This window comes from Rhizobium sp. 05N49 (genome assembly GCF_056396805.1).
Genome location: NZ_JBFTME010000002.1, coordinates 115,344 through 228,181 on the forward strand (window position 1 = coordinate 115,344; position 112,838 = coordinate 228,181).

The 112,838-nt window shown below is 60.3% G+C and carries 108 protein-coding genes, 2 tRNA genes and 1 pseudogene (2 of these 111 cut by a window edge); 52 read left to right on the forward strand and 59 right to left on the reverse strand.

Features of this window, described 5'->3' with window-relative positions; all coding sequences use genetic code 11:
* Together AC1DF8_RS04760 and AC1DF8_RS04765 are read right to left on the reverse strand one after the other, a co-directional pair.
* Positions 1–201: pseudogene (locus AC1DF8_RS04760) on the reverse strand (SH3 domain-containing protein) (its annotated part extends 31 nt beyond the left edge of the window); the annotation flags it as partial.
* A gap of 478 nt (positions 202–679) precedes the next feature.
* A complete protein-coding gene (locus AC1DF8_RS04765) occupies positions 680–2,068 on the reverse strand; it encodes a dipeptidase (RefSeq protein ID WP_112970259.1) in 1,389 nt (462 codons plus the stop codon).
* Between the two features lie 186 nt (positions 2,069–2,254).
* Between AC1DF8_RS04765 and AC1DF8_RS04770 the strand changes: the two genes are divergently transcribed.
* Complete coding sequence (locus AC1DF8_RS04770; RefSeq protein WP_477995124.1) at positions 2,255–4,636, forward strand: bifunctional diguanylate cyclase/phosphodiesterase; 2,382 nt, start codon at positions 2,255–2,257, stop codon at positions 4,634–4,636.
* Between the two features lie 2 nt (positions 4,637–4,638).
* Here AC1DF8_RS04770 and AC1DF8_RS04775 read toward each other — a convergent pair whose 3' ends face one another.
* Entirely contained in the window at positions 4,639–5,055 is a 417-nt protein-coding gene (locus AC1DF8_RS04775; protein ID WP_112542820.1) for a MarR family winged helix-turn-helix transcriptional regulator, read from the reverse strand.
* Positions 5,056–5,480: 425 nt separating this feature from the next.
* On the opposite strand from AC1DF8_RS04775, the gene polA reads away from it, so the two are divergent.
* Together polA and AC1DF8_RS04785 are read left to right on the forward strand one after the other, a co-directional pair.
* Complete coding sequence (polA, locus tag AC1DF8_RS04780; RefSeq protein WP_477995125.1) at positions 5,481–8,480, forward strand: DNA polymerase I; 3,000 nt, start codon at positions 5,481–5,483, stop codon at positions 8,478–8,480.
* Between the two features lie 275 nt (positions 8,481–8,755).
* Entirely contained in the window at positions 8,756–11,131 is a 2,376-nt protein-coding gene (locus AC1DF8_RS04785; RefSeq protein ID WP_477995126.1) for a DNA translocase FtsK, read from the forward strand.
* 15 nt (positions 11,132–11,146) lie between these two features.
* On the opposite strand, the gene AC1DF8_RS04790 is transcribed toward AC1DF8_RS04785, so the two are convergent.
* The 15 genes from AC1DF8_RS04790 to phnG form a co-directional block, all read right to left on the reverse strand.
* Entirely contained in the window at positions 11,147–11,653 is a 507-nt protein-coding gene (locus tag AC1DF8_RS04790) for a GrpB family protein (protein WP_477995127.1), read from the reverse strand.
* A gap of 18 nt (positions 11,654–11,671) precedes the next feature.
* The gene (phnN, locus tag AC1DF8_RS04795) at positions 11,672–12,268 is read right to left on the reverse strand and encodes a phosphonate metabolism protein/1,5-bisphosphokinase (PRPP-forming) PhnN (protein ID WP_112970258.1); all 597 of its coding nucleotides are present in this window, start codon (positions 12,266–12,268) and stop codon (positions 11,672–11,674) included.
* Positions 12,268–13,407, reverse strand: coding sequence for an alpha-D-ribose 1-methylphosphonate 5-triphosphate diphosphatase (locus AC1DF8_RS04800; RefSeq protein WP_113114830.1), 1,140 nt, complete (start codon positions 13,405–13,407; stop codon positions 12,268–12,270). Before AC1DF8_RS04800 ends, phnN begins: the two co-directional genes overlap by 1 nt.
* A gap of 13 nt (positions 13,408–13,420) precedes the next feature.
* A complete protein-coding gene (locus AC1DF8_RS04805; protein WP_477995128.1) occupies positions 13,421–14,116 on the reverse strand; it encodes a DUF1045 domain-containing protein in 696 nt (231 codons plus the stop codon).
* A 138-nt stretch (positions 14,117–14,254) separates the two neighbouring features.
* Positions 14,255–15,601: a phosphonate ABC transporter, permease protein PhnE gene (phnE, locus tag AC1DF8_RS04810; protein WP_477995129.1), complete on the reverse strand. Its 1,347-nt coding sequence runs from the start codon at positions 15,599–15,601 to the stop codon at positions 14,255–14,257.
* 7 nt (positions 15,602–15,608) lie between these two features.
* Positions 15,609–16,574: a phosphonate ABC transporter, permease protein PhnE gene (phnE, locus tag AC1DF8_RS04815; protein ID WP_477995130.1), complete on the reverse strand. Its 966-nt coding sequence runs from the start codon at positions 16,572–16,574 to the stop codon at positions 15,609–15,611.
* 67 nt (positions 16,575–16,641) lie between these two features.
* Entirely contained in the window at positions 16,642–17,550 is a 909-nt protein-coding gene (gene phnD, locus AC1DF8_RS04820) for a phosphonate ABC transporter substrate-binding protein (protein WP_477995131.1), read from the reverse strand.
* Positions 17,551–17,638: 88 nt separating this feature from the next.
* Positions 17,639–18,484, reverse strand: a complete 846-nt coding sequence (gene phnC, locus AC1DF8_RS04825; RefSeq protein WP_477995474.1) for a phosphonate ABC transporter ATP-binding protein — start codon at positions 18,482–18,484, stop codon at positions 17,639–17,641.
* 118 nt (positions 18,485–18,602) lie between these two features.
* On the reverse strand, positions 18,603–19,220 hold the full coding sequence (locus AC1DF8_RS04830; protein WP_477995132.1) for a DapH/DapD/GlmU-related protein: 618 nt from the start codon (positions 19,218–19,220) through the stop codon (positions 18,603–18,605).
* Positions 19,217–19,927, reverse strand: coding sequence for a phosphonate C-P lyase system protein PhnL (gene phnL, locus AC1DF8_RS04835; protein WP_477995133.1), 711 nt, complete (start codon positions 19,925–19,927; stop codon positions 19,217–19,219). Before phnL ends, AC1DF8_RS04830 begins: the two co-directional genes overlap by 4 nt.
* 4 nt (positions 19,928–19,931) lie before the next feature.
* Positions 19,932–20,708, reverse strand: coding sequence for a phosphonate C-P lyase system protein PhnK (gene phnK, locus AC1DF8_RS04840; protein WP_018114984.1), 777 nt, complete (start codon positions 20,706–20,708; stop codon positions 19,932–19,934).
* A complete protein-coding gene (locus AC1DF8_RS04845) occupies positions 20,705–21,580 on the reverse strand; it encodes an alpha-D-ribose 1-methylphosphonate 5-phosphate C-P-lyase PhnJ (RefSeq protein WP_018114983.1) in 876 nt (291 codons plus the stop codon). Before AC1DF8_RS04845 ends, phnK begins: the two co-directional genes overlap by 4 nt.
* On the reverse strand, positions 21,577–22,683 hold the full coding sequence (locus tag AC1DF8_RS04850; protein ID WP_477995134.1) for a carbon-phosphorus lyase complex subunit: 1,107 nt from the start codon (positions 22,681–22,683) through the stop codon (positions 21,577–21,579). The genes AC1DF8_RS04845 and AC1DF8_RS04850 overlap by 4 nt, the downstream gene beginning before the upstream one ends.
* Positions 22,684–22,687: 4 nt before the next feature.
* On the reverse strand, positions 22,688–23,296 hold the full coding sequence (gene phnH / locus AC1DF8_RS04855; RefSeq protein WP_477995135.1) for a phosphonate C-P lyase system protein PhnH: 609 nt from the start codon (positions 23,294–23,296) through the stop codon (positions 22,688–22,690).
* Positions 23,296–23,772, reverse strand: coding sequence for a phosphonate C-P lyase system protein PhnG (gene phnG, locus AC1DF8_RS04860; RefSeq protein ID WP_477995476.1), 477 nt, complete (start codon positions 23,770–23,772; stop codon positions 23,296–23,298). Before phnG ends, phnH begins: the two co-directional genes overlap by 1 nt.
* Positions 23,773–23,924: 152 nt before the next feature.
* On the opposite strand from phnG, the gene phnF reads away from it, so the two are divergent.
* Positions 23,925–24,662 carry a phosphonate metabolism transcriptional regulator PhnF gene (gene phnF, locus AC1DF8_RS04865; protein WP_477995136.1) on the forward strand — a complete coding sequence of 246 codons (738 nt, stop codon included), beginning with the start codon at positions 23,925–23,927 and terminating at the stop codon, positions 24,660–24,662.
* A gap of 71 nt (positions 24,663–24,733) precedes the next feature.
* On the opposite strand, the gene AC1DF8_RS04870 is transcribed toward phnF, so the two are convergent.
* The 7 genes from AC1DF8_RS04870 to AC1DF8_RS04900 all read right to left on the reverse strand — a co-directional run bounded on the left by AC1DF8_RS04870 (position 24,734) and on the right by AC1DF8_RS04900 (position 31,414).
* Positions 24,734–25,369 carry a 2,3-bisphosphoglycerate-dependent phosphoglycerate mutase gene (locus AC1DF8_RS04870; RefSeq protein WP_007813953.1) on the reverse strand — a complete coding sequence of 212 codons (636 nt, stop codon included), beginning with the start codon at positions 25,367–25,369 and terminating at the stop codon, positions 24,734–24,736.
* Between the two features lie 22 nt (positions 25,370–25,391).
* Positions 25,392–26,216, reverse strand: a complete 825-nt coding sequence (gene dapB / locus AC1DF8_RS04875; protein ID WP_477995137.1) for a 4-hydroxy-tetrahydrodipicolinate reductase — start codon at positions 26,214–26,216, stop codon at positions 25,392–25,394.
* Positions 26,217–26,234: 18 nt separating this feature from the next.
* Entirely contained in the window at positions 26,235–28,022 is a 1,788-nt protein-coding gene (locus AC1DF8_RS04880; RefSeq protein WP_113114819.1) for an ABC transporter ATP-binding protein, read from the reverse strand.
* Between the two features lie 93 nt (positions 28,023–28,115).
* Entirely contained in the window at positions 28,116–29,132 is a 1,017-nt protein-coding gene (locus AC1DF8_RS04885) for a glucokinase (protein ID WP_112542807.1), read from the reverse strand.
* 28 nt (positions 29,133–29,160) lie between these two features.
* Complete coding sequence (locus tag AC1DF8_RS04890) at positions 29,161–29,541, reverse strand: methylglyoxal synthase (RefSeq protein ID WP_018114974.1); 381 nt, start codon at positions 29,539–29,541, stop codon at positions 29,161–29,163.
* 94 nt (positions 29,542–29,635) lie between these two features.
* Positions 29,636–30,730 carry a penicillin-insensitive murein endopeptidase gene (mepA, locus tag AC1DF8_RS04895; protein ID WP_477995138.1) on the reverse strand — a complete coding sequence of 365 codons (1,095 nt, stop codon included), beginning with the start codon at positions 30,728–30,730 and terminating at the stop codon, positions 29,636–29,638.
* A gap of 111 nt (positions 30,731–30,841) precedes the next feature.
* Positions 30,842–31,414 (reverse strand): hydrolase, encoded by a 573-nt coding sequence (locus AC1DF8_RS04900; protein ID WP_477995139.1) that lies wholly within the window; start codon positions 31,412–31,414, stop codon positions 30,842–30,844.
* 41 nt (positions 31,415–31,455) lie between these two features.
* Between AC1DF8_RS04900 and AC1DF8_RS04905 the strand changes: the two genes are divergently transcribed.
* From AC1DF8_RS04905 to pncB, 8 genes are all read left to right on the forward strand, one after another.
* Positions 31,456–32,085, forward strand: coding sequence for a TetR/AcrR family transcriptional regulator (locus AC1DF8_RS04905; RefSeq protein WP_112970256.1), 630 nt, complete (start codon positions 31,456–31,458; stop codon positions 32,083–32,085).
* A gap of 115 nt (positions 32,086–32,200) precedes the next feature.
* Positions 32,201–34,036: an extracellular solute-binding protein gene (locus tag AC1DF8_RS04910; protein WP_477995140.1), complete on the forward strand. Its 1,836-nt coding sequence runs from the start codon at positions 32,201–32,203 to the stop codon at positions 34,034–34,036.
* A 146-nt stretch (positions 34,037–34,182) separates the two neighbouring features.
* On the forward strand, positions 34,183–35,268 hold the full coding sequence (locus tag AC1DF8_RS04915) for a microcin C ABC transporter permease YejB (protein WP_113203503.1): 1,086 nt from the start codon (positions 34,183–34,185) through the stop codon (positions 35,266–35,268).
* Entirely contained in the window at positions 35,268–36,416 is a 1,149-nt protein-coding gene (locus tag AC1DF8_RS04920) for an ABC transporter permease (protein ID WP_112542802.1), read from the forward strand. Before AC1DF8_RS04915 ends, AC1DF8_RS04920 begins: the two co-directional genes overlap by 1 nt.
* Positions 36,413–38,041 (forward strand): ABC transporter ATP-binding protein, encoded by a 1,629-nt coding sequence (locus AC1DF8_RS04925; RefSeq protein WP_477995141.1) that lies wholly within the window; start codon positions 36,413–36,415, stop codon positions 38,039–38,041. The genes AC1DF8_RS04920 and AC1DF8_RS04925 overlap by 4 nt, the downstream gene beginning before the upstream one ends.
* Before the next feature lie 25 nt (positions 38,042–38,066).
* Positions 38,067–39,026, forward strand: a complete 960-nt coding sequence (locus tag AC1DF8_RS04930) for a 2-hydroxyacid dehydrogenase (protein WP_113146773.1) — start codon at positions 38,067–38,069, stop codon at positions 39,024–39,026.
* A gap of 142 nt (positions 39,027–39,168) precedes the next feature.
* Positions 39,169–39,462 (forward strand): hypothetical protein, encoded by a 294-nt coding sequence (locus AC1DF8_RS04935; RefSeq protein WP_113146774.1) that lies wholly within the window; start codon positions 39,169–39,171, stop codon positions 39,460–39,462.
* Between the two features lie 177 nt (positions 39,463–39,639).
* Positions 39,640–40,944: a nicotinate phosphoribosyltransferase gene (gene pncB / locus AC1DF8_RS04940; RefSeq protein ID WP_113016224.1), complete on the forward strand. Its 1,305-nt coding sequence runs from the start codon at positions 39,640–39,642 to the stop codon at positions 40,942–40,944.
* Here the strand turns inward: pncB and AC1DF8_RS04945 are convergent.
* The 5 genes from AC1DF8_RS04945 to AC1DF8_RS04965 all read right to left on the reverse strand — a co-directional run bounded on the left by AC1DF8_RS04945 (position 40,941) and on the right by AC1DF8_RS04965 (position 44,429).
* Positions 40,941–41,933: a DUF72 domain-containing protein gene (locus AC1DF8_RS04945; protein WP_477995142.1), complete on the reverse strand. Its 993-nt coding sequence runs from the start codon at positions 41,931–41,933 to the stop codon at positions 40,941–40,943. The genes pncB and AC1DF8_RS04945 overlap by 4 nt on opposite strands.
* Before the next feature lie 79 nt (positions 41,934–42,012).
* The gene (locus AC1DF8_RS04950; RefSeq protein WP_018114962.1) at positions 42,013–42,504 is read right to left on the reverse strand and encodes a hypothetical protein; all 492 of its coding nucleotides are present in this window, start codon (positions 42,502–42,504) and stop codon (positions 42,013–42,015) included.
* Positions 42,505–42,924: 420 nt separating this feature from the next.
* Complete coding sequence (locus AC1DF8_RS04955) at positions 42,925–43,131, reverse strand: hypothetical protein (protein ID WP_018114961.1); 207 nt, start codon at positions 43,129–43,131, stop codon at positions 42,925–42,927.
* Between the two features lie 222 nt (positions 43,132–43,353).
* On the reverse strand, positions 43,354–44,070 hold the full coding sequence (locus AC1DF8_RS04960; RefSeq protein WP_113016227.1) for an SOS response-associated peptidase: 717 nt from the start codon (positions 44,068–44,070) through the stop codon (positions 43,354–43,356).
* Between the two features lie 269 nt (positions 44,071–44,339).
* A tRNA-Ser gene (locus AC1DF8_RS04965) sits at positions 44,340–44,429 on the reverse strand.
* 227 nt (positions 44,430–44,656) lie between these two features.
* Here AC1DF8_RS04965 and AC1DF8_RS04970 point away from each other — a divergent pair.
* The 9 genes from AC1DF8_RS04970 (at position 44,657) to deoA (ending at position 53,252) form a co-directional block, all read left to right on the forward strand.
* Positions 44,657–44,974, forward strand: a complete 318-nt coding sequence (locus AC1DF8_RS04970) for a hypothetical protein (RefSeq protein WP_018114959.1) — start codon at positions 44,657–44,659, stop codon at positions 44,972–44,974.
* 319 nt (positions 44,975–45,293) lie between these two features.
* Entirely contained in the window at positions 45,294–46,286 is a 993-nt protein-coding gene (locus AC1DF8_RS04975) for a BMP family lipoprotein (RefSeq protein WP_018114958.1), read from the forward strand.
* Positions 46,287–46,358: 72 nt separating this feature from the next.
* The gene (locus AC1DF8_RS04980) at positions 46,359–47,870 is read left to right on the forward strand and encodes an ABC transporter ATP-binding protein (protein ID WP_113016258.1); all 1,512 of its coding nucleotides are present in this window, start codon (positions 46,359–46,361) and stop codon (positions 47,868–47,870) included.
* 7 nt (positions 47,871–47,877) lie between these two features.
* Positions 47,878–48,981: an ABC transporter permease gene (locus AC1DF8_RS04985; protein ID WP_029616440.1), complete on the forward strand. Its 1,104-nt coding sequence runs from the start codon at positions 47,878–47,880 to the stop codon at positions 48,979–48,981.
* Between the two features lie 10 nt (positions 48,982–48,991).
* Complete coding sequence (locus tag AC1DF8_RS04990; protein WP_112542780.1) at positions 48,992–49,963, forward strand: ABC transporter permease; 972 nt, start codon at positions 48,992–48,994, stop codon at positions 49,961–49,963.
* Position 49,964: 1 nt separating this feature from the next.
* The gene (locus AC1DF8_RS04995) at positions 49,965–50,354 is read left to right on the forward strand and encodes a cytidine deaminase (protein ID WP_477995143.1); all 390 of its coding nucleotides are present in this window, start codon (positions 49,965–49,967) and stop codon (positions 50,352–50,354) included.
* Positions 50,351–51,145, forward strand: a complete 795-nt coding sequence (locus AC1DF8_RS05000) for a purine-nucleoside phosphorylase (RefSeq protein ID WP_113211205.1) — start codon at positions 50,351–50,353, stop codon at positions 51,143–51,145. Before AC1DF8_RS04995 ends, AC1DF8_RS05000 begins: the two co-directional genes overlap by 4 nt.
* A 21-nt stretch (positions 51,146–51,166) precedes the next feature.
* Positions 51,167–51,943, forward strand: coding sequence for a deoxyribose-phosphate aldolase (gene deoC, locus AC1DF8_RS05005; RefSeq protein ID WP_113016231.1), 777 nt, complete (start codon positions 51,167–51,169; stop codon positions 51,941–51,943).
* 1 nt (position 51,944) lies between these two features.
* The gene (deoA, locus tag AC1DF8_RS05010) at positions 51,945–53,252 is read left to right on the forward strand and encodes a thymidine phosphorylase (protein ID WP_477995144.1); all 1,308 of its coding nucleotides are present in this window, start codon (positions 51,945–51,947) and stop codon (positions 53,250–53,252) included.
* 6 nt (positions 53,253–53,258) lie between these two features.
* Here deoA and AC1DF8_RS05015 read toward each other — a convergent pair whose 3' ends face one another.
* From AC1DF8_RS05015 to AC1DF8_RS05045, 7 genes are all read right to left on the reverse strand, one after another.
* Positions 53,259–53,825 carry a TIGR02281 family clan AA aspartic protease gene (locus AC1DF8_RS05015; RefSeq protein WP_477995145.1) on the reverse strand — a complete coding sequence of 189 codons (567 nt, stop codon included), beginning with the start codon at positions 53,823–53,825 and terminating at the stop codon, positions 53,259–53,261.
* 124 nt (positions 53,826–53,949) lie between these two features.
* Positions 53,950–54,579 (reverse strand): uracil phosphoribosyltransferase, encoded by a 630-nt coding sequence (gene upp / locus AC1DF8_RS05020; protein ID WP_018114949.1) that lies wholly within the window; start codon positions 54,577–54,579, stop codon positions 53,950–53,952.
* 110 nt (positions 54,580–54,689) lie between these two features.
* Positions 54,690–55,658 (reverse strand): adenosine deaminase, encoded by a 969-nt coding sequence (locus AC1DF8_RS05025; protein ID WP_477995146.1) that lies wholly within the window; start codon positions 55,656–55,658, stop codon positions 54,690–54,692.
* Entirely contained in the window at positions 55,655–56,875 is a 1,221-nt protein-coding gene (locus AC1DF8_RS05030) for a phosphopentomutase (RefSeq protein ID WP_477995147.1), read from the reverse strand. The genes AC1DF8_RS05025 and AC1DF8_RS05030 overlap by 4 nt, the downstream gene beginning before the upstream one ends.
* A gap of 201 nt (positions 56,876–57,076) precedes the next feature.
* A complete protein-coding gene (locus AC1DF8_RS05035) occupies positions 57,077–57,658 on the reverse strand; it encodes a TadE/TadG family type IV pilus assembly protein (protein ID WP_018114946.1) in 582 nt (193 codons plus the stop codon).
* Positions 57,658–58,287 carry a TadE/TadG family type IV pilus assembly protein gene (locus tag AC1DF8_RS05040; RefSeq protein WP_477995148.1) on the reverse strand — a complete coding sequence of 210 codons (630 nt, stop codon included), beginning with the start codon at positions 58,285–58,287 and terminating at the stop codon, positions 57,658–57,660. Before AC1DF8_RS05040 ends, AC1DF8_RS05035 begins: the two co-directional genes overlap by 1 nt.
* 109 nt (positions 58,288–58,396) lie before the next feature.
* Positions 58,397–58,801: a pilus assembly protein N-terminal domain-containing protein gene (locus tag AC1DF8_RS05045; protein WP_113146785.1), complete on the reverse strand. Its 405-nt coding sequence runs from the start codon at positions 58,799–58,801 to the stop codon at positions 58,397–58,399.
* A 391-nt stretch (positions 58,802–59,192) separates the two neighbouring features.
* On the opposite strand from AC1DF8_RS05045, the gene AC1DF8_RS05050 reads away from it, so the two are divergent.
* The 10 genes from AC1DF8_RS05050 (at position 59,193) to AC1DF8_RS05095 (ending at position 68,765) form a co-directional block, all read left to right on the forward strand.
* Positions 59,193–59,369, forward strand: coding sequence for a Flp family type IVb pilin (locus AC1DF8_RS05050; protein ID WP_113016238.1), 177 nt, complete (start codon positions 59,193–59,195; stop codon positions 59,367–59,369).
* 104 nt (positions 59,370–59,473) lie between these two features.
* Complete coding sequence (locus tag AC1DF8_RS05055) at positions 59,474–59,986, forward strand: A24 family peptidase (RefSeq protein ID WP_113016239.1); 513 nt, start codon at positions 59,474–59,476, stop codon at positions 59,984–59,986.
* A gap of 110 nt (positions 59,987–60,096) precedes the next feature.
* Positions 60,097–60,912, forward strand: coding sequence for a Flp pilus assembly protein CpaB (gene cpaB, locus AC1DF8_RS05060; protein WP_018114940.1), 816 nt, complete (start codon positions 60,097–60,099; stop codon positions 60,910–60,912).
* 5 nt (positions 60,913–60,917) lie between these two features.
* Complete coding sequence (locus AC1DF8_RS05065) at positions 60,918–62,429, forward strand: type II and III secretion system protein family protein (protein WP_477995149.1); 1,512 nt, start codon at positions 60,918–60,920, stop codon at positions 62,427–62,429.
* The gene (locus AC1DF8_RS05070; protein WP_112970138.1) at positions 62,426–63,178 is read left to right on the forward strand and encodes a CpaD family pilus assembly protein; all 753 of its coding nucleotides are present in this window, start codon (positions 62,426–62,428) and stop codon (positions 63,176–63,178) included. Before AC1DF8_RS05065 ends, AC1DF8_RS05070 begins: the two co-directional genes overlap by 4 nt.
* A 17-nt stretch (positions 63,179–63,195) precedes the next feature.
* Positions 63,196–64,473 (forward strand): CpaE/TadZ family protein, encoded by a 1,278-nt coding sequence (locus AC1DF8_RS05075; RefSeq protein WP_477995150.1) that lies wholly within the window; start codon positions 63,196–63,198, stop codon positions 64,471–64,473.
* A 23-nt stretch (positions 64,474–64,496) separates the two neighbouring features.
* Positions 64,497–65,981, forward strand: a complete 1,485-nt coding sequence (locus AC1DF8_RS05080; RefSeq protein ID WP_112542769.1) for a TadA family conjugal transfer-associated ATPase — start codon at positions 64,497–64,499, stop codon at positions 65,979–65,981.
* 1 nt (position 65,982) lies between these two features.
* Positions 65,983–66,990, forward strand: a complete 1,008-nt coding sequence (locus AC1DF8_RS05085) for a type II secretion system F family protein (protein WP_477995151.1) — start codon at positions 65,983–65,985, stop codon at positions 66,988–66,990.
* A 14-nt stretch (positions 66,991–67,004) separates the two neighbouring features.
* Positions 67,005–67,988, forward strand: coding sequence for a type II secretion system F family protein (locus AC1DF8_RS05090; RefSeq protein WP_112542767.1), 984 nt, complete (start codon positions 67,005–67,007; stop codon positions 67,986–67,988).
* Positions 67,989–68,132: 144 nt separating this feature from the next.
* Positions 68,133–68,765, forward strand: a complete 633-nt coding sequence (locus AC1DF8_RS05095) for a LysE family translocator (RefSeq protein WP_477995152.1) — start codon at positions 68,133–68,135, stop codon at positions 68,763–68,765.
* A 1-nt stretch (position 68,766) separates the two neighbouring features.
* Here the strand turns inward: AC1DF8_RS05095 and AC1DF8_RS05100 are convergent, their stop codons facing one another.
* Positions 68,767–69,597, reverse strand: coding sequence for a tetratricopeptide repeat protein (locus AC1DF8_RS05100; RefSeq protein WP_477995153.1), 831 nt, complete (start codon positions 69,595–69,597; stop codon positions 68,767–68,769).
* 141 nt (positions 69,598–69,738) lie between these two features.
* Between AC1DF8_RS05100 and AC1DF8_RS05105 the strand changes: the two genes are divergently transcribed.
* The 3 genes from AC1DF8_RS05105 (at position 69,739) to AC1DF8_RS05115 (ending at position 72,505) form a co-directional block, all read left to right on the forward strand.
* Positions 69,739–71,130, forward strand: a complete 1,392-nt coding sequence (locus AC1DF8_RS05105; RefSeq protein ID WP_477995154.1) for a leucyl aminopeptidase family protein — start codon at positions 69,739–69,741, stop codon at positions 71,128–71,130.
* Between the two features lie 133 nt (positions 71,131–71,263).
* Positions 71,264–71,614, forward strand: coding sequence for a MarR family transcriptional regulator (locus tag AC1DF8_RS05110; protein ID WP_112542763.1), 351 nt, complete (start codon positions 71,264–71,266; stop codon positions 71,612–71,614).
* Positions 71,615–71,650: 36 nt separating this feature from the next.
* Entirely contained in the window at positions 71,651–72,505 is an 855-nt protein-coding gene (locus AC1DF8_RS05115) for a C40 family peptidase (RefSeq protein WP_113211214.1), read from the forward strand.
* A gap of 8 nt (positions 72,506–72,513) precedes the next feature.
* Here AC1DF8_RS05115 and AC1DF8_RS05120 read toward each other — a convergent pair whose 3' ends face one another.
* The 12 genes from AC1DF8_RS05120 to AC1DF8_RS05175 form a co-directional block, all read right to left on the reverse strand.
* A complete protein-coding gene (locus AC1DF8_RS05120; RefSeq protein WP_477995155.1) occupies positions 72,514–73,905 on the reverse strand; it encodes an amidase in 1,392 nt (463 codons plus the stop codon).
* A gap of 36 nt (positions 73,906–73,941) precedes the next feature.
* Entirely contained in the window at positions 73,942–74,805 is an 864-nt protein-coding gene (locus tag AC1DF8_RS05125; RefSeq protein WP_477995479.1) for an ABC transporter permease, read from the reverse strand.
* The gene (locus tag AC1DF8_RS05130; protein WP_477995156.1) at positions 74,805–75,752 is read right to left on the reverse strand and encodes an ABC transporter permease; all 948 of its coding nucleotides are present in this window, start codon (positions 75,750–75,752) and stop codon (positions 74,805–74,807) included. Before AC1DF8_RS05130 ends, AC1DF8_RS05125 begins: the two co-directional genes overlap by 1 nt.
* A 39-nt stretch (positions 75,753–75,791) precedes the next feature.
* Positions 75,792–77,321: an ABC transporter substrate-binding protein gene (locus AC1DF8_RS05135; protein WP_477995157.1), complete on the reverse strand. Its 1,530-nt coding sequence runs from the start codon at positions 77,319–77,321 to the stop codon at positions 75,792–75,794.
* Between the two features lie 149 nt (positions 77,322–77,470).
* Positions 77,471–78,391: a LysR family transcriptional regulator gene (locus tag AC1DF8_RS05140; protein ID WP_477995158.1), complete on the reverse strand. Its 921-nt coding sequence runs from the start codon at positions 78,389–78,391 to the stop codon at positions 77,471–77,473.
* A gap of 45 nt (positions 78,392–78,436) precedes the next feature.
* Positions 78,437–79,432, reverse strand: a complete 996-nt coding sequence (locus AC1DF8_RS05145) for a P1 family peptidase (protein ID WP_477995159.1) — start codon at positions 79,430–79,432, stop codon at positions 78,437–78,439.
* A gap of 122 nt (positions 79,433–79,554) precedes the next feature.
* A complete protein-coding gene (locus AC1DF8_RS05150; protein WP_007813230.1) occupies positions 79,555–79,749 on the reverse strand; it encodes a hypothetical protein in 195 nt (64 codons plus the stop codon).
* A gap of 522 nt (positions 79,750–80,271) precedes the next feature.
* Positions 80,272–83,199: an aminotransferase gene (locus AC1DF8_RS05155; RefSeq protein WP_477995160.1), complete on the reverse strand. Its 2,928-nt coding sequence runs from the start codon at positions 83,197–83,199 to the stop codon at positions 80,272–80,274.
* A 112-nt stretch (positions 83,200–83,311) separates the two neighbouring features.
* Complete coding sequence (gene purU, locus AC1DF8_RS05160) at positions 83,312–84,196, reverse strand: formyltetrahydrofolate deformylase (RefSeq protein WP_112542755.1); 885 nt, start codon at positions 84,194–84,196, stop codon at positions 83,312–83,314.
* A 213-nt stretch (positions 84,197–84,409) separates the two neighbouring features.
* Positions 84,410–85,426, reverse strand: coding sequence for an acyltransferase family protein (locus AC1DF8_RS05165; protein WP_477995161.1), 1,017 nt, complete (start codon positions 85,424–85,426; stop codon positions 84,410–84,412).
* Between the two features lie 53 nt (positions 85,427–85,479).
* Positions 85,480–86,751, reverse strand: a complete 1,272-nt coding sequence (locus AC1DF8_RS05170) for a hypothetical protein (RefSeq protein WP_477995162.1) — start codon at positions 86,749–86,751, stop codon at positions 85,480–85,482.
* 1 nt (position 86,752) lies between these two features.
* The gene (locus tag AC1DF8_RS05175; RefSeq protein WP_477995163.1) at positions 86,753–87,808 is read right to left on the reverse strand and encodes a glycoside hydrolase family 5 protein; all 1,056 of its coding nucleotides are present in this window, start codon (positions 87,806–87,808) and stop codon (positions 86,753–86,755) included.
* 130 nt (positions 87,809–87,938) lie between these two features.
* Between AC1DF8_RS05175 and AC1DF8_RS05180 the strand changes: the two genes are divergently transcribed.
* Both AC1DF8_RS05180 and AC1DF8_RS05185 read left to right on the forward strand, forming a co-directional pair.
* Positions 87,939–89,561, forward strand: coding sequence for a GumC family protein (locus AC1DF8_RS05180; RefSeq protein ID WP_477995164.1), 1,623 nt, complete (start codon positions 87,939–87,941; stop codon positions 89,559–89,561).
* Positions 89,562–89,631: 70 nt separating this feature from the next.
* A complete protein-coding gene (locus AC1DF8_RS05185; RefSeq protein WP_477995481.1) occupies positions 89,632–89,958 on the forward strand; it encodes a hypothetical protein in 327 nt (108 codons plus the stop codon).
* A 107-nt stretch (positions 89,959–90,065) separates the two neighbouring features.
* On the opposite strand, the gene AC1DF8_RS05190 is transcribed toward AC1DF8_RS05185, so the two are convergent.
* Positions 90,066–91,175, reverse strand: a complete 1,110-nt coding sequence (locus AC1DF8_RS05190; protein WP_246715572.1) for a glycosyltransferase family 2 protein — start codon at positions 91,173–91,175, stop codon at positions 90,066–90,068.
* Here AC1DF8_RS05190 and AC1DF8_RS05195 point away from each other — a divergent pair.
* The 8 genes from AC1DF8_RS05195 (at position 91,174) to AC1DF8_RS05230 (ending at position 99,211) form a co-directional block, all read left to right on the forward strand.
* Positions 91,174–91,965, forward strand: a complete 792-nt coding sequence (locus AC1DF8_RS05195; RefSeq protein WP_477995165.1) for an NAD-dependent epimerase/dehydratase family protein — start codon at positions 91,174–91,176, stop codon at positions 91,963–91,965. The two genes, AC1DF8_RS05190 and AC1DF8_RS05195, sit on opposite strands and share 2 nt — an antisense overlap.
* A complete protein-coding gene (locus AC1DF8_RS05200; protein ID WP_112541954.1) occupies positions 91,958–92,737 on the forward strand; it encodes a glycosyltransferase family 2 protein in 780 nt (259 codons plus the stop codon). Before AC1DF8_RS05195 ends, AC1DF8_RS05200 begins: the two co-directional genes overlap by 8 nt.
* The gene (locus AC1DF8_RS05205; protein WP_113114789.1) at positions 92,737–93,930 is read left to right on the forward strand and encodes a DegT/DnrJ/EryC1/StrS aminotransferase family protein; all 1,194 of its coding nucleotides are present in this window, start codon (positions 92,737–92,739) and stop codon (positions 93,928–93,930) included. The genes AC1DF8_RS05200 and AC1DF8_RS05205 overlap by 1 nt, the downstream gene beginning before the upstream one ends.
* 63 nt (positions 93,931–93,993) lie before the next feature.
* Positions 93,994–94,938 carry a GDP-L-fucose synthase family protein gene (locus AC1DF8_RS05210; RefSeq protein ID WP_477995166.1) on the forward strand — a complete coding sequence of 315 codons (945 nt, stop codon included), beginning with the start codon at positions 93,994–93,996 and terminating at the stop codon, positions 94,936–94,938.
* Between the two features lie 87 nt (positions 94,939–95,025).
* Positions 95,026–95,922 carry a hypothetical protein gene (locus AC1DF8_RS05215; protein ID WP_477995167.1) on the forward strand — a complete coding sequence of 299 codons (897 nt, stop codon included), beginning with the start codon at positions 95,026–95,028 and terminating at the stop codon, positions 95,920–95,922.
* Positions 95,923–96,047: 125 nt separating this feature from the next.
* Entirely contained in the window at positions 96,048–97,238 is a 1,191-nt protein-coding gene (locus AC1DF8_RS05220; RefSeq protein WP_113207136.1) for a class I SAM-dependent methyltransferase, read from the forward strand.
* 20 nt (positions 97,239–97,258) lie between these two features.
* On the forward strand, positions 97,259–98,344 hold the full coding sequence (locus AC1DF8_RS05225; protein ID WP_246517144.1) for an NAD-dependent epimerase/dehydratase family protein: 1,086 nt from the start codon (positions 97,259–97,261) through the stop codon (positions 98,342–98,344).
* Positions 98,345–98,350: 6 nt separating this feature from the next.
* Positions 98,351–99,211 carry a Gfo/Idh/MocA family protein gene (locus AC1DF8_RS05230; protein ID WP_477995168.1) on the forward strand — a complete coding sequence of 287 codons (861 nt, stop codon included), beginning with the start codon at positions 98,351–98,353 and terminating at the stop codon, positions 99,209–99,211.
* Here the strand turns inward: AC1DF8_RS05230 and AC1DF8_RS05235 are convergent.
* Entirely contained in the window at positions 99,195–100,166 is a 972-nt protein-coding gene (locus AC1DF8_RS05235; protein ID WP_112541946.1) for a hypothetical protein, read from the reverse strand. The two genes, AC1DF8_RS05230 and AC1DF8_RS05235, sit on opposite strands and share 17 nt — an antisense overlap.
* 617 nt (positions 100,167–100,783) lie before the next feature.
* A tRNA-Leu gene (locus AC1DF8_RS05240) sits at positions 100,784–100,870 on the reverse strand.
* Between the two features lie 168 nt (positions 100,871–101,038).
* On the opposite strand from AC1DF8_RS05240, the gene AC1DF8_RS05245 reads away from it, so the two are divergent.
* Positions 101,039–101,446: a BA14K family protein gene (locus tag AC1DF8_RS05245; RefSeq protein ID WP_477995169.1), complete on the forward strand. Its 408-nt coding sequence runs from the start codon at positions 101,039–101,041 to the stop codon at positions 101,444–101,446.
* 3 nt (positions 101,447–101,449) lie between these two features.
* Here AC1DF8_RS05245 and AC1DF8_RS05250 read toward each other — a convergent pair whose 3' ends face one another.
* Positions 101,450–101,743 (reverse strand): Rdx family protein, encoded by a 294-nt coding sequence (locus AC1DF8_RS05250; RefSeq protein ID WP_007813273.1) that lies wholly within the window; start codon positions 101,741–101,743, stop codon positions 101,450–101,452.
* 185 nt (positions 101,744–101,928) lie between these two features.
* Here AC1DF8_RS05250 and AC1DF8_RS05255 point away from each other — a divergent pair, with 185 nt between their 5' ends.
* Positions 101,929–102,969: a glycoside hydrolase family 25 protein gene (locus AC1DF8_RS05255; RefSeq protein WP_477995170.1), complete on the forward strand. Its 1,041-nt coding sequence runs from the start codon at positions 101,929–101,931 to the stop codon at positions 102,967–102,969.
* 75 nt (positions 102,970–103,044) lie between these two features.
* On the opposite strand, the gene AC1DF8_RS05260 is transcribed toward AC1DF8_RS05255, so the two are convergent.
* Entirely contained in the window at positions 103,045–104,121 is a 1,077-nt protein-coding gene (locus AC1DF8_RS05260) for a class I SAM-dependent methyltransferase (protein ID WP_477995171.1), read from the reverse strand.
* Between the two features lie 161 nt (positions 104,122–104,282).
* Here AC1DF8_RS05260 and AC1DF8_RS05265 point away from each other — a divergent pair, with 161 nt between their 5' ends.
* Positions 104,283–105,329 carry a GlxA family transcriptional regulator gene (locus tag AC1DF8_RS05265; RefSeq protein WP_477995172.1) on the forward strand — a complete coding sequence of 349 codons (1,047 nt, stop codon included), beginning with the start codon at positions 104,283–104,285 and terminating at the stop codon, positions 105,327–105,329.
* 5 nt (positions 105,330–105,334) lie between these two features.
* Here the strand turns inward: AC1DF8_RS05265 and lepA are convergent, their stop codons facing one another.
* Both lepA and tenA read right to left on the reverse strand, forming a co-directional pair.
* Positions 105,335–107,167 (reverse strand): translation elongation factor 4, encoded by a 1,833-nt coding sequence (gene lepA, locus AC1DF8_RS05270; protein ID WP_112541940.1) that lies wholly within the window; start codon positions 107,165–107,167, stop codon positions 105,335–105,337.
* Between the two features lie 76 nt (positions 107,168–107,243).
* Positions 107,244–107,942, reverse strand: a complete 699-nt coding sequence (gene tenA, locus AC1DF8_RS05275; RefSeq protein WP_112541939.1) for a thiaminase II — start codon at positions 107,940–107,942, stop codon at positions 107,244–107,246.
* A 129-nt stretch (positions 107,943–108,071) separates the two neighbouring features.
* Between tenA and AC1DF8_RS05280 the strand changes: the two genes are divergently transcribed.
* Positions 108,072–108,641 carry a helix-turn-helix domain-containing protein gene (locus tag AC1DF8_RS05280; protein ID WP_477995173.1) on the forward strand — a complete coding sequence of 190 codons (570 nt, stop codon included), beginning with the start codon at positions 108,072–108,074 and terminating at the stop codon, positions 108,639–108,641.
* Between the two features lie 29 nt (positions 108,642–108,670).
* The gene (locus AC1DF8_RS05285; protein WP_183886996.1) at positions 108,671–109,189 is read left to right on the forward strand and encodes a GNAT family N-acetyltransferase; all 519 of its coding nucleotides are present in this window, start codon (positions 108,671–108,673) and stop codon (positions 109,187–109,189) included.
* Here the strand turns inward: AC1DF8_RS05285 and AC1DF8_RS05290 are convergent.
* Positions 109,171–109,797, reverse strand: coding sequence for an HAD-IA family hydrolase (locus AC1DF8_RS05290; RefSeq protein WP_477995174.1), 627 nt, complete (start codon positions 109,795–109,797; stop codon positions 109,171–109,173). The genes AC1DF8_RS05285 and AC1DF8_RS05290 overlap by 19 nt on opposite strands.
* 152 nt (positions 109,798–109,949) lie before the next feature.
* On the opposite strand from AC1DF8_RS05290, the gene AC1DF8_RS05295 reads away from it, so the two are divergent.
* The 3 genes from AC1DF8_RS05295 (at position 109,950) to AC1DF8_RS05305 (ending at position 112,525) form a co-directional block, all read left to right on the forward strand.
* Positions 109,950–110,975 (forward strand): histone deacetylase family protein, encoded by a 1,026-nt coding sequence (locus AC1DF8_RS05295; RefSeq protein ID WP_477995175.1) that lies wholly within the window; start codon positions 109,950–109,952, stop codon positions 110,973–110,975.
* Positions 110,976–110,985: 10 nt separating this feature from the next.
* Positions 110,986–111,537, forward strand: a complete 552-nt coding sequence (gene recX, locus AC1DF8_RS05300; RefSeq protein ID WP_477995176.1) for a recombination regulator RecX — start codon at positions 110,986–110,988, stop codon at positions 111,535–111,537.
* Between the two features lie 91 nt (positions 111,538–111,628).
* Complete coding sequence (locus AC1DF8_RS05305) at positions 111,629–112,525, forward strand: EamA family transporter (RefSeq protein ID WP_477995177.1); 897 nt, start codon at positions 111,629–111,631, stop codon at positions 112,523–112,525.
* Between the two features lie 4 nt (positions 112,526–112,529).
* Here the strand turns inward: AC1DF8_RS05305 and AC1DF8_RS05310 are convergent, their stop codons facing one another.
* Positions 112,530–112,838, reverse strand: partial view of a group III truncated hemoglobin gene (locus AC1DF8_RS05310; RefSeq protein ID WP_477995178.1) — the 3' portion only. 159 nt of this gene lie beyond the right edge of the window; the window shows 309 of its 468 coding nt (coding positions 160–468); its start codon lies beyond the right edge, outside the window; it ends in the stop codon at positions 112,530–112,532.

Genomic DNA, 112,838 nt, shown 5'->3' on the forward strand with positions numbered 1-112,838 from the left:
CGCCAGCGGTCACGTTCACGATAGAAGTCGAGGTTGCAGTAGTAGCGATCCCAATAGGGGCGGACGCTGAAGGTGACCGTCGGAATGCCGAGCGGACGACAATATTGCGGACCGACGTAGATGCGGTACCGCTCATAGGTCGCCTGGACATATTGGCCTGAGATCCCACCCGCGATCGCCATGGAATTCCACGTCGCACCAGGGTTTTCACTTTCACCTTTTACTCCTCGCAATAAACGATGGGCGACCCGCCTGGGATGCACGTTTACCCGGAAAATCAAAGGTAGAGCGTCTGCGGCATCGGTCACGCAGCACGGATTTCGTTTTTCTTTCAAAGGCATATGAGAGAGGCGGAATGAACGCAGCTTGAACGGGAATCAAGGTTTTCCATGGGCCTTGAAATGTGAAAGGCGGCTTCCGATATAATGTTTCAGAAATTGCAGCCCGGAAATGTCGTGCGCATCATCTGTTGCATCAGTTCCGCGATCTGGTTGGATCAGCCGTTTACCGGCCGTAAACCTTTCGAGATCAGTCTGGCTGTGCTTTGTCCGCTTCTCCTTTGACCACGGATGTACTGGCACTGAGATGAGGCGGATAACGGAAGGCCGGTTTGCCCGGCCTTTTTGTTTGCAGATTTCGGATGGCGTGCCGCGAAGATCGCAGGCACGCCTTTTTTGTTTCAAGCCTTCAGTGCGGCAAGGATGCGTACCCAGGAACGGATACCCTTGTGGTAGGAGGCCAGATCGTACTTTTCGTTCGGCGAATGGATACGGTCGTCGGAAAGCCCGAAGCCCACGAGAAGGGATTCCATGCCGAGCATTTTCTGAAAATCGCCGACGATCGGGATAGAGCCGCCCATGCCGATGACGATGGCGGGCTTCGGCCATTCGTCGGAAAGCGCATTGCGCGCCTTGGTCAGAACAGGCGAGTCATAGGAAAGATGAATGGCCGGGGAGGCGCCATGCGGGTGGAACTCGACCGAGCAGTCGGCGGGGATCTTCGAACGAACGTAGTTGCGGAAGCTCTCACGGATCGCTGCCGGATCCTGCGTGCCGACGAGCCGGAAAGAGACTTTTGCCGATGCCTTCGCAGCAATGACGGTCTTGAAGCCTTCACCGGTATAGCCACCCCAGATGCCGTTGACTTCGGCCGTCGGTCGCGCCCAGGTGAGTTCCAGGACCGAGCGGCCCTTTTCGCCTGAGGGAATGGAGAGGCCGACTTCGCCGAGGAAGTTTTCCGCCGATTTGCCGAGCGCCTCCCAGGATGCCTTGATGTTGGCAGGCGTTTCCTCCACACCGTCGTAGAAACCTTGAAGTGTAATACGACCGGTTTCGTCATGCAGGCCGGCAAGCGCCTCCACAAGAATATGGATCGGATTGGCCGCGGCACCGCCGAACAGGCCGGAATGCAGGTCGCGGTCGGCGGCTGTCACCACGATTTCTTCGCCGACGAGGCCGCGAAGCGCAGCTGCGATTGCCGGCGTATCGCGATCCCACATGCTGGTGTCGCAGACGAGGGCGTAATCGGCCTTGAGTTCGGCGGCATTGGCTTCGAGGAACGGCTTCAGCGACGGCGATCCGGACTCTTCTTCGCCCTCGAAAAGAATGGTGACGCGGCAGGGAAGGGCGCCGTTGATCTCCTTGTAGGCGCGGCAGGCCTCCACGAAGGTCATCAGCTGGCCCTTGTCATCGGAGGTGCCGCGGCCGGTCAGGATCTTGCGGCCGTTGCCGGCATCTTTGACGGCGGGATCGAAAGGGTCGTTTTCCCAGAGCTCGATCGGATCGACCGGTTGCACGTCATAGTGACCGTAGAACAGGACGTGGGGCGCATCGGCAGAGGCACCCTCGTGATGGGCGACCACCATCGGGTGGCCGGGCGTGTCGCGAACCGAGGCGTCAAAGCCAAGCGTCTTGAGATAGGCGATCAGCCATTCGGCTGCCTTGCGGCATTCAGCCTTGTAGGCCGGATCGGTCGAGATCGACTTGATGCGCAAGAGCTCGAACAGCTTTTCGAGGCTTGAATTGAGATTCTGGTCCGCACGCGCAAGGATAGGATTTAGTTCGGTCATTTCCGACTCCTTCTGAAATTCGGCCGGACGATAGACCCAATCGGCTGCCGTTTCGAGCGTCAAATTTTCAAGTTTTTTTGTTGGCGCCAAATGCTGAAAGGCTGAAGTAGGTATCGCTAATGCAATTTACAGTTATTTAGCATGTTCTAAATAATCTCGCGCCGAGGTGGATTTTCGAGGTGGCGAATGTTCTCAGTTATTGCCTGCATCAGAGACAACCACGACTGGCGACTGGTCATTGCCGCCGCAATTGTCTGTCTCGTCGGCAGCCTGACGACAATGCTCCTTCTCTTCCGTGCCCAGGAATGCGACGCCGGACAGCGCAAGCTGTGGATCGCCACGTCAGCCTTTGCCTGCGGCGTCGGCGTATGGGCTACGCATTTCATCGCCATGCTCGCCTATGACGGCGGCATGCCGATCAGCTACGATCTGGGTCTCACGTTTCTCTCTGTATTCCTGTCGATTTTCGGCGCCTGGGTAGCCATCCTGATCGCGTCGGAGGGCCGGAGCTATTCTTTCGCTTTCGGCGGCGTGCTGATGGCGCTTGGCATCATGGCCATGCATATGACTGGCATGCAGGCGATCGAGGCCCAGGCCATCGTCGTCTATGATGCCTTTATGTCGGTCGTCGCTTTCTGCTCCTGCGCGGCTCTGGCAACCATTGCCTTCCTCGCCTTCTTCAAGCTGAAAGGCATGAAACGCTTTGCCGCATCCTCCGGCGCTTTCGTGCTGGCGATCTGCATGCTGCATTTCATCTCGATGAGCAGCATTGCACTGGTGCCGGACGCGACGCGCGAGGTGCCGGCGATGACGCTTCAGCCCCAGGTGCTTGCCGTAATCGTGATGGCTGTCGCCACCGGCCTCATCCTCATGGCCTTCGGCGCAGTCTTCCTCGAAAGCCATCTGACCGATCTTCACGGCCTCGCCAATGTCTCGCAGGAAGGACTGGTCATTCTACGGGAAGGCAAGATCATCGACACCAATGAACGCTTCCTGGCCCTCTCAGGCTGGAAGCTCTCGGAACTCACGGGCAACATTTCCTCGTCCGTGCTGGCTCTCATTCATGCTGAGCGGGAGAGCGAGCATGAGGAAATGCTGTTGATCGCCAAGGATGAGAGGGAAATCCCCGTCGAGGTTGTCATGCGGCGGATCGTCTATCGCGGACGCCATTGCGACGTTCTCGTCGTCCGCGATCTGACCGAACGCAAGCGCGCCGAAGAGATGATCGAGCATCTCGCCCATCATGATGTTCTGACGGACCTGCCGAACCGTTCGCTTTTCGATACGCGCATTCGCCAGGCTCTGCAGGTCGCCGAATGCAAGCGAACGCAAGTCGCCGTCTTCTGTATCGATCTCGACCGCTTCAAGGCCGTCAACGATATTTTCGGTCACGCCGAAGGTGATCGCATCCTGCGCAAGGTCGCCACGATCCTCAAACGCTGCGTCGACAAGGATGACACGATCGCGCGACTTGGCGGCGACGAATTCGCCATCGTCCAGCCGAGCAAGCAGCAACCCGACGCGGCCCATCGCCTTGCGCGACGTATCATCGACGAATTCGCGGCCGAGATGGATACTGCCCGCGATCCGACGGCCGTCGGCGCGAGCATCGGCATCGCGATCTATCCAGCGGATGGAGACTCGGCCGAAGAGCTCTGCAACAATGCCGATACAGCTCTTTATCGCATCAAACATGCCGGGCGCGGCGCAGCCTGCTTCTTCGACGCGGAAATGGACGAGTCGGTGCGTGCCCGTCGCCAGATCGAACACGAGCTTCGCCACGCCATCACCCGCAATCAGCTCCATGTAAGCTATCAGCCAATCCTCGATGCGCGCAGCGGTGAGATCAATGGTTATGAAGCCTTGATGCGCTGGAACCGGCCGGGCCACGGCATGAGCGAGCCGGATATCTTCATTCCGATCGCCGAGGAAAGCGGCTCGATCGTCCAGCTCGGCGAATGGATCCTGCGCGAAGCCTGCATGGAGGCCGCCCGCTGGCCGCAGCCGCTATCGATCGCCGTCAATGTCTCCCCGGTTCAGTTTCTGTTGCCCAATCTTTGCCAGCGGGTGGCTGAGATTCTCAAGGAGGCGGACCTCGCGCCGGAACGCCTGGAACTGGAGATCACCGAAGTGGCGCTCATACGCGATCGCAACCGGGTCATGAACACGCTTCAGCGCCTGCGCGACCTCGGAGTGCGCATCGTCATGGACGATTTCGGCACTGGCTTCTCCTCGCTTTCCAACCTGCGTTCCTTCCCTTTCGACAAGATCAAGGTCGACCGCAGCTTCACCGGCATACTGGAGCATGATGCCGGCGCTCGCTCGATCGTCCGCGCCATCATCGGGCTGGGGCATAGTCTCGGCATGCCTGTTGTCACCGAAGGCGTCGAAACAGAGATGCAACGTCAGATCGTCGTGGAAGAAGGCTGTACCCAGTTGCAGGGGCTCTTGCTTGGAAAGCCGGATATCGAGCCGAGTATCAAGCTCGCCGCTCGCGAAAACTTCCTTTCGGCAAATACCGAAGCAGAGCTGACGCAAGCAAAGCGCGACCGCGCGGCGGCGGAGTGAAGTCAGAGCGCCTTGGCGTTCTGGATCAGCCGCCGGATATATTCGAGCATCAGCTCTCGTTCGAAGACCCGAAAACCTTTGAACAGCGCAAGGTCGGCCTCGCGCGCCGTGTCGATGGCTTGCGCCTCCATCGCCCTGGCTTTTTCTGTCAGAAAGATCAGCTGCGCGCGTTTGTCGGTCGGATGCGGACGCCGCTCGATCAACCCGTCTCGCACCATGCGTGAGAGCGTGTTGGCCATCGTCGCCTGTTCGATATCGACGCGCTCCAGAAGCTGTTTCTGCGTCAGCCCGTCCTCGGCCCAAAGCTCCAGAAGGATAGGGAACTGTCCGGGAGAAAAACCGAGCCCTGCCGCGCGCTGATGCAGCGAGCGGGCAAAACCCTTCGCCAGCTGGCTGGCAAGGTAGGCGCCGGAATCCATTCGATTAAATCCCATGATTGTAAGTTAGGCTCAAAATCGCTCGGTAGACAATGCAACAAATCGCATACGATCCATCAAAAAATAGGAACGAAGTTCTCAAATTTTGAGTGCCGCAGCGAATTGCGCAAAAAACAAAGCCGCCAAGGCCTGGAGGAAGGCCATGGCGGCTTGAAAGTGAGGACAAAGGCCCGGAGAGGGGGATGAGGCCTTTGTCCAAGCCTGACGCGGGCGGGGGACAAGCCGGCTATCAGACCCGCGGCGCGATCAAACGCCGGTGACTTTGATTTGTGATGGAGAATGTGGTTTTTCAAGGGAAAGAGAAAAAACCACCTATTACAAATTAGTAACAGTTTGGTGAGGCGGAATCTTTTTGCGCAACCAAGTTTATATGGACCTTGAAGGGCCGCCGCGCTATCCATGCTGCCATGAAAAAAGGCGATCATCTCTTCCTTATCGACGGTTCGGGTTTCATCTTCCGGGCCTTTCATGCACTGCCTCCCCTGACGCGCAAATCCGACGGCCTGCCGGTCGGCGCTGTCTCCGGTTTTTGCAACATGCTCTGGAAGCTGCTGAGGGATGCACGTGGTACCGATGTGGCTGCCACGCCCACCCACCTCGCCGTCATTTTCGACTACTCCTCGAAGACCTTCCGCAAGGATCTCTATGACGCCTATAAGGCGAACCGTTCAGCGCCGCCCGAAGAGCTGGTGCCTCAGTTCGGCCTGATCCGCGAGGCGACACGCGCCTTCAATCTGCCCTGCATCGAGACGGAAGGTTTCGAGGCCGACGATATTATCGCGACCTATGCCCGCCGGGCCGAAGCGGTCGGCGCCGACGTGACGATCGTCTCCTCCGACAAGGATCTGATGCAGCTCGTCACCCCGAATGTCCACATGTATGACAGCATGAAGGACAAGCAGATCAGCATCCCCGATGTGATCGAGAAATGGGGTGTGCCGCCGGAAAAGATGATCGACCTGCAGGCGATGACCGGCGATTCCGTCGACAATGTTCCCGGCATCCCCGGCATCGGCCCGAAGACGGCAGCCCAGCTTCTCGCCGAATATGGCGATCTCGATACGCTTCTCGAGCGTGCCCATGAGATCAAGCAGGAAAAGCGCCGCCTGACCATTCTCGAAAACATCGACAAGGCGAAGCTGTCCCGCGAACTCGTGCGCCTGCGCACCGACGTACCGTTGGAGCTCGATCTCGACGCGCTCGTCCTGGAACCGCAGAACGGCCCCAAGCTGATCGGTTTCCTGAAAACCATGGAATTCACCACGCTGACGCGCCGTGTTGCGGAATTCTGCAATTGCGACGCCAGCGAGATCGAACCGGCCTTCGTAAAGGTCGAATGGGGTGCGGATGCGCATGGGCCGGACCTCGATTCAGCCGAGCCGGAACCTGTCGCGGGCGCGGTACCCAAAGTGAATGGCGAAGCCGTGGCCGTTCCACCGCGCGCAAAGGCGAAGACTGCGGTCGAAGGCACGTTTGCGCCTGCCGATCTTGCCAAGGCGCGCGCCGAGGCGTTCGCGACCCTTCCGTTCGATCATTCTTCCTATGTGACGATCCGCGACCTTGCGACTCTCGACCAATGGATCGCCGCTGCGCGCGATACCGGACTCGTTGCCTTCGATACGGAAACGACTTCGCTCGACGCCATGCAGGCCGAACTCGTTGGCTTCTCCCTGGCGATTGCCGATAACACCGCCGATCCGACAGGCATACGCATTCGCGCCGCCTATGTGCCTATCGGTCACAAGACGGGCGTTGGCGACCTTCTCGGCGGCGGTCTCGCCGACAACCAGATCCCGATGCGCGATGCGCTGTCGCGGCTGAAGGCGCTGCTGGAGGATGAATCGATCCTCAAGGTCGCTCAGAATCTGAAATACGACTACCTGCTGATGAAACGTTATGGCGTCGAGACCAAGAGTTTCGACGACACGATGCTGATATCCTACGTGCTCGACGCCGGCACCGGCGCGCACGGCATGGACCCGCTGTCTGAAAAATTCCTCGGTCACACACCGATCGCCTACAAGGACGTCGCTGGCTCCGGCAAGTCGAACGTCACCTTCGACCTCGTCGATATCGAGCGCGCGACACACTATGCAGCCGAAGATGCCGAAGTGACGTTGCGCCTGTGGATGGTGCTGAAGCCGCGCCTTGCCGCCACCCAGCTGACACGCGTCTATGAGCGCCTGGAACGTCCGCTCGTACCCGTTCTTGCGCGCATGGAAGAACGGGGGATCACCGTCGACCGCCAGATCCTGTCGCGCCTCTCGGGCGAACTGGCTCAGGGTGCAGCCAGGTACGAGGATGAAATCTATCAGCTTGCTGGTGAGAGGTTCAATATCGGCTCCCCCAAGCAGCTCGGCGACATCCTGTTCGGCAAGATGGGTCTTGCCGGCGGAACCAAGACCAAGACCGGCCAGTGGTCGACCTCGGCGAGCGTGCTGGAAGACCTTGCGGCAGCGGGCTTCGATCTGCCACGCAAGATCGTCGACTGGCGCCAGCTCACAAAGCTGAAATCGACCTACACGGACGCGCTTCCGGGTTACATCCATCCGGAAACGAAGCGGGTGCACACCTCCTATTCGCTGGCGTCGACGACGACAGGCCGCCTTTCCTCTTCGGAGCCGAACCTTCAGAACATTCCGGTGCGCACCGCCGAAGGCCGCAAGATTCGCACCGCCTTCATTTCGTCGCCCGGCCACAAGCTGATCTCGGCCGACTACAGCCAGATCGAGCTGCGCGTGCTGGCCCATGTCGCCGAAATTCCCCAGCTCGTGCGCGCTTTCGAGGACGGCATCGACATCCACGCCATGACCGCCTCTGAAATGTTCGGCGTGCCCGTCGAAGGCATGCCGAGCGAGGTGCGTCGCCGCGCCAAGGCCATCAACTTCGGCATCATCTACGGCATCTCCGCCTTCGGCCTCGCCAACCAGCTTTCCATCGAGCGCTCGGAAGCCGGCGACTACATCAAGAAATATTTCGAGCGCTTTCCCGGCATCCGGGATTACATGGAAAGCCGAAAGCAGATGGCCCGCGACAAGGGCTACGTCGAGACGATCTTCGGCCGCCGAATCAATTATCCGGAGATTCGCTCGTCCAATCCCTCGGTCCGCGCTTTCAACGAACGGGCCGCCATCAACGCGCCGATCCAGGGCTCGGCCGCCGATGTCATTCGCCGCGCCATGATCAAGATCGAGCCGGCGCTCGCCGAGGCAGGCCTTGCCGATAGGGTGCGCATGCTCTTGCAGGTGCACGATGAATTGATCTTCGAGGTCGAAGACGAAGAGGTCGAAAAGGCGACGCCGATCATCGTTTCGGTCATGGAAAACGCCACCTCGCCGGCGCTGGAGATGCGCGTGCCGCTTCGGGTCGATGCCCGCTCCGCGACCAATTGGGATGAAGCGCACTAAGGCATGTCGCGCAAAAGTGCGCAGCGGTTTTGCGATAACGACATGCGAAAACAAAGGCTTGAAGTGCGGCAAGCGAATCTGGAAGATCGCGGCGTGCTTTAGGACGCTTGTCTCATTCGGCCAAAGATTTTTCCTTTCTCATCAAGCCTCTGAAATTGATGATGTTTCATCTTTTTAGCCGTCCCGCTACGGGACGGCTGGAAGGAACTTATTAACCTTCATTTTCTATCCGGAAGGATGTCAGAAATTACCAGACGTGAGTGAGTAGCTGTCGCATGCGTTTTCCCAGAACCAATTTGACGGACGCCGAAGAGTTTTCTTCGGGACTTGAAGCTGACCATCACGTGGAAGAAGCCACTGTGGCATATGAAGGCGAAAAGCCGATTCCGCCGCTCTGGCAGAGCAATTTCTCGCTCGCCCCGAATGTCCGCTTCACCCGCACCCCGGAAACGCTGATCAGCAAGCGCCACGCGCCGGAGAAGCCTGTCCGCGAGGAAATCATTGTGCCTGCCCCGCAGGCGGTAGCAGTTCCGCAGCCCCTGGCGGCACCGCAGATGCGCGCGCCGATCGCGGTGAACGTACCCTTCGATATTTACCTGCCCGAAATGGTTGAACCGGTCGCGCCACAGCCGGAACCTCAGCTGCAGCCCGTTGCCGCGGTTCCCGTCGAAACGACGCTACGCGCAGCGACAGAACTTTCATCCATTTCGGATTTCGCCTTCTGGGAGGTCATGGCCTTCGAGGAGACCGATGCCGGTCCGTCGCGTACTCCGGTCATCGCGTTGCAGCAGGTCGAACCAGAATCGATCACTTCGCGCTTCCGCATCATGGAATGGCGCCCAGGCCGACATAATCCGGCGCCGGTGGCGCCGCGCGCAACGCTGCCCGTAACGTCAGCGCCGGCCCGCCCCGCGCGTCCTCCGGCAGTGCGCGTTGCTCCGGCTCCGGTCGCTCCAGCTCCCGTCGCCCAAGGTCCGATAGTTCAGACCCCGGAAATACAGGCGCCTGTGGTCCAGTCGAATCAGGCACCGGCAGAAGCACCGCCCGCATCGCGTGTCGAGATCACCGCACCTGCACTATCCCCGGTTCGCTCTGCCCGCATGATCGTCGAGAAGGTTGATGCATCGGGCTACGAATTCCCGCCGCGTGCCCTGTTGCAGGAGCCGCCGGAGCGGCTCGGCGAGATCATGTCGCAGGAAACGCTGGAACAGAATGCCGGCCTCCTGGAGAGCGTGCTGGAGGATTTCGGCATCAAGGGTGAGATCATCCATGTCCGCCCCGGTCCGGTCGTCACCCTCTATGAATTCGAGCCGGCGCCCGGCGTAAAATCATCCCGCGTCATCGGCCTTGCCGATGATATCGCCCGCTCCATGTCGGCACTGTCTGCCCGTGTTGCTGTCGTTCCCGGCCGCAACGTCATCGGCATCGAACTGCCGAATGCGACGCGTGAAACCGTCTATTTCCGCGAGATGATCGAGAGCGACGATTTCGACAAGAGCGGCTACAAGCTGGCGCTCGGCCTCGGCAAGACGATCGGCGGCGAACCCGTGATCGCCGAACTCGCGAAGATGCCGCATCTGCTCGTTGCCGGCACCACCGGCTCGGGCAAGTCAGTCGCCATCAACACGATGATCCTGTCGCTGCTCTACCGCATGACGCCGGAACAGTGCCGCCTCATCATGGTCGATCCCAAGATGCTGGAACTCTCCGTCTATGACGGCATTCCGCATCTGCTAACGCCCGTCGTCACCGATCCGAAGAAGGCCGTCATGGCATTGAAATGGGCGGTGCGCGAGATGGAGGAGCGCTATCGCAAGATGTCGCGTCTCGGCGTGCGCAATATCGACGGTTATAATGGCCGCGTCTCCCTGGCCCGTGAGAAGGGCGAGACCATCCATATCATGGTCCAGGTCGGCTTCGACCGGCAGACCGGTGCGCCGATCGAGGAACAGCAGGAGCTGGACCTTGCACCGATGCCCTACATCGTCGTCATCGTCGACGAAATGGCCGACCTGATGATGGTTGCCGGCAAGGAGATCGAAGGCGCGATCCAGCGGCTTGCGCAGATGGCGCGTGCTGCCGGCATCCATCTCATCATGGCGACACAGCGTCCTTCGGTTGATGTCATCACCGGCACGATCAAGGCGAACTTCCCGACCCGCATCTCCTTCCAGGTGACCTCGAAGATCGACAGCCGCACGATCCTCGGCGAACAGGGTGCCGAACAGCTGCTTGGCCAGGGCGACATGCTGCATATGCAGGGTGGCGGCCGCATCTCCCGTGTCCATGGTCCCTTCGTTTCCGATGCCGAAGTCGAGAAGGTCGTGGCACACCTGAAGACGCAGGGTCGGCCGGAATATCTCGATACGGTCACGGCCGGCGAGGATGAAGAAGCCGAGGACGAAGAGGACGGCGCCGTCTTCGACAAGAGCGCCATGGGTGCCGAGGATGGCGACGAGCTTTACCAGCAGGCCGTCAAGGTCGTCCTGCGGGACAAGAAGTGCTCGACCTCCTATATCCAGCGCCGCCTCGGCATCGGCTACAATAGAGCAGCTTCGCTCGTCGAGCGCATGGAGAAGGAAGGGCTGGTCGGTCCGGCAAACCATGTCGGTAAACGCGAGATCGTCTCGGGCCGCGGCGACAACGAATAATCGGAGCGCGGCTGGCTATCCTTCTTCGGAGGCCAGCCGCAGCGTCTCGAGCACGAAGTTACGCTTGCCGCCGGTATAATAATCCCAGTCGTCATTGGCCTCGCCCATGAGTTTCATCTTAAGGGCGGCATAGGCGTTCGCGCGCTCCGCGTGCGAGCGTAGATAGTCCCGAAACGCGAGCCGGTCTCGCAAAACGACATTGTTCGCCGAGCAGAGATATAGTCGTGCGCCGTAGAAGCCCTTGCCGCCGGTGAAGGTCCAGGTCTGCTGCTGGTATTTGTCGCCATGGAAGGTGAAGGCGCCAAGCGATTCTACGCGCTCGATTGCTTCGGGAAGCACATCCGCATTAGCGAAGGCAGCGTGCAGGTCGATCTTCGGCTTTGCCGCCAATCCGGGCACCGATGTGCTGCCGACGTGATGAAAGACGGGGGCGAGATCGGCAAGAAGCGGCTCCAGTTCGCCGACGATCCGGCGGAAGAGAGACGGCCATTCCGGGTCATAGTGGACGACACGAATGGCCATTCTCGTTTCCTGCCTCGTTTAGACGATTTCCTTCAGGAAGCCATCCAGGATGTCGACCATCTTGCGCTCGGCCTCTTCCAGCGAGCCGCTATTGTCGAGCTCCACGACATCGTAATCGCCGCGCACCGTCAGCGGGCCGCGTGCGAGGCGGGCCATGATGTCCTCGTGCGTCTCGCGGCCGCGCGCCTCCAGGCGGCCGGCCAGCACTTCGGGGCGGGCCGTAACATTGATGACCTTTAGCCGCGGGAAAGCAGCCTGGAAACGGTGCAGGGCCGAGCGCGAGCCATTGGCCACGACGAGGTGACCCCTGGAAAGTGCAACGGAAACCTCCGCCGGAATTGCATATTTCAAGCCGTGCGCCTCCCACCAGACGGCAAAGGCACCAGACTGCTCCATCGATGCGAAACCGGCATCCGAAACGGCGAGGTGATCCTCCCCACCGGCATCGCCATCGCGAGTGATGACACGGCGGGCAAAATGCACGTCTTCGCGGCGATCGAAATGCCGGGCCGCAAGGTTCATCAGCGTGTCCTTGCCGGCCCCGCTCGGGCCGACGACGACGACCATGATGCCGCGTTCGGCGCCAGCGCCCGGATGGGGTTCGTGTGACATCATCATGCGACACGGCGTCCTTCACGCCAGACGGATCGCGTCACCGGCACGCCATGTGAACGGTGGACGCGGACGAGATCGGCACGCAGGCCGGTTGCGATGCGGCCGCGATCGTTGAGGCTGACGGTGCGTGCTGGCGTTGCCGTCACCATTGCAATTGCCTTCGACAAGGTAATGCCCTCGACCTCGTCGGCAAGAATGAAGGGCGCATGCAGCAGGCTGAGCGGCACATAGTCGGACGAAAGCACGTCGAGAACGCCGAGCTGCGCTAAATCACGCGCGGCGATATTGCCGGAATGCGACTTGCCGCGCACGATGTTCGGCGCGCCCATCAGAACGCTCATGCCGTTCTCGTGCGACAGCCGGGCTGCGTCGATGCTTGTCGGGAATTCGGCCAGGCGAACGCCGTTTTCGATCGCCTCATCGACATGGGCAGATGTGGCATCGTCATGGCTTGCGACAGTGATACCGCGTTCGGCGCAGACCTTCGAGATCGCGTCGCGATTTGGCGTCGAATTGCGATCGGACTCGGCGATGCGTCTGGCGCAGAAGCGGGCAAACTCCTCATCGGAAAGACCGCGCTTCTTCTGATAGTAGAAGATGTACTGGTCCATTGTCTGGAACTGGCGCTGGCCCGGCGCATGGTCCATCAGCGAGACGAGACCGACATAAGGATCGTTTTCGAAATCGGCGAAGTGCTGCAGCACGTTGTCGGCCGAAACCTCGCAACGCAGATGGAGGAGATGTTCGGCACGCAGGCGCCCTTCCTTTTCGGCGGACTGGATGGCATCGGCCATCTCGCGCATCTCACCGTGCTCGAAGCCACCGTCTTCGTCAGCACCCATGCGCAGGCAGTCGAAGACCGTTGTGATACCCGAAGTGACGATCTGCGCGTCATGGGCCTGGATCGCCGCCGTCTTGTTCCAGCGGATGCCCGGACGCGGCGAATAGTGGCCTTCCAGATGGTCCGTGTGCAGCTCGACGAGGCCCGGAATGATGTAGTCGCCCTCAAAGTCTTCGCCGGCTACCGAAATGCCTTTTGAAATATCGGCGATCTTGCCGTCGCGTATCAGGATAGAGCCCGAAAGGATGTCGTCCTCGAGTACGATACGGGCATTTGAAAGAACGGTTTCTTTGCTCATGTCAGGAAATCTTTCAGCTTTTGGCGCCAGCAAGAGGCAGCCATGTGTGGACTTTGAAAGGCGCGCCGCGCGCCTCCTCGCTAAAGACGGCGAGGCCGGAAATGTGAAGCGGCCTGCCGGTAAAAGCTGCAAAACGCTCCGTCAGGATCGCCTTCATCACTTCCGCGCGCTCTTCCGGCACCTGACCGGTCAACGTCATATGGAAGCCGAAGTCATCCATGACATATGGATAGCCCCAGCGCATGAGATTATTGCGCTGGCTCTCGGAGAGCCTTTCCGGTTTGCGCCTGATAATGTCGGCCTCGGAGAGTGCCGCCCGGAATGGCTCGAAAGACTTTACCACCTTTGCGGCGAAATCCTGAAGCGGCTGGTGCAGCGAACCCGGAACAAGTGCGAAGAAGCGACCGAGCTGGCCGAGCACCAGCTCGGGGATTTCAAAGGCCGGCGTCTTGGCGGCAAAATCTTCGACGACCGCCATCAGGTCCTTTTCGGTCACGGAGGAGGCAAGCTCGAAGGGCGCCTTGATCGTCGCGTGGAAGCCGTAGCGGCGCGGATCGGCGGTCAGTTCGAATTGTTCGTTTGACGGCAATGTCTTGTATTCGGGTGCAGGATAGGTCTCGCCGGTAAAGGCATTGCGGCCGAGCCAGACAGAGGCCGCATCCGTCAGGGAATCATCCTTGGACGGCGAAAAATAGAGAGCGTAGCGCAAGGCTTTTATCCTGGAGATCGTCCGAATGGGGAGCGCAATGTGCATTGATTTGGCGGTGAACCGCAAGCACGCTCCGGCTAAAAGATTTCCATGACAGAATGATGATGACGGCGGGCCGTCATCATCATTTGATCGGGCTTAGTGGCCGGCCTTGGTGCCCATCAGGCGATGGCGCAGTGCATTCGATGCGGTATCGAACAGGAAGACAACGATCAGGATCAGGATGACCATGTATGCGACGTTTTCCCAATTGGAATTGGTGCGCATGGCTTCCCAGAGCTTGAGACCGATACCGCCGGCGCCAACGGCGCCGATGATCGTCGCGCCGCGTACGTTCGATTCCCACTGATAGAGCGTCTGGCTGACGATAACAGGGACGATCTGCGGCATGATGCCGTAGCGATGCACCAGCACGGTCGAGGCGCCCGTCGACTTCACGCCTTCGCGCGGCTTGTTGTCGATATTCTCGAGACCTTCCGAGTAGAGCTTGCCGAGCGTGCCTGTCTCCGTGAGGAAGATGGCGCCGGAACCGGCAAGAGGACCGGGGCCGAAGGCGCGCGTCAGGAACAGCGCCCAGATCAGCATGTCGACCGAACGCAGGAAGTCGAAGAAGCGCTTCAGGGCCTGATTGAGGAACCTGTTTGGCGTGATATTGCGCGCTGCCATGAAGGCGAGCGGGAAGGCCGCGAGCGAACCGAGCAACGTGCCGAGGAAGGCCATCACGATCGTCTGGAACAGCTTGGTCCAGACATCGCCATGCTGCCATTCGCTGTTGTTCCAGATATCGTCGAAAGCGAGCGACAGGTTCGACTGATCGGGATGGATACGCGGGCCGGAGACGATGAGACTGATGACCTCGCTTGCCGGCTTGTCGAAGAACGGCGACTGCGTATCGAAGACGAAGTTCGCCCAGCCGATAAATCGCTTGCGCACTTTCACGCGGTCGACGGAAATGCTGACATCCCCTGCAAAACCAAGATTGGCAAGCACGTTGTCGTCATAGACCGTCATCCAGCCCGGAACCGGACCGACGACTTTCGGTGCGCCGCTGCTGACATCGACCGGCACCGTCATGCCATGGGCAACGATCGTCGTCTGGCTCTTGCTGACCGTCACTGTGCGGCCGCTGCCGCTGACGAGAACCGTGATGCTGCCATCCGTGTTGGTTTTCAGCCAATCCGGATGCGGATCGTCGCCAAGCGGTGAGAAGCGTGGATAGCGCGTCTGGATCGTGCCATCGTCCTGGATACGGAATTCCGGCTGCACGTCATAGCTGATCCACTGGCTCATATAGATGCCGAAGCGTTCCCAGTGGGCTTCGGCGATGAGCTTCGGCAGGTCGAAAAACCAGACGGCATAAAAGCCGTAGAGGATTGTCGCGAGCACAATGAGGAGACCGCCGAAACGCTGGCGGAAGGACTTGTGAAAATATTCCGGATAGCGCGTTTCGATCTCATGCATGCGGTTTGCGTCGATGACCGTCATGGCAGCCTCAATGTTGCAGGAGGAAGGCGTGTTCGCCGACGAGCCGGCGGCGCAGCCAGGCGGAGAACTGGTCGACAGCGACAATCGTCACGAAGAGCAGCAGCACGAGCGCCACGGTCTTCGCGCCGAAACCGCGGGAAATGGAAAGCTTGAGCTCTTCACCGATACCGCCGCCGCCGACAGCGCCGATGATGGTCGAAGCGCGCACGTTGATCTCGAGGCGCAGCAGCGCATAGGACGCATAGTTCGGCATGACCTGCGGCAGAGCGGCGAAACGCACGCGCTCCAGCCAGTTCGCGCCGACGGCGCGCATGCCTTCGTCCGGTTTCATGTCGATGTTTTCAGCAACTTCATAGAAGAGCTTGCCGAGTGCGCCGATCGTGTGGAGCGTGATCGCGATAATGGCGGCCACCGGTCCGATCGAGAGGATCGCCGAAAACAGGCCAGCGATGACGATTTCTGGGAAGGCGCGCAGGAATTCCATGATGCGCTTGGTAAAGATGCGCAACGGCCAGTTCTTCGTCAGATTGCGTGCCGCAAAGAAGCTGAGCGGAACGGCGAAGATGAAGGCGATGATGGTCGAGACGAGCGCGATATTGATCGTGACGATCATCAGCTCGAAATACTCAGGAATGTAGAAGCTGCCCCAGACATAGACGCGGCCATTGGCGAAATTATATTCTTCGCCACCCTTGTCGTTCGGGCTCGCAATATCGAAAAGCGCGCGCCAGACATCGGTCCAGTCTTTCGGGATAAGCCAGCTCAGGAAGTCGAACAAATGCGGCAGGCGTTCGAAGAAGTGACCGGCATTGCTCTCGTCGGCAAAGCGTACGGAGCTGACGAAGGCGGCGATGAGGATCACCAGGCCAAGGGCGGTATAGAAACGCCGCCTGGCGATCATCCTGTCCCAAGCGGTGGCGATTTCCTTCGCGCTCTGCATCGGCACATGCGGCTGTGTATCGGCAATAGTCATGAACGCCTCGCCTGGTCACAAGAAAAGGGGCGGCCGTTGCCGGCCGCCCCGTATACGGATGGTGCAATCAGCCGCCGATAGCAGCCTTACGAACTTCTACGACAGCGTTGTAGAAGTCGTGCTTGACCGGGGCGTAGCCCTTGTAGTCGCCGCCTTCGATAGCTGCGAAGCACTTGTGGTCCTTCTCCGGCAGGGCCGTGAAGAAGGCGGTGAGCTTCTTCTGCCACTCTTCGCCGAGAGCGTTGCGAACGACGAGCGGGCCGTTCGGGATCAGCGGCGAACGCCATACTTCAACGAGCTTGTTCGGGTCGACGGCGCCCTTGTCGACTTCCTTGCGGAAGGTACCGGAGGTGTAGCCGTCCTTGAAGTCGCCGATGCCCGACGAATCGTCAACAGCAACGTCGACCTTGCCGTCGTAAGCAGCGAGCAGGTTGTTCTCGTGGCCGCCGTTGAACTGCGTGGAAGCGAAGAACTTGTCGTTCGGTATGCCCGTGTCCTTCGGGATCTGCGTCAGCGGAACGAGATAGCCCGAGGTGGAATCCGGATCGGCGTAGCCGAGCTTCTTGCCCTTGGCGTCCTTGATCGTCTTGATGCCGGAAGACTTCAGGGCGAGACCGATCGAGTAGTAACCCGTGGAGCCGTCCTTCTGCTGCGTCGTCAGGATCGGCGTAACAGCCTTCGGGTCCTTGATGTAAACGGATGCGTAGCCGGAAGCGCCGAGTTCAGCGAAGTCGAGCGTGCCGCCGAGGAGGCCCTGGATAACGCCGTCATAGTCGGCGGCCGGGAAGAGCGAAACCTTCTCGAAGCCGAATTCCTGCTTCAGGTGGTCTGCAAGGCAGGCATAGTTGCGCAGGCGGTCGGTTTCGTTTTCGCCGCCGAGGATGCCGACGCGGAATTCCTTGAGGTCAGCGGCATTGGCAGCGCCGGCTGCGAGCGACAGGATCGCCGTAGCCGCAAAAAGTGCTTTCTTCAACATGGGTTCTCTCCTGAATGACCGGGCGCCCGGTCGTTTTGGTACGAAGAAATCTGCCCTTGACGCGGGCATTCGATCGCGGCCGCCCCTCTCACAGACCGGCCAGCGCCAGCGGTTGGGTGCCGGCGGATTGGTTTTCGGCTCCTTCCGGAGCGATATTGATTGCGGTCGAGGTCATCGTTTCGTCGATGCCCGCACCGTCCTTGTCCGTGCCATAGATTTCCTTCACGGCCCCGGTGGTGAGTTCAGAAGGCTTGCCGTCGAAAACGACGCGGCCGCCTGCCATGCCGACGATGCGTTCGCAGTAGCTGCGGGCCGTATCGAGCGTGTGCAGGTTGGTGATGACGGTGATGCCCTCACGCTCGTTGATGTCGCGTAGGGCATCCATGACGATCTTGGCGTTCAGGGGGTCGAGCGAGGCGATCGGCTCGTCGGCCAGAACCATCTTCGGGTTCTGCATCAGCGCGCGGGCGATCGCCACACGCTGCTGCTGGCCGCCCGAAAGCGTGCCCGCTGCCTGCAGCGCCGTCTGCTCGATGCCGAGGCGCTCGAGCGCTGCGATTGCCTGGATGCGCTCTTCACGGCTGAAGACGTTGAGCAGGCTAAGGGTCGTCGAGCGGTGGTTCAGGCGGCCGAGCATGACGTTGGTCAGCACATCGAGGCGCGGGACGAGGTTGAACTGCTGGAAGATCATTGCGCAGTCGCGCTGCCAGTTGCGCAACGCCTGACCGCGAAGGCCGGAAACCTCGACACCGCCGAAATGGATGGTGCCGGAGGAAGGTTCCTGCAGGCGGTTGATCATGCGCAGGAGCGTGGACTTGCCGGCGCCCGACCGGCCGATGATGCCGACCATCTGGCCCTGAGGAATGTCCAGCGTTACGGAGTCGACAGCGAGCTTCTTTCCGAACCGGCGTGTGACATTCTTCAGTTCGAACATCATGCTCTTCCCTCGCATTTCAGGCTTGCTTCTGGGATCGCATTAGTCCCGCTTCATGAACCTCGCGTGTCAGTTTTGTGTAAGTCCTGTCACAAAACTCTGCCCCGCAATATTCGGCTCAGCCGCCGTAGCGCGAAAGGAAGTCTTCGGCGCCAAGTGCCCGGAAATCAGCCAGTGCGCCGCGCAACCGGTCGTGTTCCCAGTCCCACCAGGCAAGCCTGTCCATGCGCTCGCCGATCTCCCTCGGAAAGCGCTCTCGGATGAGCTTGGCCGGCACGCCGCCGACGATCGTGTAGGGAGCGACATCCTTCGAGACGACGGCCCCCGCGCCGATGACGGCCCCGTTGCCGACGGTCACGCCGGGCAGGATCGTGGCGCCATGACCGATCCAGACATCATTGCCGATGACGACCCGGTTGGAGCGGCGCCATTCGAAGAATTCGCTCTCCATGTCGGCATCCGGCCAGTAATCGACGGCGCGGTAGGTGAAGTGGTGCAGCGTCGCGCGCCAGGTCGGATGGTTGGTTGCGTTGATACGCACTGCGGCGGCGATGTTGACGAACTTGCCGATCGTCGCGCACCAGATCGAGCCGTCCTGCATGATGTAGGAATAGTCGCCGAACTCCGCTTCGCTGATGCGGCAGCGCTCGGAAACTTCCGTGTAGCGGCCGAAGGTCGAGTTGGAGACGGCGGCGGTTTCATGGAAATAGGGCTCGATGCCCAGCTTGCGGCTCATGCTGCGATCGCCTTTCGCGGAGAGAATTGCTGGACGTCGAGAATGCGGTCGGCAACGGCTTCACGCACTTCCTCATCGTGGAAGATGCCGAGCAAAGCGACGCCCGCCTTCTTCTTTTCCTCGATCATGCCGACGACGACGGCACGGTTCTTAGCGTCGAGCGAGGCGGTCGGCTCGTCGAGCAGCAGGATCGTGTGATCGGTGATGAAGCCGCGGGCGATGTTGACGCGCTGCTGTTCGCCGCCCGAGAAGGTGGAGGGCGGCAGCTGCCAGAGGGCTTCCGGCAGGTTGAGCTTTTCGAGCAGGTTTGCTGCTTTTTCGCGGGCGCTGTCGGCCGCTTCGCCGCGTGCAAGCAGCGGCTCGGCGACGACGTCGAGGGCCGCAACACGCGGCACAGTGCGCAGGAACTGGCTGACGTAACCGAGCGTGTGGCGCCGCACGTCCAGGACGGTGCGCGGGTCGCCGGCGGCCAGATCGACGATCTTGCCCTTGTGGTTGACGAGGATCTGTCCGCTGTCGACGGCATAATTGCCGTAGATCATCTTGAGCAGCGAGCTTTTGCCGATGCCCGATGGGCCACCGAGCACGACGCATTCGGCCGATGCCACCGAGAAGGAGACATCCGAGACGACCGGCAGCTTGAGGCCGTCGCGCAGGTGCATGGTGAAGCTTTTGGCGACTTCTGAAACGACGAGAGGCGTTGCCATTTTCTTAAACCTGCAGGATCGAGGAAACGAGGAGCTGGGTATACGGCTCGCGCGGGTCGTCCAGCACACGGTCGGTCAGACCCTGCTCGATGACGTGGCCGTCCTTCATCACCATCATTCGGTGCGACAGGAGGCGGGCGACGGCGAGATCGTGCGTGACGATGATGGCCGAGAGACCGAGATCGTTGACGAGGCCGCGCACCAGATCGAGGAGGCGTGCCTGCACCGAAACGTCGAGACCGCCGGTTGGCTCATCCATGAACACGAGGCGCGGGCCGGTGACGAGGTTGCGGGCGATCTGCAGGCGCTGGCGCATACCGCCGGAAAAGGCGCGCGGCTGGTCATCGATGCGGCCGGCGTCGATTTCGACGCGCTCCAGCCAGTCGATTGCGGTGGAGCGGATCTTGCCATAGTGCCGATCGCCGATCGCCATCAGGCGTTCGCCGACATTGGCGCCGGCCGAGACCGTCATGCGCAGTCCGTCGGCCGGGTTCTGGTGCACGAAGCCCCAGTCGGTGCGCATCAGAAAGCGGCGCTCGGCCTCGTTCATGTGGTAGAGGTCGCGGTAGCTGCCGTCGCGCATGTGATATTCGACGCTGCCGGTCGTCGGCATCAGCCGGGTAGAAATGCAGTTGAGCAGCGTCGTCTTGCCCGAGCCGGATTCGCCGACGATGGCGAGCACTTCGCCCGGCCAGAGCTCGAAGGAGACATTCTTGCAGCCGATGCGGTTGCCGTAGAATTTCGAGAGGTCGCTGACTTTGAGAAGCGGTGTTTCGGTCATTCTGCAGCCTCCCGGGCCAGCATTTCGCCGGCATGTCCATGTGCTCGGCGGTCGTCGCAATAGTCGGTGTCGGAGCAGACGAACATGCGCCCGCCCTTGTCGTCGAGGATCACCTCGTCGAGATAGACTTCCTCCGCGCCGCAGAGCGCGCATGGCTTGCCGAAGCGCTGGATCTCGAAGGGATGGTCTTCGAAATCGAGGCTGACGACATCCGTATAGGGCGGCACCGCATAGATGCGCTTTTCACGACCGGCGCCGAAGAGCTGCAGTGCCTCGGACTTGTGCATCTTCGGATTGTCGAATTTCGGCGTCGGCGACGGGTCCATGACATAGCGGCCGTTGACCTTCACCGGATAGGCATAGGTCGTGGCGATGCGGCCGTTGCGGGCGATATCCTCGTAGAGCTTCACATGCATGAGGCCGTATTCTTCCAGCGCATGCATCTTGCGTGTCTCGGTTTCGCGCGGTTCGAGGAAGCGCAGCGGTTCCGGGATCGGCACCTGGTAGACGAGAACCTGCCCGGTCCCGAGCTTTTCCTCGGGGATGCGGTGGCGCGTCTGGATGATCGTCGCGTCCTTGGTATGGGTCGTGACGGCGACATTGGCGACTTTCTGGAAGAAGGCGCGAATGGAGACGGCGTTCGTCGTGTCGTCGGCGCCCTGGTCGATGACCTTGAGAACGTCATCAGGCCCGATGATGGCCGCAGTCACCTGCACGCCGCCGGTGCCCCAGCCGTAGGGCATCGGCATTTCTCTGCTGGCAAAGGGAACCTGGTAGCCTGGAATGGCGATCGCCTTCAGGATGGCGCGGCGGATCATGCGCTTGGTCTGTTCGTCGAGATAGGCGAAATTGTAGGTGGCGAGATCACTCATTCGGCGGCCTCCTTTTGGGTCTCGCCGCTGTCGCGGGCGGTTTCGAAATCGCGGCGCATGCGGCGGACGAGGTCGAGTTCGGCCTGGAAGTCCACATAATGCGGAAGCTTCAGGTGTTCGACGAAACCGGTCGCCTGCACGTTGTCGGAATGGGAAATGACGAATTCCTCGTCCTGCGCCGGCGCGGTGATATCCTCGCCAAGCTCTTCGGCGCGCAGCGCACGATCGACGAGAGACATGGCCATCGCCTTGCGCTCGCTCTGGCCGAAAACCAGGCCGTAGCCGCGGGTGAACTGTGGCGGCGCCTTGGCCGAACCCTTGAACTGGTTGACCATCTGGCATTCGGTGAGCTGGATAGGTCCCAGAGAGACGGCGAAGCCGAGTTCCGGCACGTCGAACTCCACCTCGACCTCGCCGATGCGGATTTCACCGGTGAAGGGGTGGTTGCGGCCGTAGCCACGCTGGGTGGAATAGCCGAGCGCCAGAAGGAAGCCTTCGTCGCCGCGGGCAAGCGCCTGCAGGCGCAGGTCGCGGGTCATCGGGAACTCCATCGGCTCGCGCGTCAGGTCGCCCGTCTCGTGGTCCTCGGGCAGTTCGCCGTCGTTCTCGATCAGCCCTTCCTGGCCGAGGATCTCGGAAACGCGCATGACGCGGCCGCTCTCCGCCTCCCGCAGCGCCGGCTCTTCCACGGCCTCATCCGAAAGCAGCGAGGGATCGAGCAGGCGGTGCGTGTAGTCGAAGGTCGGGCCGAGCAGCTGCCCGCCCGGAAGATCCTTATAGGTCGCTGAAATACGGCGCTCGATCTGCATCTTGGCGGTGTCGAGCGGCTTCGAATAGCCGAAGCGCGGTAGCGTCGTACGATAGGCGCGCAGCAGGAAGATCGCCTCGATCATGTCCCCGCGCGACTGGCGCACGGCAAGGGCTGCGAGCGTCCGGTCGTAGAGCGAGGCTTCGGCCATGACGCGGTCGACGGCGAGCGCCAGCTGTTCGACGATCTGCTCGATGCCGATGGCCGGCACCGAGCGGTCGCCACGCCGGCGGTCGGCGAGCAGGCGGTGAGCATTGGCGATGGCGGCCTCGCCACCCTTGACGGCAACATACATGAGCTCAGATCTCCGTTGCTGTGATCTTGGTGGTGCGCGGCAGGCAGAGGAAGCGCTTGCCCGCCGTCAGCACGATGTCGACGCCGCGCGGAAAAAGCGCGCGGTTTTCCGTCCAGAGGCGCAAGAAGGTTTCCGGCAGGCCGACCGGTGCGATCTCGGCCACGCTCTGGATGCCCGGTCCCATCAGGGCGAGCCGGCGGCCGCCTTCGAGATCGGCAAGTTCGATCACGACAGTCGTGGAACGATCAGGATATTCCTGCGTGCCTGATGCAAACAGGCCGAAGGTGGAAAGCGTCATGCCGGCTTCCACGAAGGCGAAGCGCGCTTCGGCCTTTTCGGTGGTCATAGGTGCGCCGGCGTGGAAGCCGAGCCATTGCGGAACCGCCGACTTGGCAAGCCCCGCGGAAAGCCAGACCGGGGTGTCATGGTCGCAGAGCGTCAGGCCGATCGCGCCGGCGGCAATGCCGAGTGGTGCCGGTGGCACGATGTCGGGTGTTACGGTCTGGATCGTGCCGGGCCGGGCCATGCCGTCCATCAGCATCTTGAACACGCTCTGGGCCTGGAAGACCGGCTCGACAAAGCCGCCGGTCAGAACATCGGTCTTGGCACTCATCAATCTTCTCCCCGGACCATGGTGAAGAAATCGACGCGGGTCGCAGCCGTTTCCTCAGCCTTGCGGTTGACGTCGTCGCCGATCCGCCGAGCGATCGGCGAAAGCAGGTTTTCTTCGACGAAGCTCTTGGTCGCCTCTTCCTGCCAGAGCGCATCGAAGATGGCTGAAAGCCGCGCCTTCTCACGGTCGGTACCAAGTGCCTGCGCATGGCCGACGGAACCGGAGGCGAGGCGCAGCGTCGCGCGCGTCACCGTCACTTCGCCGAGATTGAAGGGCGCTCCGCCGCCGCCGATGCGGCCGCGGACCATGACGAGGCCGGTTTCCGGGCCACGCACCGGCTGAAAGACCGGCTTTTCCGCCAGCGCATCCCACGCTGCCAGCAATTCCTGTGTCTCGGCGCGGGCGAGCAGATCGACGGTGCGTTTACGCCCGTCATCCGTTCGCGCCGCAGCTACCGTCTTCTCCGCTGCCGTCATCATCTTTTCCTTGAAATGTCTATTGATATAGACAACCATACAAGCTATACCTATCCCTAAATCGGCGAGGTGACAAGCGTGTGACATGGCGCGACCGAAATTGGCCGAGCCCGAAGATGAATTCGGGCGGAAAATAAGCTGGCAGGGGTGCAATGGCAGGAATAAAGCAGGTACAGCGGCAGACAGGGGTGGCGCTGTGGCGGCAGATCGCCGACAGGATCCGCGAGGCGATCAGCCGTGGCGCCTACGACGAAACGGGCATGGTGCCGCCGGAAACTGTTCTGGCGCTGCAGTTCGGCGTCAACAGGCATACCGTCCGCAGCGCACTCGCAGCCCTTGCCCAGGAAGGCATCGTGCGCGCAGTGCAGGGCCGCGGCACGCTGATCGAGCGCAAGGAGCGCCTGAATTTTCCGATCAGCCGCCGTACCCGTTTCACCGACGGTCTCAGAGATCAGGCACGCGAGACACACGCGCTCCTGCTCGGCCATGCAGAAGAAGTGGCCGATGCCGAAGTGGCCCGCTGGTTGCGCGTGGCCGAGGGCACGCCGGTCATCCGGCTGGAAACGGTGCGTGATGCGGATAAACGGCCTGTCGCGCGCGGGACGAGCTGGTTCCCTGCCGCGCGTTTTGCCGGCATCGGCGAGATCTACAGGAAGACTGAGTCCATCACCAAGGCTTTCGCGGCACTTGGCCTGTCGGATTATGTGCGCGCCACGACGGAGATCACTGCCACCCACGCCGACGCCGGCGATATCGCCGATCTCGAGCTGACACCGGGCGCCGTGCTGTTGATCACCAAGGCGATGAACACCGATCTGGAAGGTGTGCCGGTGCAATATTCCATCAGCCGTTTTGCCGCCGACCGCGTCCAGTTCACCATCGAAAACTAAAATGGCGAGAACTGAAAACGAAAAGGCCGGGCGCGAGCCCGGCCTTGAACCTTATCAATGCCTGATCTCGCTCAATGCGCGCCGGACATGTCCCCAAGCACTTCCTTGGAAGCGACGGTCGAATCTGCCTTCAGCTTGTAGACCATCGGCACGCCGGTCGCGAGATTGAGCGACAGAACCTGCTCGCGGGTGAGCCTGTCGAGAACCATGACCAGCGAACGCAGCGAATTGCCGTGCGCGGCAACCAGCACCTTTTCGCCGCGCAGGACGCGCGGAAGGATTTCCGTCAGATAATAAGGCCAGACACGGGCGCCGGTATCGCGCAGGCTTTCGCCGCCCGGAGGCGGAACGTCATAGGAGCGGCGCCAGACATGCACCTGCTCTTCGCCCCACTTGGCGCGGGCATCGTCCTTGTTGAGGCCGGAGAGGTCGCCGTAGTCGCGCTCGTTCAGCGCCTGGTCGCGGATCGTCTCGAGATCAGGCTGGCCGACCTTGTCGAGGACGAGCTTCAAGGTGTGCTGCGCGCGCACCAGCGCGGAGGTGAAGGCGATATCGAACTTGATGCCATAGTCGGCAAGCGCCTGGCCGCCGGTCGTGGCTTCCTGGATGCCGAGCTCGGTCAGATCAGGGTCCTTCCAGCCGGTGAAAAGATTCTTGAGATTCCAGTCGCTCTGGCCGTGGCGAACGAGGACGAGGGTACCGCTCATGAAAAATGCCTCCGAGAAATGGTCAATGGGAAGAAAGCCCGAGAACGTCGAGCATGGAATAGAGCCCCGGTTTCTTGTCGCGCGCCCAAAGCGCTGCCTTGATGGCGCCACGCGCGAAAATCGAACGGTCGGTTGCGCTGTGCGAAAGGGTGACGGTTTCGCCTTCGCCGGCAAAGAGCACCGAATGCTCGCCGATGACGGAGCCGCCGCGCAATGTCGCAAAGCCGATCGTACCGGTTTCCCGCGCGCCGGTATGGCCGTCACGCACGCGTACGGATTTCGCGGCAAGATCGATATTGCGGCCCTTCGCTGCCGCCTCGCCGAGCAGCAATGCCGTGCCGGAGGGTGCGTCGACCTTGCGCTTATGATGCATTTCGAGGATTTCGATGTCCCAGTCGACAGGATCGAGCGCCTGGGCTGCCTGCTGCACGAGAACGCTAAGTAAGTTGACGCCGAGGCTCATATTGCCGGATTTGACAATGCGGGCATGGCGCGAAGCCGCCGCAATCTTCGCATCGTCCTCTTGCGAGCAGCCGGTCGTGCCGACGACATGAACGATACGGGCCTGCGCGGCGAGACCGGAAAATTCGATGGAGCCGGCAGGTGACGTAAAGTCCAGCACGCCCTCGGCATGCAGGAACGCTGCCAGCGGATCGTCGCCGATGATGATGCCGTTGGGACCGAGCCCTGATATTTCGCCGGCATCCTTGCCGATGAAAGGAGAGCCCGGCCGCTCGACCGCTGCATGCAGCGTAACACCATCGATGGAATGGATGAGACGGATGAGCGTCTGCCCCATGCGCCCCGCCGCTCCGACCACAACCAGTTTCATCGCAGCGTCGCTCATGTCAGTCCATCATCCTGATCAGTATGAATCAGAAGCCGAAGGCCTCTGCAGATTATTGAGGCGAGCGTAAAGACCGTCGCTGACCTTCGCAAGCGTCTCGTGATTGCCTTCTTCCACGACGCGGCCCTGCTGCATCACGATGATCTTGTCGGCGCGCACCACGGTGGACAGACGATGAGCGATGACGACGACCGTGCGGCCGGTCATGGCCTCGTCGAGCGCCTTCTGCACGGCTGCTTCCGATTCCGTATCGAGCGCCGAGGTCGCTTCGTCGAGAAGCAGGATCGGCGCGTTGCGCACCAAGGCACGGGCGATCGAAAGCCGCTGGCGCTGCCCGCCTGACAGTGTCACGCCGTTTTCGCCCACGGGTGTGTCATAACCCTGGGGCTGGGAAACGATGAAGTCATGCGCATAGGCAAGCCGCGCCGCCTTTTCGATCTCTTCATCCGTCGCTTCCGGACGGCCGTAGCGAATATTGTCGCGGATCGTGCCTTCGAAGAGATAGGGCTGCTGCGAAACATAGGCGAGCTGCTGGCGCAGCGACTGCTTGGTCACATGCGCAATATCCTGCCCGTCGATCAGGATCTGGCCTTCCTGCGGATCGTAGAAGCGGGGAATGAGGCTGATGACGGTGGACTTACCGGCGCCCGACGGGCCGACAAGTGCTGTCGTTTTTCCGCCCTCTGCCGTCAGCGTCACCGTGTTCAGCACGCTTTCATTGCCATAGGCAAACGAGACGTTTCGCAGCTCGATCTTTGCTTCGGTCACGACAAGTGGCTTTGCATCCGGTAATTCGCGCTGACGCGGTTCCATGTCGAGCAACTCGTAGATCATTCGGGCGTTGACGACGGCGCGCTCCATCTGAACCTGCAGGCGGGCAAGGCGACGGGCCGGATCATAGGCGAGCAGCAGCGCCGTGACGAAGGAGAAGAAGGCACCCGGCGGTACGCCCTGGTAGATCGAGCGGTAGGCCGCATAGGCAAGCACGCTCGCAACGGCGAATCCGGCAAAGCTCTCCGTCAGCGGCGAGGTGCGTTCGGAAAGCCGCGCTATGCGGTTCGCCCTGCCTTCGGCCGCCGAAATCAACTTGTTGACCTTGTTTTCAAGTGCCTCTTCCATCGTGAAGGCCTTGACGATGGAAATGCCTTGAATCGTCTCCTGCATGGCGCCGAGAACATGGCTGTTGAGGTTGACCGCCTCGCGGGTTGCCGAGCGAAGACGCTTGGAAACATAACGCAGCGCATAAAGCAGTGGCGGTGCCAGAATGAAAACGGCAAGGCTCAGTAACGGGTCCTGAACGACCATGACGCCGATCAGGGCGACGAAAGTCAGGAGGTCACGGACCGTCGAGGTTATGGTGAGGTTCAAAACGTCGCGGATGCCGGTGACGTTCTGGCTCACCTGGGCGGCGATATGCGCCGAACGAGCCTCGTTGTAGTAGCCGACGGAGAGCGTCATCAGATGCGAATAGATCCGCCGCTGGTAGCGCGCGACGATATCGTTACCGATCCGCGATAGCGCGACACCCTGCCCGTAGCTCGCAAAACCGCGCAGCATGAAGGCGATAAAAATGGAAAGACAGATGATCCAGACAACGTCCGCACGCCTGTTGGCGAAGGCCTCGTCGATGATCGCCCGCATGATCCAGGCGGTGAAAGCCGTCGAAAGCGCCACAACGATCAGGCAGGCAATCGCGAAGACATAGCCCCAGAGATGGTCCCGGCCGTTTTCCGCAATGATGCGTTTCAGGATGCCGGTCACGGTATCGCTGTTGGCGTGTGGTTGTCTGCTGTCGGCGGCTTCCAAAAAAGATTTCCTGTCTCAGGATCGCATGCCTTGAGCGCGGCACGCATATTCGCGGGCTCTATAAAGAGTCGAAGAAGCTTTGGCTAGACAGGCTCAGGCCCGCCAGCGCCGCCCATCCGTCGAAAGGCCGAAGTTTCCTGGCATGCGCGCATAGGAAGAAAGCCCGGCAAGAGCAGCCAGCGGATGCGTGACGACATAGGTCGGGATCGTCCGCAGCAGCGCCGAATGCGGTGCCTTGTCTTCGAAAGCGGCCCGGAATTCCGGCATTTTCAGTGCCGGAAGGATCTTTTGCGAGATGCCGCCCGAGAGATAGACACCGCCGCGGGCCATGAAAAGCAGCGCCATGTCGCCCGCCACGCGGCCGAGATAGGTGGCAAACAGCGAGACGGTTTCGACCGCGACCTTGTCGCTGCCGGCAAGCGCATGCGACGTGATGTCCGCCGGGTCGCTCATGGTCGGCCCCACACCGTCGGCAGCGCAGATGGCGCGGTAAAGATTGACGATGCCGCGTCCGCAGAGGATCTGCTCGGCCGAAATGCGGCCTTCGATGGTCTCGACATGCGGGAAGATTTCATAGTCGCGCTTGCTGCGCGGCCCGAGATCGACATGCCCGCCTTCGCCCGGAACCGGAATCCACGTCGACTGGGTATGGACGAGGCCACCGACACCGAGGCCCGTGCCCGGTCCGAGAACGACGCGGGAGGCGACCATGTCACCAGAGGCATTGCCGATACGTTCGCGATTATCGTCCGAGAGTGCCGCGATCGCCAGGGCCTGCGCTTCAAAGTCGTTAACGACGAGCACGTCGACGAGCCCGAGGCCCTCTATCATCCTCTTTGGGCGGACCACCCAGGGGCAGTTGGTCAGCGGGATTTCATCGGCCTTGATCGGGCCGGCAACGGCGAGGATTGCTGCACGCGGCTGCACGGAGGTCTTGTCGAGCACGCCCTTCTGGATCGCCTCGTCGATCGTCGGATAGTCGGCGGTGCGCACATTGGGAAACTGCTTCGGCTCCGCATAGGCATCCGTCAGAATGGAGAAGCGGGCATTCGTGCCACCGATGTCACCGATCAGGATCGGAAAGGGCAAGGGAGTAGAGGATGCAGTCATGGCCGGTTCCGTGCTGTAGCCCGAGGGATCAGGCGTTGAGGGTAGGGAGAAGCTTTTCGGCTGTCGACCCGTTGAGCGCCATCGGAATGTCGTACACGATCGCAAGCCGCATCAGCGCCTTTACATCGACATCATGCGGCATCGGCGTCAGCGGGTCCACGAAGAAGATCAGGGCGCTGACCTCGCCGGTGGAAATCAGTGCACCGATCTGCTGGTCGCCGCCGAGCGGGCCGCTTTGCAGCCGGGTCACGTGAAGGTCGGGTGCGGCATCGAGCACACGCCCGCCGGTCGTGCCGGTAGCGACGATTTTCCATTGGGCGAGGAGATCTCTGTTTCGGCGGGCAAATTCCGCCATGTCGTCCTTCTTCTGGTCATGCGCAATCAATGCTAGGCACTTGCTGCCGGCCATGGTCGGACCCTCCGCGCGAGAATTCAATCGATTTGGCCGCTTCTACACCAGGCGTTTGTGATTTGAAAGACAGCCGCCCGCCAGCCCGTTCAGCCTATTGCACCATCGGCTTGTCGTTCGGAACCGGGCCGACGGAAGGAAGCGCGCTGCCGGTATCGACAGGGGGTGCCGCCGCCGGCGCCGCCGTCAGTGCACTCGCCGCGGAGGGACCACCATAGGTCCCGGCTTCCGCGGAGGCGATGGACGGGGCGTTGACAACGGCCGAGCAAGCCTTCGGCAGGTCGGAGACCATGACCTCACGCGGCGGCTTCGGCGGCTTTGCACTCGGCTTCGGCGCCGCCCACGGCTCTTTCGTAAACCACCAGGCCAGCGACTTGTCGCAGCCGTCCCCGGCCGCCACCGGCGCCTGTCCGGTGCAGCCCTTGTCGCCCGGCGGGCATTTCATGCGGATGTGGAAATGCGAATCGTGCCCATATTCGGGCCTGAGCTTGCCGAGATTGGTGCGGTCGCCGGTCCACGTGTCGCACATCTTCTTCTTGATCGCCGGGTTGACGAAGATGCGCTGGACTTGCGGATAGCTTGCCGCCAGCATCAGAAGTTCTGCCCGCTGCTCGCTCCACACTTTCGGGTCGACGGTCAGGAACTTGTCTTTCTGCAGCATGGTGGTGAAGGGCAGGTCTTCCCGCTGTTCGTAGGTCAGGCGTTGGGCGGGCATGGGTGTAAACCAGACATCGGCATCCAGCCCGATCTGGTGCGAGGCATGGCCGTTGAACATTGGCCCGCCGCGCGGCTGGGCGATATCGCCGACGAGGATACCGGGCCAGCCGATCCTGGCCCGCGCATCCTGAGAGAATTTTTCCAGGAACGAGATCATCGCCGGATTGCCCCAGCGCCGGTTGCGCGAAAGGCGCATCGCCTGCCAGGTCGGCCCGTCGGCCGGCAGCGCCTGCGCACCGGTCATGCAGCCTTTGGCGTAGAAACCGATCGGCTGCGCCGGCCCCTGCGTCGGCAATTTCACCGCGCCGAAGATGGCCTTGGCGCTGCCGGGGCTTGGCGTCTTCTGCTGTGCGCCGACATCGCCGGCGACAAGGCTTGCGCCGATTGCGCCGGCAAGCGTTAGCTTGCCAAACGTCCTGAAGTCAAAGGCCAATTTGCCGAGTGTCCTGAAAGTCTGGGCCTTGAAAGCCATGCCGTTCCCTTGCCGCATTTACCAAAGTGATTTGCGATCGAATCTATCGTGAAAAGCAATTTTGGTGAATCGATGTTTTGGCCGGCGGGACGAGGACGGATCGCCGCATCGTCAGTTGTTGGTCAAGACCTCGGCCGTTTTGCGCACGCGCGAAAGGCGCGGCAAGATGCGCTCGCAGGACAGTGAATGCATCTCGGCGGTGAAGGTGCTCATCGCATCCTCGACGGCGATGACAGCGTAATTATGGGCATAGGCATCGCGGATCGTCGCCTCGACGCCGAAATTCGTGGCGATGCCCGTCAGGATCACGGTCCTGATGCCGCGGCGGCGAAGCTGGAGATCCAGTTCCGTGCCGTAGAAGGCGCTCCATTGATGCTTGACGATCTGAACGTCGGCCGCGATCGCAGCGATTTCCGCCGGTGCTTCAAGCGCGGCCGCCGGAAGACCACCCTCGGGGAAAACCGCCGGCTCGTCCACCGGCTGGTTGACAGCATCGGCATAGTCCGGGGAGAATCCGACAGTGACGAGTATCACCGTCCCGCCTTCGGACTTCAGCTTGGTAGCGATGGCGGCGGTATTCTCGATCACCTGCCGGGCCGAATGAGGGGCGAGTTGCCGGCTGACGATAAAGCCTTGCAGGTCGATGGAAATGAGTGCGGTGGTCTTGGGATCGTAGAGGGACATGGGAAGTCTCCGTGGTGAAGAAATATGAGGATATCCTCACAATGACAAATACGAGGATAGCCTCACAAAAATCAAGCCCGGAACCGCAAACCCGTGTGCCGAAGCGCCAGCGCGGGCATGAGCGCGTCGCCGTGCTGCTCGAGGCAGCAGCGAGGGTCTTTCTCGAAAAGGGTTATGACGCCGCGACCATGACGGAGATTGCAGCGGCAGCGAATTCGTCGATTGGCTCGCTCTATCAGTTCTTTCCGACCAAGCTTCTGCTTGCCGAGGCGCTGCATATCGATCGCCTGCAGCGTTTGAACAGCGGGCTCGCAGATCTCGCTGAGAAGACCCGGGGGAAGGGTGCTGCCGAAATCGGTGACGCCATCTTCACGCGGTTTGGCCGCTTCATCGAGGATTATCAGGAATTTCCGGTTCTTGCCGCGCGGCGCGACGTTCCCAAGGAGCGTAAGGCGAAATCGCGCGCGGAGCTTCGCACCAGCATTACCGCACTCCTGAAGAATGCCGAACCGTCGGTCGAGCGCGATGTGGATCTCCTGGGCGCTCTCGTCCTGGAGCTTTTGCGCATCGTTGTCGCCGCCGCCAACGACCCCGACGGCTCGGGCGATCCGCGCCTCGTCGGGGAGCTGCGACGCATGCTTCGCAAGCGTCTCGAAGAAGTGACGCCCTGACCTCCGATGATAAGGTCAAAATTTCGCGAGCCTGCTAAAAAACAAACTCTTTCCTGTTTTTCGCCTGCATTTCTCGTATTGTCGACAATGCAAAAAAGAACAAGGGGTTTGGTGAATGGCATCTTGGACGCCGAAATTTTTTCTGTCCGCGGCAACGTCTCTGTTTCTCGCTTTCGGGGCTTTTGCACAGGATGCGGATGGATGGCGGGCCGGGATTTCGACGGTCGGCGATCTCAAGCATCCCTCTGGTTTTGATCATTTCGACTATGTCAACCCGCAAGCGCCGAAGGGCGGTACCCTGCGTCTTTCAGACGAAGGCAACTTCGATACGCTGAACCCATTGCTTGCGCGCGGAGAGGTGGGCGCCGGTCTGGGCACGGTGTTCGATACCCTGCTGACCCCTGCGCTCGACGAGCTGTCGTCGTCCTACGGCCTTTTGGCCGAAGGCGTGAAATATCCCGATGACTTGACCTCGGCGACCTTCCGCCTGCGCGCCGAAGCCAAATGGGCCGACGGCCAGCCGGTGACGCCGGAGGATGTCGTTTTCAGCTTCGAGCAGGCGAAGAAGAACGATCCGCAGATGGAGTTCTATTATCGCCATGTGAAGTCGGTCGAAAAATCGGGCGATCGTGATGTGACCTTCACTTTCGACGAACCCAACAATCGCGAACTGCCGCAGATCGTCGGCCAGTTGGTGATTGTGCCCAAGCACTGGTGGGAGGCGAATGGCGCAGACGGCAAGCCGCGCGACATTTCCCGCACCTCGCTGGAAATCCCCATGGGTTCCGGCCCCTACAAGATGGTTTCGGTGACGCCGGGCTCGAAGATCCGCTACGAGCTGCGCGACGACTATTGGGGCAAGAACCTCAACGTCAATGTCGGCCAGAACAATTTCGGCGCGATCGAATATACCTATTTTGCCGATCGCGACGTGATGTTCGAAGCCTTCCGCTCGAACAATACCGATTACTGGTGGGAAAATGCCGCCAAGCGTTGGGCCACCGCCTATGATTTCCCGGCCGTCAAAGACGGGCGCATCAAGCGTGAGGAAGTCGAAAACGAAATGCGCAAGGTCGGTGTCATGGTCGGCTTCATCTTCAACCTGCGCCGCGACAAGTTCGCCGACGAGAAGGTGCGCGAGGCGCTGAACTACGCCTTCGATTTCGAAGAGCTGCGCCGCACGATCTTTTACGGCTCCTATGAGCGGATCGACAGTTTCTATTTCCGTACCGAACTTGCTTCATCCGGACTTCCGCAAGGCCGCGAACTGGAAATCCTGAACGAAGTCAAGGATCTGGTACCGCCCGAAGTCTTCACCACGCCCTACACCAATCCGGTCGGTGGCGATCCGGCCAAGCTGCGCAACAATCTTCGTACCGCGATCGGCATGTTGAAGGAGGCTGGCTACGAGCTGAAGGGCAACCGCATGGTCAATGTGAAGACCGGCCAGCCGCTCTCCTTCGAAATCCTGCTCAACGGGCCGACGATCGAGCCTGTCGCACTCGCCTTCTCGCAGAACCTGAAGAAGATCGGCATCGATGCCAGCGTGCGCAGCATCGAGCCATCGCAATTTACCAACCGCTGGCGCTCGCGCGATTTCGACGTCATGTACAATGGCTGGGGTGAATCGATTAACCCCGGCAATGAACAGGCCGAATATTGGGGCTCGGATGCTGCCAAGCGCGAAGGTTCGCAAAATTACAGCGGCATCAGCGATCCCGGCATCGATGCGCTCATCAAGAAGGTGATCTTCGCCAAGGATCGCGACGAGCTGGTAGCGGCGACGAGGGCACTCGACCGCGTTCTGCTTGCCAAGCACATTATCGTGCCGAGCTATAGCTCACGCACCTCGCGCCTTGCCTACTGGAACAGCATCGCGCATCCGGCCGAATTGCCCGAATACGGGCTCGGCATGCCGGGTGTGTGGTGGTCAACCCATGCGGGCAAATAAGGAAATCCTTGCCTTCGATGGCCGCGGGCGTCCAAATTATGCGCGAATCAGGCGATAGCCGACGAGGGCAAACAAAAGGAAAGTTGGGAATTGGCGAAATCTGAACGTCGCAGCATCGCGGCTGTCTACCGGATCGGCGGACGCTGATGGGGGGCTATATCCTTCGCCGCCTGCTCCTGATGATCCCGACGATTGTCGGCATCATGGCAATTTCCTTCATCGTCGTGCAGTTCGCCCCCGGTGGCCCGGTGGAGCAGGTGATCGCCCAGCTGACCGGACAGGCCGACAGCGCTGACCAGCGTCTCGGCGGTGGTGGCGATACCGGCCAGCAGTTCGACGATGCCGGCTCGAAATATCGCGGCGCTCAAGGGCTCGATCCAGAGCTCATCGCCAAGCTGGAAAAGCAGTTCGGCTTCGACAAACCACCGCTGACCCGCTTCGGCGAGATGATGTGGAATTACATCCGCTTCGATTTCGGCGAAAGCTTCTTCCGCAATACGACCGTGCTCAATCTCATCAAGGAGAAGCTGCCCGTCTCGATCTCGCTCGGCATCTGGATCCTGATCTTTTCCTACGCCATTTCCATTCCGCTCGGCATCCGCAAGGCGGTCAAGGACGGCTCCTCATTCGATGTCTGGACGTCGGGCGTCATCATCGTCGGTTATGCCGTGCCGAGCTTCCTGTTCGGCATCCTGCTGATCGTGCTGTTCGCCGGCGGCTCCTTCTATGACTGGTTCCCGCTGCGCGGCCTGACATCCGATAATTTCGATCAGCTCGCCTGGTGGCAGAAGCCGCTCGACTATTTCTGGCACCTCACGCTGCCGCTGATCTCGCTGGCGCTCGCATCCTTCGCCACCACCACGCTTCTGACCAAGAATTCCTTCATCGACGAGATCAAGAAGCAATATGTCATCACCGCGCGCGCCAAGGGCCTGAACGAACGGCAGGTGCTCTACGGCCATGTCTTCCGCAACGCCATGCTGATCGTCATCGCAAGCTTCCCCAGCGCCTTCATCTCCGCCTTCTTCACCGGCTCGCTCCTGATCGAGAACATCTTCTCCCTCGATGGCCTCGGCCGCCTCGGTTATCTCTCGGTCGTCAACCGCGATTACCCGATCGTCTTTGCGACGCTCTACATCTTCTCGCTGCTCGGCCTCTTCGTCGGCCTGATTTCCGACCTGATCTATACCTGGATCGATCCGCGCATCGATTTCGAGCGGAGGGACGTCTGATGGATGTCGCCGCAAACCCGACGACGGCTGCACCCGTCCGCCCGCCCCGCAAAGGCCTGCTCTCGCCCACCAACATCAGGCGCTGGAACAACTTCAAGGCCAACAAGCGCGGCTACTGGTCGCTCTGGCTGTTCCTCGTCCTCTTCGTACTCAGCTTGCTTGCCGAATTCATCGCCAACGACCGGCCGATCATCGCCTCCTATAAGGGCGAGATCCTTTTCCCCGTCGTCGTCGATTACCCGGAAGATAAATTCGGCGGCTTCCTGGCCGAGACCGACTATCGCTCTTCCGTCATCGCGGATGAGATCGATGCCAATGGCTGGATGATCTGGCCGCCGATCCGCTATTCCTACCAGTCGGTCAATTCCAACATCCCGCATTCGGCCCCGACCCCGCCCTTCTGGCTGATGTCGAAGGAGGAGCGCTGCTCGGCCTATCCGCAGGGCATCAACGATCCCGGCTGCAGGCTCGGCAATCTCAACTGGCTCGGCACGGACGATCAGGCCCGCGACGTTCTGGCCCGCGTCATCTATGGCTTCCGCATTTCCGTTCTCTTCGGCCTCGTGCTCACCATCTGCTCGGCCGTCATCGGTGTGACGGCGGGTGCCGTCCAGGGTTATTTCGGCGGCTGGACGGACCTGTTTTTCCAGCGCTTCATCGAGATCTGGTCCTCGATGCCGGTGCTCTACATTCTGCTGATCATCGCCGCGATCCTGCCGCCCGGCTTCTTCGTGCTGCTCGGCATCATGCTGCTCTTCTCCTGGGTCGGCTTCGTCGGCGTCGTGCGTGCCGAGTTCCTGCGCGCCCGCAATTTCGAATATGTGCGGGCCGCAAGGGCGCTCGGTGTCAACAATCGCACCATCATGTGGCGGCACATGCTGCCGAACGCGATGGTCGCGACGCTGACCTTCCTGCCCTTCATCCTCTCGGGCTCGATCACCACGCTGACCTCGCTCGACTTCCTGGGCTTCGGCATGCCGCCGGGCTCTCCCTCGCTCGGCGAGCTGATTGCCCAGGGCAAGGCCAATCTTCAGGCGCCATGGCTCGGGCTGACGGCCTTCTTCACCATGTCGATCATGCTCTCGCTCTTGATCTTCGTCGGCGAAGCGGTGCGCGATGCCTTCGATCCGAGAAAGACGTTCCAATGAGTGCAGCTCTGCTCTCCGTCCGCGATCTCTCCGTCGCCTTCCATCAGGGGGGCGAAACCTCGCTTGCCGTCGATCGCATCTCCTTTGATATCCAGAAGGGCGAGGTTCTGGCGCTTGTCGGCGAATCCGGGTCCGGCAAGTCTGTCTCGGCCAATTCGGTGCTGCGGCTCCTGCCCTATCCCGCTGCCAGTCACCCGAGCGGCGAAATCCTGTTCAAGGGCAAGGATCTGCTGAAAGCCTCCGATCGCGAGATGCGCGCCGTGCGCGGCAACGACATCACCATGATTTTCCAGGAGCCGATGACCTCGCTCAATCCGCTCCATACGATCGAAGGGCAGATTGCCGAAATCCTGGCGCTGCATCAGGGCATCACCGGCCAGGCGGCGCGCACCCGCGTGCTGGAACTCCTGAATCAGGTCGGCATCCGCGAGCCGGAAAAGCGCCTGAAAGCCTATCCGCATGAACTCTCGGGCGGCCAGCGCCAGCGCGTGATGATCGCCATGGCGCTCGCCAATCGGCCGGAATTGCTGATCGCCGACGAACCGACCACCGCACTCGACGTCACGGTCCAGGCGCAGATCCTCGAGCTCCTGCGCAAGCTGAAGGGCGAGCACGGCATGTCCATGCTCTTCATCACCCATGACCTCGGCATCGTGCGCAAATTCGCCGACCGCGTCTGCGTCATGACCAAGGGCAAGATCGTCGAGACCGGACCGGTGGAAGAGGTTTTCACCAATCCGCAGCACGAATACACCCGCCATCTGCTTGCCTCTGAACCGCGCGGCGATCCGCCGGCGACCGATGCCTCCAAGCCTGTTGTCATGGAAGGCAATGACATCAAGGTCTGGTTCCCGATCAAGGCCGGTTTCATGCGCAAGGTGGTCGATCACGTGAAGGCCGTCGATGGCATAGACCTGACGCTTCGGGCCGGGCAGACGCTCGGCGTCGTCGGTGAATCCGGCTCCGGCAAGACCACGCTCGGCCTGGCGCTCACGCGTCTCATCTCCTCGAAGGGGCGCATTTCCTTTGTCGGAAAAGATATAGCGAGCTATTCATTCACGGACATGCGGCCGCTGCGCAACCAGCTTCAGGTCGTCTTCCAGGATCCCTATGGTTCGCTGAGCCCGCGCATGTCCGTCGGCGATATCGTTGCCGAAGGCCTGAAAGTACATGAACGTTCGCTGTCATCAGAAGAGCGCGACCAGCGCGTCTGCTGGGCGCTCGAAGAAGTCGGCCTCGATCCGCTCACCCGCTGGCGCTTCCCGCATGAATTCTCCGGCGGCCAGCGTCAGCGCATCGCCATCGCCCGCGCCATGGTGCTGAAGCCACGCTTCGTCATGCTCGACGAGCCGACCTCGGCGCTCGACATGAGCGTGCAGGCACAGGTCGTGGACCTCTTGCGCGACCTGCAGAAGAAGCATGATCTCGCCTATCTCTTCATCAGCCACGACCTGAAGGTGGTGAAAGCGCTTGCCAATGATGTCATCGTCATGCGCTTCGGCAAGGTGGTGGAGCAGGGGCCGTCAGCGGATATCTTCCAGGCGCCGAAGGATGACTATACCAAGGCATTGATGGCCGCCGCCTTTAATATCGAGGCGGTACCGACATCAGCCGTTCAGCAGTAAAAGACGGGCAGCAGTAAAGAAGATCATGTCAGCAAGACCTCCCATCCTCGTCGATCTCAAGTTCGATCCTGAGACCGTTGCCCGCATCCTGAAGACCGCCTTTGCCGATCGCGGCAGCATCAATTCAGCCGATCCGGCCAGCAAGGAACTCGACCTGACCGGCGTCGATTATGCGCTGCTCTGGAAGCCGGATGCCGATATCTTTATGCGGGCGCCGAACCTGAAGGCGCTGTTCTCCGGTGGTGCCGGGGTCGATAGCATCCTCTCCATTCCCGATCTGCCCGACATCCCGATCGTCCGCTTCGCCGACCGCAGCCTGACGACACGCATGAGCGAATGGGTGGTCATGCAGTGCCTCATGCATCTGCGCCTGCAGCGCGCGCATGACCGGGACCAGCGCGACCGTGTCTGGGGCAAGCTCGTCCCGCCGGAAGCCGCCGAAATTACCGTCGGCGTCATGGGTCTCGGCATTCTCGGCCAGGACGCGGTCGCCAAGCTGAGGGTCATGGGCTTCAATGTCATCGGCTGGTCACGCTCGAAGAAGGAAGTTGAAGGCATCGAAACCTTCCACGGCCCGCAGCTCGATACCTTCCTGTCGAAGACCGATATCGTCGTCGGCCTGCTGCCGCTGACGCCTGAGACGTCGGGCCTCTACAACAAGGCCTTCTTCGCCAAGCTTCGCCAGGGCGGGGCGCTCGGCAAACCGGTCTTCATCAATGCAGGCCGCGGCAAGAGCCAGGTCCAGGCCGATATCGTGGCGGCGATTGAGGGCGGCGTGCTCGGCGGCGCCTCGCTTGACGTCTTTGAGGTCGAGCCGCTGCCGGCGGACGATCCGCTCTGGCATCTGGACAATGTCTTCGTCACCCCGCACGACGCCGCGATCTCCGAAGAGAACGCGCTTTTCCGCCATGTCGAAACCCAGATCGCCCGTTTCGAACGGGGCGAGGCGCTGCAATTCGTCGTCGATCGTAAATCTGGGTACTAAGCATGTCGCGCAAAAGTGTGCCGCGGTTTTGCAATAACGACATGCTCTAAAGAGTCCTTCTCGGAACCATACTACGCTGCTCCTCGTTTCATTCCGGAAGCTCCGCAGGCCTTTGTCTACGGATTACCGCAAGGAGACGATCATGACGCATACGGAAACGCGTTGGGAAAAGTCCGATCAAAAGCTTCATGCCGAAGAGCAGATTTCGCCTGTCAAGGCCAAGCAGGGCCGTACCGGCTATCGCATCCTGACCGTACTGGTCGCTGCACTGGTGCTGGCTTTCCTTGTCTGGATTCCTGTGGAGATCTGGGGTCAGAAGGAGGCCGATGATGTCGCCCCGCAGCAGCCAGGTCAGCAGATGCAGTCTCAGGTTCCGGCGGCTCCGCCTCAGAATGGCGGCACAGCGCCGGTCCAGCCCGCTGCACCCGCACAATAACGAGCTGATATCAAACGTTTAAACCACGCCCCGCAGCAAGAATGGCTGCGGGGTGTCGCTGTTGTTTTTTCTGGACTTTGTTTATCGATTTTTCGATAAGAAGGCGCACGAGCCGGTTTCGTGCGTTGGCCGCGAGACGGTCGCGCCTGACCGGATTGACGGACAGGCAGGAGCTTCATGGCCAGGACCGATATCGCAAGACGCGTCTATAATCACACCTGGAAACTCGATCCGATCGTCCGCAGTCTGATCGATACGGACTTCTACAAGCTTCTGATGCTGCAGATGATCTGGAAGCTGTATCCAGATGTGAACGCCTCCTTCACCCTCATCAACCGCACCAAGCGCGTGCGTCTCGCCGAACAGATCGACGAGGGGGAGTTGCGCGAGCAGCTTGATCATGCGCGCACGCTGAAGCTCGCCAAGAAGGAGATGATCTGGCTCGCCGGTAACAGCTTTTATGGCCGCGCCCAGATCTTCGAGCCGGAATTCCTTGCCTGGCTCTCCAATTTCCAGCTGCCGGAATACGAACTCTCCAAGAAGGACGGGCAATATGTGCTGGATTTCCATGGGTCGTGGAAGGAAACGACCATGTGGGAAATCCCGGCCCTTGCCATCATCAACGAGATGCGCTCGCGCGCTGCCATGAAGGCGATGGGCCCCTTCACGCTCGATGTTCTCTATGCCCGCGCCAAAGCCAAGATGTGGGCCAAGGTGGAGAAGCTCCGTGAACTACCGGGCCTGCGCATTTCCGATTTCGGTACCCGCCGCCGCCACAGCTTCCTCTGGCAGCGTTGGTGCGTCGAAGCGCTGAAGGAAGGCATCGGCCCGGCCTTCACCGGGACCAGTAATGTATTGCTGGCTATGGATTCCGATCTCGAAGCCGTCGGCACCAATGCCCACGAGCTGCCGATGGTGGCCGCAGCCCTTGCCGAGACCGACGAGCAGCTCAAGAACGCGCCCTACAAGGTGCTGCGCGACTGGAACAAGCTCTATGGTGGCAACCTGCTGATCGTGCTGCCGGATGCCTTCGGAACCGCCGCCTTCCTGCGCGACGCGCCGGAATGGGTGGCCGACTGGACCGGCTTCCGCCCGGACAGCGCTCCGCCGGTCGAAGGCGGCGAAAAGATCATCGACTGGTGGAAGAAGATGGGCCGCGACCCGCGCCAGAAGCTCCTGATCTTCTCCGATGGCCTCGATGTCGATGCGATCATCGATACCTACAAGCATTTCGAAGGCCGCGTGCGCATGAGCTTCGGCTGGGGCACGAACCTGACGAATGACTTCGCCGGCTGTGCACCGAACGACAGTTCCGACTTCCTGCCGATTTCGATCGTCTGCAAGGTGAGCGACGCCAATGGCCGCCCCGCCGTCAAGCTTTCGGACAACCCGCAGAAGGCGACCGGCGAACCGGCGGAAGTAGAGCGCTATCTGAAGTTCTTCGGCACCGAGGACCGCACCGATCAGGCCGTGCTGGTCTAAATCGTCGACCGCAGCGCCGGCCAGTGCCGGCGCGGCTCCTCGACCGCCGTCCTGCCGCCCCGGCTTTTCGGCTTGACGACAAGACCATCATCCGGCGGCCGGGCGACGCCGAGCTTGTCGGCGAGTGAACGGGCATCGGCCGGCGCGTGTACCTTCACGTCGTTGTCGAAGTAGACATAGACGTCGCGCCCGCTCGCCGAGCGTTTCAGCGGCGGCTTGATGCGGTCGGCATCATCTGGCTCCATTCCATGCGTCCACGCATCGATGCGCCGGGCCCAGCGATCAAGCGCCTCACCGCTATAACCGCTGACGTAAAGCTGCTCCGATCCGTGCAGGCGGCAATAGATGAAATCCGCCGTCACATCCATCAGCAGCGGCCATTCCACCGTATCGGCCACCACCAGCCCGACCTTGTGCTTGCGCAGCAGTTCGATGAATTCGGGTGCGCGGAAACTGTCGTGGCGGATTTCCAGCGCATGGCGCATCGGCTGCCTCGTCTCGCTCTTCGTCCAGGCGCGGCCGTCAAGCCGTTCGTCATGCCGTTTCGCGATGTCGGCCGCAGCATCCGTATTCTCGGGTAGCATTGCCAGGAAATTTGCGAAGAGATCGGCATCGAATGTCAGGCCTGGCGGAAATTGCCAGAGGATCGGCCCGAGTTTCGGGCCTAGTCGCATGAGGCCGGAGGCGAGGAAATTGGCAAGCGGCGTTTCGATGTCGCGCAGGCGTTTGAGATGGGTGATGTAGCGCGAGCCCTTGACCGAAAAGACGAAACCATCGGGTGTTTCATCGCGCCAGCTGGCGAAGACATCCGGCTTCTGCAGCCCGTAAAATGTGCCGTTGATCTCGATGGAAGGAAATTGCCGCGAGGCATAGGCAAGCTCGCTCTTCCCAGCCAATCCCTTGGGATAGAAGACACCGCGCCAGGGCGCATAGGTCCATCCCGATATGCCGATGCGGATCGTGCCTGTTTTTGCCCTTGTTTTTGTCATGCAAAGGGAACTGTGCCGTTGCGCTCTTGTTCCCGAATGAAGAAAGGCGCCGCCTTGCCGGCAGCGCCTCATCTCAAAATCAGCCGGCCGGCTTCAGCGAGCTGATGATGGCGATCAGCTCGTCGTCATGAGCGTCCTGCTTGCCCTTGGTGCCCCAATAGGTGATCAGGAGCAGCTTGCCCTCAGAAGGCGAAAGGACGGCGACGCCGATATTGACCGGGCCTTCCTTGTCACTGCCGTCCCAGTCGAAGGTTTTCATCTTCATGCCGTTGATTTCGGCTTCGGATTCCTTCTGGGTCTTCTCCTCGATGGCGACGCCGTTCTTCTGCAGGAAGGCGAAGGCCTCGTCGATGATCTTGTCGCTGGTCTTTTCATCGGCAACGTCGATTGAAAGATAGATCGCCGAATCCTCGGACTGGGCATCGATGCCGGTCTCCGTCTCCTTCGGCCCCCAATTGTCGGGAATAGTGACGGTCGCGACCGGATCGTCGCTCGGAAATTCCAGCGTTTCCGCCTGGGCAATCACAGGCAGGAATGCCGCAAAGGCTGCGGCAATGATGAGCTTCTTCATGGTAGGTCCCCGCATGGTCGCGTCCCGGCGGGCAGCAGCCCTTGCCGCCCCTCTCGCTCCGGATCGCGCCACATAGGATCGTTACCGGCTTTTGCTTTGCCAAGCCTTACCGATCGCGGGCCTCAAAGCGCCCAATATTTAAACGCGCAGTCCATTTTTGGTGTCTTCAAGCAAAGACATTGCGAAGGCGACCGCGCTAGGCCGCACGGAGGCCTTCTTGGGGATGGATGTCCACCGCGGCAGCCAATCCCATCCTGGCGGTGGGGCTTTCAACTACCGCCGCGCATAGGACGCATAACTGGCACAAGTTTGCCCATGCGCGGTGTGGGAAATGTCAGATTGTGACATGACAGGCATTGATCTGACATTCGCTATAGAGCAGTTGAAAACTGCGGCACCCTATGCAGCAGATAAGATTATCTACTTCGACAGCCAGCTTTCGAAATAGTGGCGGACAGCCGCACCCGCGCCGAAATGATCGGTCGTATCCAGCCTCGCAACTGCGCCGCGCACGACATCCGCCATAACGGATGCAGGCAGGATGCCGGACTTGACCATGGTTTGAAACAGTTCCTCCACCAGGATGATCGTTCCGATCGCTTCGTCTTCAGCCTTGAAATTCGCCATTGCTGGTCTCCCCTCTGTGTCGTTGGCAATGAAAATGTGGACCAACCTATCGCGTTAGGGTCGAGTTGTGGAGAAGCCCACGAATTTCGTCGCGCCGCCGAACTTGGCCGGCGGGATGTGCAGGCGGATATCATCGTTGATGGGGCAGGGAGAAGTTCGGACATCGACACCTCGCGCAATTAAGCCGCGCCTCAACAATGCTGAGATTTGTTTCGCCGCCGACTATAGGAAAGACGGCTCTGGATCAGGGTCGATCTCCTCGATGATATCGGGCTGGTCATTCCTTGGATTGCCGACGTTGGGTCCGATCGGCCACATGGTCATTAGTTCGCTTGGAAACTGCGTCATCAAATCATGCGGCGGCGGCACGTCGGATAGCCAGCGCTGATAGTCCTTTTCATGCAGGATAACAGGCATACGGTCGTGGATAGTCGACATCATTTCGTTGGCGGCGCAGGTGAGGATGGTAAAAGTCCGAACCTGCAAATCGGTTTTTGGATCGCGCCACCTCTCCCAGAGGCCGGCGAGAGCAAAAGGCTGCCCGCTCTTCATCGCGATTGCATAGGCCTGCTTCTTCTTTCCCGAAGGTTCGAGTTTTTTCCATTCAAAATACCCGTCGATCGGCACGAGGCAGCGGCTGCTCTGGTAAGCATTCCGGAACATTGGCTTGTCGGCAACTTCTTCGCATTTTGCGTTGACCGGCGTAGGCATCCCGGCTTTCCACCAGGCCGGCTTCAGCCCCCATTGCGCCGGTGCGAAGTTGGCGCCCATGTTGTTGTTCCGGTCAACATCCATGATGATGATAGGGTAATCCAGGCTCGGAGCGCCGTTGTAGCGCGGAAACTGGTTTGCCATGCCGAGTGCACCTTCTCTGCCGGCAAAGGCAAAAGCCTGCATCAGCGTGACCAGATCGGATTTGACGAACACTCTCCCGCACATGCTTTTCCCTCCGCTCTGAGCTCGGCCCTGCTTTGCGCTGATCGGACAAGGTTGCGGCCAATCAACGGAACATAAAGAGAACACATTAGGCGAAGCTAAAGAACCGTCAAGGATTTGTTTGCATGAAAAATGTTGGCGTTAACGCGGCCGCAGAGTTTGTGCGTTTGAAGCGACGAGGCGAAGCCATTGCGTTACTGGGATCAATTCCGGGGTCACCCCCAACCGGGAATCAGAAAAGGATAAGGGAAGACAGGTAGTTAGATGAAAAATGGCGGACAAGGTGGGATTCGAACCCACGGTACGCTTTCACGTACACACGCGTTCCAGGCGTGCGCCTTAAACCACTCGGCCACCTGTCCTTTTTGGGCGTTCGCGCCTTGGAGAGGAGCAAATCGTCGGAACGGCGCGATATATACCCAAGAATTTTTGCCGATCAACCCAAATCTAACAGTTTTTTGACTTCTTCCGATAAAACTGCGCGCATGCCGTCCATTGCGCTGTGTCTGCTCCGAGCCTATCTCTAGGTTTGAGTGGAGATTGGCGCGGCTCGCCGGACATCAAGGCACACCCGTCATCGGAGGATTTGATGCGTTTCTTGTTGCGTCTTGCCAGCCTGTTTGCGCTGGCAGTTGCGGTCATTGCCGGAACCATCGATTCCATTCAGTCCGTTGCATCCTCGCAAGTGCTCATGACCCCGATGTCGGATGCATGGCAGGATGTCAGCCCCTCGACGCTTACCGCGCTCCAGTCTTCCGTTTCCTATTATGTCCATCCGCGTTTCTACGCTTTCATCTTCCAGTGGCTCATGCTGCAGCCGGCCTTTGCCGTGTTTCTGGTGCTGTCGCTCATCCTGTGGATGGTTGGCTACAAGAAGCCGCCCGTGGCCGGCCGCTTTACCGCATAGCTGAAGAGCTGGAGGGTGTGAAAAAGTGCAATCGGCAGTTCCCGAAATGGCGGGATGATGAGCCCGATGCCGCCAGGCCACTGGTTAGAAAATCCGCATTTTAGCGGTCGATTTGCCCAGAATTCAGGACCTGTGGATTGATTTTCGGCAATAATGGCAAATCTTTACCAACCGAAAAATTTCTCGTGAATTTTTTGCGGAGCCATGCAAGGATGCAGGCAGCCAGGCCTCCGGGGGGAGGTCGGTGGTTCCGCAGACATGCCTGAAAAAGGCTTGCGGGAGGACCCCAAACAAATAGCAACAACAGGGCTGCAAACTCATGAAAAAATCCCTTCTCACCCTCCTTGCCGTGGCAGCGATGTCGACGACGGCGCTTGCCGCCGACATCAAGCCGGCTCTCGTTTACGGCACCGGCGGGAAGTTCGATAAGTCCTTCAACGAAGCTGCTTTCAACGGTGCTGAAAAGTTCAAGAAGGAAACCGGCATCGCCTACCGTGATTTCGAGCCGACCGGCGACACCCAGGGCGAGCAGGCCATCCGCAACTTCGCAAGCCGCGGCTTCAACCCTGTTGTTGCCGTTTCCTTCGCCTGGACCTCGGCTGTCGAGAAGGTTGCCGCTGAATTCCCGGATACCAAGTTCATCATCGTCGACTCCGTCGTCGACAAGCCGAACGTCCGCTCCGTCCTCTACAAGGAAGAGGAAGGCTCCTATCTCGTCGGCGTTCTCGCTGGCATGGCATCCAAGACTGGCAAGGTCGGCTTCGTCGGCGGCATGGACATTCCGCTGATCCGTAAGTTCGAATGTGGCTACGAGCAGGGTGCACGCGCCGCCAAGGCCGACATCGAAGTCTTCCAGAACATGACCGGCACGACCGGTGCAGCCTGGAACGACCCGGTTCGCGGCGGCGAGCTCACCAAGAACCAGATCGACCAGGGTGCTGACGTCGTTTACGCGGCAGCCGGTGCCACCGGTCTCGGCGTTCTGCAGACGGCAGCCGACAACAAGAAACTGTCGATCGGCGTCGATTCCAACCAGAACCACCTGCATCCGGGTTCCGTACTGACCTCGATGGTCAAGCGCGTCGACCTCGCCGTCTACAACGCCTATAATGACACCAAGAACGACAAGTTCACGGCCGGTGTCCAGTCTCTCGGCGTCAAGGAAGACGGCGTTGCCGCCGCCATGGACGACAACAACAAGCCGCTGATCACGCCGGAGATGCAGGCTGCCGTCGACAAGGCCAAGGCCGACATCATTGCTGGCACCGTCAAGGTTCACGATTACACCACGGACAATGCCTGCCCGAAGTGAGTCGTAACTGAGATCGGGCGTATGGCGGACAAGGATTTTCGCCATACGCCCTTTTCTTATTTGGAGCCTGCTGTGACAGACCAGCCTGCTATCGAACTTGTCGGCATCGACAAGAAATTCGGCGCCGTTCACGCCAACAAGGACATCAACCTGACCGTCGCCAAGGGCTCGATCCATGGCATTATCGGGGAAAACGGCGCTGGCAAATCGACCCTGATGTCCATCATCTACGGTTTTTACCAGGCCGATAGCGGCGAGATCCGCGTCAACGGCCAGCCCATCACCATCAAGGATAGCCAGGCAGCGATCGCCGCCGGCATCGGCATGGTGCACCAGCACTTCATGCTGGTCGACAATTTCACCGTCCTCGAAAACATCATGCTCGGCGCCGAAGGCGGCGCGCTGCTGGCAAGGGGCGTTGCTTCCGCGCGCGCCGAGCTCAAGCGGCTGGAGACCGAATACGGCCTGGAGGTCAACCCGGACGCGCTGATCGAGCAGCTTCCGGTCGGCCTGCAGCAGCGTGTGGAAATCCTCAAGGCCATGTATCGCGGCGCCGAGATCCTGATCCTCGATGAGCCGACGGGCGTGCTGACACCAGCCGAGGCCGATCACCTGTTCCGCATTCTCGGCGTGCTGCGCGACGAGGGCAAGACCGTTGTCCTCATCACCCACAAGCTGCGCGAGATCATGGCGATCACCGACACTGTCTCCGTCATGCGCCGCGGCGAGATGGTCGCCACCCGCAAGACCAGCGAGACCACGGTCGAAGAGCTCGCCGAACTCATGGTCGGCCGCCGCGTGCTACTGCGGGTCCAGAAGGGCGAGGCAAAGCCCGCTGATGTCTTGCTGTCCGTCCGCAACCTGACGGTCAAGGACAACAGAGGCGTGACGATGGTCGACAACGTCTCCTTCGATGTCCGCGCTGGCGAGATCGTCGGCATTGCCGGTGTGGCCGGCAATGGCCAGTCGGAACTGCTCGAGGCGATCGCAGGTATCCGCAAGCCGGCATCCGGCGAAATCCTGCTCGACGGCCAGCCGATCGACAAGGCCGATCCGGCCCGCCTACGTGAGCTCGGCCTCGCGCATATTCCTGAAGACCGCCACCACATGGGCCTGGTGCTGAAATTCGAGGAATATGAAAATGCCGTACTCGGCTATCACCACCGTCCCGAATACAGCCGCGGCCCGCTGCTCGATCTCGACGCCATCCGCAAGGATGCGATGGAAAAGATCGAGAAATACGACATCCGCCCGCCGAACCCGCGCCTGAAGACAGCGAATTTTTCCGGTGGCAACCAGCAGAAGATTGTCGTCGCCCGCGAGATCGAGCGCGATCCGAAGATGCTGATTATCGGCCAGCCGACCCGTGGCGTCGATATAGGCGCCATCGAATTCATCCATCGCCGGATCATCGAGATGCGCGATGCGGGCAAGGCCATTCTGCTCGTCTCCGTCGAGCTCGACGAAATCCGCGCCCTTTCAGACCGTATCCTTGTCATGTTTGCCGGCCACGTCGTCGGCGAGAAGACGCCCGATGCCGGTGAACAGACCCTCGGCCTGATGATGGCCGGCATTGCCGCGTGAGGCCTCGATGAGCACTGCTTCCGTAACACTACCGAGATGGATCAATTACGGTCTGATCCCTCTTTTGAACCTGGTCGTTGCCTTCCTGATCTCCGGCTTCGTCGTCTGGCTGATCGGCGAAAGCCCCCTGGCTGCCCTCTCGCTGCTCATCGAAGGCGCCTTCGGCAGCGGTGAAGGCATTGGCTTCACGCTCTATTACGCGACCAGTTTCATTTTCACCGGCCTTTCCGTTGCCGTCGCCATTCATGCCGGCCTCTTCAACATCGGCTCAGAAGGCCAGGCCTATGTCGGCGGCCTTGGCTGTGCGCTGGTGGCGCTGGCGCTCGACAACTATGTACCCTGGTATGTGACGATGCCGATCGCCGTTATCGGAGCCGGTCTCTTCGGGGCAGCCTGGGCCTTCATTCCCGCCTTCCTGCAGGCCAAGCGCGGCAGCCACATCGTCATCACGACGATCATGTTCAACTATATCGCAGCCGCCCTTATGGTCTATTTGCTGGTGCATGTGCTGATCGTGCCGGGCAAGATGGCGCCGGAAACCCGCACTTTCCTCGAGGGCGGGCAGCTTCCGAAGCTTAGCTGGGTCATGACCATGTTCGGTTCCAAGCTCGGTGCGGCCCCGTTCAACGTCTCCTTCATCATCGCGCTGTTCGCCGCGTGGTTCGTCTGGGTATTGGTCTGGCGCAGCAAGCTCGGCTTCGATATGCGCACGCTGGGCGTCAGCCCGACAGCCGCCGCCTATGCCGGCACGCCCCATGCGCGCACCATCATCATCGCCATGCTGCTGTCAGGCGCGCTCGCCGGCATGATGGCGCTCAATCCGGTCATGGGCTCGTCGGCCCGTCTGCAGGTGGAGTTCGTCGGTGGCGCCGGCTTCGTCGGCATCGCCGTATCGCTGATGGGACGAAACCATCCGCTCGGCATCATCTTCGCAGCGATCCTTTTCGGCGTCCTCTATCAGGGCGGCGACTGGATCTCCTTCGAAATGCCCAACATCACCCGCGAGATGATCCTCGTCATCCAGGGTCTGGTGATCCTGTTTGCCGGTGCGCTGGAATACATGTTCCGCCCGGCAATGGTGCGCATCTACCAGCAGTTCAAGCGAGCCTAGGGAGCGGACGATGGAATATTATGAAATTTTCATCAGCGTTCTGAGCTCGACGATCCGGCTTTCCATTCCGCTGATCTTTACCGCACTCGCTGGCCTGTTTTCCGAACGCGCCGGGATTTTCGATATCGGCCTCGAAGGCAAGATGCTGGGCTCGGCTTTCGCCGCCGCCTGTGTGGCCTATCTCACCGGATCGGCCTGGGCAGGCTTGGGCGCCGGTGTGGTCTGCTCGGTGGCACTCAGCCTCGTGCATGGCTTTGCCTCGATCACCAATCGCGGCAACCAGATCATCTCGGGCGTGGCCATCAACTTCTTCATCGCCGGCATCACCATCGTGCTCGGCCAGGCCTGGTTCGGGCAGGGCGGCCGCACGCCGCAGCTTGCACCCGACGCCCGCTTCGCACCGATCATTCTGCCGGGTGCCGAGGCCGTCAGGGACGTGCCGCTCATTGGCCCGCTCTATGCCGGCGTGATCTCCGGCAACAACATCCTGACCTATCTCGCCTTTCTCGCCGTGCCCTTCTCCTGGTGGGTCCTCTACCGCACGCGTTTCGGCTTGCGTCTTCGTGCTGTCGGCGAAAATCCGGGTGCGGTCGATACGGCAGGCATTTCGGTAACCTGGCTGCGTTACCGCGCCGTCATGTGCGCCGGTATCCTCTGCGGCTTCTCCGGCACCTATCTGGCGATCGCCCAATCGGCGGCCTTCATCAAGGACATGTCGGCGGGCAAGGGCTATATCGCGCTTGCCGCTCTCGTCTTCGCCAAGTGGAGGCCGGTGCCGGTCATGTTCGCCTGCCTGCTCTTCGGCTTCCTCGATGCGCTGGCGAATTTCATGCAAGGCAAACAGGTACCGCTGATTGGCGAGGTACCAGTTCAGGTTTTCCAGGCCCTGCCCTATATCCTGACCTGTGTTCTGCTCGCCGGTTTCATCGGCGTTGCAATTCCGCCGAAGGCCGGCGGCGTGCCCTATACGAAGGAGCGTTGATATGTCTCACGACCTGTTCGAAGCCGCGCGCGGCGCCATGGCCTTCGCGCACGCTCCCTATTCCAAGTTCCCGGTCGGCGCGGCGATCCGCGCCGAGGATGGCAAAATCTATACCGGCGCCAATATCGAGAACCTCTCCTTCCCTCAAGGGTGGTGCGCCGAGCCGACGGCGATCGGCGCCATGATCATGGGTGGCGCCAAGAGGATCGTCGAAATGGCCGTCATCGCCGAAAAACTGCCGCTCTGCCCGCCTTGCGGCGGGTGCCGGCAGAAGATCTCGGAATTCGCCTCGAAGGAGACGAAGATCTACCTTTGCGACGAAGCCGGCGTGAAGAAGACCATGACCATGGAAGAGCTTCTTCCCTTCAGCTTCGAGACGGAACTCGGATGATCGCAACCATCGATCTGCTCGCGGCTCTGCTCGGCGGGCTCAAACCGCGCTACGGCATCGTGCTTGGCTCCGGCCTCGGTTCGCTCGTCAGCGAGCTTACCGATGTGGTGTGCATTCCTTACAAGGACTTGCCGGGTTTCCCGGTCAGCGCCGTCTCCGGCCATGCCGGAGAGGTCGTCGCCGGCCATCTCGGCTCGGTGCCGGTCATCATGCTCTCCGGCCGTGTCCACTATTATGAAAAGGGCGATGCCAATGCCATGCGCCTGCCGATCGAGGTCTTGCACGCCCTCGGCGTCGAGGCCCTGATCCTCACCAATTCGGCGGGCTCCCTGAAAGAGGACATTCCGCCCGGCTCGGTCATGCAGATTGCCGACCACATCAATTATTCCGGCATGAACCCGCTGATCGGGCAGGAGAGCGATCATCGTTTCGTCGGCATGACCAATGCTTATGATGCCGAGCTTTCGGCGGCGATGCAAAAGGCAGCGAAGACGCTCGGCATCCCGCTCGCAAGCGGCGTCTACATGTGGTTCTCAGGCCCGAGCTTCGAGACGCCGGCCGAAATCCGCATGGCGCGTATTCTCGGCGCCGATGCGGTCGGCATGTCGACCGTGCCTGAAGTCATCATCGCAAGAATGCTGGGCCTGAGGGTTGCGGCAGCCTCGGTAATCACCAACTATGGGGCCGGCATGACCGGAAACGAGCTCAGCCACGAGGAAACCAAGGATATGGCGCCGGTTGGCGGTGCCCGTCTCGCCGCCATACTCAAAGAAATGATTGCCGGACACTGATTGCCGGTGGAGGAAGCGAAAATGAACAGCCATTCCAGCCGGGAAACGGCCGCCGTCGCCCTTTCCCTTCTCGATCTCACCAACCTGAAGGACGATTGCACCCAGGAGCAGATCGACACGCTTTGCGCCCGCGCGCAGACCCCCTATGGCAGCAGCGCTGCAATCTGCATCTGGCCGCGTTTCGTCGCCCATGCCCGCATCGTGCTCGGCAAGGGCCACCCGGTCCGTATTGCGACCGTTGTCAATTTTCCCTCCGGTGATATGGAAATCGCCGATGTCGCTGCCGAAACGCGCGAGGCGATCGCCGATGGTGCCGATGAGATCGATCTCGTCATCCCCTATCGCAAGCTGATGGCAGGCAACGAGAAGGCCGTTACCGATATGGTCGCGGCCGTGCGCGCCGAATGCGTTGCGCCTGTCCTGTTGAAGGTCATTATCGAAGCTGGCGAGCTGAAGGATGCCGCTCTCATCCGCCGCGCCTCGGAACTGGCGATCGAAGCCGGCGCCGATTTCATCAAGACCTCCACCGGCAAGGTCGCCGTCAACGCGACGCTCGAAGCGGCCGACATCATGATCCGCGCGATCAGGGAGAGCGGTCGCAAGGTGGGCTTCAAGCCGGCCGGCGGCATATCGACCGTTGCGGATGCTGCCCTTTATCTGAGCCTTGCCGAAACCATCATGACGCCGGACTGGGCGATGCCCTCCACCTTCCGTTTCGGCGCGTCCGGCCTGCTCGACAATATCCTCTCCGTTCTCAGCGGCACGGAGCCGAAGCCGGCGGCAGCCTCGAGCTATTGAGATGATCCCGCAGGAGATCATCCGCCAGAAGCGCAACGGCGCGGAACTGCCGACTGGTGATATCGACGCCTTTATCGCGGCGCTGGCTGCCGGCAATCTGTCGGAAGGCCAGATCGGCGCATTCGCCATGGCCGTCTGGTTCAAGGGCATGTCGCGCACCGAAACCGTCGCACTGACGCTCGCCATGGCACGCTCCGGCGACATGCTCTCCTGGGAGGGCATCGATCGGCCCGTCGCAGACAAGCACTCGACCGGCGGGGTGGGCGACAACGTCTCGCTGATGCTTGCCCCGATTGCCGCCGCCTGCGGTCTGGCCGTGCCGATGATATCAGGCCGCGGCCTTGGTCATACCGGCGGCACGTTGGACAAGCTCGAATCCATTCCAGGCTATACGATCAATCCGGATGCCGGTCTCTTCCGCAAGGTGGTGAAAGAGGTTGGCTGCGCCATCATAGGCCCGACCGGCGCTTTGGCCCCGGCCGATGGCAGGCTCTACGCCGTGCGCGATGTGACGGCGACCGTCGATTCCATCCCGCTCATCACAGCCTCGATCCTGTCGAAGAAGCTTGCCGCCGGCCTGCAGACATTGGTGCTCGACGTCAAGACCGGCAACGGCGCTTTCATGGCCGATCCCGAGCAGGCAATCGTGCTCGCGCATTCCCTGGTGCAGGTCGCAAATGGCGCGGGTGTGAAGACATCTGCGCTGATCACGGACATGAACCAACCGCTTGCCGATAGCGCCGGCAATGCCGTGGAAGTCCGCAACTGCCTCGATTTTCTGGCAGGGCGAAAGACCGGTACCCGCCTCGAAACGATCGTGCTTGCCTTTGCCGCCGAAATGCTCGTGCAGTCGGGTATCGCGACTTCGCTTCTCGAGGCGGAGAGCAAGGCGCAGGATGCTCTCTCTTCCGGCAAGGCTGCGGAGATCTTCGCGCGCATGGTGCATATGCTCGGCGGCCCGGCCGATCTTCTGGAACGGCCGGATGCCTATCTGCGCAAGGCGCCCGTCGAACGGCCCGTTCCGGCGTCGCGCGCCGGCTGGCTCGCCGCCTGCGACGCCCGCGACGTGGGCGTCAGCGTCATCGATCTCGGCGGCGGACGACGCCACCCGGCCGACCGGATCGACCACAGCGTCGGCTTCACCCGCCTGCTGCCGCTTGGAACGCATGTGCATGAGGGCGATCCGATCGCGCTCGTTCACGCGGCAGACGAGGCTTCGGCCGAAAAGGCCGTCGCCGCTCTTACTGCAAACTATCGCCTTGCAGACGAGAAGCCGGAGCTTCCACCTGTCATCGCCGGCCGTATCTGATGGAATTTACTGCTTGAGGCTGAGGGAGCCGTCAGCGACGGAATAGGAGGCAAGCTTCTGCAGGAAGCTCATGCCGACAAGCGTGCCGCTCAGCGCCTCGTCTTTCAGCACGAAGGCTTCGACGCTACGAACGCGAATGCCGCCGATCTCTATGCGATCGAGCATCACATGCGCCGCCTTGGTCTGGCCGTTCGCGGTATTGACTGCATAGCGGAAATCGAGCTGGTTGCCGGTGAAGCCCAGCCTGCGGGCGAGGCTTTCGTTCAGCGCGACATAGGTGGCGCCGGTGTCGATCAGCCCCTGCACGGGCTTGCCGTTGATCCTGAAATTGCCGGTATAATGGCCCTGGGGATCGGCCTGCAGGCGCATCATGCCGCCGTCGGCGATCGTGGCCGGCGCATCAGGCGCGCTATCTTCGGTCGAGACGAAATTTGCGGAGATCGTATTGCCGGGCGGCGTCGTGCGGGTGAGCAGGGAAGGCACTTGTGTTGCCAGCGCAGCCGCGATGCTGGCAAATATGACGGTACGCATGAGCATGAAACAGAAATCCTTCCTGTATAACCCCCGCCTCATGCGGGACCTCACGCTTCAAGCAGCTAAGCCATAAGTGCTGAAAAGTTGCTAACGGCGACATAAAAAGGCCCGGAACGAACTGCCCGGGCCTGGAAGGCTTTCGAATTGGTAAAGGAAGCCGAAATTATTTGGTACCGTACATGCGGTCGCCGGCATCGCCGAGACCGGGCACGATATAGCCCTTCTCGTTCAGATGACTGTCGATCGCCGCCGTGAAGACCGGAACGTCGGGATGCGCGGCACGGAAGTTCTTGATACCTTCAGGGGCGGCCAGCAGGCAGAGGAAGCGGATATTGTGCGCTCCGCGCTCCTTCAGCTTGTCGATGGCGGCAATCGAGGAGTTGCCGGTAGCAAGCATCGGGTCGACGACGATGATCAGACGCTCGGCGACATCCTCAGGCGCCTTGAAGTAATATTCGACCGGCTGCAGCGTTTCGTGGTCGCGATAGACGCCGATATGGGAAACGCGGGCGGAAGGGACCAGATCGAGCATGCCTTCCAGGAGCCCGTTGCCGGCGCGCAGGATGGAGGCAAAGACCAGCTTCTTGCCTTCGAGGATCGGCGACTGCATCTGCTGGATCGGCGTTTCGATCGTCTCCATCGTCAGTTCCAGATCGCGCGTCACCTCATAGCAGAGCAGTGTCGAAATTTCGCGCAACAGCCGGCGGAAGCTGCCTGTCGAGGTTTCCTTACGCCGCATGATGGTGAGTTTGTGCTGCACGAGCGGGTGATCGATGACTGTGACGCCGTCCATAGGGAAACCTTCCAATTCTTTGTACTTATCGGCTGTTTCTTCCATGGAAATCGCCTCCACTGCAAGAGCGGAGACTGATTTGCCTGGACCATTAACAATCCCACGCGCCTTTAAAGGCGGGCAAGCAACGCCTTGCGTGTCTCTTCGTCGACGAAGGCAGCCTCGATGGCCGTTAGCGTCATAGCATCGATTTCAGTATCGCTGAAGGCAAAGGCCTCCGAGGCAAGCTCGTATTCCCGCTTGAGCGATGTGTGGAAGAAGGGTGGATCGTCGGAACTGATCGTCACCTTGACGCCTGCTTCTCTCAGTCTGCGCAACGGATGCGATACGAAATCTGGAAAGACCTTGAGCGCGATGTTTGAACCCGGGCAGACCTCCAGTACCGTGCCGAGGTCCGCAAGCCGCCTGACGAGGTCAGCGTCCTCGATCGCCCGTACGCCATGGCCGATACGCGAGGGACGCACCTCGTCCAATGCGTCCGAAACGCTGAAGGCGCCGCAAACTTCACCGGCATGTATGGTGAGGCCGAGCCCTGCATCGCGGGCGATGTCGAAGGCGCGCGCATAATCGGCGACGCGACCCATCCGCTCCTCGCCGGCGAGATTGAAGCCTGTTATCAGCGGATTATTGGCCTTTGCCGCATATTCCGCAGCGCCGATGACCCTATCCGGACCGAAATGCCGTTCCCCGGTCACGATAAGCCGTGCCTCGATACCGCTTTTCGCCTTTGCCCGGCGGATGCCTTCACACACACCCGATATATAGGCGTCCGCGCCGAGCCCGATGCGCTTGCCGTGGTCTGGCGAAACGATGAGCTCGCTGTAGATCGTACCGATGCCGGCAAGTTCTTCCAGATAGGTTTCCGTCAGCAGCGCATAGTCTTCCTCGGTCTTGTAAACCTCGGAAACCTTGTCGTAACATTCCAGAAAGCTCGCGAAATCATGCCAGACATAGGCGCCGTCCTGCAGGCAGGCGCTGATGTCGATACCATATTTGCGCGCCTGTGCCTCGGTCAGATCAGGCGGAGCCGCACCCTCCAGATGGCAGTGCAGCTCGACCTTCTTCAAATGCGATGTCACAGAAAACTCCTCCCATGCGGCCCCGCGGGAATGCCGAGATGCCGCGCAATGCTTTCGCCGATATCGGCATAGGTCCGCCGTATACCGACCGAGCGCGATCTGATGCCGGGACCGTAAGCGATGATGGGCACGCGCTCGCGCGTATGGTCCGTGCCCCGCCAGGTCGGATCGCAACCGTGATCGGCGGTCAGGACCACGAGGTCGCCGGCCCGCAGCTTCTGATGAACTTCAGTAAGGCGCGTGTCGAAGGCTTCGAGGGCAGCCGCATAGCCCGGCACGTCGCGGCGATGGCCATATACCATGTCGAAATCGACGAAATTGGTGAAGACGATATCGCCATCTTCCGCCTCGTCGATTGCGGCAAGGGAAGCATCCATCAGGGCATCGTTGCCATTTGCCTTTATGACCCGCGAAACGCCGTGATGGGCGAAGATATCGCCGATCTTGCCGACCGCATGCACATTGCGGCCATGTTGGACGAGCCGGTCGAGCAGCGTCGGCTCCGGAGGCGGCACCGAGAGGTCACGGCGGTTGCCGGTTCTCTGGAAGGTCGCAGCACTTTGGCCAATGAAGGGACGCGCGATGACGCGGCCGATATTGTAGGGGTCGAGCAGGCTGCGGGCGATTTGGCAAAAGGTGAGCAGGCGGTCGAGGCCGAAATAGACCTCATGAGCTGCGACCTGGAACACGGAATCCGAGGAGGTATAGCAGATCGGCTTGCCGCTGCGCATATGCTCTTCACCGTAGCGGGCTATGATCTCGGTTCCCGAAGCATGGCAATTGCCGAGAATGCCGGGAACGTCAGCCGCGCGGCAGAGCGCATCGATCAGTTCCTGCGGAAAGGCATCGCCCTCGCTCGGAAAATAACCCCAATCGAAGGTAACAGGCGTTCCGGCGATTTCCCAATGACCTGACGGCGTGTCCTTTCCGCGCGACGTTTCGTTGGCAGCGCCGTAGATACCGTAGATCTTGTCCGGCAGCGGCATACCGGCCGGAAACTGGCCGCTGGCCGCCCGGGCAATATGCAGCAGCCCGAGTGCAGACATGTTCGGCAGCGCAAGGGGGCCGGAACGGAGGCCGGCGCGGTCGGCTGCACCTGCCGCACAGAATTCGGCGATATGGCCGAGCGTATCGGCGCCTTCATCGCCATAGGCTGCGGCATCCGGCGCTCCGCCGACACCGAAGGAATCCAGAACGAAGAGAAAGGCCCGCGCCATTTTTCACCCGTATTATCTGCTGTCGTCAGCGTATGGCTGGAACGATCTGTCTGGCGCCAAGCCATATATTGACGGGAACCGCTTGGCAAATTTGAGCTGCGAAAGCGCCGCGCATCTTGCCCTAAAGCGGTTTTGCGAGAACGACATCTATCAAACAGGGACTTGAAGGGTGTCGGCGGAACCTAGCGATCACGTTACGCTTTAGCAGTCGCCGCAGGGAATATTGTCGTTTTGACGCTGGCGATAGAAGTAGCTGCGGCTGATCGTGATGGTGCGTGTCTCTGCCGGCAAGAAGCTGGGAGCAAAGACGAGCAGCGTGTAGGGTATGCTGAGCTCGGTGCGGATGAGGAAGCTGTTTGCCTTCTTCATTTCCGTGGGCACATCGGAAACCGCGCTGTTCTTGGCATAGGGTGCCGCACCGCTCTGGGCCCAGGACCAAAGAACGGTAGGATTGGCGCTGCCGTCGATCTGGATTGCGGTGACCTTCAACGAAAGACCGGAACTGTCATAGGGTGCGAAGATTGCCGGGGCGGCTTTGGCGATATCCGTTAGCGAGCTTTTTGTGACGCTCTGCTGCTGGGTAATGATATCGGCGATCGAGCCGGCAGCACGTGTCGTGCGCTTGCTGACGCTGAGCCCGATCGTGATCTCGAACGCACCGAGATAAAGCATGACGAGAACCGGGAAGATGATCGCAAACTCAATGGCACCGACGCCCCGGCGGTCGCGTGCAAATCGCCGCGCCGTTGAACTCAACCGTATGAAAAGGCTGCTTCGCGCCATTATGGATACTGCTCGTTCTGAAAGGCACCCGTCGCGACGATCAGATATTCGCTCGGCATGGAACTGCCGACAGGGCGAAGGCCTGTGACATAGGGACGAACGAGATCGACAATGATGGACCAGCGGTAATAGGCACGCACCATGTTGATCGAGCCGGGGCCGCCGGGCGTGAACTTGAAATCCGAAGTCTTGAGGTCGGAATACTTATCCGAGGATGCTCGGGGGATCGTCGTCGGGATCGAGGCAAAAGTTGTGAAGCTCCGTACATCCAGATAGAGCTTGCTGGGTGTAGCCGCCTCGGTCTGCGAGCAGCGGATGATGATCGAAATCTCGTTGCAGAAGGCCTGCCGGAACTGTGTCTGCGTCTTGTAGGTCGGGCGGGTAGAATCGAATGTGATCTGCCCTGTGCGCATCTCGCGGCTCATCGTATCGACGGCATTCGAAACAAGTTCTTCCGCAGCGAAGGCGATGAAGGTTTCCAGGATGGCGAATATGATGATGAAATAGGGAATGGCTAGCAATGCGAATTCGATCGCGGCGGAACCATCACGCGATCGTGCCAAGGCGCAAAGTCTGGATAGACGGAGGGACGTACGCACGTTGTCCGTCTCCTGCTCACTGATCGCCATAGTCTGGCCCCGAAAATGTTCTTCGGGCGCCACACTAAGCCGCGTTCGTTGATTTTCCGTTTCAGCTCGGAGCAGCTATTTTAACGAATAGGCGTGAGCTGAGCATATATCAATTGGTTGCGGCGGCGGCTTCACCTTGTTGCGAATGCTGTTCGCAATTGGGCGTGCAGGAAAGAACCGAGCGTTCGGTCTGGCGATAGACGCGCACCGTATTGCCCTCGTCTATGGAGACGAGAATGCGGTCGTCCAGAATGGCGTTGCCGTCGCCATCGAGCAGCACGATATTGGTCGTGCCGAAGCTGCGGCCCGTCAACACGATTGTCTTGGAGTCGGCAACCGTTGCGTCGGCAACCTTGGAATTGCCGACGATGACCTTACTGACCGGACGGTCGAGCTTCAGGACGCGCGCGTGGTCCATATAGACGCGCAGCATGTCCTCCTGGGCGGAGGCCGCGGATGCCGTGAGAGCCGCAATCACCCAGGCAAAGAAAACGGTCTTGCCGTTCGATGGCATTTGGCCCTCTTTCACGATCGCAATGCAGATTGCAGATAGAATGGAAAAAAATGGTGAACGAAGCCTTAAGCTTTTCCTGCCATGTTCGTTTGCGAAACGTATTGGACCGTATCGGCACGCTCTGATGAGGCGTGGAATCGACAGATAGCAGAAACGTGTGCCGTTTCTGGATGCCTGGAAGCTAATGCTACACATTACTTCCGGAAACTCCTTAGAAATGCAAGCAATGCGGTAAGAGATTACTTACCCTGACTGGGCCGGTTGTCTCGTTTACACCTTGTTAACGCATTTCTTTAAGTCGATGGAAACGGCCATTCGGTAGGTTGCAGCCATCCGATCAACGGCAACAGTTGGCGGACGTGCTGAACATCAACTGGAGTTAGGAGTAACCATGACCAAGCTTTTTAGCCGTTTTCTGAAAGATGAATCCGGCGCGACCGCAATTGAATACGGCCTGATCGCCGCTCTGATTTCCGTAGCCCTCGTTGCTGGCGCCACCACGCTTGGCGGCAAGCTCAATTCTACCTTCGTCGAACTCGGCAACAAGCTGGACGACGCTGTGAAGTAATAATTGCTGGGGCGTAGCTCTGGTTTAGTAAGGTCAGGCTCACGAGCGAATCGCCGTGAGCCTGTTTGTCTTGGTGCAGATGAAAACTTGGGGCAGGTGAGAAGATGATCGTAGCCGCAATCCTTCTGGTTTTTCCGCTCTGCCTTGTTTTTGCGGCCATATCCGATCTGTTGACGATGACGATCCCGAACAGGGTGTCGTTGATCCTGATGATTTCGTTCGCCGTGCTGGCGCCTTTGAGTGGCATGGCTCTTCCTGCAATCGGAATGCACGCACTTGGCGCCGCCATCGTGTTCTGCATTTGCTTTGCACTCTTTGCGCTCAATGTGATGGGCGGCGGAGACGCGAAACTTCTGAGCGCGGCTGCGATCTGGTTCGGTTACGATCCCGCGCTGTTATCCTTTCTCGTTTATGTCAGTTTCATCGGCGGTTTGGTGACGTTGGCAATCCTGTTGATCCGCTCGCAGGCAAATATGATATTGGCGATCGGCCTGCCCATTCCCAATTCGCTCCTGCTCGCCAAGAAGATCCCCTATGGTGTTGCCATCGCGATTGGCGGCTTCCTCGCCTTTCCGTCCTCGCCGCTGTTTCTGGCAGCGCTGGAAAGCCTGAAATGACGGCGTATTAATCGGCCGTTAACTTAAAATGTAAGTGTTCCATTAACTATAATTATACCAATTCCTGAGCATTCTGCGGGGCGAACGCGTCGTGCCCTAAGGAATGATCAATGAAACCGGCCCGCCTTATTATCCTAGCTGTCGCCGTGGTGGCAGCCGGCCTTGCCGGTCTTCTTGCGATGAACATGGCCGGTAGTGGCAACGTCGTCACGAAGGTTCAATCCGTCATCGAGAAAGAGCCGACCGTCAACGTCTTGGTTTCCAGCGCCAATCTCCCCGTCGGCGCGCGACTGGATGAGAAGGCGGTCCACTGGATAGCCTGGCCCCAGAACGGGGTTGTCCAGGGCTTTATTACCGAGACCGATCGGCCGGACGCTATCAAGGATCTGCAGGGCGCTGTCGTGCGCTTGCCCGTCTTCGAGGGCGAACCGATCCGTCCCGAGAAGGTAGCCGATTCCAACAGCCGAATCCTGTCCTCGCTGCTGCCTGCCGGTAAGCGCGCCGTAGCGACCGAAATCTCCGTGGCGACCGGTGCCGGTGGCTTCATCCTCCCCAATGACCGCGTTGACGTGATCATGGTGCGTAAGGGGCAGGGCACGGACAAATATATAACCGAAACCGTTTTGAGTAACGTCCGCGTTCTCGCCATCGACCAGCAGATCGAGGAAAAGGAAGACGGCACCAAGGCTGCGGTTGGCACGACAGCAACGCTGGAACTCACCCCCGACCAGACCAAGGTTCTGGCCGTCGCCCAGCAGATGGCCGATCGCCTTTCACTCGCCCTGCGCTCCGTTGCCGACGCGCAAGAGCAGGACACCAGCGCGGCAGACTACCTGCTGAGCGGCGACAACGGCAGCGCAATCGTCCAGGTCATCAAGTCCGGCTCCATCGTTACGGATGCCACCGGCTCAGTGAAGCCGGAGTAAGGGAAATGCAGATGGGCAACTCAAAACAGCGCACCAGGCTTTTCCTGACCGGCTGCCTTTCTCTGGCAATGGCGGCGACGGGCGTTATGCCGTTTTCCTTTCATGCGCCTTTGGAAGTGAAGCAGGCCAATGCCGGCTCGGAAAGCCTCATCCGTATTTCGCAAGGCGGTCCCGGCGCGCATCGCCGTCTGAAGCTCGGCCTCAACAAGGCGCTGGTGGTCGACCTGCCGGAAGACGCCCATGACATTCTCGTTTCCGATCCCAGCATGGCCGATGCCGTAACCCGTACGTCGCGGCGCATCTACCTATTCGGCAAGAAGGTCGGGCAGACCAACATCTTCGTTTTCGGCGCCAGCGGCGAGGAGGTCGTCAGTCTCGATATCGAGATCGAGCGCGACGTATCCGGGCTTGAGGTCAATCTGCGCCGCTTCATTCCCGACTCCGCCATCAAGGTCGAGATCGTTTCTGACAATATCGTGCTGACGGGTACCGTTCGCACGCCACAAGATGCAACTCAGGCAGCATCGCTCGCTGAAGCGTTCCTGAAGGGCGGTGAGGCCACCACGCGTACGGAAACCGCGTCAGGCACCGGCGGCGACAGTGCAGTTGCACTCTTTGCCGAAAACCGCCAGGTCTCACAGGTGGTCAACCTCTTGCAGATCCAAGGTGAAGACCAGGTCACGCTCAAGGTCACGATCGCCGAGGTTCGTCGCGAAATCCTGAAGCAACTCGGTTTCGACAATCTCGTTACCAACTCCTCGGGCATGACGGTCGCCCAGCTTGGTAGTCCCTCGGCGGATACGGCCACATCCGTCGTCGGTGGTGGCCTTGCGGCACTCTTCAAGAACTCGATCGGCAAGTACGATATTTCGACCTATCTGAACGCACTGGAACAGGGCAAGGTCGTCCGCACGCTGGCCGAACCCACTTTGACCGCGATCTCTGGTCAGGCCGCGACTTTCAATTCAGGCGGTCAGGTTCTTTATTCGACGACGGACAACCAGGGCAACGTCACGGTCGTTCCCTATAACTACGGTATCAATCTGGCTTTCAAACCGGTGGTCCTCTCTTCGGGCCGCATCAGCCTGCAGATCAAGACCAATGTCTCGGAGCCGGCGCCGTCGGTATCAGGGACCGCGCCCACCTATCAGCGCCGCTCGGCAGAGACCTCGGTCGAACTCCCCTCGGGCGGTTCGATTGCTCTAGCTGGCCTCATCCGCGACAACATCTCTCAGACGATGAACGGCACTCCCGGCGCATCGAAGATCCCGCTTCTCGGCACGCTCTTCCGCCAGAAGGGGGTTGAACGTCAGGAAACGGAACTCGTCATCATCGCGACGCCCTACCTGGTGCGCCCGGTGGCACGCAATCAGCTCAATCGGCCGGATGACAATTTCAGCCCGCCGGATGACGCATCCGCCTTCTTCATGAACCGCGTCAACAAGGTCTACGGCAGCTCCCAAGCGCCGGTTGCCGATGCGCAGTTCCATGGTTCCATCGGATTTATCTACAAATGAGCGGGGCAGGGTCTGAACCGATGAAAACGAACAGAGATCAGGCGATGGCCCATTGCAGCGCGATACATTTCCGCACGACAAGGCCTCTGCTCGTGGCTGCATCACTCGCCGTTGCAATTCTTTCCGGCTGCGCCGGTCCGCGTGACCAGCTCACGACCGGAGGCATTCCTGATGATTACCGGGAGCGCCACCCGATCGTCGTGACGGAAGCCGAACAAACGGTCGATATTCCCGTTGCCTCCAGCGATCGCCGCCTGACGATTGCACAGCGCGAGTTGATTCGCGGCTTTGCGCAAAACTACGCGTCGCGCGCTTCCGGTCCGGTCTACATCCTGTCTCCGGAGGGATCCGCCAATGCAGGCGCGGCTCGCGCCCTGCGCAGCCAGGTTCGTGCCGAACTTGCTTCGCGTGGCATTGCCAGCAACAAGATCATCAATACGTCCTATGCAGCAACCGGTCTCCGCGACGCTGCGCCGATACGCTTGAGCTTCACCGGTATGACGGCGGTAACGACCCAGTGCGGTCAGTGGCCGAGGGATATCTCGGCAGACTTCACGAACCAGAATTACTACAATTTCGGTTGTGCCTCGCAGAACAACCTCGCCGCTCAGGTCGCCAATCCGGAAGATTTTGTCGCTCCGCGCGGCATGACTCCGATCGACGCCGAGCGGCGCAATCAGGCGATCCAGGAATACCGGACGACCACGACCACGATCGATGATGTCGATTCCGGCCAGACCGGTTTCTGATCAGGCGGGATGAAACGATGAGCACCGTCGACTACGAAATCAAGAATACCAGCGAGCTCCGCCATGCCGAAGAGGCTATGCGCATGGGCGAACTGGAAAATATGCGGCCGCTGCCGCGCATCTCCGTGCACGCTTTCTGCGAAAGCGAGGGATTGCAGCGGGTGATGGAGCGCTGCGCCAATGACCGTCGCATGTCGAAAGTCAGTCTGCGCATTACCAGCGGCGGAACGGCGGCGGCTGCAAACATGTTTTCCAGCGCACCGACCCCGAACCTGATCATCCTTGAAACCAGGGCGAATCCTGCGGGCCTGCTTGCCGAGCTCGCGCCACTTGCTGCCGTCTGCGATCCCTCGACCAAGGTCATCATCGTCGGCTACTACAATGATATCGGTCTTTACCGCGATCTGATCCGCAACGGCATTTCCGAATATATGGTCCAGCCTGTCGCCATGCCGGATATCATGGCCGCAATGGCGACGATCTTCGTCGATCCGGAAGCCGAGCCGCTTGGCCGCTCGATCGCCTTTATTGGCGCCAAGGGCGGTGTCGGCGCATCGACCATCGCTCACAATTGCGCCTTCGGGATCTCGAGCCTGTTCTCGACCGAAACGATCCTGGCCGATCTCGACCTGCCTTATGGCACGGCGAACATCGATTTCGATCAGGATCCGGCCCAGGGCATTGCCGAGGCTGTCTTTGCGCCGGAACGTCTTGACGAGGTTTTCCTCGACCGCCTGCTGACCAAGTGCTCGGAGCATCTCTCGCTTCTGGCTGCCCCTTCGCTTCTCGATCGCGCCTATGATTTCGATGGCCAGGCCTTCCAGCCGGTCATGAATGTGCTGCAGCGCAGTGCGCCGGTGACGGTGCTCGATGTTCCTCATGCCTGGTCGGACTGGACCCGTTCGGTCCTGTCGAGCGCCGATGAGGTCGTCATTTGCGCCGTTCCCGACCTCGCTAACCTTCGCAACACCAAGAACATGCTTGATGCGCTCCGCAAGATGCGTCCGAACGACAAGGTGCCGCATCTCATTCTCAATCAGGTCGGCATGCCAAAGCGGCCGGAAATCTCGATTTCAGATTTCTGCGAGCCGCTGGAAGTCGAACCGATCGCCATCATTCCCTTCGATATCGGTCTTTTCGGTAACGCCGCCAATAGCGGCCGGATGATCTCCGAGGTCGATCCGAAGTCGCCGACATCAGAGACCTTTTCGCAGATCTCGCACATCGTCACGGGTCGCGTGGCGATCAAGAAATCCAGGAAGGGCGGCCTGCTCGGCCTTCTGAAGCGCAAGTGAACGAGTAGAATTGGATCGGATCAATGTTCGGAAAACGCGGAAATGAAGGTTTCGGAAAGGCCGGTGCCGGCGGGATCGCCGCTCCTCCGCCGCCGATGCCGGCTGCCGCCCCGGCAGCGCCATCCGGTCCCGCGGTGCTCGTCGAGCCGTCGCGCGAGCCTGTCCGCCAGCAGGTGGCGCCGCCGCCTATACAGACGCCGCAGCGCAAGCGGCCCGCCCGAACGGACGAATATTACGATACCAAGGCGCAGGTCTTTTCCGCGCTGATCGATACGATCGACCTCTCGCAGCTCTCCAAGCTGGATGGCGAAAGCGCACGCGAGGAAATCCGCGATATCGTCAACGATATCATCACCATCAAGAATTTCGCGATGTCGATCTCGGAGCAGGAAGAACTGCTCGAGGATATCTGCAACGACGTGCTTGGTTACGGTCCGCTCGAGCCGCTGCTGGCGCGCGACGACATTGCCGATATCATGGTCAATGGTGCCGGCCAGACCTTCATCGAAGTCGGCGGCAAGACCATCGAATCCGAAATCCGCTTCCGCGACAATTCGCAGCTTCTTTCGATCTGCCAGCGCATCGTCAGCCAGGTTGGCCGCCGCGTCGATGAATCGAGCCCGATCTGCGACGCGCGCCTGCCCGACGGCTCGCGCGTCAACGTCATCGCGCCGCCGCTGTCGATCGATGGCCCGGCACTCACGATCCGTAAGTTCAAGAAGGACAAGCTGACGCTCGATCAGCTGGTGCGCTTTGGCGCCATCACGCCTGAGGGCGCGACAGTGCTTCAGATCATCGGCCGCGTCCGCTGCAACGTCATCATCTCGGGCGGAACGGGCTCGGGCAAAACCACGCTTCTGAACTGCCTGACGAATTATATCGACCGCGACGAGCGCGTCATTACCTGCGAAGATACGGCCGAACTGCAGCTCCAGCAGCCGCATGTGGTGCGCCTGGAAACCCGCCCGCCGAACATCGAAGGCGAGGGCGAGATCACCATGCGCGACCTCGTCAAGAACTGCCTGCGTATGCGTCCCGAACGCATCATCGTCGGCGAAGTGCGCGGACCAGAGGTTTTCGACCTGCTGCAGGCCATGAACACCGGCCATGACGGCTCGATGGGCACGATCCACGCCAACAACCCGCGCGAATGCCTGAGCCGTATGGAATCGATGATCGCCATGGGTGGCTTCACCCTGCCGGCAAAGACCGTGCGCGAAATCATTTCCTCCTCGATCGATGTCATCATCCAGGCGCAGCGCCTTCGTGACGGCTCGCGTCGCATCACCCAGATCACCGAGGTGATCGGCATGGAAGGTGACGTCATCATCACTCAGGATCTGATGCGTTACGAGATCGAAGGCGAGGACGCGAGCGGCCGTCTGATTGGGCGCCATATGTCGACCGGTATCGGCAAACCGCATTTCTGGGATCGCGCCCGCTACTACAACGAAGAAAAACGCCTCGCCGCCGCGCTCGACGAGATGGAACTGAAATCGAAGGATTGAGATGTTCGGCATCGATCCGACAGTGCTGGCAATTGTCGTTCTTGCAGCTGTTGCGGCGGCAGCGGTGAGCTATGCCGTATTGTTCTCGCGTATCGAGAGCGACAAGAAATCGGCAAGTCGCATCAACCGCGTCAAATCGGCCGAAGTCGATCGCACCAAGGTCAAGGCTGCCCGCGACCGCGTGCAGGAACTGTCGAAGCGCCGAAAATCGGTACAGGACAGCCTGAAGGATCTCGAAAAACGGCAGCACGAGAAGACCAAGAAAACGCTGTCGCTGAAATCCCGCCTGGTGCAGGCGGGACTGCCGATCACGCCAACCCGTTTCTATCTCTTCAGCGCGTTCTTCGCACTTGTGCTGCTGGTCTTGCTCTTCATTGCCGGCGCATCGACACCGGTCATGCTCGGTATCCCCGTGGCCGCAGGGCTTGGTCTGCCGCGCTGGGTGCTGGGCTTCCTCATTTCGCGCCGCCAGAACAAGTTCCTCGATGAATTTCCGAATGCGCTCGACGTTATCGTCCGCTCCATCCGCTCCGGCCTGCCGCTGAACGACGCGATCCGCCTCGTTGCGACCGATGGGGTCGAGCCGGTCAAGGGCGAATTCCGCCGTATCGTCGAATCGCAGCAGGTCGGCCTCAGCGTGCCCGAAGCCTGCGCCCGCATGACCAATCAGATGCCGTTGCAGGAAGTCAATTTCTTCGCGATCGTCATCGCCATCCAGTCGCAGGCTGGCGGCAACCTGTCGGAAGCGATCGGCAACCTTTCAAAGGTGCTGCGTGACCGCAAGAAGATGAAGGCCAAGGTCAAGGCGCTGTCGATGGAAGCCAAGGCATCGGCCTGCATCATCGGCGCCCTGCCTTTCATCGTTGCCCTGCTCGTTTACCTCACGTCGCCGCAATACATGATGCTCTTGTTCACCGATCCGCGCGGCCACTTCATCATGGGCTTTTCGGCGGTCTGGATGTCGATCGGTATCTTCGTGATGCGCAACATGATCAATTTCGATATCTAGCGGGAGCAGGGCACATGTCGCAGGAACTAGCCGCAACATTGACCGATCCCGCCATGATCGTGGCGGTGCTCGTCGCCATCGCTGTCTTTGCCACCTTCTACACGCTTGCCGTTCCCTTTTTCGAGCGTGGCGATCTCAACAAGCGCATGAAGGCCGTCTCGACCGAGCGTGAGCAGATCCGCGCCCGCGAGCGCGCCCGTATGAATGCCGACACTGGCAGCAAGGCGACGCTCAGAAACCAGAACAATCGATCCGTCCGTCAAATTGTCGAGCGGTTCAATCTGCGCAAAGCGCTTGTCGACGACAACACGATGAACAAGCTGCGCGCGGCTGGTCTGCGTTCGGAAAATGCGCTGAACACTTTCCTTGTCGCGCGCTTTCTTCTGCCGTTTCTTTTCCTGGCGGTTGCCGCATTCTGGATGTTCGGTCTCGGCAATCTTGCCGACAAGGGCCTGCCGATCCGGATCTTCATCGTCATCGGCATCGCCTATATCGGCTTCTATGCGCCGAACATCTATATCTCCAACCGTATGGGCAAGCGTCAGCAATCCATCAAGCGCGCCTGGCCGGATGCGCTGGACATGATGCTGATCTGCGTGGAATCGGGTATTTCCATCGAGGCAGCCATGCGCCGGGTTTCCGAAGAGCTCGGCGAACAGTCACCGCCGCTCGCCGAAGAAATGGTGCTTACGACCGCTGAGCTCTCCTTCCTGCCGGATCGCCGCGTCGCCCTCGAGAATCTCGCGACCCGCACCCAGATCGATCTGGTCCGCTCCGTCACCCAGGCGCTCATTCAGGCCGACCGTTACGGCACGCCCGTTGCGACAGCGCTGCGCGTCCTTGCCCAGGAGGGCCGCGACGAACGCATGAACGAGGCGGAAAAGAAGGCCGCTGCCCTGCCGCCGAAGCTGACCGTTCCGATGATCCTCTTCTTCCTGCCGGTGCTGATCGCCGTCATCCTTGGCCCTGCCGGCATCCAGGTCGCCGATCGGTTCTGATTAAGAGATCCGGAAACCCCGCTTTTCCCAAGAACGGCAAAACAAACGGCGATCATCGGCGAGCGGCCCTTGATCGGGTGGGCATTTCCAGCAAAATTGCATGGCGGTTTTACATCCGGAATTGTGTGAGAATGGAGTTTTGCCATGTCATCTCTGGGCATCTTTATCAGCATCATCAGCGCTTTGATGATCGGCGCCATGAGCCCCGGCCCGAGTTTCGTCGTCGTCTCGCGCATCGCCATTTCGCGTTCCCGCTTTGATGGGCTTGCCGCTGCACTCGGCATGGGCATCGGCGGCGTGACCTTCGCCATCCTTGCCCTTGCCGGCTTGACGGCGCTGCTCTCGCAATTCGAGTGGCTTTACCTCGTTCTCAAGATCGCGGGCGGCGCCTATCTGATCTATATTGCTGTCGCGATCTGGAAGGGCGCCAGCGAACCGCTGGCGCTTTCAGGCGACATAGCCGGTAAAAGCACGCCGGCGCGCAGTTTCACGGCAGCGATGCTGACGCAGTTGAGCAATCCCAAAACGATCGTGGTCTACGCCAGTATCTTCGCGGCGCTGCTGCCCAAGACGGTGCCGGTGGAGCTTTTGCTGGCACTGCCGATTGGCGTGTTCCTGGTCGAAGCGGGATGGTATGCGATCGTTGCGCTCGCCTTTTCGACCCAGCAGCCGCGCAAAGTCTATCTTGCTGCCAAGGCCTGGATCGACAGGGCCGCGGGCGCGGTCATGGCCGGTCTCGGCCTGCGTCTCATCCTGTCCGGATTGAGCAGCAGATGACTTAGTTGGTATTGCTGGCGGCAGGTGTGGAGTCCTTCGCCGCGAGCTTCTGCCAGGAATTCTGCTGGGAAAGCATGCCGCGCAGATAGGCGACGTTGGCGTCGGCCTGCTGCGACGAGAGTTCGCGGCGGGCGATCTGCTCGGCCTCGGGGAATCTGCCCTGCAGGCCGACGACGAGAGCGAGGTTCTGGCGCACGCGGCTATCGGCCGAGGGCTGGCCAGCAGCCGAGCGCAGATAGGTTTCCGCCGTACGCAGATCGCCTGTCAGAAGATAAGACATGCCGAGATTGGAAAGGATCGAAGGTTCGTTCGGCTGGATGTCGAGCGCATCGCGATAGCGCTGGCGTGCGTCGTTCGGCTTGCCCATCTGATCGAGGATCGCGCCTTCCGCCGAGATCAGTCGCCAGTCGGGACGGTCGGGCGTCTGTGCTCTGCCGATCGTATCGAGCGCCTGCTGAAGCTGCCCTGTGGCCGCTTGCGCCTTGCCATAGGCTGCCAGCACGTTGCGATCACCGGGATTGGCGATCGCGACCTGCTGCATGACGGCAAGCGCTTGCGCGTCGCGTCCACTCATCCGCAGCAGGTTGGCATAGTTTACGCCATTGACCGGATCGCGCGGGTTCTTCTCATAGGCCTGGCCGACGCGGTTGGTGGCGGCCCGCAACTCGTTGGTGTCCATCTGCTCGACCGGCTTGTCGAGCTTGGGGATGGAACCGGTTGTCATCCGGTCCTTTGTCGTTGTCGAGCAGCCGGCTAGCGCGAGCATGACGAGAACAGCGGCGGTTCCTTGAAAAGCACGCTTTTTAGGAGGAGTAGAGGCCGAGACGGGCATTGCGCGTTCCTGAATGAAATCGGCGCCTGACCTCAAAACGGAACAGGGAAAGGTTTTGACGCAATCTTCGCTCCAGCAATAGTCTGTTAACCCTAACAGACCGTTAAGAAGTGATTCTGCCCCCCGCCTCTAAGGACAAACATGGCCCCCTTCCAGTTCACCGAAAGACCGACGCCTTTCAACACCAAGGGTGGGTCGACGCTACCGATCTTTGCTGTCACGCCCGCCCATATCGAGACCGCAACAATCGATCCGATCGCCCTCGATTGGGCACGCAAAGCCGGCTACAAGGCGGAAAGTGGTTCGCTGCTTCTGATCCCGACAGCCGACGGTCACCTCGGCGGCGCGCTCTTCGGCCTTGGGACCAATCCGTCTGAGCAGCCTTACATCACGGGCAGGCTTGCCCGCGCACTTCCGGCCGGCGACTGGCACATCGAAACGGCTCCGCTGACAGCCAATCGCCTGGCGCTCGGCTTCGGCCTCGGCAGCTACCGTTTCGACCGTTACAAGTCTGAAAAAATCCCGGCGGCGACGCTGATGATCCCGCGCGATGCCGACGGCAATGAGATCAAGCGTCAGCTCGCCGGCGTTTTCCTCGCTCGCGACCTCATCAATACGCCGACCAACGACATGGGACCGGAACAGCTCGAAGCGGCTTTCCGCGATCTCGCTGCCCACTACAAGGCAGAGATGTCGGTTATCATTGGCGACGACCTGCTCAAGGAAAACTTCCCGCTCGTGCACACGGTCGGTCGCGCCAGTGCCGATGCGCCGCGCCTCTTGGAGCTGCGCTGGGGCAAGAAGGGACACCGCAAGGTCACGCTGGTCGGCAAGGGCGTCTGCTTCGATACGGGTGGCCTCGACATCAAGCCGGCTTCCTCCATGCTGCTGATGAAGAAGGACATGGGCGGCGCGGCAAATGTCATGGGCCTGGCGCTCATGATCATGGATGCCAAGCTGAAGGTGGACCTGCGTGTCATCATCCCGGTCGTCGAGAATTCCATCTCGTCCAATGCCTTCCGTCCCGGCGACATCTACAAGAGCCGCAAGGGGTTGACGGTCCAGATCGACAACACCGATGCCGAAGGTCGCCTGATCCTGGCCGATGCGCTCGCCTATGCCGACGAGGAAGAACCTGATCTCTTGATCGATATGGCGACCCTGACAGGCGCTGCCCGCGTTGCACTCGGCCCCGATCTGCCGCCCTTCTTCACGGATGATGCGAATCTTGCCCACGACCTGATGGAAGCAAGCCTTGAGACGGATGATCCGCTCTGGCGGTTGCCGCTTTATGCCGGCTACGAGAAAGATATCCGTACCAAATTCGCCGATATCACCAATGCTCCGGTGGGGGGCATGGCGGGCGCCATCACCGCCGCGCTTTTCCTCAAGCGCTTCGTCAGCAAGGCGAAGAGCTGGGCGCATTTCGATATCTACGGCTGGGCGCCGAACGAGCGCCCACATTCGCCTGGAGGCGGCGAGGCGCAGGCTATCCGCGCGCTCTATCATCATATCCGTCACAGCATGCGCTGAACCGCCAAGGCCATCGCTGACCCGATCGTTAAAATTTTATTCACCTTGCGAGGCGGCATTCTGTGCCGCCTCTTGCTTGCTCGCTGTAACTGCCGGAAAATGAAACGTTAGCGTAACGATTTCCGGAGGGGCCGTGCCGATTGAACTGACCGCCTCGCAGGCGCTTGGCCTCTGGCATGGCGTGGCGCTCAACCAGGTCCGTCACGACGACAGAGATTTGACGTTGCGTCAGATGGCGATCCTGCTGCATATCTATCTCGTGCCGCCACCACATACCGTGCGCGGACTGGCCGCGACGCTGGACGTGACGAAACCGGTCATCACCCGTGCGCTGGATACGATGGGGGACATGGGCCTTGTCGATCGCGTCCGCGACGATGCCGACCGGCGCAACGTCATCATCAAGCGCACCGTTGGCGGGGCGCTCTATCTCGAAAAGCTCGGCGACCTCGTGCGCGAGCAGGGCCGCAAGCTTCCGGTCTGAAAGGCCAGCTCAAAAGGCCACGCTGAAAGGAATGTCATGACGATGCTCGACCGCCGCCTCCATGCCTATCGCCCGGATCTTGCGGAAGCCGGCCTTGAGGGCAAGGTCGAAGCGGCGCGCTTTGTGAGCGGCACGCCGGCCCACGTCTGTGTCCCGGTCATCGCCCTGCGCCCCGAACCGGACCTTGCCCGCGGGATCGATACGGAACTGCTCTATGGCGAGGATGTCACTATATTCGATCGCGCTGACGGCTGGTGCTGGGTCAAGGCTACATCCGATGGCTATGTCGGTTACCTGCCAGCAAGCGCAGTTGCAGAGGCAGCCAACGCCCCGACTCACATCGTCGTTCCGCAGCGCACTTTCCTTTATCAGGAACCGGAATTGCGCAAACCGTATAAGACAGTGCTGTCGATGGGCAGCCGAGTCCACATTGCCGGTCAAGCGGAAGCGCGCGGCAATCATTATCTGGTGCTCGACGATGGCACTGCGATCTTCTCCAAGCATCTCCAGCCGCTTGGAGCGCTGGATGGCCAGGACTATGTCGATATCGCCGCCCGCTTCCTGGAGGTGCCCTATCTTTGGGGCGGCCGCTCCGGCCTTGGCATCGATTGCTCCGGCCTCCTCCAGCTTGCCCTACAGATGACCGGCAGAAGCGCGCCGCGCGATACCGACATGCAGGCGGCAGGCCTTGGCGAGCCGATCGAGCGCTCGGAAGTGCGCCGCGGCGATCTGGTCTTCTGGAAAGGGCATGTTGCCGTTTTCGAAGATCCCGAAACCATCATCCACGCCAACGGCCATACGATGACTGTTGCGCGCGAGAATTTCGAGGCGGCCGTCAAGCGCATCGGCTGGCTCTACGAGCAGCCGACAGGCTATCGCCGCCCGTTCTGAGATTGCCTTCAGGCCACCGGCGGCTTCGGCCAGTCCTTGATGCCACCCGTCCAATCCTCGAATGCTTTCGAGAGTTTCAGCACCCGCATGTCATCGAAGCGCGGCCCAACGATCTGCAGGCCGATCGGCATGCCCGATGCCGAAAAGCCGCAATTGATCGAGGATGCCGGCTGTTCCGACATGTTCCACGGCACGGTGAAGGCGATATGCTCGAAGGGCTGTTTCGGATCATTGGTCGGCGAAGCCCATTCTGCCGGATAGGAGACGATCGGATTGGTAGGAGAGAGCACCGCATCGACCTCGGTGAACAGGCGCCCGCAGGTCTTGCGCATCTCGATCGTCTGGTTGAAGCCCTTCACGGCATCGACACCGCTGATATCGGCACCGCCCTTCGCCCATTCATGGATATAGGGGAGAATATTTGCGCGGCGCTCTTCGCTGAGCCCGGCAATGTCGCCCCAGAAACGAGAGCGCCAGAAAGTGTCGAGCCCGTCCAGCATGGCGCGCGTCAGCACCGGTCCGACAGGAATAATCGTCGCCCCCGCTTTCTCGAAAAGCCTGGCCGCTTCTTCGACCGATATCCTCACATCGTCATCGACGGCAAGACCGCAGCCGGCATCGAGCATCAGACCGATCCGCATGCCGGTGAGATCGATGGCAAGATCCATCCAGTTGAAATCATTCGGCGGCAGGCTGGTGCCGTCGCGCCAGTCTGGGCGCGAAAGCGTCGCCATCGAATAGGCGGCATCCTCCACCGTCCGGGTCATCGGTCCCGCGCAGCGGCCGACATAATAGGGATCGACCGGAATGCGCCCATGGCTCGGTTTGAAGCCGAACACGCCCGTCCAGCCGGCCGGCAAGCGAACTGAACCGCCAATATCGGTGCCGATATGCAATGGCCCGTAGCCGGCAGCAGCCGCCGCCGAAGCGCCGGCGCTGGAGCCGCCGGGGTTCTGTGAGGTATTCCACGGGTTGCGGCTCAGATGATGGAAGCTCGAAAGACCCGACGAAAGCATGCCGTAGTCGGGGCAGGTCGTCTTGGCAAAGATAACAGCGCCATCCTCCCGCAGCCGCGCCGCCGCCGGCGCATCCGCTTCCGCTGGCTTCAGCTCGACCGCCTTCGTGCCGAGCGGCACCGGTTGTCCCCTGGTGGCGATCAATTCCTTGAGCGTAACCGGAATGCCGTCGAGCGGGCCGAGCGTTTCACCTTTCATCCAGCGCTCGCCCGATGCCTTTGCTTGCTCGCGCGCCGCTTCCGGATCGTAGAGGTATAGCGCTGCGATCGACGGCTCCCAGGCGTCGATATGCCTTTCGAGCGCAAGCCAGTATTCGAGCGGCGAGAGGGTTTTATCGCTGAAGCGTCGCCTGAGCTCGCGGATGGTGAAATTGGTATCTGGCATGGTCTGGTCTTTCGGGCGGTTTGTCTCGGGAGGACATCAGCGGCTCGCTTCGCGCGGGTCGAGCAGATCGCGCAACCCATCACCCAGCATGTTGAAGCCGAAGACGGTGAGCGCGATAGCAAGACCGGGCAGGATCGCCAGCCACGGAGCAAGCGAAAGGAATGTCTGGGCGTCTGCCAGCATGCGTCCCCAGGTCGGAGCCGGCGGCGCCATGCCGAGACCAAGGAACGAGAGGCCGGCTTCCGTCAGGATCGCGAGACCGAGCTGGATCGCTGCATGCACGATGATCTGGCTCATGATGTTCGGCAGCACGTGCCGCACCGAGATCGTGAAACGGCTGTTGCCGATCGCCTGTGCCGCCAGCACATAATCGCGGCTCCAGGCCTGCAGCGAGGTCGCGAGCGTTACGCGCGCAAAGACCGGCACCATGAAGACGGCAATGGCCGTGATCGCCGTGAAGCGTCCTGGCCCGAGGAAGGCACCGAGGAGCATCGCGGACAGGATCGGCGGCAGCGCGAAGATGACGTCGCAGGCGCGCATCAAAAGCGCCTCGTAGGGGCCGCGGATGGCAGCCGCGGAAATCCCCGCAATGGAACCGAGTGTGCCGCCGATGGCGACCGCGCTGACGGCGATCGACAGCGAATTCCAGCACCCGACCATCAGCATGGAAACTACGTCGCGGCCGAACTGATCCGTGCCGAGCAGGCCGAAGGCAAGCGGCGGCTGCAGCTTGTGAATGATCTGCATCTTGGCCGGCGGCAGCGGCGTCCAGAAAAGCGATAGCAGGGCAATGGTGGCCAGAAGGCCGATGACGATGGTTCCGGCGATGAGATTCTTTCGCCGACTAAGCCTGAAGCTTTGGCGCCGTGGAAAGATGGCGGAGGAGACGATGGGAGCCATCATGCCGCCTTTCGCATGCGCGGGTCGATCGCCAGGTAGGAGAGATCGACGATGAAGTTCATGACGATGACGAGGCCCGCGAAGAACAGCACGACATCCTGCATCACGATGATGTCGCGCTGTGACAAGGCTTGAAAGGCAAGCCGTCCGAGACCTGGCAGATTGAAGACGTTTTCGACCAGAACTGCGCCGGCAACGAGAAAAGTGAATTGCAGCCCGAGAATGGTCAGGATCGGCACCAGCGCATTCGGCACGATATGCCGCCACAGCACCGTTCTGCGCGACAGTCCTTTGGCGACGGCAGTGCGCGCGAAATCCTCGTGCATGGTGTCGAGGACGGCGGAGCGCGCCACGCGAGTCAGCACGCCGGATTGCGGCAGGGCCAGTGCGACAGCCGGCATCAACAAGGCCTGCAATGCCGGCAGAAGTCCGGCATCCCACCCGGGAAAACCACCTGCCGGCATCAGACCGAGCGTGGAGGAAAACAGGATGATAAGCAGCAGCGCCACCCAGAAGGCAGGCACGGCGATGCTGATCTGCGAGAAGACAGTGGCGATCGCATCGACGATCCCGCCACGTCGCGCCGCTGCCAACACGCCGAGCGGCAATGCGATCACCACTGAGAGAACGATGGCAATCATCGCAAGCGGAAGCGTCACCGCCAGACGCTCGACGATCAGCCCGGCGACAGGTACGCCATAGGTATAGGACTGCCCGAGATTGCCGGAGAAGACGCCGGCGAGCCATTGGCCGTAGCGAATGAGCAATGGCTGGTCGAGGCCGAGTTCGTGGCGCAGTGCCGCCAGTGTTTCGGGACTGGCCGACGTGCCGAGCATGATCGACGCGGGATCGCCGGGCAGCAGGTCCATGACGGCGAAGATCACCAGGGACACGATGAGAAGAGTAATGGCGAGACCGGCGAGGCGGCGGGAAAGCAGTGCGATCATATCGTCTTCAACACCCTGTCCGCCGCCCGCATCAGCAGTTTATTCGTCCCAGGAAACATTGCTGAGGACGTTGGAGGGGATCGGCTCGTTCTCCCACAGGCCCTTCAGCTTCTTGTCCCAGACGCCGAGCTTGGGCATGACGAAGAGATAGAGCGCCGGCACGTCCTCGGCGAGGATCTTCTGGGCTTCGCCATAGATCTTGGCCTGTTCCGATGGATCGGCCGTCTCCTGCACCTTCTTCATCAGGTCATTGAAGGCCGGATTCTTGTAATTGAAGTAATAGGGATCGCGCGAATAGATATCGATGTCCATCGGTTCGGCATGGGCGACGATGGTCATGTCGTAGTCACGGCTGGTCATGACATCCTTCACCCATTTCGCCGGAAATTCCGTGGGCTCGATATTAACAGTCACGCCGATCTCGGCCAACATCGCCTGCATGACCTGGGCGCTGCGCGGCGCATAGGCCATCTGCGGCGATTTGATCGTGAAGGTGAAGCCGTTGGGATAGCCGGCCTCGGTTAGCAGCGCCTTCGCTTTCTCGACATTGTAGGGCAGAACGCCGGTCATATCCTGATAGCCCGGATCGTTCGGCGTATAATGACTGCCGATCGCCGTTCCGAGGCCGGACCAGGCACCATCGATGACGGTCTGGCGGTCGATCGCCATCATCAGCGCCTGGCGTACGCGCTTGTCGTCGAACGGCTTGCGCGCATTGTTCATGCCGGCAACGACCTTGAGCTCGGTATTGCCGACCTTGGTCGCAAGACGCGCGTCGCCATCGAAGGAGCTCATCAGCTCCGGTGCGGCAAATTCCGGAAAGGCGTCGAGATCGCCGGATTTCAGTGCTGCTGCCTGTGCCTGAGGATCGTTGATGAAGCGGAAGGTCACCTTCTCGAGCTTGGCCGCGCCATCCTTGTTCCAGTAGTCGGCATTCTTGACGAGTTCCACGTGGTCGCCCTTGGCCCAGGCGGAGAATTTGAACGGCCCGGTGCCGACAGGCGTGGTCTTGTCGTCAGCTGCAGACTTCGGTCCGACCATGATCGAGGCCGGCCAGCCGAGCCAGTAGATCAGGCTGCCGGTCGGGCTGGAAAGATGCAGCACCAGCGTCTCGGCATCGGGCGTTTCGATGGAGGCGATCGAGGCGAAGAAGCGCTTCTGCGGATTGACCGAATCCTTGCCGCGGGCGCGGTCGAGGGCGAATTTGGCGGCGGTGGAATCGAAGGCCTCGCCGTCGTGGAATTTGACACCGGTCTGCAACTTGAACGTATAGGTCAGGCCATCGGGGGAAATGTCCCAGCTTTTGGCGAGTTGCGGCTGCACCTTGCCGGTCTCATCGATGCTGACCAGGCCTTCGAAGATGTTTTGCCAGGTCACCTGGCCGATGGCGACAGGCGCGGCAATCGTCGGGTCGAGTCCAGCAGGCTCGACGCTCATGCCGAGATTGAGCGTTGTTTTGGCGGCTTCGGCGGGTGTCAGCGCCAGCATCATGATGCCGGCTGAAAGCGCGGCACCCATGGAAAGACGCCGCATGAGACGCGCTGACGGCGCGAGCGAAACCTTGATCATCCTGTTCCCCTGTCTGGCTCCGCTGCTTGGCAGATCCCTTTTGCGAGTAGAGTGGCACTACGAGGGTGCACACACAATGACGATTTTGTGTGCTCAGTGTAGCCGAAAAAGCTACACCGTAATTCCTGGCCCAATGCAAGCCCGTGGGTCTACTCTTTGCTTCCCGCCCTGCGGTTGGCGCGCTCGCGCATGAAGCGTTCGATGAAATCGAGAAGCTTGGTTGCGGCAAAGGAAAGCTGTCGATCAGGTGCCACGCAGAGATCGACATGCGTGCGGATGCCGGTCTTGCCGGCAAGGGGAATGGCGCAGAGCTGGCCGGCCTCGATCTCGCGGCGAACGGTCAGTGCCGGCAGCAGCGTCACGGCTGCGCCGCTCAGAACCAGTTCCTTCAGCATCTCCAGCGAACTCGTCACGAACACCGGATCGAGGCTCAGCCCTTCCTTCTCGAAGAGCGCGTCGAAAGCTTGGCGGAAACCAAAGGATTGATCGGGCAGTGCCAGAGCGTAGTCGGCGAGCTCCTTGAGCGGAATATCCTGGCGTGATGCTGCCGGGTGGTTTGGCGCTGTGATAAGATCGTAAGTGATCTCCGAACGCAGCCGCACCTTGGTACCCGACGTTGGCGGCGCAAACAGGGTCACCGCAATATCGGCCTCGGCGCTGTTGACCGCTTCGACTGCGGCCCGTGCGCTGGTGATCGTCACGGCAAAACGCAGCTTGGGATATTTCAGGCTGAATTCTGCCAGCGCCGGCGCAAGCAGATTGGCAACGGTCGCGCCGTTGGCGTAAATGTTGACGCGCCCGCGCTGTAGCCCCTTCAGGTCTTCGATCAGCTGCAGCACATGGTCGAGCTCGCGCAGCGTCCGACCCGCACGGGCCGCCAGCAGCTCGCCCGCCGCCGTCAGCTTCACGCCACGCGCGCTGCGTTCCACCAGCGGCGCACCGAAATGATATTCGAGGTTCTCGATCTGCCGGCTGATGGCCGTCGGGGCGACATTCAGGTTTTCGGCCGCCTGACGCATGGAGTTGGTTCGCACCAGCTCGTCGAAATACATCAGCGCCCGAATCTGCATTTACCTGTTCTCCGCCGTCAGGCTCTCTTCTTGTAGTGTAGGCAATCAGCGCCCGGCCGCATAGCGGTCGCGCCATGCAGGCAGCGCGCTCGGCACCGGAAGCGCGGTTGCTTCGTAGACCCCGCGCGCAATCGCCCGCGCCATCACGATCCCCGCCAGATGGCACAATTCCATCAGGCTTGCCATGTCGTTGCGCTTCTGTTTGCCGGTGGAGGCTGCAAAAATCGTGTCGCCGTCGAGTGGCAGGTGGGCTGGCAGGACCGCGCGGGCCAGTCCGTCATGGGCGGCAATGGAAAGCCGGTGCGCTTCCGCCTTGATGAGCGACGCGTCGGTGACAACGGCGCCGATCGTCGTGGCTGTCGTTTTCACGCTTTTGAGCCGCAATCGATGATCGATTTCCGTGGGCATGCCGAGCCCGCCGAATTCATTATTCTGCTCGAATGGAGCCGCCCAGAAATGCGGGCCTTCGCCGATAGTCGCCGTGCCCACAGCGTTGACGGCAACGATCGCCGCGATGCGATGCCCGACGCTGCTGACTGCACTTGCCGAGCCAAGGCCGCCCTTGAAGGTAGCAGTCGTTGCACCCGTGCCGGCGCCAACCGTGCCGAGATCAAACGCACCCTTGTGTGCGGCCCTCGCGGCCTCATAGCCCATCTCGCGGTAAGGCGAATGTATGCCCCAGCCCTTGTCGCCGCCATTCAGCAGATCCATCAGGATCGCCTGCGGTACGATCGGGATACGAACCGGGCCGACCTGGAATCCGCGTCCCATCTCGCGCAATGCCGCCTGCACGCCGCCCGCCGCATCGAGACCGAAGGCCGATCCGCCCGACAGCACGAAGGCGTCGACGGCATCGACGACCATGGAGGGATCGAGCAGCGCCGTATCGCGCCCGCCTGGTGCGCCGCCAAGCACGCTGCCGGAGGCAACTGCCGGCTCATCGAAGATGATAGTCGTGACACCGGAGCCAAGCGGCAGGTCGGTTGCGTGACCGACGGAGACGCCTTCGATATCGGTGAGGAGATTGAGAAGATCGGACAAGCGCGTCTCCTGTCTTGAGGGAAGCGTGCCGATAGGAAGTCAAATGCCCTCAAAAAACAAGACCGGCCCGTTTTGCCGGGCCGGTCGGAAATCCTCTGATAGTATTAAAGCCGCGTTCCGCGTCAGGCATGAAGGGGCTTCGGGTGGCGGCGGGTCATCAGATCGTGAATGGCCAGCTTTACCTCGGCGGGCGAGCTGAAATGCTGCTCGTCGAGGTCATGGACATGGAATTTGACGGCGATGAATTTCAGCCGGTCTTCATCCGGAATGACGATCCCAACAGGGATGCCTGCATATTCGATAACTTCTTTTTTCATTACATAGAACTCCTGCCGCGCGGATGCGCAGGCTATGGCGAATTGACTTGTCTGGTACCGTTGAAAGGGGGACGATCGTCACATTCGACAGTTCGGGCGGGAGAGCGCGCCCGGACGGTCATTGCCAAGCACAGATCGCCCAAGGACTCGTGCGAGAATTTCGATATCAATCATGTCTCGATCCTTATGTTGGCGTTGTACTTGCATGATCCCGGAAGAGCCCGGGACCCGTTGAAGCCATCTTTATAGTCTACAAACTTAGTAGAAAATAGCCGATAGCCTATAAGAAACATATTCCGAAACGTGTCAAAATATCGACGATCCGAAAAATTTCATTCCATCACATCCCGGTTTCTAGAAAGAATTCTATCACGCTTTCGTGCAACCCGTGTGACGGTTCGAGGGTCTCTCGTCATCGCCGAGGCAGAGATAGGAAGTCTGTCTGATTCCGGCAATGGGACATCTGGTTAAAAATCGGAAAGCCTCGAAAAGACCGAATTGGTTAACGGCTGAACGTCCCGCCTACCAGCCTTCTGCAAGCACCTTTTCCAGCATGTTTGCGAAGAAATCGGCGCTTCCTTCGGTCAGGCAGAGCGGCGGCTTGATCTTCAACACATTCAGGTGATCGCCCGTCGGCTGCATGATGACGCCGAGTTCCAGAAGCCGGTCGCAGATCGCGGCCGTCTCCTCGGTCGCCGGCTCCAGCGTCACTCTGTCGCGCACGAATTCGAGGCCGAGATAGAGGCCCATGCCATGCACTGCGCCCACGATCGGGTAACTGTCGATCAGTGCCGCCAGCCGTGCCTTCAGATGGTCGCCTACCTCACGGGCATTGTCCTGCAATCGCTCCTCGGCCATAACGTCGAGAACGGTCATGCCGGCAACGCAACTGACCGGGCTTCCGCCGGACGAAGAGAAGAAATAGCCTTCCTTTTCCAGCGAAGCGGCAATCTCCTTCGTCGTGATGACGGCGCCGAGCGGATGGCCGTCGCCCATGCCCTTGGCGATGGTGATGATATCGGGCACGACGCCCTGCTGCTCGAAACCCCAGAAATAATGGCCGAGCCGTCCATAGCCCACCTGCACCTCGTCGGCGATGCAGAGCCCGCCGCGCTCGCGCACCTGCCGATAGATTTCCGTCAGATAGCCGTCGGGCAGGGGTATGCCGCCGGCATTGCCGTATACGGATTCGGCAATGAAGCCGGCCAGTCCCTCGCCCTTGGTATCGATGGCCTCCAGCACCGGCGTCACGGTGCCGAGATAATCCACAGTCGACTCCGGCCCGCGGAACTGGCCGCGATAGGTATTGGGCGACACGACGGCATGAACCCAGTCCGGCCTTGTCGTCAGCGCTTGCGGATTGTCTGCGATGGAGGTGGAGACCGCGTCGCTTGCCATCGACCAGCCGTGGTAACCTTCCATCAGGCATAGCATGTTGCGTTGGCCGCTATGCGCCCAGGCAAGCCGCAGCGCCAGATCATTGGCTTCCGAACCGCTATTGACGAGGAACACGGCATCCATCCCGTCGGGCGCCAGCGATGCGAGGCTCTCGGAGAATTCCGCGACTGCGGCATAGTGGAAGCGTGAGTTGGTGTTCAGCATCAGCCATTGCTGGCTGATCGCTTCCGCCATGCGTGGATGACCATGGCCGAGGATCGTGACATTGTTGACCATGTCGAGATAGGCGCGTCCCTCGATATCGAAGAGATGCTCCTTCCAGCCGCGCTCGATCCGTGGCGGATGCGCATAATAATTCTTCTGCGGACTGGCGAAATGCGCCCGCCGCAGTTCGAGAAGAGCCGATGTTTCAGGTTTTGGCGCATCGGCGCCCGGACCAATCAGCACTGAAGGCGAGGGGCAGAGGGCGGACCACGCTTCGGCTTGTTCCGGCGTGGCAAAGAGTGGCGGTTCGAAGCCGGCGATGCTGCAAAGCTGCAGGCGCAATCCGCCGAGCGAAGACGTCTCGCCGGAGACCGTACCGAGTGTCTGACCAGCGGCGATCTCGCTTCCATCCTCGACGGAAAGGTCGATGCCGTCGATATGCAGTTTCATGTCCCCGCCGGTGAGGACGAGATGCTGGTCGTACCAGGTGATCCGACCGGCAAAGGGTGCAGCAACGACGCTGGCGGCTGCGAGGCAGACATCCATGTGCAGCGCATAGGTTGCCTGGGCTTTTGCATGGTGCAGGCCGGCGCGGGACAGGCGATATTCACCGTAGCGGGTTGCCGCGGTTCCCGATTCCGCCGCTGCGCGCGCAAGCAGACGCCAGTCCATGTCGGCCGCCAGCCAGTTGCCGTCGGAAAAATGCGGGCTCTGCACGCCGAGATCGACATAGGCAATGGACGCGGGATCGATCTCCGGCAGAAGCGACTGCCAGTCTGCCGTATCGACATCGGCAATATGAAGACCGGCTGCTTTCAGGATGGCCGCTTCCATTAGTTCGAACGGCACGGACATTGCCGTATCGAAGATGTGCCGTTCGCCCTCCAGATTTCCTCTGACATAATCATTGTCGGGATCGATCGAGATCTGCTGTTCGCTGCTGGCGACGAGGATGACGGCGCGGGCCACGATGAGCGGCCAGAGTGCCTTCAGCTCTTCCTCGATCAACGGGTAGATCTCGTGATAGGCCTTCACCGCCGGCAGGATGTGAAAGGGATCGCCATCTGCCTGATGCAGCAGAGAGGCACAGGTTACCGCGAGGTCGCCGACCAGCCAGCCGCGAATGATGTCGCCGAAGTCGATCACACCATCGGGAACAGGCCGCCCATGCGCATCGGGACGGCTGACGACATTGTCATCCGTCACGTCATGATGAACCGCCTGAAGCCGCAGCGACGGTGCAAGTGGCTGGATGCGGCGCACGGCCATGACCATCGTCTTCGCGATCCTGTCACGAGCGGCGCTGTCGCTAATGGAAGACAACAACTGCACGGCCACGGGTCCGGCGCGGCGCAAATCCCATTGCAGGCTGCGGTCCAGTCCCGGATGGGTGAAGTCGGCAAGTGCTGCCGCCAATCTCGCGCAGAGCGCGCCGAGGGCCGCGACCGAGGCCGGCGCCAGATAGGCGCGGTGCGTCAGGCCATCTCCTTCGAGAAATTCGAGCAGCCGGACCTGGTAATCCTGTTCTCGCACACTGACGGGGACGATCTCGTGGCCCTCGGTGGAAGCCATCACGTTTGGAACACGTGGCGCATCCGCCTTGGCGCGCAGATGATGGAGCGCCGCATTCTGCGCTTCGAGCTCCTGGGTCTCGTAGGCGGCATGGCAGATCTTCAGCACATAGCGGCCGTCTTCCGTGTCGAGCCGGTAATTGCGATCCTGCTGGCTGCCGAGCTCCGACAGCGTGCCGGAAAGCCCGTAATGAGTAAGGAGGATATCCGCGGCCTCGGAAGCGGTAACATCGGGGCGCGGTAGCGCCATGCGGTCAAGAAGCGCTTCGTCGGTCATGGCACCCCTCCGCGGCATGATTCGATTACCTAATGAAACAGATAATCAAGCACTTGCCGACAAGCAACGGAAGATTGTGCCAGCCGAGGATTGGAAGGAGTGGGTCCTTGGTTCAACCCATGCGTTCGGAGGCGTAGCTTCCGGGGCTGGCGGGGAAGACGATCGTGCGGTTGCCGTTGAGGAAGACGCGCCGGTGGATATGCGCATGGATGGCGCGCGCCAGTACCTGGCTTTCGACATCGCGGCCGATCGACACATAGTCTTCGGCGCTTTGTGCATGGGTAATGCGGGCCGTGTCCTGCTCGATGATCGGGCCTTCGTCGAGATCGGCCGTCACGTAATGCGCCGTGGCACCGATCAGCTTTACGCCACGCTCATAGGCCTGCTTGTAAGGGTTGGCGCCCTTGAAGCTCGGCAGGAAGGAGTGGTGGATGTTGATGATGCGGCCTGACATCTTCTTGCACATGGCATCGGAGAGAACCTGCATGTAGCGGGCAAGCACGATGAGTTCGGTGCCCGTCTGCTCGACGATGTCGAGGATCTGGGCTTCGGCCTGCGGCTTGTTTTCCTTCGTCACCTTGATGTGGTGGAAGGGAATGTCGTGGTTGACCACAACCTTCTGGTATTCGAAATGGTTGGAGACGACGCCGACGATATCGATCGGCAGCGCGCCGATCTTCCAGCGGTAGAGCAGGTCGTTGAGACAGTGGCCGAAGCGGGAGACCATCAGAAGCACCTTCAGGCGCTCGCTCCCGTCATGTACTTCCGCGTCCATGCCGAACTTCTCGTAGATCGGTTTGAAGCCTTCGCGGATCTCGGCAAGCGACACACCCTCTTCCGAAATGAAGCTGACGCGCATGAAGAACTTGCCGGTGTCGAGGTCGTCGAACTGCGAACTATCGATGATGTTGCAACCCTTTTCGGCGAGGTAGGTCGAAATCGCCGCCACGACGCCGCGCGTCGACTTGCAGGTTACAGTCAATACATAGTCCGTCATGTCCTCTTCCCTCTCTCCAGCCGCCGGCCGTGCTTAGATCAAAGCCGCAGCCGCGAACAGGCCGGCAAGCTTTCATTTCTGCAATAAATTGCAAGCCGAACCTTCATGCCTGCGGCATTTGCTTTCATGACCGCAAGCTTATGACACGCCACGCAGAACTCCGTTCTGCCTGCGCCGTTCGAAATCCCGTCCTCGCCTTCTGATATTTTGAGGTCAGGTGGCTGGCCGGCTGGCGATCCGGACTTTTCTGCGTGGGGTGATGATTTCGTGAATGATCGCTCCCACGATGGAAGAGAGCACGAGGCATAGGATCACGAAGATGACAGGCTGCTGAAGCACGCCGATCGGGAAATGATTGGCGATGATCCGGAGAAACGCCAGTGTGAAGGCATGCGTGATGTAGATCTCGTAGGAGGCGTCGCCGAGATAGTTGAGCCAGCGGACAAAGGGAAGTTTCGAAAAATCGATCGAAACAGCGCTATAGACGATGAAGACTGCCGGTATGCCCCATGCATAATAACGATCCTCGGGCCGCACCAGATCCTCGTTGATGAAGAGGAAGGCGAAGCCGACGGCAAGCAAAACCCAAGCCCAGTGCTGCGGCAGCAGCAGCTTCTGGCCATAGAGCCAGCCGAGCGCCGCACCGGCCAGGAATTCCAGGATGATGGGTTGGCCGTAGAATTTGGTGGCGGTCGTTTCCGGCAGCAAATGGCAGACGATCAGGATGGTTGCAAAGGCGCCGAACAGAGCAGGCAGCCGATAGTCCTCGCGGATCGGCAATAGCAGCGCGAAGACGAAATAGAAGAACATCTCATAATTCAGCGTCCAGCCGGGCACGATGACGGGAGCGATCATCGTCGGGTCGACCGGATTGATCCACGGCAGGAACAGCATCGAGGCCATGAGATGCGGCAGATCGAAAGCGGTAGACTTGAGAAGCGACGGTGCGATAAGCGCGACAGCCGCCGAAAATAGCGTCGCCAGCCAGTAGAGCGGCACGATCCTCTTGACGCGCTTACGGGCGAAATCGGCCGGCGTCATGTTTCGTCCGCTTGTCGTCAGCCACATCACGAAGCCGCTGAGCACGAAGAAGATATCGACACCCGTTTCGCCATAAATGAACGAGGTCGCGTCGATGGCGGGGTTGACCTTGGCAAGCTGCAGAATGGCATGGAAAAAAACGACCATCAGCGCCGCGATGGCACGCAGATATTGCAGCTGGACAAGCATCTGATGTCTTGCTCCCACAGGCTTTGCGGATCGCCCGTCGGGCAGCCGCTTCGTCAACTCAGTACATTTGCCGGACGATCCTGCCGGATGCGTGGCGTGTCGCGGAAACGCATGAACCCGATGACAAGCCAGAGAAGGCCGGCAATTTTCATCGAGAAGATTGCCGTTCCCCCGATCATCATATTCAGAAAAATGAAAAGAGAAAGTGAATGGGCGCAGCGCTTCTGCGCCGGGCTGGTGCCCGCGGGAAACAGACAGACGAACAGCCAGAAGGCGATGACTCCGAAGACCGTGGCGCCGTAGACGAGATAGACGTAGCCGCTGTCGGCGAATTCGGCGACTTTATCGACCGAAAGCCCGAGGATCGCCAGCGGATCGAGATCCATCAGCTTCTTCATCGTCAGATTGATGCGCCCGGTGAAATTGTCGCCGATCGCATTGGGGTCCTTTATGTAGACGAGGAAGCCGGCGCAAACGATGAGCGGCATCAGCGCCAGATTGAAGGCCTTGGGGATTTTCGGAAAGACGAAGTAACCGCCGATACAGCAGATGCAGAAGATGAGCATCGTGCGGGTATCGTTGGTCGTCAGGATCAGCAGCGCTGTCGCAATGGCCAGCGCCCGGTCGAGCCGCGTCAGCCGGTCCCACATCGAAATAAGGTAGACCGCGATCACGCCGCAGAAATTGGCAAGCGACACCTGCTCAAGGAAGATCGACGAGGAGCGGTGGTCGATGATGCCGAAGGAGAATCGGCCGGGAAAACCGAGCGCATTCTGAAACAGGCCGGTCGTGTTGAAGCTGAGCGGCTTTAGCCCGCGCGTGTTTGCGAAATAGTCCGAGGGATGCACGATACTGACATAGAAGGGCACGCTGATGATCTCGAAGATCAGGAACAGCAGCACCATGAAACAGGCCACCCGGAAGATCAGTTTGAGCGTCCGCTCGTTGCACCAGCCGCCAAGCCCCGTGAAGCAGAAGATGATCAGGACGTTGCGGAGATGATCGATAAAGGCCATGCGGTTGATCGCGCTGACATAGATCGTCACGATCAGCGTGAAGAGCATGAACAGAAAGGCTGAAAGGTCTTCCTCATAGATCCCCTTGTGCAGGATGTAGATGATTGCGCTCGCCATGATCAGGCCTTCGCTGGCCGCCACATGCGTCATCGAGAGTGGCATGACGTTGTGGTTTATGAAGGCCAGGATGCCGTTATAGAGAACCGAGAGCAGCCCGAGGATCAGAACGGGATAATCGAGACGCGAAGCCGGGCTGGTTGCATCGGCAACCGTTTCGAATCTTGTACCTGTCTCTCCGACTGCTGCCATGTCACTTTCCCGCCGGCTTTACCGCCGCGCAGTCGGGCGCATGTTTGGGTACCATCTGCTCGAGCAGACGCATTTGCGGGCGCTCGGGCGTGTCACGCGGCTGTACGTTGAACGGTTCGGTGGCCGGCCACCATTCTCCAGCCGCCCAGTAGGAGAAACCGATCCACGCATCGCTATCGTCGGACATGGTGGTGAGCATCGTCTTCAGGCCATCGAGGCAATCCGCATTGGCAGACGCGCCGAATTCACCGAGGAAGCCGCGTTTGCCGTTCTTCTTTAGCCAACTCGTCACGTTGGTGATGGCATCGGTCGCGGCCTTTGCGCCCTCGCAGGTCTCGTGCGTGCCCGAAGAATCCGCGTCGAGATACTGATGAAATTCATAGGCGTAGAAATCGAGCGGATCACGCACACCGAGCATGACGGTTCCGTTCGCGCCGCCGATCACATCGGTTTCCCAGCTTGCAGCTCCGCTCCAGGCCGTACCGGGAACGACGATGAGATTGCGTGCGCCGACCGCCCGAATGCCGCGGATCGCAGCATTGGCGGCTTTCAGCCAATCGGCCGCGGGAATGTCATGCGGCTCGTTCATCAGCCCGAAGAGCACGCCATCGTGATTGGCAAATTCGACGGAAAGCCGAGCCCAGAAATCGGCGAAGGCTGCATTCGTCGCCGGCGGCTTGCCGATCTGATCCTTGTCGTAATAGCCGAAATTATGCGGATCGAGCAGCACACTCATCTTGTGCTTGCGAACCAGCGCGACCGTATCCTTCAAGCGCTGCAGTTCATCATCGTCGAGCCGTGCACCGAGCTTCGGCTGAAGCCGCTCCCAGCGGAAGGGCAGGCGGATGATCGTCATGCCCTTCTTCGCGAAATAGCTGATCGTTTCTTCGGTCGGGTAGGTGTAGTTCGTGCCGTAGACGCCACCGCGTTCGCCATATTCGCCGCCGGAGAGATTGACCCCGTAATAGCAAAGCGGTGCCTCGGTGGCATGAGCGATGGACGAAACGGCCGTAACGGCGGCAACCAGCAGCCCGTGCAGCAGTCTTTTCCGTCTCATGGCTATCCTCGCGGGGTCGCGGCAGGTCGCCACGTCGGCTTCGATGCCTGCATCTTAACGGTCCGTTAGCTAAGAATTTCTAAAGTCGCTCCTGCTTGGCCATGCTTTCTCGCCGGGCGGATGCGGTGTTATGAAACAATATGACGGGAACAGGGTGAGCCGCTTGCCTGCCTGGCGCAGTTATGAGTCGTCTCAGCCTGCGCCTGAAGGCACTCGTGCGCGCAGCCCGATCATCCGGCCGACAGATTTCGTTCTGCCCCCACCGCCTCCCGAGCCCGCCCCGCTTCCGGTTCGCCCGGCAGCTTCGGAAAGCCGCCCTGCCGGGCCGCTCCGTGGCGATATTCCTGTCGTGCCCGAAACCGTTTCAACGCCGGAACCCGTGGTCGAGCAGGCAACTGTTGTCGCAGGACCCTTGCTGGATATCAGATCTGCGGTTGCCGCCATCTGGAGCCGGCGCCTGATTATTGCCGGTCTTTGCCTCGTCGGTGCCGCTGCCGGTGCGGTGATCGCGCCTCGTATCCCGCAGAAATTCACCGCCGTTGCCGCCCTCTATTTCGATCCACGCCAGATCGGTCTTGCCGACAGCGGCTCACAGAATGCAGCGCCGTCGCCGGAAATGATTTCGACGCTGATCGACAGCCAGGTTCAACTGCTGACCTCGGGCAACGTATTGCGTCGCGTAGCCGATGCTATGAAGCTCGATCAGGATCCGGAATTCACCGGTGGCAGGACAGACGGTGCTGCCATCATCGGCACTCTTCAGAAGGCTCTGCTGATCACGCGCGAGAACAATACTTACGTCGTCTCGCTCGCCGCAACGACGCGGGACCCGGAAAAGTCCGCAAAGCTCGCCAATCAGGTCGTCACCTCCTTCATGCAGGAGGAAAGCAGCGCATCGACCGGTCTCTACGAAACCACCTCGTCAGCACTCGACGGTCGCCTCGACGATTTGCGCCGGAAAGTGCAGGAAGCGGAGCAGGCGGTCGAAACCTTCCGCGCCGACAACGACATGGCGGCGACCGAGGGCAATCTGATTTCCGATCAGCGCCTTTCATCCCTGAACGCGCTGCTCGTTACCGCCCAGGAAAAGACCATTCAGGCCAAGGCCCGCGCCGATGCCGCTGCAAATCTGCGGGTCGAAGATGTCGTCGCAGGCAGCCAGACGGACGGCGCCACGGGCACATCGCCGCTCGTCAGCCTGCGTCAGCAATATGCCGCCCAGGCCGCAGTCGTCGGCAGCCTGCAGAGCCAGATGGGTTCGCGTCATCCGCGCCTTCAGGCTGCGCGCTCTTCGCTGGGTAGCATCGGAGCGGAAATCAAAGACGAACTCCAGCGCGTCGCGACTTCGGCAAGGGCAGAATACGAACAGGCGAAGAAGGCCGAGGACGATATCGCCAAGGAGCTGGCGGTACAGAAAGCCCTGCAGGCCACGACCTCGGACAAGCAGGTGCAGTTGAACGAGCTGCAGCGCAAGGCGACGGCCGCCCGCGAACTCTACGAATCAGTTTTGAAGCGTTCCGGCGAGACCAGCGAAGAGCAAAACCTCAGCCAGAGCAATATCCGCGTCGTCTCCCCCGCAGAAGTTCCCGTGAAGGCAGATGGGCCGAGCAAGAAAGTCATCATGGTCGCTGGCATGATCGGTGGCTTGCTTGCAGGCTTTGCTGTCGGCGCCGGTATTGCGATCCTCGCCGGCCTCTTTTCTCATCCGACCATCAGAAGCTATTTCCGCAAGCCCATCCGCGCGTCCGCTTGATGGCAGCCTCCAATCTTCCTACATCCAGAACATGGGCATCGTAAGAAGTGTGCCCATGAAAGAGGTTATGATGCGGTTCGCTGCGATTGTCCTGCTGTCGCTTGTTGCCGGCGCGTCCGCTGCGCCCGCGTCTGCCATAGACTGGCAGAATTCCGGTAAGCAGGCCGTGCAGCCGCTCTATCCCTACAAGGATCTTCCGGGCGTGAAGGCGCGGCCAGACAAGAAGGTGGAAGAATCCTACGACTGCCACACCGAAACGGTGCAGATTCGCCGCCGCTACGACGAGATCTTCCGCTCTGGCGGCATGCCGACGCTGATGTATGTCTGCGAACGCGACGGCGTGATTTCGACGGATAGCCGCGTGCCGCTGCGCGGCCATTACCAGCCGGTGCGCTGAAAGCCGGGCGGTTTCTGCGCTGCGATTGTGTCCGAAGATCCTGACCGCGCCACAATCGTTCAGCGACTTGACGGCGATTGCGAGCAATCTTCCTGCGGCACTACACCTTAGCCAGCGGGCCGAAATGCCAATTGCGGTACCTCGCCACCAACGATGCGGTCGGCGAAGGACAGACTGGACAGACCGTATCGTTGATACAGCTCATTATCCTGATTTGCCCGGAATTCCGCCTGATCGGACGGTGAAGAGAAATATTTCCCGATCAGCAGTGGCAGGCGAATGGTTTTGAGATTCTTTTGCTGGAATACATGCCAGAACAGCGCATCGCCGACCGATCTGATCGGGGATCCGTCGCCAAAATAGCTCGGATAATATTTCCCGACCATCTTCGGGCTCCACAGCGTAGCCGGACCAAAAGTGCCGCGCTCGCCAGTGCCCGATCCAAGCCTCAGGCGTTCACGTGGCCTCGGAGGCCAGTCCGGCGCAAATTCGGATGCCGTCAGTATCGGCGCTTTGAAAGGCTCATCCAGATGGGAATTGTCAAAGCAGACCAGCCACTCGCCTCCAACCATTCCAGCAGACGATGCGCACGCCGCTCCGACCAGAAGCTCGACCGCATTTGTGGCCAGGCGGTCGTCCATATTCAGGTTCATCACGAACAATGAATTGCTCAATGCCACCGCTGCCGACCAGGCCTCATAGATCGAGAGCGGTTGGGAAAAGACGTAACAGTCCGCGTCCAGCCATTCGGGCGGCATATCACCATTGTCGAAAATATAGATGATGCGCACGTCGACACTTTGCTGGCGCAGGTTGATGTAGTGCGACTTCAGCAGGTCCAGCTTGTTGTTCTGGCGGTGCCATACCGCGCAGAACACCGTCACCAGCGCGGTCCCATGATCACTCTGCGTCCTTGCTTTAATAAAATGCATCTCAGGCAATTCCTTTCGCGCAAGGTTCGCGCATGGCAGAGGCGGCATTGGTGTTAACCATGAAGGAGATGGCATGAGCCGGGCATTCGCGTCAATTGCCGTGGTTGGAAATCCTGGGGGCGGCCACCCGGTCATCTGAAGTCGGCTTTTTAACGTGTTCGTTGTGTCGCGTAGGGACGCGCCCCAGCGGGAAATAAGGAAATTGGATGCAGCAAAAGCGCGACCTGACCTCTGCCAGCCGAAGGCTCCCGGCAGGGTGCGCAGTTCATCGAGAGGTGCGTCCATGCGGGTCCTGGTAACCGGGGCGGGCGGCATTCTGGGCAGGCATGTTATCAGGCATTTCGCCCAATTTGCGCCAGGCGCCGATGTGATCGCCAATAAGGCGGACCTCACGGATATCGATGCGTTGCGAGCCGCGATCTCTGCCCTTCAGCCAATCGATAAGGTTGTTCATCTGGCAGCTTTGGTGCCGGTGGCATCGGTCAAGGCAGACCCTGCCCGTGCCTATGCCGTGAATGTCGGCGGTACGATCAATCTTCTCTCGGCGCTCGAGGCGCACCCGGCAACGTTCCTCTACTGCTCATCGAGCCATATCTATGCGCCGTCGGACCTGCCGATAGCTGAGGACGCCGGAAAGGCGCCACCTTCCTTCTACGGAAGGACAAAATGGGTCGGCGAGAGCGTTGCGGCCGACATTTGCGAGGCATCCGGCCGCGCTTTCTGTGCGGCACGTGTTTTCTCGATTCACGATCCAGCGCAAACCGGTTCGTTCCTTCGGCCGTCCATCGAGCGTCGGCTGGCAGAAGAGGACCTGAGCCGACCCTTCATGCTTCCGGGCGGTGACAGCGTCAGGGATTTTCTGCCGGCTGAGGATGCGGCAGAGCTTGTCGTGCGCCTCGCCCTTTCCTCCGCAACGGGGCCGGTCAATGTCGGCTCCGGCCGTGGCACAACCATCCGCGATTTCGTTCAGGGTTTCAGCTCCCAGCCCCTCGATATCAGGGCGACCGGCGGCTCGGACACGCTCGTCGCCGATATCTCACGGCTTAGACAATTATTAGGAGACTTTGATGTCTGAGACTGTTTCCATCGTCATTCCGACCTTTAACAGGGCAGGGATGTTGCCTGTCGCCATCGACAGCGCCCTGAACCAAACGAAGGCGTGCGAGGTTATCGTCGTCGATCACGGGTCCACCGACGATACGCCGAAGGTGGCCGAGGCTTATGGCGACCGCATCCTCTACATCCGCCGTGAGCGTGATTTCGGGCCGCATTTCTGCTGGCTTGAAGGCGCACTCCACGCCACCGGAGAATTCGTCCACCTGCAATATGACGACGATTGGATCGCACCGACCTTCATCGAGGCGTGCCTTGCCGTCATCACTCCGGAAACCGGCTTCGCCTTTACCGGCGCCGACGTTATGGATGGCCCAGGCCTGCCCACCAAACTTCGCCAATTTATGGACTGGTTGCCCGCGACTGGCACCTATCCGGTCGATGCGTTGGAGAGACAGATTCTCGGCTCGCTGATCTCGCCTGGCGCAGCGCTCTATCGCCGGCAAATTCTGATCGACGCGCTCTATCCGGGGCGATTGCCGCTTCAGATCAACGAATATCGCGGCGTCGGACCGGATGCTTTCGTCTCGCTGCTTTCAATGCTGCGCTATCCAGCGATCGGCTACGTGCGTGAACCGCTTGCCTTCTTCCGCTTCCACGAGGGTTCGATCACCATCGACGCCTTCGCATCCGGCGAGAAGACTGCGCGACTGCGCGCCGCTTACGCAGAAGTTACCCGCCATTATCTCGAAATGAAAGTGATGCGCGCTGTGCGTATCAGGGAGGCATCGTAATGACCGTAGGGCGTCCAATCCGCTTAGTTACTCAAGATCGTCCAATCCGCCTCGCAGAGGAAACCATCGACCAGGGTGAACTCGAGGCGCTCTCTGAATGGATGCTCGCCGGCAACCGCCTGACCAAGGCTGAACAGACACTCGCCTTCGAGCAGGAATTCGCTGTCTGGATGAATTGCCGTCACGCAGTTTATGTCAACTCCGGCTCGTCGGCGAACCTCCTGATGATCGCCGCGCTCAAGGAAGCGGGCCGCCTGCGCAATAACAAGGCGATTGCCGCCGGCGTCAGCTGGGTCACCACCGTTTCGCCGCTGCTCCAGCTTGGTTTCGATGTGCGTCTCTGCGATTGCGATTCGAAGTCGCTGGGTATCGATCTCAACCATCTGGAAGACCTTTGCCGCACGGATCCGCCGGCGCTGCTGATCCTGGTCCACGTTCTCGGCCATGCCGGTGACATGGATGCTGTCAGGGACATCTGCGAGCGTTACGACGTCATCCTGCTGGAAGATTCCTGCGAGGCGCTCGGCTCGACCTACAAGGGCCGCAAGCTGGGCACGATCGGCACGGCAGGCAGCTTCTCCTTCTATTATGGCCATCACATATCGACGATCGAGGGCGGCATGGTCGTCACCGACGATCCCGATCTGCACCAGCTTATGCTTTCCCTGCGCTCGCACGGTTGGAGCCGCGATCTCAAGCCGGAACTGCGCCAATCTCTGGCAGAGCAGAACGGGGTCGATGAGTTCAAGAACCTCTACACCTTCTATCATGCCGGCTATAACCTGCGCTCCACCGACCTCCAGGCATTCCTCGGTCGGTCGCAGCTCAGGAAGCTCGATCAGATCGTCGAACGCCGCCGTATCAATTTCGACCTTTACCGCAAGGCGCTGCCGGACTTCTTCTCCCAGTCGGGAGATACCGAGGTTCTGTCGTCCTTCGCCTACGGCACCTTCATCGAGAACCGGCTCGAAACCTACAAACATATCAACGCGCTCGACATCGAATGCCGGCCGCTGATCTGCGGCAACATCGCGCGCCATCCCTTCTGGCTCCGCGACCATCCACGGCTCGCCCTTCCGAACGCCGATAAGGTGCACGACTACGGCATCTATCTGCCCAACCACCATAACCTGAACGAAGCGGACATTGCGCGCGTGGCCGACGCCTTCGCCTCAGTTGCCCGCCCCTGTTAAGAGCGAAGACACATGACGAATACGGCTCAAAGCGCGGTTCATCAGCGAGACAAGGACTGACGGATGAACCCGGCTTTTCAGATAGAGGGAAAACGGATCTGGGTCGCCGGCCATCGCGGTATGGTCGGTTCGGCCCTGGTCCGGGTGCTCTCGCAGCTGAACTGCGAGGTACTGACAACACCTCGCAGTGAGGTCGATCTCACCGATCAGGCCGCGACGCGACGCTGGCTGCAGGACAACAAGCCGGATGCCGTCATCGTCGCCGCTGCGCGTGTGGGCGGCATTGCCGCCAACAGCGCCTCGCCGGTTGCCTTTCTCTACGACAATCTGATGATCGAGGCGAATATCATCGAAGCGGCTGCTCGTGCTGACGTGAGCAAGCTTCTTCTCCTCGGTTCCACCTGCATTTACCCGCGCGACGCCGAACAGCCAATCCGCGAGGAATCCTTGCTCACCGGTCCGCTTGAAAAGACCAACGAGTGGTACGCTATCGCCAAGATTGCCGGCATCAAGCTTTGCCAGGCCTATCGTCAGGAGCAGGGACGCGATTTCATATCGGCCCAGCCGACCAATCTTTATGGGCCGGGCGACAATTACGACCTCGAGACAAGCCACGTTCTACCGGCCCTGATCCGCAAGGCTCACGAAGCCAAGGTGAACCGTGYTGAATCCCTGACGATCTGGGGCAGCGGTACGCCGTTGCGGGAATTCCTGCATGTGGATGACCTTGCCGACGCTGTCATCTTCCTGCTGCGCAATTACTCCGGCCCGGTGCCGATTAATATCGGTTCCGGTGAGGAATTGTCGATTGCCGAGCTTGCCCGTCTCGTGAGCAAGACGATTGGCTTCGATGGTTCACTCACCTTCGACACCACGAGGCCGGATGGGACGCCGCGCAAGCTTGCCGATCTTCGCCGTCTGCGCGAACTCGGCTGGAACAATGCCCGCCCGCTGACGGCCGGTCTCAAGCAAACCTATCAGAGTTTTCTGGATAGGCGCGAAAATTGAGGGCGCGGAACCAGCGAACTGATGCACGCCTGGACCAGAAGAACCGGTCGAGTTGCCTACGACAACACTCGGGAAAGCTTTAACATCATGAAAATATGCCTCCTGATAACAACGTACAGGCGCGATATCCAGCTGGTGCGTCTGCTTTCCCAGATCATCGATCTGCGAAGCAAATATACCGGCCTCGTCGCCTTCGAGACAGTCGTGGCCGACTCCGATCCCGACAACGCCGCCAGGCACATTCTCGAGCCGCTTTGTGATCTCTATGTAACCAACAAGGGGTCAGGCTTCGACGACAACCTGTTTCACTTTTACGCCGACCATGCTCGGAACTACGACTTCATCTTCAGCATAGGCGATGCCGACGTTTTCAGCTGCGGTCAGGTCAATCCGCTTGATCTGCTGGAGCTCGCTGCCAGGCAGGAGCACGATGCCGTTCTGTTCAATCATTGCGAATACAGATCGGCAGATATGCTCGCGACCGAGCTGACATATACGCTGTCGCCGCCATTCTATACCAATCCCAAGCTGATGGACGAGCCGGAAACGTTTCGCCGGCACTTCCTCGGCCACGTTCCCCGTCATGTCGGCCTTCTGTACCGGAGCAGCTTGATCATCGAAAGCCTCGGGAAGCTTGCTGCCTTCCGAGACACGCTGCATCTCTATGCCGTGCCTTTCCTGCTGGCACTCGAGAAGAACAGGGCGATGTTCTTCGACTATCCCTTGAATTACTTCGCTGCGGATGCGACCTCCGACGGCACCTCCAAGGATTGGACGGACGTATTCATGGGCCTGTATCGCTTCCTTCTTGCCGCGAAAGCCATTCTGTCGCCGGCAAGTTTCGCAATCACGAAGCAGGGCTTCATGGCCAACTACCTCAATGACCGTTCCTGGCTGCGCGGATCTCTGTCGCGCTTTGTTCCGAGCGAGGCGCAAATATTGCGAGAGTTGGATGGGGTGCTCGAAAGCTTCCCACAAGCTTAAATCTCTAGAAACATAGCTATCGGAAGGCGTGATGGCCTGGCGTCGATGAGCTCGAACGCGGCAGCCGGAACGCAGCGGGATGCGCACGCTCCCCACGATGGCGCAGCGAACGGTAAGGATTCCCAATGTTGAAATGTTGTTCTCTGTGCGACGGACAGATCTTGAACAAATTTCTGGATTTGGGGCGCCAGCCCCTCGCGAACAAATACCCAAAACCGAGTGATTTTCAGGAAGAGAAATTCTTCCCGCTCGAAGTGTTCTTTTGCGAGACCTGCAAGAATGTTCAGCTTGGCGAGATGGTGCCGCGATCCCTCATGTTCGAGGATTATTATTACCTGAGTTCGGTCAATGGGGGCCTCGTCCGCCATTTCGAGGCGCTCGCCGAGGAACTGAAGGAAGCGAAATTCGTCGTCGACGTGGGCTCCAACGATGGCGTGTTGCTGCGTCCGCTCAAAGGTCTCGGAGTTCGGGCGCTGGGCGTCGAACCTTCGATCAATGTCTCCAAGCTCGCCAATGACGAGGGGCTCGAAACGCTCTGCGCCTTCTTCGAGGAAACCTCGGCACGGCAGGTGCTGGACAGCCACGGCCCGGCGGATGTGATCGTCGCCAGCAGCGTCTTCACGCATCTCGACGCACCGGATCAGTTCATCCGCGCAGCGGACATCCTGATGGCGAAAGACGGCAAGCTGGTGATCGAGGTCGAGTATATCCTCAACATGATCAGCCAGGTGCAGTTCGAGCGATTCTACCTCGACCGGATCTTCTACTACTCGATCTCGTCGATGAAGCAGCTGTTCGGCAAGCACGGCATGGTGATCACCGGGCTTGAGCCTGTGGCCCAGCATGGCGGCTCCCTTCGGTTCACATTGATGCGCGAGGCGGCCGGCACCGAGGCCCCGGAGTTGGCGGAGCTGATCGCGACCGAGCTGAAGGTGCTGAACACTGCGGCACTGACAGATTTTGGCCAGCGCTGCCGCGATCTGACCGACAGGTTGGTCGCTGGCTTGAAGCGCTGGCGGGAAGAGGGCGTCAAGGTGGCAGGCTACGGCGCGCCTGCCCGACTTTCGACCATCACCAACTTTGGCGGCATCGACAGCGAACTGCTGCCCTTCACGATCGATGACAGTCCGCTGAAACAGGGACGCACCTCGCCCGGCGCGCATATCCCGGTTGTGTCTGCCTCTGAACTTGAGACCTATCGGCCCGAAGTGCTGGTGGTCTTCGCCTACGAATACATCGACGACATTCGGAAAAAGACTAGCAATGCATATGACTACTACATGCCAATTCCGCTTGTTGAACTCATAGCTTCCTGATCACTGGAATGGGGAAAGAAATGTCGAAAGAAATTCAACGTATTGTCGAGCGGCTTGGTGCTAATGCCCATCGGTTTTCCGGGAAGACTGTCCTGCTGGCAGGGGGGGCGGGTTTCCTTGGGAAGCACTTCGTCAAGGTGTTTCAGAAGCTGAATAACGACGTGCTGGACAAGCCCTGCTCGGTCATCTCGGTGGATAACTACATCACCGGCACCAAGAACCTCGATGAAAGCATCGTGCGCGATCCCAACATCATGCAAGTCTGGGCCGATGTGACCCATCCGCTGCCCGTGCGCGAAGATATCGACTTCATCATCCAGGCTGCGGGCATTGCATCACCCGTTTTCTACATGCGTTATCCGCTCGAGACCATCGAGAGCGCGGTGCATGGCACCCGCAACCTCTTGGACCTGGCTTCACGCAACAAGAACCTCGAGGGCTTCCTGTTCTTCAGCTCCTCCGAGATCTACGGCGATCCCGACCCCCGCGCGGTGCCGATCAAGGAAGATTACCACGGCAACGTTTCGACCGTTGGGCCGCGCGCCTGCTACGACGAATCCAAACGCCTGGGCGAGACGCTCTGCACGATCTACAAAGAGCACCACGGCGTGCCGGCAAAGATCGTGCGCCCGTTCAACGTCTTTGGTCCGGGCATGGGTCACAACGACCGCCGCGTGATCCCGATGTTCACCTATCAGGCGCTCAATGGCCGTACGATCCCGGTCCACGGCACCGGCCTGCAGACGCGCACCTTCTGCTACATCACCGACGCCATCTACGGCTTCCTGATGACGCTGCTTGAGGGCAAGTGCGGCGAGGCCTACAACATCGGCAACCCGGACAACGAAATCTCGATGATCAAGCTGGCGGAGATGTATCCCAAGCTGCTGCCGGGCGCCTCGTTCACCCGCATCGACTATCCGGACACCTATCCGGCGGGAGAACCTAACCGTCGCTGCCCGGATATCACCAAGGCGCGGGAAACCTTTGGTTATACCTCCGAGGTGGATGTCGAAGATGGTCTCGCGCGCTTCATCGACTGGGCTCGCAATGAGCGGAACTATATCGATTTCGAGCCCGAAGCGGCGCTCAAAAAGGCCGGATAACAATAGGTGGTAACACTAGGCCTCATCGGACGGGGTGCCTGGGCGCGCATCATTGGCGCCACTCTGGACAGCCTGCCCGAAGTGCGCTGGGTGCCGCTGAACGGCCCCGGCGCTTCTGTTGACGGCGTCATCATCGCCAACAGGAGCAAAGATCACGTGTCCTCGGCGCTCCCCTTCGTTGAGGCGGGGGTGCCGTGCTTTATTGAAAAACCTCTGGCCACATGCCTCGAGGACTTCCTGCGCCTCAAGGCGGCGGCTGGTGCAGCCGGCGGCCACATCTTTGCAGGGCACCTGCACCGGTTCAACTCGGCTGCAGAGGCCTTTTGTGCTGCCCTGCCGGAGATCGGCCCGATCCAATCGGCAACTGCGCTCTGCGCCAATGGCAAACCGCGCGACGATACGTCCGTGATCTGGGATTGGTTGCCGCACCCGCTATCGCTGGCAGCACGGATCTTCGCCACTCCGGCAGAGCGCGCGACGGCCCGCTCGCTTGAAGGCGGAGCGCGCCCGCTTCGCGTGGCTGCACAATTGTCCTACGAAGGGCGACCTTTCGACCTTGAGGCCAGCTGGCTTTCGCCTGATCCAGCCTTTCGGATCACGGCCGCAGGCACCAAGGGACGTCTCATCTTTGATGACAAGGCCGCGCAGAAAGTCACGCTCATCCGCGAAGGCGACAGTGTTGCCCTTACCTATGAGCCAGAGCTGCCTCTAACCCGCGAACTGCGCGTCTTTGTCGAGTTGATCCGTGGCGTGCGCTACAACCCCTCTCCACTTGATGCGGCAGAGGAAGTCCTTCGCAGCCTGGATGCCATCGAACGTTCGGCAGCAGCAGACGGCGCCCCGGTCGCGATCAATTGGCCGGATTGAGGTATCCGTAAATCTGCGCGAGGATTTCCTGAACGCGCGCGTCCAGGTGGCTGGTCGCCATGGCCAGTTCGTGACGCGCGAGTACGCCGGCCTCGCCCTGCTTGCGGAAATGTGCGTTCGCCGCCTCGACAATGGCCTGCGGGGCCGCCACATCGCTCGGCTCGAAATAGAACAGATGCTCCTGCAGAGCGGCCAGCGCGGGAAGATCCCTCAGGCTGGCTGGAAGGATTGGCACGCCCCCGGTGATCAGCGCATCAAAGACACGGATAGGCAGATCGCCACGGACCGGGACGATCCAATGGCTCATATGCGCCGCCCATTCGTCCAACCGGTCCAACTCCGTGCGGTCATGATATGTCCGCGCCGCCGGACCGACATGTTTGAAATGCGTGTTCAGCGTCTGGAGCAACGCATTGCGCTCGGGGAATTGCGGATAGAGGATATGTCGTCCAAGGGGTTCCGGATCACGCGTGGCGGCAAGGAGGCGATCGCGATGTTCGCTCAGATAGTCGCGTGACCACTGGATGACCGCTGCACTTACGGGGCGTCCCATCGCCTTGGTCACCTGCGCGTAAGTCTCATTATTGTGCGGATGGCACGGCACGTAAAAGTCGGACAGCATCGCAAAATTCAGGGACATCGCGACATCATGATGATTGTCGAAATCCCAGATGCAGACATGGGCACGCGGTTCGTTGGCGAACATGCCCACATACTTCTGCCCAATCTGAGCGATGTCATTGTTGTTCAGTATGTAGATGGTGTCGGGCTCGAACTGCTCGATGGCCTTGAGGTTCACCAACGAGATCTGGTCAGTCTTCTCGGCCTTGCTGAAGATCCCCTCGCTCAACCTGACCTGCGTTTGTCGGCGCAGTTTCATGCTCTCGGAAAAGGCCTTTCGGCGGAGTTCTTTCTGCACATTCAACTGTTCAATCTGCTCGTTTACGGATGACATGTCAGGTGGTTTCGCTCTTGCCTATCTGGAAATATTTCTAACGTTTTAAGGTTAAATTTTCCTAAAATTTCGGTGAGTTGGTCCCGCCAGCGGGAACGCTTTTCCCTCCGAGGGTGGGTTCGACCCGCTCCCCTGAAAAGTCTGCGGTTTGACGTTAGTCTATTCCTCGAACGCTTCGAATGGTCGCCGAAGGTGACGCAGGAAAAAGGCGTTTGCGTGCTGCTTCGGCTCTTTTGCCAATGAGTTGGAGGGACATGGCGGCGATCCGGGCGGAGAGGCCTCCACGGGATCGAATAGCCTAGAGAATCCGGTCGATCTTATGCTGAATATGCAGATTCGGCATCAACCCAGCCGTATGTGCGGCGCGATACGCGTTCCTCGCAGCATCGAATGTCACGCCCCACATGATGGCGCTGAGGAGAAACGCGATGATGTAAACTTGGATGCGCATAGTTCTATCAAAGTGCGGCATATCGGCATTTATATGGCAGTGCGAAGCATTGCTCGAGATCAATTATTATCGGTGAATAAAGACGCAGAGAACGAACACCACAACGGTGGGCACAGATAACAGGGAGATCCCGTATCTGTTTGATCTCATTGAGGATCAATGGGAATGGTGCCCAGAAGAGGACTCGAACCTCCACACCCTTTCGGGTACCAGCACCTGAAGCTGGCGCGTCTACCAATTCCGCCATCTGGGCGACGGAGAGCCATGTACGGGGGCGGCTCGTTACTGTCAACAGGGTTTTTGAAGTTTTCCTGACAGTCTGTGAAAAAGCTTCACGAAGCTGTGGTCGAACCCAACGGATCAGTGGATGGCATGGCTCATTTCTCAACCCTATATAATAGGTATTGGAAAGGAACGCGCCATGTTCGACCTTCGCTCTATCCTTCTTGCTGGTCTGTTTGCCGTATTGCCATTGATGGGAGCCAATGCCGCCTCGCCGTCGCTTGGGCCTCTCAATACGCAGTCGACGATCTGCGACTATCGCGGCTGCTTCGGCTTCGGTCCGCAGCAGTGGCATCGCCCTGCCTACGTCCAGCCGAACTATCTCCCACCGAATGCAGCCGGGCCGAATTATTATCAGCCGCCCGGGCAATTGCCGCCACGGCTGACCTACGGTCCGCCACCGGCACCGCGCCTGCAGCCTTCGGCGGATAATCAGGTCCGCCATCAGCAATGGTGCCGGAACGAATATCGATCCTACAATCCGCGCACCGATCGCTTCCTGACCTATGAAGGCATCTACAAGACCTGCAATTCGCCTTATAATTGAACGTCAGCTCTCCAGCGATGCGCGGTCGGTATGGCCGAGATCGCGGTCAGGCTCGATGATGTCGCGCACCCGCTGCTTGAGTTCCTTCGGTCCGGGAAAGCCGCCGTCGCGCTTGCGCTCCCAGATCAGGTCGCCATTGACACGGATCTCGAAATTGCCGCCGGTGCCGGGAATGAGCGCCACTTCGCCGAGGCTGTCGGTAAAGGTCTGCAGCAGTTCCTGCGCCATCCAGGCGGCGCGCAGCAGCCAGTTGCACTGCGTGCAGTAGAGGATCGTCACACGGGCTTTCTCGGTCATGGGAATCTCCTTTAATCCGAGGGGTCTAGAAGCTCGCAAAAGACGTTGCAATGCGCCTGGCACCGAATCTGCGGACGGAAAGTTCGGATTCAGTCTTTTTTGATAATTTTCCATTAGCTATTCCGGATTGGTGTTTTCACGGATCTGGTGAGGCACCCTGGTTCTTGTTTTGCGTCACGGTGCCCATGCGTTCCACGGCTATCCCAGCGATCCTCGTCGCCTGCCTTGCTCTGGCAGGCTGCTCTTCGGCTTCCGGTCCGGAAAATCTTTCGGCTGGTGTTGCTCCGAAGCCTTCGAAGGAAATCACGGCTTCTGTCACGCCGCCGCCGGCACCTGTGCCCCAGGCTACAGTTGCTGCAGCCGATGCCACTCCGCAGGCAAGCCTCGCCTGGGAAGCGCCCCTGCCGGAGTCCCGCGCCTTCTCGGCAGTGACGCCTTCAGCCACATCGCAGCCGGGTATGCCGATTCCGAGCGAACGCCCCGTCGAATTCGCCATGGCGGCGGCACCTGCCATAGAAGCGCCGACCCGTGGCCGCTCGCGCGTCTATGGTTATGGTTTCCGCGATGCCAAGCCGATCAACTTTGGCAAGGTCTCTCCGCGCAAACTCGCCGTCCACGGCGTCGACGTCTCGCGCTGGCAGGGCGACATCGACTGGGAAACGCTCCGGACCCGCGGCGCCAACTTCGCCTTCATCAAGGCAACGGATGGCGGCGATCATCTGGATCCGATGTTCAAGACAAACTGGCGGCGCGCCAAAGAGGCCGGCATCAAGCGCGGCGCCTATCATTTCTTCTACTGGTGCCGCACGGCCGGTGAGCAGGCCGACTGGTTCATCCGCAACGTGCCGCGCGATCCGGACGCACTGCCGCCGGTCATCGATGTCGAATGGAACGGCGAATCGAGCTGCAAAGTGAAGCTCTCCCGCGCCCGCGTGCTGGAAAAAATGCAGGTCTTCATGGAGAGGATCGAGCAGCACTACGGCAAGCGACCGATCATCTATACGGCCCCGGATTTCTACGCGGATAATCTCGAAGGCGCCTTCCAGAACTATCACTTCTGGCTACGCGCGGTCGCCGAACATCCTTCGAAGGTCTATCCGAACCGCAAATGGCTCTTCTGGCAATATTCCGGCTCTGGCCTCTCTCATGGCGTCGAAGGCCGAATCGACCTCAATGCCTTCCGCGGAAGCGAAGAAGAATGGCACCGCTGGGTAGCGGGGCTGTAGGAATTTCACTCCGCACAGAAGATGCCGCAGAACTGACGATATCAGCCCTGCGGCATTCGGCTTCGACCGCAAGGATCAGAGTCGCGCCTCGAGTACGAGGTTGAACGGGGTTGCCATCGCCCGACGGAACCGCGTGAAACCGGCCTTCCGGAAGATCTCGGCCAGCCGTTTCTCACCGGCTTGTGCGCCAAGCACGATATGGCCGCCATCAGAGATCGCATGAGCGCAGCAGATCGTCGTCGAGGCGGCATAATACATGCGCGCGACCGGCGAGATACTGTCTTCCACACCATCCTTCGCATAGGGCTCGACCAGCATTACCGTTCCCTCATGGGCGATGGTTCTGGCTGCGTGTCTTGCGACAGCGAGCGGGTCGCCCATGTCATGCAGGCAGTCGAAGAAGCAAATAAGGTCGTAGCCTGAACCAGAATAGGCGTCCGCTCTCGCGGTTTCGAATGTGACCCTCTCTGTTCCTCCCGCCGCAGCAACAACCTGCCGGGCCTCATCGAGCGATTCCGGATGCGAATCGAAGCCATGGAACCGCGACGACGGAAAGGCTTGGGCCATTAGCGCTGTCGAATGACCATGACCGCAGCCGACATCGGCCACTAGTGCGCCAGCCTTCAGTTTCTCGATGACGCCATCGAGCGCCGGCAGCCATTCGGCAACAAGGCTTGCCTTGTAGGCGTTGCGGTAGAGCGATGCCACGCCGCAATAGAGCCTGCCATCGTGATCGCCCCAGGGAATGCCGGCGCCGGTGCGAAATGCATCCAGGGCCTTGTCCTCGTCAGCCCACATCGAGGCGGGGATTGCCCAGGCCGCAGCCATGAAAACCGGGCTGTCGTCCTGCGCCAGCACCAGCGCATGTTCAGGCGGCAGTTCGTAGCCGTGGCTTGCCGCATCATAGATCACATAGCCCCCTGCCACCTGTGAGCCCAGCCATTCGCGAATATACCGCTCGGCGCAACCCGTGATTGCCGCAAGCTGGTGCGAACTGATCCGCCCCACCTTCGCCATTGCCTTGTAAAGGCCGAGCCGGTGGCCGATGCTCACCATCACGCCGCCATAGCCGGCCGAGAGATCGCCGATTGCTCGTGAGACTATGAGGTCGAGCTTGGCCGCATCGATCGTGTTGCTTCTTATCTGGTCCATTTCCTTCTCCTGTCGAAATGTTAGGAATGGAAATTGAATGACAGCAGACGGGGTATTACGGCAGAGCGGCATGGGCCATAAGCGGGCCATTTGCGCCAATCATCATGCCGGTGTAGGCAAAAGAAACAAATAGCGGACCTGTTTCTTCCGGGGGGGATGAGATGCAATCCGGCGCCGATCAAGTCGTTTCCAGGCCGCTTCATGTCAGCCTCGTGGCCATTCCCGAGGCTGTGGTATCGACCCTGAGCGGCATTTTCGATGTCATGAATGCCTTTGCGGTTCTGCCGGCAGCCAGCGATGTCCTCGGCGGCCGAGCGCCCTTCAAGGTGGAAATTGTCGGTACATCCGCCGAGCCACTGGAACTTGCAAGCCGTCTGCCGATCACCGTCCAGCGCAGCATCTCGTCTCTCGACTACACGGATATCGTCATAGTGCCCTCCGTTCTGCTGCCATCGCGTGGATGGCAGAAGGGACGTTATCCGGAACTTGTCGAATGGGTTGGCGCCATGCATTCGCGTGGCGCGCTGATCTGCTCGGCCTGTTCGGGGCTCTTTCTGCTGGCAGAGACCGGGCTATTCGACGGCATGGATGCGACGGTGCATTTCGGTTATGCCGAGGCTTTCCGGACAAGCTTTCCGCAGGTGCCCGTCCATCCCGAGCGTGTGCTCGTCGTTTGTGGCAGGCGAGAAGAGCTGATCACCTCCGGTGCCTCCATGACCTGGCATGATCTCGTCCTGTACCTGATCGCCCGCTATGCGGGTGCTTCAGCCGCGCAGGCTATTGCCCGTTTCTTCGCGTTGCAATGGCATCAGGATGGGCTGGCGCCTTATATCGTTTTCGAGGGCCGCAGGGATCATGGCGATACAGCGATCCAGACGGCGCAGGAATGGCTTTCCGGCCATTTTTCGGTCGCCAATCCCATCGAGGAAATGTTCCGCCATGCTGGCCTGACGGAGCGCACCTTCAAGCGCCGCTTCACCCAGGCAACCGGTGTCAGCCCGATTGCCTATGTTCAGCGTTTGAGAGTGGAGGATGCAAAGCGCCGGCTGGAGCGCACGGATGCTCCGGTCGATGAGATCAGCTGGCAAGTCGGCTATGAAGAGCCGGCTTTTTTCCGCAGGCTCTTCAAGCGCATGACAGGCCTGACGCCCGGCAGCTATCGCCGCCGGTTTCGTGTGCCCGATTATGCGCGTCCGTCAAAAAGCTGAGGTGTTTACTCGTCACCCATCTTGAGCGCAGCGATGAACGCTTCCTGCGGGATTTCCACCTTCCCGAACTGGCGCATGCGCTTCTTGCCTTCCTTCTGCTTTTCCAGAAGTTTGCGCTTGCGGGTGGCGTCGCCGCCGTAGCATTTGGCCGTCACGTCCTTGCGCAGCGCCGAGATGGTTTCGCGGGCAATGACGTTGCTGCCGATCGCCGCCTGGATCGGGATCTTGAACATGTGCTTCGGGATCAGCTCCTTCAGCCGCTCGCACATGTCGCGACCGCGCTTTTCGGCGGCTGCGCGATGTACTAGCATCGAGAGCGCGTCGACCGGCTCGCCGTTGACGAGGATCGACATCTTCACGAGATTGCCTTCGCGGTAGCCTTCGAGGTGATAGTCAAAGGACGCATAGCCCTTCGAGATCGACTTGAGGCGATCGTAGAAGTCGAAGACGACTTCGTTGAGCGGCAGATCATAGGTCACCATCGCGCGCGTGCCGACATAGGTCAGCTCGGTCTGGATGCCACGACGATCCTGGCAAAGCTTCAGGATCCCGCCGAGATAATCGTCCGGTGTCATAATCGTTGCCTTGATCCACGGCTCGCGGATCTCGGCGATCTTGACGACATCGGGCATGTCGGCTGGATTGTGCAGTTCACGCTCGCTGCCGTCGGTCATCGTCAGCTGATAGACAACTGATGGTGCGGTCGCGATCAGGTCGAGATCGAACTCGCGTTCGAGACGTTCCTGGATGATTTCGAGATGCAGCAGGCCGAGGAAGCCGCAGCGGAAGCCGAAGCCGAGAGCGGCCGAGCTTTCCATTTCGAAGGAGAAGGACGCGTCGTTGAGGCGAAGTTTGCCCATCGCGGCGCGCAGATCTTCGAAATCGGCGGCATCGACCGGAAACAGGCCGCAGAAGACGACCGGCTGTGCCGGCTTGAAGCCGGGCAGGGCCTCGGCGGTCGGACGCTTGTCTTCGGTGATCGTATCGCCGACGCGGGTATCGGCCACTTCCTTGATCGAGGCGGTGATGAAGCCGATCTCGCCGGGGCCGAGGCTGTCCACATTGACCATCTTCGGCGTCAGCACGCCGACGCGTTCCACCTGATACTTGGCATCCGTGCCCATCATGCGGACAGTCTGGCCCTTGGAGAGCACGCCATCGATAACGCGGACCAGAACCATGACGCCGAGATAGGTGTCGTACCAGCTATCGACGAGCAGCGCCTTCAGCGGCGCCTTTTCGCCGCCCGGGCTCTTCGGCGCCGGCAGCTTGTGGACGATCGCTTCCAGTACGTCGGGGATGCCGAGACCGGTCTTGGCCGAAATCAGCACGGCCTCGGACGCATCGATGCCGATCACTTCCTCGATCTGCTCCTTGATGCGGTCGGGTTCGGCCGCCGGCAGGTCGATCTTGTTGAGAACGGTGACGATCTCGTGATTGTTGTCGATCGCCTGATAGACGTTGGCGAGCGTCTGGGCTTCCACGCCCTGCGACGCGTCAACGACGAGCAGCGAACCTTCGCAGGCCGACAGCGACCGCGAGACTTCGTAGGCGAAGTCCACGTGGCCGGGCGTGTCGATGAGGTTCAGCACATAGGTTTCGCCGTTATTCGCTTTGTAGTGCAGGCGCACGGTCTGGGCCTTGATGGTGATGCCGCGCTCGCGCTCGATATCCATATTGTCGAGCACCTGCTCGGACATTTCGCGCTCGGCAAGGCCGCCGGTCGTCTGGATCAGGCGGTCAGCAAGCGTCGATTTGCCGTGGTCGATATGGGCCACGATCGAAAAGTTGCGGATATGGGATAGCGGAGTCGTCGAATTGGTGCTCATGCGCGCCATATAGCAGCGCGCAGATCGCCCGCAAAGCGGTAATTATACCGGGGTTTACCCTATTTTGCAGACTGTGACGTGCGGCTCAGACCGGCCAGGTCTCCAGCCGCCAGGCCGAATCCCAGAACATCCATTCATATTGGGAGGCGCGCACGAAGGCGTCCATCATCTGCTGGCGCTCTGTCGGCGAAGCAGCCCGCGCGGCGATATCCGTCAAGGCAATCACTTCACGCGCACCGGCTGCAAATTGCGGATCGCCATAGGTGTTGATCCAGGCCTGGAAGACATTGCCCTCGATCGCCGGCCGGCTCTTGATGCCTTCGCCGACATGCCAGTAGATCCAGAAGCAGGGCAGGATGGCCGAAAGCGCCACCGCGTAGGAGCTGTGATAGGCCGTCGCCAGCAGGAAATTCGTATAGGCAAAGCACGAGGGCGAGGGCTCGGCCGCCGTCACATCGGCGCTGGAAATGCCGAACTGCGTCAGGAAACCGGCATGCAGGCCCTGCTCCACGGTGATCGCCTTCTGCGCCGACCCAAGAAAGCGCAGCACCTGCGCATTATCGGGCGCTTTGGCGGCGACGATCGCAAGGCAGCGGGCATAATGCTTCAGGTAGATCGCGTCCTGCAGGATGTAATGGCGGAAAACCTCCGGCGGCAGCGTGCCATCCGAAAGCCGCTCCAGCAGCGGCAATCGCTCGATCTCGGCCATGATCGGCTTGATCCGGTCCCAGGCGGCCGTCGTGAAGCTTTCCGCCGTCTCAGTGCCTTGCGCAATACCGTCCATCTTGCTCTCCGCTCTTGAATGCCGCTGCCATATATCGACGCCGCCGTGGTGAAAGCAAGGCTGCTTGCGAGGACTTGATTCCATTATTGGATCCTGTATTTCTCTTATAGTAGAATCATGGATTGAAAAATGGAACAGGAACTCGAGCAGGCAATCGGCCTTCGCATTCGCACGCTGCGGACGGAAAAAGGGCTGACACTGGATGATCTCGCTACTGCTTCCGGCGTGAGCCGCGCGATGATCTCCCGCATCGAGCGTGCGGAAGCGAGCCCCACGGCTTCGCTGTTGGCGAGGGTCTGTGCCGCGCTTGGCCTGTCGCTTTCAGAGTTCTTTGCCGATGAAGGGCAGGAAGCGTCGCCGCTATCGCGTCGTCAGGACCAACAGGTCTGGCGCGATCCCGAAACCGGCTATATGCGCCGCGCCGTCTCGCCGCCGGGTACATCCTCGGATGTCGATATCGTTGATGTCGAATTTCCGGCCGGTGCGCGCGTCAGCTTCCCGCCGCATGCCGCCAGCCGCGGCATGACCCAGCATGTCTGGCTCTTCGATGGCGAGCTGGAAATGACCGTCGGCGAGATCGTTCATCGTCTCAAGCCCGGCGACTGTCTCTTCATGCCGGTCGGTGACGGCCATGTCTTTCACAATCCGGGTCATGCGCCGGCACGCTACTGCGTCGTGCTGGCCCGCGACGATCACTAAATCACGCGCTCACTTATCAGGGGACCATCATGCCGACTATCCGTCTTCTCTCTGCCGCCGAGGCACACGCGGCGATTCCCGACCTCTGCGAGGTGCTTGCCGATTGCGTCAATGGCGGCGCCTCGGTCGGCTTCATGCAGCCCTATACACCTGGGGATGCCGAACCCTACTGGCGTAGTGTCGCCGAAGCCGTGGCCGATGGCGCCACCCTGCTCTTCGGCGCTGAAGTTGATGGCAAAATCGTCGGCACGGTGCAGGTCGGCGCTGCCCAGATGCCGAACCAGCCGCATCGCGGCGATCTGAAAAAGCTGCTTGTTCACCGCTCCGCTCGCGGCCATGGCCTGGCGCGTCTGCTGATGGACATGGCCGAACGCGAAGCGGCCCGTCGCGGCAAGACGATTCTCGTCCTCGACACGGCAACCGGCAGCGATGCTGAAGCGATCTACCCACGTCTAGGCTGGGAGCGTGTCGGCGTCATTCCCGATTATGCGCTCTGGCCTGAAGGTGGTCTGTGCGCCACAACCTTCTTTTACAAGCGCGTGGCCTGATGGCCGTGCGTAAAGGCGTCTATTGCGTCAGCCAGTCTTGAGGCCGGCGTCCAATGCAGGGCCTTCCAGCCAAACTCTTTGGCGGCCGCAATATTCTCCTCGACATCGTCAATGAAGCCGATGTCGTCAGGGGCGGCGCCGACTTCCTGCGTCGCAAGCCGGAAGAAATCGCTGAAAGGCTTTCGCGCGCCGAGTGCGGCCGAGTAGAACATGCCGTCGAAAAGCGCGCCGAGTCCCAGCACGTCGCGCAGGTAAGCGGCGCGCTGATGCTCCTGGTTGGTGGCAAGATAAAGAAGCGTGCCTTTGTCCTTCAGGCGGGCGAGATCGTCGAGCAATTGCCGGTCGAGGCGGGAGTCGTTTTCGAACCAATAGTCGAGCAGGGTCTGGGCGTTAAGATGCGGTGCAATCCGGCCAAGTACTTCCGTCAGACGGGGTTCGATCGGCTCCTGGCCTGTGACGATTCCGGCCCAGTAAGGCTTGAAGAATTCCTGTTGAAGCAACGGCGCAGGCAGGCCGAGGTCGCGCTCGAGATAGGTAAAGAGCGGCAGGCCGTCTGTCGGCCGTCCGTGAACCAGCACGCCATCGACATCGACCATCAGGATTTTCATGGGCTTAAACTCTTGAGGAAAAGGAAGGTGTTCTGAAATCGGCTTGAACGTGGCGTCGCCTGTTGCGGTGATCAAGCCGTGTTCGGTGCTTTTTTCTTTGGACGGGCCTGTGTAAGGCTTGATTCTGACAAGCTGATTTGCGGAGGACACTCGTGCGCGTCATCTATTCCGAAGACCACAAGCTGCGTGATGCGAAGACGGAGCTGCATGATGGCCAGCTTGTAACGCCCTTCGAGGCGCCGTTCCGGGCGGAATGGATCCTTGCCGCGGTGAAGGATGCAGGTTTTGCAGATGTTGTTGCGCCTCAGGCGCATGGCCTGGAAACTGCGCGCAAGGTGCACGATCCCGCCTATCTGGAGTTCCTGGCGACGGTGTGGGATCGCTGGGTGGCGGCTGGATATAAGGGCGAGGCGATCGCCAATTCCTTCCCAATCCGCCGCAGCAGCCAGCGCATACCGGAAAACATCGTCGGCGCGATCGGCCATTATGCCAATGCTGCCGATACGTCCATCACCAAAGGATCCTACGAGGCAGCCGTTGCCTCGATGCGCTGTGCGATGACGGGCGCGGATTGGCTGAACGCCGGCAACCGCTTCGCCTTCGCGCTCTGCCGCCCGCCCGGCCACCATGCCGGCATGGATCTCTTCGGTGGCTATTGTTTCATCAACAATTCCGGTGTGGCGGCCCAGCGGCTGCTCGATCACGGCGCGAAGAGGGTCGCCGTGCTCGACGTCGATTTCCATCATGGCAACGGCACGCAGGATCTCTTCTATCGCCGCGGCGATGTCTTCACCGCCTCGCTGCACGGCGATCCAATCCACGCCTTTCCCTATTTTCTTGGCCATGCCGACGAGGACGGCGAAGGGCAGGGCGAAGGCGCCAATCGCAACTACCCGCTGGCTTATGGCACCACATTCGATGTCTGGTCATCAGCTCTTGCCGATGCGCTCTCCCGCATCAAGGCTTTCGGTGCCGAAGCCGTCGTTGTCGCTCTTGGCGTCGATACGTTCGAGCGCGATCCGATCTCCTTCTTCAAGCTGAAGTCGGAGGACTTCATTCGCATGGGCGAGTTGATCTCCGCCGCCGGCTTGCCGGTCGTCGCCTGCATGGAGGGCGGCTACGGTGTGCCGGAGATCGGCCTCAATGTCGCCAATGTGCTCAAGGGTCTGGAAGCCTGATCTGCTGCCGATGACTGACGAAAGCACTCCATCCGATATTCCGACGCCCCGCATGCTGAGCTGGGCGCGCAACTCGACCATCTATCGCCTCGAGCGGCGCATGATGACCGAAAAGCAGCTCTTTGACGCCATCACCCGCAAGGCGAAAGAAAAGTTCGAGGACATCAGCGCAGCCCAACTCAAGGCCGTTGCTGATTTTGCCGTCAAATTCGCCTATGACAACAAGGCGATCGACGATGGCGCCTATGCCGAGATTGCCACGCGATCGGCCGTGCGCAGCGGCAAGTCGAAGCGAGCGATCGCTCAGAAGCTTGCGGTCAAAGGCGTCTCAGCCGATAAGGTGGAGGTAGCGCTTGAGGAAACCGACGATCTCTACGCCGCAGCGATATTCGCCCGCAAACGCGCCTTTGGCCCCTTTCGCCGTGTCGAGCTGGATGAGAAACGCAAGGCGAAGGAGCTTTCCGCCTTCGCCCGCAACGGTTTCGACTTCGAAATCGGCAGAAAGGTCTTCGAGATGACCTTCGAAGATGCTGAGGAGATCATCTTCGCTGGCCGCCTCTGATGCCATCAAGGCTTTTGCTGGCACGATCAGAAGTTTGAATTTGTCGCCTGCGGATCGGCTTCGTATGAAGAGCGCACAATCGGAGGCATCTATGAAAGACAGAACGAATGCAGGAGCGAATGCGCTGACTGCTGAAGCATCGACTGCATTCGGCGGCGTGGCTGCCGGCGGGCTGATGTGCCTCATGTCCATGTCTTCTATCCAGTTCGGTGCGGCATTGTCCTCCTCCGCCATCGCCACCTATGGGCCAGTCGGCGCCACATGGTTGCGCCTGGCGTTTGCCGCCATCATCCTGGCAATCGCCGTGCGCCCGCGCATTTTCAGCTACAGCCGCGCGCAATGGACAAATGCCCTGGTTCTCGGCACGACGACGGCGCTGATGACGATGAGTTTTTTCTCGTCGATCGAGCGCATTCCGCTCGGCCTCGCCGTCGCGATCGATTTTCTCGGACCGCTTTCCGTTGCGACCATCGGCTACGGATTGAGCCGGCGCCTCATCTGGCCGCTCATTGCCGCTTTCGGCGTTCTGGCCCTCGCCCATGACGGAGAAGGCTGGGTCGGAGATCCCCTCGGTGTTCTCTTTGCATTTGGCGCGGGAACGGGCTGGGCGATCTATATCGTGCTCACGAAGAAGATCGGTGCAAGCTTCAAAGGTCTTGAAGGACTTTCCATGTCGCTCATGGTTGCCGCCGTGGTCGCAACGCCCTTCGGCTTTGCCGGCGGCGCCGCGCCGAAGCTTGATGCCTACGGCTTGATTGAAATGGCGGGCCTCGCCATTCTGGTGCCGTTGCTGCCCTACACGCTGGAACTGATTGCGCTGCGCCGGATGCCGACGGCTTCCTTCGGTATTCTCATGAGCCTGGAGCCCGCCATTGCAGCATTCGCCGGTTTTGTCATTCTAGCGCAGCCCATGACCTTTCTGCAGATGGCGGGAACGGCCCTGGTCGTCGCCGCAAGCGCCGGCGCCACCTTTTCGGCGAGGCAGTGAGACGTCAGACCGTCTTCTTCGTGGGATCGTCGAGTGCCGGATTGTAGAAGAGAGACAGCGTCAGGCTCTTTGCGATCCGTTCAGCTGTGGCCATGAACCAGACCTTGGCTTCCGGCGTGGGCGCCACATCGTCAAGCGTTTGCGAAAACAGAGAAAGCCATTTCGGGAAGAGCTCCGGCGTCATGTTCGCGACGCCGAGATGCGCTTGAACCGGCTTGCCGCCATAGGCGCCGCTGCGGAAGGCGACGGAAGACCAGAAGCTTTTCATTTTGGCCATATGTTCCGGCCAGCGGCCGGAAAGCCGGGCGTCGAA

What these genes read in the sequence shown, in the direction of transcription:
- AC1DF8_RS04765 (WP_112970259.1), bottom strand. Translation starts at nt 2,068, where the DNA reads ATGACCGAACTAAATCCTATCCTTGCGCGTGCGGACCAGAATCTCAAT.
- AC1DF8_RS04770 (WP_477995124.1), top strand. Translation starts at nt 2,255, where the DNA reads ATGTTCTCAGTTATTGCCTGCATCAGAGACAACCACGACTGGCGACTG.
- AC1DF8_RS04775 (WP_112542820.1), bottom strand. Translation starts at nt 5,055, where the DNA reads ATGGATTCCGGCGCCTACCTTGCCAGCCAGCTGGCGAAGGGTTTTGCC.
- polA (WP_477995125.1), top strand. Translation starts at nt 5,481, where the DNA reads ATGAAAAAAGGCGATCATCTCTTCCTTATCGACGGTTCGGGTTTCATC.
- AC1DF8_RS04785 (WP_477995126.1), top strand. Translation starts at nt 8,756, where the DNA reads ATGCGTTTTCCCAGAACCAATTTGACGGACGCCGAAGAGTTTTCTTCG.
- AC1DF8_RS04790 (WP_477995127.1), bottom strand. Translation starts at nt 11,653, where the DNA reads ATGGCCATTCGTGTCGTCCACTATGACCCGGAATGGCCGTCTCTCTTC.
- phnN (WP_112970258.1), bottom strand. Translation starts at nt 12,268, where the DNA reads ATGATGTCACACGAACCCCATCCGGGCGCTGGCGCCGAACGCGGCATC.
- AC1DF8_RS04800 (WP_113114830.1), bottom strand. Translation starts at nt 13,407, where the DNA reads ATGAGCAAAGAAACCGTTCTTTCAAATGCCCGTATCGTACTCGAGGAC.
- phnE (WP_477995129.1), bottom strand. Translation starts at nt 15,601, where the DNA reads ATGACGGTCATCGACGCAAACCGCATGCATGAGATCGAAACGCGCTAT.
- phnE (WP_477995130.1), bottom strand. Translation starts at nt 16,574, where the DNA reads ATGACTATTGCCGATACACAGCCGCATGTGCCGATGCAGAGCGCGAAG.
- phnD (WP_477995131.1), bottom strand. Translation starts at nt 17,550, where the DNA reads ATGTTGAAGAAAGCACTTTTTGCGGCTACGGCGATCCTGTCGCTCGCA.
- phnC (WP_477995474.1), bottom strand. Translation starts at nt 18,484, where the DNA reads ATGTTCGAACTGAAGAATGTCACACGCCGGTTCGGAAAGAAGCTCGCT.
- AC1DF8_RS04830 (WP_477995132.1), bottom strand. Translation starts at nt 19,220, where the DNA reads ATGAGCCGCAAGCTGGGCATCGAGCCCTATTTCCATGAAACCGCCGCC.
- phnL (WP_477995133.1), bottom strand. Translation starts at nt 19,927, where the DNA reads ATGGCAACGCCTCTCGTCGTTTCAGAAGTCGCCAAAAGCTTCACCATG.
- phnK (WP_018114984.1), bottom strand. Translation starts at nt 20,708, where the DNA reads ATGACCGAAACACCGCTTCTCAAAGTCAGCGACCTCTCGAAATTCTAC.
- AC1DF8_RS04845 (WP_018114983.1), bottom strand. Translation starts at nt 21,580, where the DNA reads ATGAGTGATCTCGCCACCTACAATTTCGCCTATCTCGACGAACAGACC.
- AC1DF8_RS04850 (WP_477995134.1), bottom strand. Translation starts at nt 22,683, where the DNA reads ATGTATGTTGCCGTCAAGGGTGGCGAGGCCGCCATCGCCAATGCTCAC.
- phnH (WP_477995135.1), bottom strand. Translation starts at nt 23,296, where the DNA reads ATGAGTGCCAAGACCGATGTTCTGACCGGCGGCTTTGTCGAGCCGGTC.
- phnG (WP_477995476.1), bottom strand. Translation starts at nt 23,772, where the DNA reads ATGACGGCAGCGGAGAAGACGGTAGCTGCGGCGCGAACGGATGACGGG.
- phnF (WP_477995136.1), top strand. Translation starts at nt 23,925, where the DNA reads ATGGCAGGAATAAAGCAGGTACAGCGGCAGACAGGGGTGGCGCTGTGG.
- AC1DF8_RS04870 (WP_007813953.1), bottom strand. Translation starts at nt 25,369, where the DNA reads ATGAGCGGTACCCTCGTCCTCGTTCGCCACGGCCAGAGCGACTGGAAT.
- dapB (WP_477995137.1), bottom strand. Translation starts at nt 26,216, where the DNA reads ATGAGCGACGCTGCGATGAAACTGGTTGTGGTCGGAGCGGCGGGGCGC.
- AC1DF8_RS04885 (WP_112542807.1), bottom strand. Translation starts at nt 29,132, where the DNA reads ATGACTGCATCCTCTACTCCCTTGCCCTTTCCGATCCTGATCGGTGAC.
- AC1DF8_RS04890 (WP_018114974.1), bottom strand. Translation starts at nt 29,541, where the DNA reads ATGGCCGGCAGCAAGTGCCTAGCATTGATTGCGCATGACCAGAAGAAG.
- mepA (WP_477995138.1), bottom strand. Translation starts at nt 30,730, where the DNA reads ATGGCTTTCAAGGCCCAGACTTTCAGGACACTCGGCAAATTGGCCTTT.
- AC1DF8_RS04900 (WP_477995139.1), bottom strand. Translation starts at nt 31,414, where the DNA reads ATGTCCCTCTACGATCCCAAGACCACCGCACTCATTTCCATCGACCTG.
- AC1DF8_RS04905 (WP_112970256.1), top strand. Translation starts at nt 31,456, where the DNA reads ATGACAAATACGAGGATAGCCTCACAAAAATCAAGCCCGGAACCGCAA.
- AC1DF8_RS04910 (WP_477995140.1), top strand. Translation starts at nt 32,201, where the DNA reads ATGGCATCTTGGACGCCGAAATTTTTTCTGTCCGCGGCAACGTCTCTG.
- AC1DF8_RS04915 (WP_113203503.1), top strand. Translation starts at nt 34,183, where the DNA reads ATGGGGGGCTATATCCTTCGCCGCCTGCTCCTGATGATCCCGACGATT.
- AC1DF8_RS04920 (WP_112542802.1), top strand. Translation starts at nt 35,268, where the DNA reads ATGGATGTCGCCGCAAACCCGACGACGGCTGCACCCGTCCGCCCGCCC.
- AC1DF8_RS04925 (WP_477995141.1), top strand. Translation starts at nt 36,413, where the DNA reads ATGAGTGCAGCTCTGCTCTCCGTCCGCGATCTCTCCGTCGCCTTCCAT.
- AC1DF8_RS04930 (WP_113146773.1), top strand. Translation starts at nt 38,067, where the DNA reads ATGTCAGCAAGACCTCCCATCCTCGTCGATCTCAAGTTCGATCCTGAG.
- AC1DF8_RS04935 (WP_113146774.1), top strand. Translation starts at nt 39,169, where the DNA reads ATGACGCATACGGAAACGCGTTGGGAAAAGTCCGATCAAAAGCTTCAT.
- pncB (WP_113016224.1), top strand. Translation starts at nt 39,640, where the DNA reads ATGGCCAGGACCGATATCGCAAGACGCGTCTATAATCACACCTGGAAA.
- AC1DF8_RS04945 (WP_477995142.1), bottom strand. Translation starts at nt 41,933, where the DNA reads ATGACAAAAACAAGGGCAAAAACAGGCACGATCCGCATCGGCATATCG.
- AC1DF8_RS04950 (WP_018114962.1), bottom strand. Translation starts at nt 42,504, where the DNA reads ATGAAGAAGCTCATCATTGCCGCAGCCTTTGCGGCATTCCTGCCTGTG.
- AC1DF8_RS04955 (WP_018114961.1), bottom strand. Translation starts at nt 43,131, where the DNA reads ATGGCGAATTTCAAGGCTGAAGACGAAGCGATCGGAACGATCATCCTG.
- AC1DF8_RS04960 (WP_113016227.1), bottom strand. Translation starts at nt 44,070, where the DNA reads ATGTGCGGGAGAGTGTTCGTCAAATCCGATCTGGTCACGCTGATGCAG.
- AC1DF8_RS04970 (WP_018114959.1), top strand. Translation starts at nt 44,657, where the DNA reads ATGCGTTTCTTGTTGCGTCTTGCCAGCCTGTTTGCGCTGGCAGTTGCG.
- AC1DF8_RS04975 (WP_018114958.1), top strand. Translation starts at nt 45,294, where the DNA reads ATGAAAAAATCCCTTCTCACCCTCCTTGCCGTGGCAGCGATGTCGACG.
- AC1DF8_RS04985 (WP_029616440.1), top strand. Translation starts at nt 47,878, where the DNA reads ATGAGCACTGCTTCCGTAACACTACCGAGATGGATCAATTACGGTCTG.
- AC1DF8_RS04990 (WP_112542780.1), top strand. Translation starts at nt 48,992, where the DNA reads ATGGAATATTATGAAATTTTCATCAGCGTTCTGAGCTCGACGATCCGG.
- AC1DF8_RS04995 (WP_477995143.1), top strand. Translation starts at nt 49,965, where the DNA reads ATGTCTCACGACCTGTTCGAAGCCGCGCGCGGCGCCATGGCCTTCGCG.
- AC1DF8_RS05000 (WP_113211205.1), top strand. Translation starts at nt 50,351, where the DNA reads ATGATCGCAACCATCGATCTGCTCGCGGCTCTGCTCGGCGGGCTCAAA.
- deoC (WP_113016231.1), top strand. Translation starts at nt 51,167, where the DNA reads ATGAACAGCCATTCCAGCCGGGAAACGGCCGCCGTCGCCCTTTCCCTT.
- deoA (WP_477995144.1), top strand. Translation starts at nt 51,945, where the DNA reads ATGATCCCGCAGGAGATCATCCGCCAGAAGCGCAACGGCGCGGAACTG.
- AC1DF8_RS05015 (WP_477995145.1), bottom strand. Translation starts at nt 53,825, where the DNA reads ATGAGGCGGGGGTTATACAGGAAGGATTTCTGTTTCATGCTCATGCGT.
- upp (WP_018114949.1), bottom strand. Translation starts at nt 54,579, where the DNA reads ATGGACGGCGTCACAGTCATCGATCACCCGCTCGTGCAGCACAAACTC.
- AC1DF8_RS05030 (WP_477995147.1), bottom strand. Translation starts at nt 56,875, where the DNA reads ATGGCGCGGGCCTTTCTCTTCGTTCTGGATTCCTTCGGTGTCGGCGGA.
- AC1DF8_RS05035 (WP_018114946.1), bottom strand. Translation starts at nt 57,658, where the DNA reads ATGGCGCGAAGCAGCCTTTTCATACGGTTGAGTTCAACGGCGCGGCGA.
- AC1DF8_RS05040 (WP_477995148.1), bottom strand. Translation starts at nt 58,287, where the DNA reads ATGGCGATCAGTGAGCAGGAGACGGACAACGTGCGTACGTCCCTCCGT.
- AC1DF8_RS05045 (WP_113146785.1), bottom strand. Translation starts at nt 58,801, where the DNA reads ATGCCATCGAACGGCAAGACCGTTTTCTTTGCCTGGGTGATTGCGGCT.
- AC1DF8_RS05050 (WP_113016238.1), top strand. Translation starts at nt 59,193, where the DNA reads ATGACCAAGCTTTTTAGCCGTTTTCTGAAAGATGAATCCGGCGCGACC.
- AC1DF8_RS05055 (WP_113016239.1), top strand. Translation starts at nt 59,474, where the DNA reads ATGATCGTAGCCGCAATCCTTCTGGTTTTTCCGCTCTGCCTTGTTTTT.
- cpaB (WP_018114940.1), top strand. Translation starts at nt 60,097, where the DNA reads ATGAAACCGGCCCGCCTTATTATCCTAGCTGTCGCCGTGGTGGCAGCC.
- AC1DF8_RS05065 (WP_477995149.1), top strand. Translation starts at nt 60,918, where the DNA reads ATGCAGATGGGCAACTCAAAACAGCGCACCAGGCTTTTCCTGACCGGC.
- AC1DF8_RS05070 (WP_112970138.1), top strand. Translation starts at nt 62,426, where the DNA reads ATGAGCGGGGCAGGGTCTGAACCGATGAAAACGAACAGAGATCAGGCG.
- AC1DF8_RS05075 (WP_477995150.1), top strand. Translation starts at nt 63,196, where the DNA reads ATGAGCACCGTCGACTACGAAATCAAGAATACCAGCGAGCTCCGCCAT.
- AC1DF8_RS05080 (WP_112542769.1), top strand. Translation starts at nt 64,497, where the DNA reads ATGTTCGGAAAACGCGGAAATGAAGGTTTCGGAAAGGCCGGTGCCGGC.
- AC1DF8_RS05085 (WP_477995151.1), top strand. Translation starts at nt 65,983, where the DNA reads ATGTTCGGCATCGATCCGACAGTGCTGGCAATTGTCGTTCTTGCAGCT.
- AC1DF8_RS05090 (WP_112542767.1), top strand. Translation starts at nt 67,005, where the DNA reads ATGTCGCAGGAACTAGCCGCAACATTGACCGATCCCGCCATGATCGTG.
- AC1DF8_RS05095 (WP_477995152.1), top strand. Translation starts at nt 68,133, where the DNA reads ATGTCATCTCTGGGCATCTTTATCAGCATCATCAGCGCTTTGATGATC.
- AC1DF8_RS05100 (WP_477995153.1), bottom strand. Translation starts at nt 69,597, where the DNA reads ATGCCCGTCTCGGCCTCTACTCCTCCTAAAAAGCGTGCTTTTCAAGGA.
- AC1DF8_RS05105 (WP_477995154.1), top strand. Translation starts at nt 69,739, where the DNA reads ATGGCCCCCTTCCAGTTCACCGAAAGACCGACGCCTTTCAACACCAAG.
- AC1DF8_RS05115 (WP_113211214.1), top strand. Translation starts at nt 71,651, where the DNA reads ATGACGATGCTCGACCGCCGCCTCCATGCCTATCGCCCGGATCTTGCG.
- AC1DF8_RS05120 (WP_477995155.1), bottom strand. Translation starts at nt 73,905, where the DNA reads ATGCCAGATACCAATTTCACCATCCGCGAGCTCAGGCGACGCTTCAGC.
- AC1DF8_RS05125 (WP_477995479.1), bottom strand. Translation starts at nt 74,805, where the DNA reads ATGGCTCCCATCGTCTCCTCCGCCATCTTTCCACGGCGCCAAAGCTTC.
- AC1DF8_RS05130 (WP_477995156.1), bottom strand. Translation starts at nt 75,752, where the DNA reads ATGATCGCACTGCTTTCCCGCCGCCTCGCCGGTCTCGCCATTACTCTT.
- AC1DF8_RS05135 (WP_477995157.1), bottom strand. Translation starts at nt 77,321, where the DNA reads ATGATCAAGGTTTCGCTCGCGCCGTCAGCGCGTCTCATGCGGCGTCTT.
- AC1DF8_RS05140 (WP_477995158.1), bottom strand. Translation starts at nt 78,391, where the DNA reads ATGCAGATTCGGGCGCTGATGTATTTCGACGAGCTGGTGCGAACCAAC.
- AC1DF8_RS05150 (WP_007813230.1), bottom strand. Translation starts at nt 79,749, where the DNA reads ATGAAAAAAGAAGTTATCGAATATGCAGGCATCCCTGTTGGGATCGTC.
- AC1DF8_RS05155 (WP_477995160.1), bottom strand. Translation starts at nt 83,199, where the DNA reads ATGACCGACGAAGCGCTTCTTGACCGCATGGCGCTACCGCGCCCCGAT.
- purU (WP_112542755.1), bottom strand. Translation starts at nt 84,196, where the DNA reads ATGACGGACTATGTATTGACTGTAACCTGCAAGTCGACGCGCGGCGTC.
- AC1DF8_RS05165 (WP_477995161.1), bottom strand. Translation starts at nt 85,426, where the DNA reads ATGCTTGTCCAGCTGCAATATCTGCGTGCCATCGCGGCGCTGATGGTC.
- AC1DF8_RS05170 (WP_477995162.1), bottom strand. Translation starts at nt 86,751, where the DNA reads ATGGCAGCAGTCGGAGAGACAGGTACAAGATTCGAAACGGTTGCCGAT.
- AC1DF8_RS05175 (WP_477995163.1), bottom strand. Translation starts at nt 87,808, where the DNA reads ATGAGACGGAAAAGACTGCTGCACGGGCTGCTGGTTGCCGCCGTTACG.
- AC1DF8_RS05180 (WP_477995164.1), top strand. Translation starts at nt 87,939, where the DNA reads ATGAAACAATATGACGGGAACAGGGTGAGCCGCTTGCCTGCCTGGCGC.
- AC1DF8_RS05185 (WP_477995481.1), top strand. Translation starts at nt 89,632, where the DNA reads ATGCGGTTCGCTGCGATTGTCCTGCTGTCGCTTGTTGCCGGCGCGTCC.
- AC1DF8_RS05195 (WP_477995165.1), top strand. Translation starts at nt 91,174, where the DNA reads ATGCGGGTCCTGGTAACCGGGGCGGGCGGCATTCTGGGCAGGCATGTT.
- AC1DF8_RS05190 (WP_246715572.1), bottom strand. Translation starts at nt 91,175, where the DNA reads ATGGACGCACCTCTCGATGAACTGCGCACCCTGCCGGGAGCCTTCGGC.
- AC1DF8_RS05200 (WP_112541954.1), top strand. Translation starts at nt 91,958, where the DNA reads ATGTCTGAGACTGTTTCCATCGTCATTCCGACCTTTAACAGGGCAGGG.
- AC1DF8_RS05205 (WP_113114789.1), top strand. Translation starts at nt 92,737, where the DNA reads ATGACCGTAGGGCGTCCAATCCGCTTAGTTACTCAAGATCGTCCAATC.
- AC1DF8_RS05215 (WP_477995167.1), top strand. Translation starts at nt 95,026, where the DNA reads ATGAAAATATGCCTCCTGATAACAACGTACAGGCGCGATATCCAGCTG.
- AC1DF8_RS05220 (WP_113207136.1), top strand. Translation starts at nt 96,048, where the DNA reads ATGTTGAAATGTTGTTCTCTGTGCGACGGACAGATCTTGAACAAATTT.
- AC1DF8_RS05225 (WP_246517144.1), top strand. Translation starts at nt 97,259, where the DNA reads ATGTCGAAAGAAATTCAACGTATTGTCGAGCGGCTTGGTGCTAATGCC.
- AC1DF8_RS05235 (WP_112541946.1), bottom strand. Translation starts at nt 100,166, where the DNA reads ATGTCATCCGTAAACGAGCAGATTGAACAGTTGAATGTGCAGAAAGAA.
- AC1DF8_RS05245 (WP_477995169.1), top strand. Translation starts at nt 101,039, where the DNA reads ATGTTCGACCTTCGCTCTATCCTTCTTGCTGGTCTGTTTGCCGTATTG.
- AC1DF8_RS05250 (WP_007813273.1), bottom strand. Translation starts at nt 101,743, where the DNA reads ATGACCGAGAAAGCCCGTGTGACGATCCTCTACTGCACGCAGTGCAAC.
- AC1DF8_RS05255 (WP_477995170.1), top strand. Translation starts at nt 101,929, where the DNA reads ATGCGTTCCACGGCTATCCCAGCGATCCTCGTCGCCTGCCTTGCTCTG.
- AC1DF8_RS05260 (WP_477995171.1), bottom strand. Translation starts at nt 104,121, where the DNA reads ATGGACCAGATAAGAAGCAACACGATCGATGCGGCCAAGCTCGACCTC.
- AC1DF8_RS05265 (WP_477995172.1), top strand. Translation starts at nt 104,283, where the DNA reads ATGCAATCCGGCGCCGATCAAGTCGTTTCCAGGCCGCTTCATGTCAGC.
- lepA (WP_112541940.1), bottom strand. Translation starts at nt 107,167, where the DNA reads ATGGCGCGCATGAGCACCAATTCGACGACTCCGCTATCCCATATCCGC.
- tenA (WP_112541939.1), bottom strand. Translation starts at nt 107,942, where the DNA reads ATGGACGGTATTGCGCAAGGCACTGAGACGGCGGAAAGCTTCACGACG.
- AC1DF8_RS05280 (WP_477995173.1), top strand. Translation starts at nt 108,072, where the DNA reads ATGGAACAGGAACTCGAGCAGGCAATCGGCCTTCGCATTCGCACGCTG.
- AC1DF8_RS05285 (WP_183886996.1), top strand. Translation starts at nt 108,671, where the DNA reads ATGCCGACTATCCGTCTTCTCTCTGCCGCCGAGGCACACGCGGCGATT.
- AC1DF8_RS05290 (WP_477995174.1), bottom strand. Translation starts at nt 109,797, where the DNA reads ATGAAAATCCTGATGGTCGATGTCGATGGCGTGCTGGTTCACGGACGG.
- recX (WP_477995176.1), top strand. Translation starts at nt 110,986, where the DNA reads ATGACTGACGAAAGCACTCCATCCGATATTCCGACGCCCCGCATGCTG.
- AC1DF8_RS05305 (WP_477995177.1), top strand. Translation starts at nt 111,629, where the DNA reads ATGAAAGACAGAACGAATGCAGGAGCGAATGCGCTGACTGCTGAAGCA.